Annotated in this window: 102 protein-coding genes and 4 pseudogenes (2 of these 106 running past the window's edge); 64 read left to right on the top strand and 42 right to left on the bottom strand. The window is 39.9% G+C overall.

The genetic code is table 11. The annotated features are described in order from the left end of the window. The 31 genes from ACSQ8P_RS36665 to ACSQ8P_RS36515 form a co-directional block, all read left to right on the top strand. Window positions 1–185: the 3' end of a hypothetical protein gene (locus ACSQ8P_RS36665; protein ID WP_436239903.1), read on the top strand. The gene continues 1,786 nt to the left of window position 1, outside the view; the window shows 185 of its 1,971 coding nt (coding positions 1,787–1,971); its start codon lies beyond the left edge, outside the window; the stop codon is at window positions 183–185. A 193-nt stretch (window positions 186–378) separates the two neighbouring features. Further along, window positions 379–2,511, top strand: coding sequence for an ATPase, T2SS/T4P/T4SS family (locus tag ACSQ8P_RS36660; RefSeq protein WP_436239902.1), 2,133 nt, complete (start codon window positions 379–381; stop codon window positions 2,509–2,511). Then, on the top strand, window positions 2,508–3,383 hold the full coding sequence (locus ACSQ8P_RS36655) for a type II secretion system F family protein (protein WP_436239901.1): 876 nt from the start codon (window positions 2,508–2,510) through the stop codon (window positions 3,381–3,383). Before ACSQ8P_RS36660 ends, ACSQ8P_RS36655 begins: the two co-directional genes overlap by 4 nt. A gap of 14 nt (window positions 3,384–3,397) precedes the next feature. Beyond that, window positions 3,398–4,297, top strand: a complete 900-nt coding sequence (locus ACSQ8P_RS36650) for a hypothetical protein (RefSeq protein WP_436239900.1) — start codon at window positions 3,398–3,400, stop codon at window positions 4,295–4,297. Between the two features lie 22 nt (window positions 4,298–4,319). Continuing rightward, window positions 4,320–4,547 (top strand): hypothetical protein, encoded by a 228-nt coding sequence (locus ACSQ8P_RS36645; protein ID WP_436239899.1) that lies wholly within the window; start codon window positions 4,320–4,322, stop codon window positions 4,545–4,547. 8 nt (window positions 4,548–4,555) lie between these two features. After that, the gene (locus ACSQ8P_RS36640; RefSeq protein WP_436239898.1) at window positions 4,556–4,975 is read left to right on the top strand and encodes a DUF4320 family protein; all 420 of its coding nucleotides are present in this window, start codon (window positions 4,556–4,558) and stop codon (window positions 4,973–4,975) included. A 14-nt stretch (window positions 4,976–4,989) separates the two neighbouring features. Continuing rightward, window positions 4,990–5,430, top strand: a complete 441-nt coding sequence (locus tag ACSQ8P_RS36635) for a hypothetical protein (RefSeq protein WP_436239897.1) — start codon at window positions 4,990–4,992, stop codon at window positions 5,428–5,430. Window positions 5,431–5,442: 12 nt separating this feature from the next. Then, on the top strand, window positions 5,443–6,288 hold the full coding sequence (locus ACSQ8P_RS36630; protein ID WP_436239896.1) for a hypothetical protein: 846 nt from the start codon (window positions 5,443–5,445) through the stop codon (window positions 6,286–6,288). Window positions 6,289–6,333: 45 nt separating this feature from the next. Beyond that, window positions 6,334–7,071: a hypothetical protein gene (locus ACSQ8P_RS36625; RefSeq protein WP_436239895.1), complete on the top strand. Its 738-nt coding sequence runs from the start codon at window positions 6,334–6,336 to the stop codon at window positions 7,069–7,071. 92 nt (window positions 7,072–7,163) lie between these two features. Continuing rightward, window positions 7,164–8,279, top strand: coding sequence for a hypothetical protein (locus tag ACSQ8P_RS36620; protein ID WP_436239894.1), 1,116 nt, complete (start codon window positions 7,164–7,166; stop codon window positions 8,277–8,279). Next, window positions 8,276–9,709, top strand: coding sequence for an ATPase, T2SS/T4P/T4SS family (locus tag ACSQ8P_RS36615; protein WP_436239893.1), 1,434 nt, complete (start codon window positions 8,276–8,278; stop codon window positions 9,707–9,709). Before ACSQ8P_RS36620 ends, ACSQ8P_RS36615 begins: the two co-directional genes overlap by 4 nt. Then, the gene (locus tag ACSQ8P_RS36610; protein ID WP_436239892.1) at window positions 9,709–10,785 is read left to right on the top strand and encodes a hypothetical protein; all 1,077 of its coding nucleotides are present in this window, start codon (window positions 9,709–9,711) and stop codon (window positions 10,783–10,785) included. Before ACSQ8P_RS36615 ends, ACSQ8P_RS36610 begins: the two co-directional genes overlap by 1 nt. A gap of 29 nt (window positions 10,786–10,814) precedes the next feature. Further along, window positions 10,815–11,711, top strand: a complete 897-nt coding sequence (locus tag ACSQ8P_RS36605) for a hypothetical protein (RefSeq protein ID WP_436239891.1) — start codon at window positions 10,815–10,817, stop codon at window positions 11,709–11,711. A 59-nt stretch (window positions 11,712–11,770) separates the two neighbouring features. After that, the gene (locus ACSQ8P_RS36600; protein ID WP_436239890.1) at window positions 11,771–11,929 is read left to right on the top strand and encodes a hypothetical protein; all 159 of its coding nucleotides are present in this window, start codon (window positions 11,771–11,773) and stop codon (window positions 11,927–11,929) included. A 55-nt stretch (window positions 11,930–11,984) separates the two neighbouring features. Beyond that, window positions 11,985–12,143 carry a hypothetical protein gene (locus tag ACSQ8P_RS36595; RefSeq protein ID WP_436239889.1) on the top strand — a complete coding sequence of 53 codons (159 nt, stop codon included), beginning with the start codon at window positions 11,985–11,987 and terminating at the stop codon, window positions 12,141–12,143. 572 nt (window positions 12,144–12,715) lie between these two features. Next, a complete protein-coding gene (locus tag ACSQ8P_RS36590; protein WP_436239888.1) occupies window positions 12,716–13,108 on the top strand; it encodes a hypothetical protein in 393 nt (130 codons plus the stop codon). 5 nt (window positions 13,109–13,113) lie between these two features. Next, entirely contained in the window at window positions 13,114–13,641 is a 528-nt protein-coding gene (locus ACSQ8P_RS36585) for a hypothetical protein (protein ID WP_436239887.1), read from the top strand. 164 nt (window positions 13,642–13,805) lie between these two features. Then, window positions 13,806–14,921 carry an S-layer homology domain-containing protein gene (locus ACSQ8P_RS36580; protein ID WP_436239886.1) on the top strand — a complete coding sequence of 372 codons (1,116 nt, stop codon included), beginning with the start codon at window positions 13,806–13,808 and terminating at the stop codon, window positions 14,919–14,921. Window positions 14,922–15,073: 152 nt separating this feature from the next. Beyond that, window positions 15,074–21,790 carry a PKD domain-containing protein gene (locus ACSQ8P_RS36575; RefSeq protein WP_436239885.1) on the top strand — a complete coding sequence of 2,239 codons (6,717 nt, stop codon included), beginning with the start codon at window positions 15,074–15,076 and terminating at the stop codon, window positions 21,788–21,790. A 193-nt stretch (window positions 21,791–21,983) separates the two neighbouring features. After that, on the top strand, window positions 21,984–23,192 hold the full coding sequence (locus tag ACSQ8P_RS36570; protein ID WP_436239884.1) for an S-layer homology domain-containing protein: 1,209 nt from the start codon (window positions 21,984–21,986) through the stop codon (window positions 23,190–23,192). Beyond that, the gene (locus tag ACSQ8P_RS36565) at window positions 23,193–25,583 is read left to right on the top strand and encodes a CARDB domain-containing protein (protein WP_436239883.1); all 2,391 of its coding nucleotides are present in this window, start codon (window positions 23,193–23,195) and stop codon (window positions 25,581–25,583) included. Window positions 25,584–26,365: 782 nt separating this feature from the next. After that, entirely contained in the window at window positions 26,366–27,061 is a 696-nt protein-coding gene (locus ACSQ8P_RS36560; RefSeq protein WP_436239882.1) for a hypothetical protein, read from the top strand. Beyond that, window positions 27,061–27,822 carry a hypothetical protein gene (locus tag ACSQ8P_RS36555; RefSeq protein WP_436239881.1) on the top strand — a complete coding sequence of 254 codons (762 nt, stop codon included), beginning with the start codon at window positions 27,061–27,063 and terminating at the stop codon, window positions 27,820–27,822. Before ACSQ8P_RS36560 ends, ACSQ8P_RS36555 begins: the two co-directional genes overlap by 1 nt. A gap of 26 nt (window positions 27,823–27,848) precedes the next feature. Further along, window positions 27,849–28,148, top strand: coding sequence for a hypothetical protein (locus tag ACSQ8P_RS36550; RefSeq protein WP_436239880.1), 300 nt, complete (start codon window positions 27,849–27,851; stop codon window positions 28,146–28,148). A 682-nt stretch (window positions 28,149–28,830) separates the two neighbouring features. Then, entirely contained in the window at window positions 28,831–30,672 is a 1,842-nt protein-coding gene (locus tag ACSQ8P_RS36545) for a dynamin family protein (RefSeq protein WP_436239879.1), read from the top strand. Next, the gene (locus ACSQ8P_RS36540; RefSeq protein WP_436239878.1) at window positions 30,669–32,420 is read left to right on the top strand and encodes a dynamin family protein; all 1,752 of its coding nucleotides are present in this window, start codon (window positions 30,669–30,671) and stop codon (window positions 32,418–32,420) included. Before ACSQ8P_RS36545 ends, ACSQ8P_RS36540 begins: the two co-directional genes overlap by 4 nt. 13 nt (window positions 32,421–32,433) lie before the next feature. After that, complete coding sequence (locus tag ACSQ8P_RS36535) at window positions 32,434–32,988, top strand: hypothetical protein (protein ID WP_436239877.1); 555 nt, start codon at window positions 32,434–32,436, stop codon at window positions 32,986–32,988. A gap of 24 nt (window positions 32,989–33,012) precedes the next feature. After that, on the top strand, window positions 33,013–36,717 hold the full coding sequence (locus tag ACSQ8P_RS36530; protein WP_436239876.1) for a dynamin family protein: 3,705 nt from the start codon (window positions 33,013–33,015) through the stop codon (window positions 36,715–36,717). 843 nt (window positions 36,718–37,560) lie between these two features. Further along, window positions 37,561–38,379: a hypothetical protein gene (locus ACSQ8P_RS36525; protein ID WP_436239875.1), complete on the top strand. Its 819-nt coding sequence runs from the start codon at window positions 37,561–37,563 to the stop codon at window positions 38,377–38,379. A gap of 132 nt (window positions 38,380–38,511) precedes the next feature. Then, a complete protein-coding gene (locus tag ACSQ8P_RS36520; protein ID WP_436239874.1) occupies window positions 38,512–38,802 on the top strand; it encodes a hypothetical protein in 291 nt (96 codons plus the stop codon). Window positions 38,803–39,195: 393 nt separating this feature from the next. Further along, window positions 39,196–39,339 carry a hypothetical protein gene (locus tag ACSQ8P_RS36515; RefSeq protein ID WP_436239873.1) on the top strand — a complete coding sequence of 48 codons (144 nt, stop codon included), beginning with the start codon at window positions 39,196–39,198 and terminating at the stop codon, window positions 39,337–39,339. A gap of 768 nt (window positions 39,340–40,107) precedes the next feature. Here ACSQ8P_RS36515 and ACSQ8P_RS36510 read toward each other — a convergent pair. Together ACSQ8P_RS36510 and ACSQ8P_RS36505 are read right to left on the bottom strand one after the other, a co-directional pair. Further along, window positions 40,108–40,440, bottom strand: coding sequence for a hypothetical protein (locus ACSQ8P_RS36510; protein ID WP_436239872.1), 333 nt, complete (start codon window positions 40,438–40,440; stop codon window positions 40,108–40,110). Window positions 40,441–40,515: 75 nt separating this feature from the next. Next, window positions 40,516–40,992, bottom strand: coding sequence for a hypothetical protein (locus ACSQ8P_RS36505; RefSeq protein WP_436239871.1), 477 nt, complete (start codon window positions 40,990–40,992; stop codon window positions 40,516–40,518). A gap of 234 nt (window positions 40,993–41,226) precedes the next feature. Between ACSQ8P_RS36505 and ACSQ8P_RS36500 the strand changes: the two genes are divergently transcribed. Then, complete coding sequence (locus tag ACSQ8P_RS36500) at window positions 41,227–41,799, top strand: recombinase family protein (RefSeq protein ID WP_436239870.1); 573 nt, start codon at window positions 41,227–41,229, stop codon at window positions 41,797–41,799. 256 nt (window positions 41,800–42,055) lie between these two features. Here ACSQ8P_RS36500 and ACSQ8P_RS36495 read toward each other — a convergent pair whose 3' ends face one another. The 3 genes and pseudogenes from ACSQ8P_RS36495 to ACSQ8P_RS36485 all read right to left on the bottom strand — a co-directional run bounded on the left by ACSQ8P_RS36495 (window position 42,056) and on the right by ACSQ8P_RS36485 (window position 44,386). Next, window positions 42,056–43,264, bottom strand: coding sequence for a stalk domain-containing protein (locus ACSQ8P_RS36495; protein WP_436239869.1), 1,209 nt, complete (start codon window positions 43,262–43,264; stop codon window positions 42,056–42,058). 414 nt (window positions 43,265–43,678) lie between these two features. Beyond that, window positions 43,679–44,035, bottom strand: a pseudogene (locus tag ACSQ8P_RS36490) (transposase); the annotation flags it as partial. A gap of 36 nt (window positions 44,036–44,071) precedes the next feature. Next, window positions 44,072–44,386, bottom strand: a complete 315-nt coding sequence (locus ACSQ8P_RS36485) for a hypothetical protein (protein WP_436239868.1) — start codon at window positions 44,384–44,386, stop codon at window positions 44,072–44,074. A gap of 100 nt (window positions 44,387–44,486) precedes the next feature. Here ACSQ8P_RS36485 and ACSQ8P_RS36480 point away from each other — a divergent pair, with 100 nt between their 5' ends. Continuing rightward, on the top strand, window positions 44,487–45,068 hold the full coding sequence (locus ACSQ8P_RS36480; RefSeq protein ID WP_436239867.1) for a hypothetical protein: 582 nt from the start codon (window positions 44,487–44,489) through the stop codon (window positions 45,066–45,068). 18 nt (window positions 45,069–45,086) lie between these two features. Then, window positions 45,087–45,242 (top strand): annotated as a pseudogene (locus tag ACSQ8P_RS36475) (site-specific integrase); the annotation flags it as partial. A 757-nt stretch (window positions 45,243–45,999) separates the two neighbouring features. Here the strand turns inward: ACSQ8P_RS36475 and ACSQ8P_RS36470 are convergent. Beyond that, on the bottom strand, window positions 46,000–46,176 hold the full coding sequence (locus ACSQ8P_RS36470; protein ID WP_436239866.1) for a hypothetical protein: 177 nt from the start codon (window positions 46,174–46,176) through the stop codon (window positions 46,000–46,002). A 450-nt stretch (window positions 46,177–46,626) separates the two neighbouring features. Between ACSQ8P_RS36470 and ACSQ8P_RS36465 the strand changes: the two genes are divergently transcribed. Continuing rightward, window positions 46,627–48,558 (top strand): ATP-binding protein, encoded by a 1,932-nt coding sequence (locus ACSQ8P_RS36465; RefSeq protein WP_436239865.1) that lies wholly within the window; start codon window positions 46,627–46,629, stop codon window positions 48,556–48,558. A 35-nt stretch (window positions 48,559–48,593) separates the two neighbouring features. Here ACSQ8P_RS36465 and ACSQ8P_RS36460 read toward each other — a convergent pair whose 3' ends face one another. Together ACSQ8P_RS36460 and ACSQ8P_RS36455 are read right to left on the bottom strand one after the other, a co-directional pair. Next, window positions 48,594–48,830 carry an NHLP leader peptide family RiPP precursor gene (locus ACSQ8P_RS36460; protein ID WP_436239864.1) on the bottom strand — a complete coding sequence of 79 codons (237 nt, stop codon included), beginning with the start codon at window positions 48,828–48,830 and terminating at the stop codon, window positions 48,594–48,596. 142 nt (window positions 48,831–48,972) lie between these two features. Then, a pseudogene (locus ACSQ8P_RS36455) lies at window positions 48,973–49,271 on the bottom strand (IS3 family transposase); the annotation flags it as partial. Between the two features lie 7 nt (window positions 49,272–49,278). Between ACSQ8P_RS36455 and ACSQ8P_RS36450 the strand changes: the two are divergent. After that, a complete protein-coding gene (locus ACSQ8P_RS36450) occupies window positions 49,279–49,428 on the top strand; it encodes a hypothetical protein (RefSeq protein WP_436239863.1) in 150 nt (49 codons plus the stop codon). Between the two features lie 36 nt (window positions 49,429–49,464). On the opposite strand, the gene ACSQ8P_RS36445 is transcribed toward ACSQ8P_RS36450, so the two are convergent. Then, window positions 49,465–49,581, bottom strand: coding sequence for an IS3 family transposase (locus tag ACSQ8P_RS36445; RefSeq protein ID WP_436240004.1), 117 nt, complete (start codon window positions 49,579–49,581; stop codon window positions 49,465–49,467). 711 nt (window positions 49,582–50,292) lie between these two features. On the opposite strand from ACSQ8P_RS36445, the gene ACSQ8P_RS36440 reads away from it, so the two are divergent. Continuing rightward, on the top strand, window positions 50,293–51,408 hold the full coding sequence (locus tag ACSQ8P_RS36440; RefSeq protein ID WP_436239862.1) for a GGDEF domain-containing protein: 1,116 nt from the start codon (window positions 50,293–50,295) through the stop codon (window positions 51,406–51,408). Between the two features lie 663 nt (window positions 51,409–52,071). Here ACSQ8P_RS36440 and ACSQ8P_RS36435 read toward each other — a convergent pair. Continuing rightward, window positions 52,072–52,359, bottom strand: a complete 288-nt coding sequence (locus ACSQ8P_RS36435; protein WP_436239861.1) for a hypothetical protein — start codon at window positions 52,357–52,359, stop codon at window positions 52,072–52,074. Between the two features lie 358 nt (window positions 52,360–52,717). On the opposite strand from ACSQ8P_RS36435, the gene ACSQ8P_RS36430 reads away from it, so the two are divergent. After that, a complete protein-coding gene (locus tag ACSQ8P_RS36430; RefSeq protein ID WP_436239860.1) occupies window positions 52,718–52,861 on the top strand; it encodes a hypothetical protein in 144 nt (47 codons plus the stop codon). Between the two features lie 414 nt (window positions 52,862–53,275). Here ACSQ8P_RS36430 and ACSQ8P_RS36425 read toward each other — a convergent pair whose 3' ends face one another. Next, complete coding sequence (locus tag ACSQ8P_RS36425; RefSeq protein ID WP_436239859.1) at window positions 53,276–53,719, bottom strand: hypothetical protein; 444 nt, start codon at window positions 53,717–53,719, stop codon at window positions 53,276–53,278. A 388-nt stretch (window positions 53,720–54,107) separates the two neighbouring features. Here ACSQ8P_RS36425 and ACSQ8P_RS36420 point away from each other — a divergent pair, with 388 nt between their 5' ends. The 7 genes and pseudogenes from ACSQ8P_RS36420 (at window position 54,108) to ACSQ8P_RS36390 (ending at window position 65,684) form a co-directional block, all read left to right on the top strand. Next, on the top strand, window positions 54,108–54,704 hold the full coding sequence (locus tag ACSQ8P_RS36420; RefSeq protein ID WP_436239858.1) for a hypothetical protein: 597 nt from the start codon (window positions 54,108–54,110) through the stop codon (window positions 54,702–54,704). Continuing rightward, window positions 54,701–56,353, top strand: coding sequence for a hypothetical protein (locus ACSQ8P_RS36415; protein ID WP_436239857.1), 1,653 nt, complete (start codon window positions 54,701–54,703; stop codon window positions 56,351–56,353). Before ACSQ8P_RS36420 ends, ACSQ8P_RS36415 begins: the two co-directional genes overlap by 4 nt. Before the next feature lie 428 nt (window positions 56,354–56,781). After that, window positions 56,782–56,989: pseudogene (locus ACSQ8P_RS36410) on the top strand (type I restriction-modification enzyme R subunit C-terminal domain-containing protein); the annotation flags it as partial. A 484-nt stretch (window positions 56,990–57,473) separates the two neighbouring features. After that, on the top strand, window positions 57,474–62,033 hold the full coding sequence (locus tag ACSQ8P_RS36405) for an Ig-like domain-containing protein (protein ID WP_436239856.1): 4,560 nt from the start codon (window positions 57,474–57,476) through the stop codon (window positions 62,031–62,033). A gap of 545 nt (window positions 62,034–62,578) precedes the next feature. Then, window positions 62,579–62,881, top strand: coding sequence for a hypothetical protein (locus ACSQ8P_RS36400; RefSeq protein ID WP_436239855.1), 303 nt, complete (start codon window positions 62,579–62,581; stop codon window positions 62,879–62,881). A 233-nt stretch (window positions 62,882–63,114) separates the two neighbouring features. Beyond that, a complete protein-coding gene (locus ACSQ8P_RS36395) occupies window positions 63,115–64,932 on the top strand; it encodes a copper amine oxidase N-terminal domain-containing protein (RefSeq protein ID WP_436239854.1) in 1,818 nt (605 codons plus the stop codon). Between the two features lie 533 nt (window positions 64,933–65,465). Then, window positions 65,466–65,684: a winged helix-turn-helix domain-containing protein gene (locus ACSQ8P_RS36390; RefSeq protein ID WP_436240003.1), complete on the top strand. Its 219-nt coding sequence runs from the start codon at window positions 65,466–65,468 to the stop codon at window positions 65,682–65,684. Window positions 65,685–65,776: 92 nt separating this feature from the next. Here ACSQ8P_RS36390 and ACSQ8P_RS36385 read toward each other — a convergent pair whose 3' ends face one another. After that, window positions 65,777–66,316, bottom strand: a complete 540-nt coding sequence (locus ACSQ8P_RS36385) for an NAD(P)H-dependent oxidoreductase (protein ID WP_436239853.1) — start codon at window positions 66,314–66,316, stop codon at window positions 65,777–65,779. A 1,182-nt stretch (window positions 66,317–67,498) separates the two neighbouring features. Between ACSQ8P_RS36385 and ACSQ8P_RS36380 the strand changes: the two genes are divergently transcribed. Then, window positions 67,499–67,747 carry a hypothetical protein gene (locus ACSQ8P_RS36380; RefSeq protein WP_436239852.1) on the top strand — a complete coding sequence of 83 codons (249 nt, stop codon included), beginning with the start codon at window positions 67,499–67,501 and terminating at the stop codon, window positions 67,745–67,747. A 4-nt stretch (window positions 67,748–67,751) separates the two neighbouring features. After that, complete coding sequence (locus ACSQ8P_RS36375; RefSeq protein WP_436239851.1) at window positions 67,752–68,750, top strand: hypothetical protein; 999 nt, start codon at window positions 67,752–67,754, stop codon at window positions 68,748–68,750. A gap of 335 nt (window positions 68,751–69,085) precedes the next feature. Here ACSQ8P_RS36375 and ACSQ8P_RS36370 read toward each other — a convergent pair whose 3' ends face one another. Next, window positions 69,086–70,624 carry a DnaJ domain-containing protein gene (locus tag ACSQ8P_RS36370; RefSeq protein ID WP_436239850.1) on the bottom strand — a complete coding sequence of 513 codons (1,539 nt, stop codon included), beginning with the start codon at window positions 70,622–70,624 and terminating at the stop codon, window positions 69,086–69,088. Window positions 70,625–71,338: 714 nt separating this feature from the next. Between ACSQ8P_RS36370 and ACSQ8P_RS36365 the strand changes: the two genes are divergently transcribed. The 11 genes from ACSQ8P_RS36365 (at window position 71,339) to ACSQ8P_RS36315 (ending at window position 78,614) form a co-directional block, all read left to right on the top strand. Beyond that, window positions 71,339–71,647: a hypothetical protein gene (locus ACSQ8P_RS36365; RefSeq protein ID WP_436239849.1), complete on the top strand. Its 309-nt coding sequence runs from the start codon at window positions 71,339–71,341 to the stop codon at window positions 71,645–71,647. 290 nt (window positions 71,648–71,937) lie between these two features. Further along, window positions 71,938–72,291 carry a GTP pyrophosphokinase gene (locus tag ACSQ8P_RS36360; protein ID WP_436239848.1) on the top strand — a complete coding sequence of 118 codons (354 nt, stop codon included), beginning with the start codon at window positions 71,938–71,940 and terminating at the stop codon, window positions 72,289–72,291. A 3-nt stretch (window positions 72,292–72,294) separates the two neighbouring features. Then, entirely contained in the window at window positions 72,295–72,594 is a 300-nt protein-coding gene (locus ACSQ8P_RS36355; protein ID WP_436239847.1) for a hypothetical protein, read from the top strand. A 774-nt stretch (window positions 72,595–73,368) separates the two neighbouring features. Further along, the gene (locus ACSQ8P_RS36350) at window positions 73,369–73,899 is read left to right on the top strand and encodes a hypothetical protein (RefSeq protein WP_436239846.1); all 531 of its coding nucleotides are present in this window, start codon (window positions 73,369–73,371) and stop codon (window positions 73,897–73,899) included. 55 nt (window positions 73,900–73,954) lie between these two features. Continuing rightward, a complete protein-coding gene (locus ACSQ8P_RS36345) occupies window positions 73,955–74,170 on the top strand; it encodes a small, acid-soluble spore protein, alpha/beta type (protein WP_436239845.1) in 216 nt (71 codons plus the stop codon). Between the two features lie 202 nt (window positions 74,171–74,372). Beyond that, window positions 74,373–74,558: a DNA-directed RNA polymerase subunit alpha C-terminal domain-containing protein gene (locus tag ACSQ8P_RS36340; protein ID WP_436239844.1), complete on the top strand. Its 186-nt coding sequence runs from the start codon at window positions 74,373–74,375 to the stop codon at window positions 74,556–74,558. Window positions 74,559–74,961: 403 nt separating this feature from the next. Continuing rightward, window positions 74,962–75,528 carry a YiiX/YebB-like N1pC/P60 family cysteine hydrolase gene (locus ACSQ8P_RS36335; protein ID WP_436239843.1) on the top strand — a complete coding sequence of 189 codons (567 nt, stop codon included), beginning with the start codon at window positions 74,962–74,964 and terminating at the stop codon, window positions 75,526–75,528. Window positions 75,529–75,652: 124 nt separating this feature from the next. Further along, window positions 75,653–76,411: a hypothetical protein gene (locus ACSQ8P_RS36330; RefSeq protein WP_436239842.1), complete on the top strand. Its 759-nt coding sequence runs from the start codon at window positions 75,653–75,655 to the stop codon at window positions 76,409–76,411. A 22-nt stretch (window positions 76,412–76,433) separates the two neighbouring features. After that, window positions 76,434–77,390 carry a hypothetical protein gene (locus ACSQ8P_RS36325; protein WP_436239841.1) on the top strand — a complete coding sequence of 319 codons (957 nt, stop codon included), beginning with the start codon at window positions 76,434–76,436 and terminating at the stop codon, window positions 77,388–77,390. Further along, the gene (locus ACSQ8P_RS36320) at window positions 77,390–78,319 is read left to right on the top strand and encodes a hypothetical protein (RefSeq protein ID WP_436239840.1); all 930 of its coding nucleotides are present in this window, start codon (window positions 77,390–77,392) and stop codon (window positions 78,317–78,319) included. Before ACSQ8P_RS36325 ends, ACSQ8P_RS36320 begins: the two co-directional genes overlap by 1 nt. 133 nt (window positions 78,320–78,452) lie before the next feature. After that, a complete protein-coding gene (locus ACSQ8P_RS36315; RefSeq protein ID WP_436240002.1) occupies window positions 78,453–78,614 on the top strand; it encodes a GNAT family N-acetyltransferase in 162 nt (53 codons plus the stop codon). A gap of 418 nt (window positions 78,615–79,032) precedes the next feature. On the opposite strand, the gene ACSQ8P_RS36310 is transcribed toward ACSQ8P_RS36315, so the two are convergent. The 13 genes from ACSQ8P_RS36310 to ACSQ8P_RS36250 form a co-directional block, all read right to left on the bottom strand. Next, on the bottom strand, window positions 79,033–79,473 hold the full coding sequence (locus tag ACSQ8P_RS36310) for a hypothetical protein (protein ID WP_436240001.1): 441 nt from the start codon (window positions 79,471–79,473) through the stop codon (window positions 79,033–79,035). Between the two features lie 18 nt (window positions 79,474–79,491). Continuing rightward, window positions 79,492–79,767 carry a substrate-binding domain-containing protein gene (locus ACSQ8P_RS36305; RefSeq protein WP_436240000.1) on the bottom strand — a complete coding sequence of 92 codons (276 nt, stop codon included), beginning with the start codon at window positions 79,765–79,767 and terminating at the stop codon, window positions 79,492–79,494. Window positions 79,768–80,343: 576 nt separating this feature from the next. Next, complete coding sequence (locus ACSQ8P_RS36300) at window positions 80,344–81,348, bottom strand: DUF3231 family protein (RefSeq protein WP_436239839.1); 1,005 nt, start codon at window positions 81,346–81,348, stop codon at window positions 80,344–80,346. A 326-nt stretch (window positions 81,349–81,674) separates the two neighbouring features. Beyond that, a complete protein-coding gene (locus ACSQ8P_RS36295) occupies window positions 81,675–81,848 on the bottom strand; it encodes a hypothetical protein (protein WP_436239838.1) in 174 nt (57 codons plus the stop codon). 234 nt (window positions 81,849–82,082) lie between these two features. Then, the gene (locus tag ACSQ8P_RS36290; RefSeq protein ID WP_436239837.1) at window positions 82,083–82,727 is read right to left on the bottom strand and encodes a stalk domain-containing protein; all 645 of its coding nucleotides are present in this window, start codon (window positions 82,725–82,727) and stop codon (window positions 82,083–82,085) included. A 509-nt stretch (window positions 82,728–83,236) separates the two neighbouring features. Further along, window positions 83,237–84,094: an IS4 family transposase gene (locus tag ACSQ8P_RS36285; RefSeq protein WP_436239999.1), complete on the bottom strand. Its 858-nt coding sequence runs from the start codon at window positions 84,092–84,094 to the stop codon at window positions 83,237–83,239. Between the two features lie 276 nt (window positions 84,095–84,370). After that, on the bottom strand, window positions 84,371–84,592 hold the full coding sequence (locus tag ACSQ8P_RS36280) for a cation transporter (protein WP_436239836.1): 222 nt from the start codon (window positions 84,590–84,592) through the stop codon (window positions 84,371–84,373). Window positions 84,593–84,640: 48 nt separating this feature from the next. Then, the gene (locus ACSQ8P_RS36275) at window positions 84,641–85,453 is read right to left on the bottom strand and encodes a hypothetical protein (RefSeq protein ID WP_436239835.1); all 813 of its coding nucleotides are present in this window, start codon (window positions 85,451–85,453) and stop codon (window positions 84,641–84,643) included. Then, the gene (locus tag ACSQ8P_RS36270; RefSeq protein WP_436239834.1) at window positions 85,446–87,926 is read right to left on the bottom strand and encodes an FtsX-like permease family protein; all 2,481 of its coding nucleotides are present in this window, start codon (window positions 87,924–87,926) and stop codon (window positions 85,446–85,448) included. The genes ACSQ8P_RS36275 and ACSQ8P_RS36270 overlap by 8 nt, the downstream gene beginning before the upstream one ends. Beyond that, window positions 87,923–88,606, bottom strand: coding sequence for an ABC transporter ATP-binding protein (locus tag ACSQ8P_RS36265; RefSeq protein WP_436239833.1), 684 nt, complete (start codon window positions 88,604–88,606; stop codon window positions 87,923–87,925). Before ACSQ8P_RS36265 ends, ACSQ8P_RS36270 begins: the two co-directional genes overlap by 4 nt. Window positions 88,607–88,857: 251 nt before the next feature. Next, window positions 88,858–89,466, bottom strand: a complete 609-nt coding sequence (locus ACSQ8P_RS36260) for a DL-endopeptidase inhibitor IseA family protein (RefSeq protein ID WP_436239832.1) — start codon at window positions 89,464–89,466, stop codon at window positions 88,858–88,860. Between the two features lie 604 nt (window positions 89,467–90,070). Then, complete coding sequence (locus ACSQ8P_RS36255; protein WP_436239831.1) at window positions 90,071–90,718, bottom strand: response regulator; 648 nt, start codon at window positions 90,716–90,718, stop codon at window positions 90,071–90,073. Further along, window positions 90,699–93,128: a PAS domain S-box protein gene (locus ACSQ8P_RS36250; RefSeq protein ID WP_436239830.1), complete on the bottom strand. Its 2,430-nt coding sequence runs from the start codon at window positions 93,126–93,128 to the stop codon at window positions 90,699–90,701. The genes ACSQ8P_RS36255 and ACSQ8P_RS36250 overlap by 20 nt, the downstream gene beginning before the upstream one ends. Before the next feature lie 686 nt (window positions 93,129–93,814). Between ACSQ8P_RS36250 and ACSQ8P_RS36245 the strand changes: the two genes are divergently transcribed. The 3 genes from ACSQ8P_RS36245 (at window position 93,815) to ACSQ8P_RS36235 (ending at window position 97,129) form a co-directional block, all read left to right on the top strand. Further along, entirely contained in the window at window positions 93,815–94,942 is a 1,128-nt protein-coding gene (locus ACSQ8P_RS36245) for a DNA sulfur modification protein DndB (protein WP_436239829.1), read from the top strand. A gap of 2 nt (window positions 94,943–94,944) precedes the next feature. Next, the gene (locus tag ACSQ8P_RS36240) at window positions 94,945–96,099 is read left to right on the top strand and encodes a DNA sulfur modification protein DndB (RefSeq protein WP_436239828.1); all 1,155 of its coding nucleotides are present in this window, start codon (window positions 94,945–94,947) and stop codon (window positions 96,097–96,099) included. Between the two features lie 592 nt (window positions 96,100–96,691). After that, entirely contained in the window at window positions 96,692–97,129 is a 438-nt protein-coding gene (locus ACSQ8P_RS36235; protein WP_436239827.1) for a hypothetical protein, read from the top strand. Window positions 97,130–97,272: 143 nt separating this feature from the next. On the opposite strand, the gene ACSQ8P_RS36230 is transcribed toward ACSQ8P_RS36235, so the two are convergent. From ACSQ8P_RS36230 to ACSQ8P_RS36200, 7 genes are all read right to left on the bottom strand, one after another. Then, a complete protein-coding gene (locus ACSQ8P_RS36230) occupies window positions 97,273–97,413 on the bottom strand; it encodes a hypothetical protein (protein WP_436239826.1) in 141 nt (46 codons plus the stop codon). Between the two features lie 494 nt (window positions 97,414–97,907). Beyond that, a complete protein-coding gene (locus tag ACSQ8P_RS36225; RefSeq protein WP_436239825.1) occupies window positions 97,908–98,216 on the bottom strand; it encodes a hypothetical protein in 309 nt (102 codons plus the stop codon). An 895-nt stretch (window positions 98,217–99,111) separates the two neighbouring features. Continuing rightward, complete coding sequence (locus ACSQ8P_RS36220; protein ID WP_436239824.1) at window positions 99,112–99,414, bottom strand: hypothetical protein; 303 nt, start codon at window positions 99,412–99,414, stop codon at window positions 99,112–99,114. Then, window positions 99,404–99,847 (bottom strand): hypothetical protein, encoded by a 444-nt coding sequence (locus tag ACSQ8P_RS36215; RefSeq protein ID WP_436239823.1) that lies wholly within the window; start codon window positions 99,845–99,847, stop codon window positions 99,404–99,406. Before ACSQ8P_RS36215 ends, ACSQ8P_RS36220 begins: the two co-directional genes overlap by 11 nt. A gap of 934 nt (window positions 99,848–100,781) precedes the next feature. Beyond that, a complete protein-coding gene (locus tag ACSQ8P_RS36210; protein ID WP_436239822.1) occupies window positions 100,782–101,921 on the bottom strand; it encodes a hypothetical protein in 1,140 nt (379 codons plus the stop codon). 122 nt (window positions 101,922–102,043) lie between these two features. Then, complete coding sequence (locus tag ACSQ8P_RS36205) at window positions 102,044–102,442, bottom strand: copper amine oxidase N-terminal domain-containing protein (RefSeq protein ID WP_436239821.1); 399 nt, start codon at window positions 102,440–102,442, stop codon at window positions 102,044–102,046. Between the two features lie 506 nt (window positions 102,443–102,948). Continuing rightward, window positions 102,949–104,706 carry an ABC transporter ATP-binding protein gene (locus ACSQ8P_RS36200; RefSeq protein WP_436239820.1) on the bottom strand — a complete coding sequence of 586 codons (1,758 nt, stop codon included), beginning with the start codon at window positions 104,704–104,706 and terminating at the stop codon, window positions 102,949–102,951. A gap of 309 nt (window positions 104,707–105,015) precedes the next feature. Here ACSQ8P_RS36200 and ACSQ8P_RS36195 point away from each other — a divergent pair, with 309 nt between their 5' ends. Together ACSQ8P_RS36195 and ACSQ8P_RS36190 are read left to right on the top strand one after the other, a co-directional pair. Then, entirely contained in the window at window positions 105,016–106,584 is a 1,569-nt protein-coding gene (locus ACSQ8P_RS36195; RefSeq protein WP_436239819.1) for an IS1182 family transposase, read from the top strand. A gap of 207 nt (window positions 106,585–106,791) precedes the next feature. Further along, complete coding sequence (locus tag ACSQ8P_RS36190) at window positions 106,792–107,016, top strand: hypothetical protein (protein WP_436239818.1); 225 nt, start codon at window positions 106,792–106,794, stop codon at window positions 107,014–107,016. 45 nt (window positions 107,017–107,061) lie between these two features. On the opposite strand, the gene ACSQ8P_RS36185 is transcribed toward ACSQ8P_RS36190, so the two are convergent. The 8 genes from ACSQ8P_RS36185 to ACSQ8P_RS36150 all read right to left on the bottom strand — a co-directional run bounded on the left by ACSQ8P_RS36185 (window position 107,062) and on the right by ACSQ8P_RS36150 (window position 113,186). Next, window positions 107,062–108,477: a DJ-1/PfpI family protein gene (locus ACSQ8P_RS36185; protein WP_436239817.1), complete on the bottom strand. Its 1,416-nt coding sequence runs from the start codon at window positions 108,475–108,477 to the stop codon at window positions 107,062–107,064. Window positions 108,478–108,823: 346 nt separating this feature from the next. Then, window positions 108,824–109,045, bottom strand: coding sequence for a cation transporter (locus ACSQ8P_RS36180; protein WP_436239816.1), 222 nt, complete (start codon window positions 109,043–109,045; stop codon window positions 108,824–108,826). A gap of 52 nt (window positions 109,046–109,097) precedes the next feature. Beyond that, window positions 109,098–109,895 (bottom strand): hypothetical protein, encoded by a 798-nt coding sequence (locus tag ACSQ8P_RS36175; protein WP_436239815.1) that lies wholly within the window; start codon window positions 109,893–109,895, stop codon window positions 109,098–109,100. Between the two features lie 109 nt (window positions 109,896–110,004). Further along, window positions 110,005–111,687 (bottom strand): FtsX-like permease family protein, encoded by a 1,683-nt coding sequence (locus ACSQ8P_RS36170; RefSeq protein ID WP_436239814.1) that lies wholly within the window; start codon window positions 111,685–111,687, stop codon window positions 110,005–110,007. Between the two features lie 2 nt (window positions 111,688–111,689). Continuing rightward, window positions 111,690–111,815, bottom strand: coding sequence for a hypothetical protein (locus tag ACSQ8P_RS36165; RefSeq protein ID WP_436239813.1), 126 nt, complete (start codon window positions 111,813–111,815; stop codon window positions 111,690–111,692). Further along, on the bottom strand, window positions 111,808–112,089 hold the full coding sequence (locus tag ACSQ8P_RS36160; RefSeq protein WP_436239812.1) for an ATP-binding cassette domain-containing protein: 282 nt from the start codon (window positions 112,087–112,089) through the stop codon (window positions 111,808–111,810). Before ACSQ8P_RS36160 ends, ACSQ8P_RS36165 begins: the two co-directional genes overlap by 8 nt. Then, a complete protein-coding gene (locus tag ACSQ8P_RS36155) occupies window positions 112,040–112,408 on the bottom strand; it encodes a hypothetical protein (RefSeq protein ID WP_436239811.1) in 369 nt (122 codons plus the stop codon). Before ACSQ8P_RS36155 ends, ACSQ8P_RS36160 begins: the two co-directional genes overlap by 50 nt. Before the next feature lie 181 nt (window positions 112,409–112,589). After that, a complete protein-coding gene (locus ACSQ8P_RS36150) occupies window positions 112,590–113,186 on the bottom strand; it encodes a PAS domain-containing protein (protein ID WP_436239810.1) in 597 nt (198 codons plus the stop codon). Between the two features lie 241 nt (window positions 113,187–113,427). Between ACSQ8P_RS36150 and ACSQ8P_RS36145 the strand changes: the two genes are divergently transcribed. After that, entirely contained in the window at window positions 113,428–114,678 is a 1,251-nt protein-coding gene (locus ACSQ8P_RS36145; RefSeq protein ID WP_436239809.1) for an MFS transporter, read from the top strand. A 647-nt stretch (window positions 114,679–115,325) separates the two neighbouring features. Here the strand turns inward: ACSQ8P_RS36145 and ACSQ8P_RS36140 are convergent. After that, window positions 115,326–115,343: the end of a DL-endopeptidase inhibitor IseA family protein gene (locus ACSQ8P_RS36140; protein WP_436239998.1), read on the bottom strand. It continues 702 nt past the right edge of the window; 18 of the gene's 720 nt are visible here — the last part of the coding sequence; the start codon falls outside the window, past its right edge; the stop codon is at window positions 115,326–115,328.

Here is a 115,343-nt window from a genome sequence, read left to right as displayed (position 1 = left end):
ATGATATGTATAAAGAAATGACTGGAGCGTTTAGTAAGAAAGATCAGGCACAATTAAAAATGTCCTTTATTAAAAACCCATATGTCCCAAACCCACTGCAACTAACTACGGATAAATCTGCAATCGAACGTATGGTAAGATCCGTTATACCTAATCAAAATACCAAGAGGAAATGGTTTAAATAATACAATCTGCAAATCTATTGAATAAACTTGACACATGATTACTAGAGATGGTATATTGACAAAGTAATGGGCGAAGCTATGTCTATGTGACGAAAAACACTAATTTAGACAAATATATGAAAAAAACCTTTCCTGAAAAGTGAAGGTTTTTTTGTTTTTGTCTTAATTTAAAAATAAGGGTGGTGAGTTATATTTGAATTTGTTTAAAAAATCAAAAGTTCAGAAAGTAGCTTTTGTTCAACCAAAAATGATAGCCATTTTCTCTCCTAGTGGAGCTGATGTCTCGAAAACAACGTTAGACCTATATAAAGCATCCTTTCAAGAGTATCCGTCGCGGAAACACATTATTGTTGAACCGCCATGCATCGGTGTACCAAGAACTGCTTATCGATTATTGTACCGTGAAAAAGACAGACAATTTGAACGGCAACAGTCTTTCGATAGTTTGTTATTGGATTATGAGCGCGGAGAATATCAAAATTTACATGAGTATATTGCATTGGGCAAGGATAATGAATCTGATTATCTTATCGCGGATATTAATCAACGTCCCGACATTCCAACGTTACTCAAGTTAAACGACAACAACACACTGGTCAATCTTCCGCAGCTCCTAAAAGCGCGGCTGCTACCAATATACCATTACATATGGTTTGCATTGCAAGGGCAACTAGTAAATCCAATGACACTTATTTCAATGCAAATTGCAGATGCAATAGTAATTCCTTTTTCCCATAACTCAGAGAAGTTATGGGCTTATTTAACGTATAAGCGCCTTATTGAAGCTAATCACATTGATGAGAAGCGAATCATTTGGATAAGTGAGCAGGATCATCTGCAGCTGGATGGAATAAATGTCCTGCATCGCTCAAAGGATGCCGTAGCAGCGTTAGAGTTCATGGAGCCTACTCGAGGAAAACAAGGTACTGAGGAAGAGAATTTCACTCCAATAACTCTTCCTAATACTAAACATATCGGGATCGTCAACCCGGTAGAACTTTTAAACTTCCGTTCAAACGAAAATTCATCACTGTTAGATGACAGCGATGTTCATATGATCATGTCGCTAATTGATAAAACAAAAGCTTACCTAAAAGAAAAACACCCTCATGACTACATTCAATCCTTTGTGGATGATAGAGCACGTGCGAGAATATGGTATGCCATTGGTGACTACATCAAAGAACAAAAAAGTATTCGATTTAGAACGGATTTAAGACGTGTTACCGCTTTTGTTCAAAGGGAGATAACTGAGCTTGGTGTTTTACAGCCAGCTCTCAATGACCCTAAGATCACATCAATTGAAATAAATTCACCAACTGAAACAGTTATTGAACTAAATGGTAAACCTGTTCATGATAAGCGGATCATTTTTAATGATAACGAGCATATTTACCGAACAATTGATAAATTACTTATGCCTCTTGGAAAAACATTAAGTGCGAATGAGCCAATCATTGATGCCAACTACCGGGGATTTCGTGTAAATGTCATATTAGATGTTTCTAGGGGTGGAGTCAGTGCAAACCATCCCATAATCTCAATACGTAAGTTTCCTCCTGATGTTTATTCAGACCAAGCGTGTATTGATTACGGAAATGTGGATCAAGAAATTATTGAATTTTATTCTGATGTAGTATCAGCCAGACCGAATATCACCGTCGCAGGAGGCACCAATAGTGGTAAGACAAGTACACTAATGAGACTTCCACTGTATATGGATGAATTGGATCGCATCATTACCGTAGAAGATAGTGAGGAAATGATGCTTAAGCAAAAGCCAGCATATGCAAGCTATCCAAACATGGCTGCACTTATTGTGAAATGGCACGATATAAAAGAGCGTCGAATTGATTTACCCAAATTAGTTAAAACCACGCTTCGCCAAAACCTGGATGTGCTAATTATCGGAGAGATTCGAGACGAGGATCAAGCTGAACAAGCATTAATAGCAGCCAATACTGGACATCAAGTTTTAGTATCCATTCATGCTAATACGGCTTCTGAAGCAGCTGTACGTATGGTTCAGCTAAACGGTGACACGCGGACTGCTGCAAGTCGTGTAGTTCAGGTTTTCGATATCATTAACTTCCAGGAATATAATGATGAAACCGGCGTGAGGATTGTAACGGAGATCTCGGAACTAATTGGATTTGAGGGAGCTGAAAAGCCGATCTTGAATCCTATTTTTAAATATGACTTCCTTCAACAGAAGCATGTTCGTGTTGGTAATTTACAAAAAATGATTCCAAAAATGATTAAACGTTACAGAGAAAACCCTGAGGTATTAGTTCGATGGTGTGGTGAAGGGTGGGATCAAGCATGACATGGCTATGGTTAGCTCTAGCGGTCATGTGGACTGTTATACTTGCCATCATATTACCAAAAGCGCGTACCAACATTTACACAAAGAATGCTAATTTAGAGCTCCTACAAGCTTTTGGCTATCAAAAAATAAGTAAGGAGGCCAAGGAAGCTGGCATAGATATTACACCGAAAGATTTCTTAATCCTGATTCTTATCTCAGCAACAATATGTATTATTCTAACAATAATAATTAAAAGCATAATCTTTATTGTTGCTGGAGCAATTGTAGGTTTTTTTATTCCACGACTCATTTTCCGGAAAATAAAGTATCATAAGCGCAAAAACCTGCTTTATGAACTTCCTTCTAACATGAAAATGCTCGTAGCGAAGCTAAAAGACTTTAATTCGGTTGAACGCGCATTAGGTGTGGCTCTTCCTGATATGTATGGTGAAACAAAGATACATTTCGAAAGAGCTTATCATGGTCTAGTAGTAAAGGAACCCATTGCAGATGTTATGCGAGAATGGAATCAAAGTATCCGGATAAATAAATTCACAGATTTTACAGACAAACTTCTTATTGCTACTGAACAAGGATTTCATGAAAAAACACTGTCATCTCTTAAAGAAAGCATTGAAAACATTGGATTTGATGTACAGCTCATTAAAAAAGAAGAAACCAAAACAAAAAAAAGGTATCAACGGTTATACACGGTTATTGGTGCAAGTTGGGCAATCCCAGCTGCTCTATCGACGATGAATGTAGATAATGCCAATATATATCTAGACACCTTTTTTGGCCAGATCTATACTTGTCTCTTTTTCTTAGCTACCATCTTTTGCATCGTAAAGGGCGATGAATATCTGACGATGAGATTAGATGAACTATGAGAGTGAGGAAATAAATGGAAATCATTGTTCTCTTATTTGCTTTAGGTACACTACTATTCACCATTGGAATCGTATCCTTACTCTTACCGAATTTCTCAATTAACGATCGTTATAAAAAATGGGCTGATAAACTATCTCTTGATGATTCTGAATTGAAACCCAAGCGTACGGGGCTTAGCAAAATATTAGCATATTCAATTTTACCAGCCCTTCTACAACAAATTCGAATTGAGTTAATATTTGGTAGAAACATAAGGAACATGCAGGCATTCTTATCTGGAGACAGACGTACATTTAATGAGATGCTAGCTGATAATTTGGTCTGGGCATTACTCATATCCTTATCCTCTCTTGTTGTTCCAATTGTTTTTGGTAATCTCATTACGATAGTACTTTACCCGATTATGACAATAGTTTTATTTTACACGAGAGTAAATGATATCCGGATACAGTTTCGCTCAATGCAGCGAGAAGTACAAAAGGATCTCTCACTTCTTATTGATAAGATGATGCTGGCTTTAGAAACAGGAACATCATTTATCACAGTTTTTAAAGAGATGGAACGACATACACGCGGTAGAATGAAAAAATTATTAAACCAATTGAACAAAAATATAGTTGATATCGGGATTGTTCCCGCGGTTGAAGAATTTGCAAGACAAACAACCATCCCCGTTATGATGGAGTTTTCTGCCGCCGTAAAAATTGGTACTACCACTGGATATAGAGAGGCTAAAGCATATTTAGATAATCTTAAGGATGATATTCAAGAATTACGACGATTATCTATTGAACAAATCGCAAGAAACAGACCCAGACGTGTTGGTTATTTATACGCCATCATGATTGGGTTTTCTTTGGTTGCTGTTGGGTTTGCCATGTTCACCATTTTTAAAGAGTTACTAACTATGTAATTAACACAAAGGAGGAAAAAAAATGTTCAAAAAAATTCAAGTAAACCTTATTACCAAAACACAAATTATGGGTGAAAGAGTAGTCAAAATATTGAGAAGTAATAGGGGAGAAGGCACCACAAAGGGAGTAAGTACGATGGTTAGTATGATCATTGTAGTCCTAGTCGCAGCTTTAATTTGGGGGTTAATTAAATTATTTATACCGGAATTCTGGGAGACTATTAAGACAAGAATATCGGGTATCTTTTAAGGATATCAATGAAGAAAATACTTTATGTGCTCAGAAGTATCAAAGGCGAGGGGATGACGATTACTATCCCCATTCTGATACTTCTTTTTGCGGTTTTCACTTACTTTGGGTTAGATGTTTACGGGTACATGTCAACTAAGCAAAAGATTCGTTCTGTTGCATCGGAGACATTGGAAATCATGAAAGCAGATAACGGATATAGTTACGAAACAGAACAATATTTTGAGGAATTGGCACGAGATTACGGACTGGATCCATCGCAGATGATTGTAACTGCTACTCCACAAAGAGTACAACGCGGCGCTACTGTTAGTATTACAATACAAACGACCTATAAAGTGCTTTCCCTGAAACCATTTGGGAAGCAGGTTACGGCTGAAATTGATGTGTTTCAATCAGGATTAGCACATACGTACTTCCGAAGTTAGGGGACAGATCTAATATGGCAGGAGCTTCAGGAGTCAAGATAATTCTATTCATTCTTATTTCAGTTGTATTCACAGTTGTATTTACAGATGTATTTCGCGTATATGCTGCGCATCAAAAAATAGCTGATGCATTAGCACAAGCTGTTGATGCGGGTCTTATTGCTGGAACAGACCAAGATACCAGGAGTGCTGGGAAATTAGAGATCGACATTAATAAAGCAAATGCTGGCGTAAAAGAAATACTGAGGAATAACCTAAACTTGAATAATCAACTAGAAAACAAACTTTTCACCAGTAGCTATTTAGTTATTCGAATTCAATATAGAAAAGGTAGCCCTAGATTAGAATCTACTTTTTCTACGAACATAGCCATATATAGCACTAAAATATTTGGGTTAAGGGAGTATACCATTACTGTACCTAAGAAAACGCCGTACTTAACTGGTTTTAAATGAAAGGGTGAGATTTTGGGACGCTATTGGACTAAAACAACAAGAAATCTAGTCATTCTCTTTATTGGAATAGCCGTAACCATTGCTTCATATTTAATTGCAATGAAATTTATTACTTCACATACGACTACCAAAATGGTTCTTGTCGCTAGTGAGGATCTAAAACCTTTTAGCACAATCAAAGAACAAGTAAAGCTTAGAGAAATAGTTACTAGCGAAATCCCAGACGATAGCCTTTATAACAAAACGGAGCTTGAAGGTGATGAATGGTTTGTTGGTGAAATCGGCATACAAAAAGATCAACCTCTTCGTAAAAGCAAGATTACCCATTCGAAAGGGACCCCATTTGGTATTGGGCTAGGTTTACCTGAAAATAAAAGATTAATTGGGGTTAAAACTGATCTCTCATTATCGGCCGGTGACAATGCTAAGCCTGGTGTAATGGTTGACGCTTTCGTTTACATCAAACCAACAAATACTGGTGCTATTGATAGAGAAACCGGTCAACCTCCAAAAGGAAAGGTAATTACACCTAAGGACGATGCACGGTTGAAAGGCCTCCTAGTCCGGGATCATTTAAATAGTGAAGGTTACACGGTAAATGAAACCGCGGGTAAGAGTGTGATTCCGCAAACCGTCGTATTGGAGGTAAATGACGATACTTTTACCGCCCTTGTACAATATCAAGAAGAGGGCAAGGTTTATTTTGGACCTATAAACGTTAACGAAAATTACATGAAAATGTATTTGAATGATGTAGCTAATTCAAAAGAGACATCTACACTTGTGCCCGATAGTGTAAAGCAAGCAGTACAAGATAATAATCCTGCTGCGGATCCAAGCAAGGAAGATAAAAAATAGCCCCAAATTAAGGGTTATTTTTTATATCAGAAAGGAAGTGGGTTTGTGAGAGTTAAAGTTTCATCCATGTTCATCGTAGCGATTACTTTGTTCTTTGTAGGCATAGGTATGTTTCTCATGCTTTATATAAAAGGGGAAGCACTACTGCCACATGATGCTGTTTTCGTCCCAAAAGGCGATGTCAAAATCGATGAATATACAAAAATAACACCTCAGAATTTTCAAGAACTATTTGAAATTAAAGAAATATTAGCTGCAGCTGTAAATCCGAACATGGTAACACCGGATAACTTGAAAGGAATACTCAATAAAACTATGGTGTTGCCACTATATCCAAAAGACTATTTAACATTAAATCATGTAAGAGATTCCAATTTAGTGCCCAACAAAGATGAAATAGAGTATCCAATACCTCCAACTTGGTTAGAGGTAACCGACTTCACGGTAAGAGCTGGAGATGAAACGGAAGTATGGCTTACGCCATCAGAAAAAGTAAAAAATTTTTACATAGCAAAAGCACAAGGTCTAGGTCAAACTATGGGCAGTGTTCCTGATCTACCTGAACGACCTTTAACAACTCCACTGTTTACTGGACTTAGATTACGTTATGTCGTTGATGGCGCGAACCGTATGGTAAAGAACACTAAAGAAGGTGATGATCGAGCTGAGTCAACCGGGAAACCGGCCGAAGTAAAGCTGAACATGACCACGAAGCAATTTGCACAGTTAAAAAATGCCGTTGAAGAAGGCTATAAGATACTAATCGTCTCTAAAGGACTTTAAAGCTATTGGAAATAGCTTTAGTGGCGTTGATAACTATTCAGCGCCCCTATACGTGTTTCCAATCAAACTAATATGAAAGAGGGTATAATATATTGCGCGTTTTAATTGTAGGAAAATCATCTCGTTTACTAACGCTTGTTCAAAACATAAGTGACCTACAAGAAGTTGTCTATTTGTCTGAACCGGAACAAAGAAATTACGATACATTCCTTTTAGATGATGTTGACTTTCCCATGCTAGAGTTAGCTAAACAGAATTTTCAAAATCACAAAATCCTATATATCTTTTCAGCGCGCGGTGGAATGAATGAAGAGGAAGAGCAGCGTTATGCCAAGACAAGAGAAGTGTGCCTTCTCAATCACATTAGCTTTATTACAGATGTCTCGGACAATGGGCTAGTAGCTGACATTGAGCTCATACTATTTCCTGATCGTTTTCATGATGATAGTTCTAACCCACCGTCAATGGCCCTTATTAGCTGTCACCGCAGGGCTGGACGAAAGACCATAGCGGATAGTATTGCATCAGCTCTTTCTCAGCGAACTAAGAGTGATATTGCGATTATTGACATGAATCCATATTCGTTATCAGAGAACACGGAATCAACCATGCTTCATTTGTATAAGGAATATGACGCGGCGGGATTAAAGCCAAGCAGAATAAAAGAAATCGCAGTACAGCGCGCTGACGGAACTTATTATATTGGCGGTAACCCAAAAATGGATATGTCCAGGGGATACTCTCCTGCAAAGCTAGAACAGATGATTAATATCATCCAACAAGCGTTTCACTTTACAATATTTTTAATCTCGCCTTATTGGGATAACAATCTTACATTAGTTCCAATTAAAAATATCCAACAGAAGTACCTAATTGCTACATCGAAAGTAGAAGAGATGAAAGAGTTTTATGCTGCTCACCAACAGATGCAGTTTCTATTTCAGTTGAATCTTCGACAGGTTCCATTCATTTATAACTTAGATGGAGTTTCGGGTGAATCTAAAAACGATGTAGCTATAAATCTTCAATCGAGTAGTATTTTCCAATTGGGCCTACTTCCTAGCGGAAACAAGAAAGGTCCAGTTATTAAAGCTGCTGATCGCTTAATCGAAAGTATTATTACAAATAATCACTTAGAAAGAATACAGAGACAGGATACTGGTAATAAAACATCATTTAGATTTTTAAGGAGGAGGGCAGCTTTATGACCCAACATCTGATAACGAATGAAATCCCTATCCATGAAACCATGGATTATATGCGTAGAGAAGAAGGGAAAGTTTCAGCACGTTTTAATAACGATAAGTTCGAAATGGCTCTACGATCAATTGACATGTTTTTTGAACAACGACTGTTAAGAGCTGCCTCTGATGAGAAAAAAGGAATGCTAGTATTACAACACAGAGCTGTCCGATACGAGCCCGATGCTGTTGAATCTATAAAAAGAATCATACGTCAACAAATCGAAGAACAACGAATGCAGGACGTTCCTATACCTGGTATTTATGAAGACTTAACTGATGCTCTTTATCATGAAACGTTTGGCCTTGGTGCTGTATCCGTGTGGTACGAGCGTAACCGGCACATTGGCAAATGCCGTGTTAGCGGTTGTGAGATTCGCTATAGAAAGCCGAAAGACGATCATAGACTACATGAACAATACAACAACATGAAAAGCGTACAGCGTATGATTGAAAATCTTTTAAGAAATGATGAAGGGCAAGTTGTTTCGCGAGATAAAAATCACGCACAATTTTCTTTGTTTGACGGAACGCGCGTTACTATAGCTCTGCCTCCTACAACAAAAGCACCTACAGTAGTATTCCGCCGGGCAACTGTTCAACATTACACATTAAAAAAACAAGCTGAGATGAGTACAATCTTTGACGAAGCTATTCCTGTTTACAGTATGCTAGCGCGTTGTGGGATTAAGCTGATTATCACAGGCGAACCGGCTACAGGAAAAACAACCTTCCTAATTTCGTTGTTTAGTGAAACAAAGCCAAACAAAATTACTGTAGTTGCGGAGCATGTCTTTGAAGGAGACTTTAAAAATAAATTTCCTGAACGTGATATTACAGAGTTCTCTGGTGATGAAAAAACATTAGTACCTGTTGTGTTCCCTCTAACTTTAAGAATGGACACTCAACAATATATTATGCAAGAAATAAGGGAAATCGAGGCTTCAATGTTTAAGGAGGCTTGTGCTAATACCAGAGGTCTGGTCATGGCAACAATGCATGAGCGTGATGCAACTAACGTCCCTTCAACACTAGCAAGAAAAGAATTACGTCATTCAAATGGTTTAAATTTTCGCATTTCGATGAGCGATTTTGCTAATCAAATTGACTTTGTAATGGTAATGGAATTTGGCGAGGATGACCTTTCAGTAATCAACTCGGAAATTTCAGCATTAGTGCTCAATCCAAATGATAGTTCAGTAACAAGCATGCGGATAATGTGGTATGACGGAGAGAATTGGACATTCAATGCAGATATAGAGCCTCGGTTAGCCAAGCGCATGCGGAAGTATGATGGAGAGGCATTTGATGAAGGCTTAAAAAAGTTAAAAGAGTTATCGTTAGCCTTCCCTATGCCTGAAGAAGAGAAAATAATAACTCTTGCGGGGGCGGTCTAATGCTCAGTCATTTGCAATACGCTTGGATCAAAATCCAAATAAACTGGATCATGATATCTGCATTTATAGAATTGTTAAGTTCCCTTTATCTTTCGTTAAGTTTAATGATCCAGGCTCTCACTTTAAGTAAAAAATTAAAAAAAGCAAATATCTATCATAGTATGTGGTCTGAACGCGAACAAGAAGATAAACGCCAATTTAAGAACAAGATACTATTTACATTATCATTGCATATCGGATCATTTGTTGATTTAAGCATTGCAGCATTAAGGCGAGCTGTATGGTCATTTATCATTATTAGCGTACTAATTGGGATTTTTACCGGCTATTTACTAGTTCACACCTATATGGGCTGGTCGTCTCAAGTTGGAGAAGAATTACCTTACAACACCTTCAATATTTGGCTTCCTGTAGCAGTTGGCTTGTTTGCTTGTATAACTCCATTTCTACTTATGTTTTCATTAATTCAGTCGCGTAGAGGTAAATTAAGTCACCAACTTCTCCCATATATTGAAGAGTTTGAAAAGCAATACCTCGTTAAAAAGAATATCAAGCCTGCTCTGGATGATCTTTTAGATTTACTACCTAATGGTACACTGCAAGATCTAACTTATCGTCTTATTCATAGTTTACAACGACAAAATCACGATAGAATCGAACTCATCATTCGCATATTTGAAAATCAAGTGGGCAGCAAATTTGCAATGGCTTTTTGTGTATTGCTACGAGAGGGAACAGGGTTAACTTCAGGGAGGGAAAACAAAACATTAATGCTGCAAACAAAGGATATACGAATGGGTTTGAGATCAATCATTCAAAAAATGCACGGTCAAAAACAGGTCCAGGAAATAGATAAACCTAAAAAACGAGATCTGAGAATGGTTGGTTACATAACACTTCCACTTATATATTTTGTTTGGAAAGGTGTAGGGGGATTCTTAGCTGATGATAAGCTAGCGAAACACTTTCTTTTTGAAATCCCTTCACAAATGAATATATTTGTCATTGCTCTCATTGCAGGTTTTGCATCCATCACTTTAAATGTCATTTTAGGTAAGAGAAAACTCGATTTATAGAGCAGACTATTTTGAAAGGATGTGAAAATATGCTTCGCTGGCTTGTTATTCATGCATTTTATCTCGTAATGTATGGAGGTTTATTTCTAATTATCCTTGCTATTCTTTTAATGTTCTTATCCATAGATAAAACGAGAAGAACTGGAGCCCTAGAAGATATGCAAATGCTAATTCTTAATAGCTTTCGTTCTAGTCTACAGAAAGGTAAGAGTGTCTACGCAGATGAACGAATTGATTGTCTGTTAGAAAGTATGGGCTGGCCGTTAAAGAGTAGTTCCATGTATATGTTACGTGACATATGTTGTGTCTCTTTATTAGCTTTTCTTGGGGCTAATTGGTACTTATATGGTGGAAACTTGCAATTTAGAGTGATGATCGTTTTCACGGTTTTCTTATTTTTAACACCTTCTGCACGTATCGGTACACCTTTTATGCGTTTTATTGCACCATTATTCCAACGGATCAAACGACATAAAGTGAATAAAGAAACAGGCTTGTTTATCCAGTTGCTTCGAAATGAAACAAAAGAAGGACAACAACGTACTCCTCTAGCATTAATCCAGCAATTCCAAGGTTACTTCGATATCCTAAGGAATGATTTGTACAAATTAGAACATGACTGGGGACTGGTAGGAAAAGACGAAGCATTGCGAAAATTCAAGATGCGACATCCTAAAAATGAGGATATTTTTTTCATCACGTCCATTCTAAACGAAATATCAAGTGTTGGTTATGCAGCAACATCTGAAATGCTTGCTCAGAACGAAGAAACGCTTAATCGAAGACATCAATCGGAGTATGCATCTAGAATGAGCGATATTAATCAAGTGCTCTTTTTCATTAACACTGGTGCAGTTATAATTTCTCTGTTATGGGGTGTCATGGCCGTTTTCAATTGGGCCTATGGCTTTGATGTAGTTTATTAATTTGATGACTTGGCAATTGCCTTCTCATATAAAAAAACTTAAAAGGAGTGTTTTATTTCATGGAATTTTCAACCAACAAAGTGCTTGACGTAGGGCTAATTGCTTTTCTAGCGATAACTTTGGTTTTCACCGCAAGTTCGGGGCTCGTAGACAAATCCAAAGGTGCCCAAACAAAAGCTACAGCCAAGGTTGATTCAGTTGTAACGGCATACCAATAAAATTAACGGTGGGTGGAGCAGATCCACCCACCACCTTAAAGGAGACTTATAATTTATGGAATTTTCAACTAACAAAGTGCTTGACGTAGGATTAATTGCTTTCCTAGCAATAACATTAGTTTTCACTGCCAGCACAGGACTCGTAGATAAATCTAAAAATGCCCAAACAAAAGCTACAGCCAAGGTTGATGCTGTTGTAACTTCATACCAATAAAAGCAACGCGCATTGGCACAGTATTTAAATCAATAGATGGTGGGAAGGAAAGGGATCCTTCTACCAACTAAAGGAGTTGTTTCATTACATGGAGTTTTCAACTAACAAAGTACTTGACGTAGGATTAATTGCATTTTTAGCAATACATTAGTATTTACTGCCAGCACAGGACTCGTAGATAAATCTAAAGGTGCTCAAACAAAAGCTACAGCCAAGGTTGATGCTGTTGAAATTGAATACCAGTAATATCAACGCTCATTGCTGCAATAGCGTAAGCATCTAAAGCCGAGTGGAGCGGGTTCAATCGCCTAATTTACTAACTATAATAGGAAAAGGTTGTGACTATGATATGAATTATTTATTAAATGTAGTATACGCTTATTTACTTGTCGGGGCTGTTATTGCCGTTGTTGTCTTAATAAAGGACCCATCTAATCAAAAATCTAATGATTTAAATTTTGGCAACTCCTCACAATCTAGCAAATTGTTCAAATTTATTACTATTACATTGTTCTGGACAATTGGATTTAAACGTCGTTCTAAAAAATAACCAATGAAAGGGAGCTGTGATCGTGAAGTGGTCATTTGAAACCGTACTATATTTAATGATCATGACGTTCATGAGCGTTGCGCTCATACTTGACCATGGTGATGCAAAAAACGCTACATACATAGAAATAGCTGCTACTGAAGCAGCTTTAAAAGTACCTCCACAAGGGTATATCACACCTCAGATAAAGCAAGAAATTAAAGACTTTCTAGCAGGCACAAGGGGAATGGATCCAGTCCTAGTTCAGATTGATGGAACGAACGATATTGCTTTGCGTAAAGTTCGTGGTCAAGGTAATGACACCATTACATTGACCATTAAGTACCCGCGCAAATATTACATATTTTTTGATGGGATGAAAAATAGCCTCTATACAGCTAAAAGAACTATAAAAACAGAATACACGGGGCGATAAAACATATGCGTTTAGTTATTAATTTAGCTGTATGGTCTATCGTCTTTATATTGTTTATGGTGTACGACCACGAAGATAGGAAAATTACAACTGGAGAACTAAGAGGGTATGCAGCTGCGATTATTGCTGCACACGATGCTGCCGTTTCTAAAGAAGATGCTAAAGCGCAAGGAATACTTATTTTTGATGAGCCATCCGGTTTTCAAAATTATAAACAAAGCTTAATGGAACAGTTTCAACTAAATTCTGACTTAACACCCAAAGCAAACTCTATTTTTAATACACCGGTATCTATTGTAGGTATCTGGTTTCTTGGTGACGATAAAGCTCCTAAGGATGCCCAAGGGAAAGCAGTGTATCCATATAATTTTAATTCAACAGCCACATATCGTGGACAAAGCGTTGCCGTTCAGGAGAAGATTGAAGGCCCATCTATAGTAGGGGTTATCCAATTTACTCACAATACAACCACTTCACAAGCAATTACATTTAAAAAGGGAATATATAGATATATGGATAGGGCGTTTCAATGATTAAAATTATATTTATCCAACGCCCATTTAATTTTTCTAGAAGGCACACAAGTATAAGCTTTCTAATATGACTAGAATTCAATAGTTTATGTATTATAAAATATAAAAATATAATATAATTTTATTATAAAACACTAAATAGAATAGCAGGAGGAAAAATTAATATGCGAAAATTAGTAATGGTAACTATTGTTTTATCTTTATTATTGGCAGGGTGTCAGTTATATCCATCACCCTCAGTGGCAGAAGAGCCTGCTACCGAATTAACTGATATCGGATCACACTGGGCGAAAAAGAGTATTGAATCCGCCATGAGTGCGGGATATGTTGATGGTTATCAAGACAGCGCCTTCCGCCCAGACTACAATATCACACGTGCGGAATTTATTAAGATGTTATTGGTCGCGACTAAGCAAGTGGTTGCGAAGCCGACCGAAGGATCTGTTTGGCATAAACCTTACTCCGATTCCGCCACCACCTTGGGAGTCTATCACGACACTGATTTCTCCAATGAGAAATTTGATGAGAAGTTGACTAGAGTTGAAATGTCAAAACTTGCTGTACGTTACTTGGACCAATCTGCGAGACCTTCCGTTGCTAATCTATATGATACTTCTGCCATGTATAAAGCAGTTAGCTTAGGAGTCATTCAAGGGTTAGTTGGGGGAGATTTGGGGCCTGAACAGTTCACAACTCGTGCGCAAAGTGTGACAGTCATCGAAAGAATCTTAGCTGCTTCCGCAGGCAAGAAGTTGCCTGTCGATCGCTTAGCTTTAGGAAATGCTGATTTGGCTTTAACGGGATCCAATACCCGAGTGTATATGTACACTCCTTCGGTTCCACTGCCTGTTAGGTATAGTTATGGGGACTCCATGGATGTTACGATTACATCTATTGCTGCTCATGACATGTTGGATATTAATGATTATGTTGTCAAGGGGATTTTTGCACTCGATCCGAATAACAAGATACGTACTGAGAATTTAAAGAAAAAACTTGTGGTCGGATTGTACGTTATCATTGACAACAAAGTTGCAGGTACTGAGACAGGATTGAATCTGTATAGTAGTGTCTTGAGTATGATAGGTCTTGGTGCTACTGGTGATAGCGCTAGTATATATGCGATGGATACCACTACGGTTGGAAAGACTGAGGGTTGGATTTACTATACGATCGACAAGGCGCTTAATGCAAAGGGTCTTGATGGCACATTGCCATTCCCATTATTTCTTACAGTCGGAAATAAAGAAATCTACCTTACAGATATTAATAAAAAATAACAGTAGGGCTGTGTTATCACAGCCCTACTGTTTCTTATGATCATATTTGAATTTACCTAAGTTCAAATGCGCTCATACTGCATGCGCTACAAAATAAAGGAGAGATGCCTTTGCGAAGGATAAGAAAATTAGTGCGCTACATTAGCTTACTAATGATTTTATTAGAAACTGCCGCGCTTGGCTTACCACCGCCAGACGCTAATGCAGCTGCACCGCCTGCGGGGACGGTTACTAAGTACATAGACTTCTCAAGTGACACTATTATTGATGCCGCCCCAAGTTCTGCATACTATCCGTTTGCGACTTATTCGAAACCGTTAGACTTAGGCTCGGGTAACATTCAAAGTGTGACTGTAAAAGTTAATGGTGTAGGTGTTCCTGTAACACCCAGCGGTGGGAAGATTATGGTAAATGCTATAGGACAGAGGCGTACTGTTTATGGGTGGTCAAAGTCAATACCTGGTCACCACATCTTCAAAGTAACTGACCCTGACCACCCAAGTCAAACCGGTCTTTGGGCGCATAAGGGAAGTGATCCTAACAGCTTTTCATCAGTTATACCTGATTTTACTGCTTATTTAGACGCCTGTGGCTTCCCCTCAAGTAACGTAAAATGTGGCGATAATATCATGATTGATACTGTGCAGGCTGCTCCGGGAACCTTACCTTTGAGTGGTATTGATACTAGTACTGGGATCAGTTTCGGAAGTGGGAAGTATCCTATCAACTTACGTTACACATACGGCAGAGATCCAAATGATAAGTTTCCAAACTGGGGAATGGAAGGCGCTGCAGTTACGGCTTCTTACGACGCCCCTGCCCCAGTATCTATGTGTAGTATCAAGCCTGCTTACGGACAAGCTTGCAACGTGGCCGGAGGGGTTGATATCAGTAACGCTAAAGTGGAACAAGCTAGTTTCGCTGTCACGTCTGACAGCCGAGCTGACGCACAAAATGATGGTTCTAATGGCGAAGCTGCCGCTCAAGTGTTCTATTGGGGACAAGGTCCAGAAGGACAAGGTCAAGTGTATGTTCGCCGTATGTTAACAGACACTGTTGCAGGTATGAATACCTTTGCACAAATTGGTGCAGACAGGAACTATTACATGGCCGCCAATTTAGCTTGGGAAGCTAAGACCTACGAGTACGTTGGTATTGTCACAATTACATACGCCGCAACTGTAAAGCCTGATTTAGGTGGCCTAGCTCTTGTAAACTCTTGTGTGGGCATTGGCAAACCAACAACTTACACTTTCAACTACAAGAACAACGGGCTAGATTTAACCACAGCATTCAAGATCAGTATTCGTGCTGATGGCGTAGAGATTTCCTCAATAAACGTGACTACAGCTAGATATTCAGGACTAGGCTATCAAGGAACTTTTAATTATACGATGAATTCCAGCAAAACCCTAAGTATATCTTTAGATGACGGTCACGCTGTGGATGAATCTGACGAGTCTAACAACGTGTTAAATGTCCCGATTACTCCACAAGCTTCTTGTAGCGGAGGTGGCAGTGAGCCAGAGGTTATTACTGGTACGATATCCGTGGATTACCCGTCAGTGAAGTATGGGGAAGCTGAATTCATTTGGTTAAGGGATGTGGCTGTTAGTGGCGGGGCCAGTTGTGTCTTAGCTAAAGGGGATTTAATATATTCCCAAAATGGCACACAGAAGATCTATCATTTAAACTCCATTGGAACATGGAATCAAACTTTTGTCGCATCTCCTTACAATGGTATTGGTGTTGGTACCATAACCGTGCAATACGATATCACGACTTCTTGTGGCACAAAGAAAACAATTGGGCCCACTAGTTTTGAAGTCACGGCTAATGCTGGCAATGGTGATCCAGAGTTCAAGCCTGGGTGGTTTGATGAAGATTATTATTCCGGAGGTTATTCTGACCCCATTACAGAGGTTCCTCTTGGTGAGCGGGTAAGCTTAGGGCATGTAACAAAACCTAGAATCCCAGAACTTGGTGAGGACGGAACACCTTATGACCCCGATGGTGACTCTATAATCTACTTTTGGAATTTTAGTGGGAGCAGTAGTGAGTGGATTCGCTGGATAGGTGATACTAAAGACGGACTTGGATATGATCCAAATGGTGAATCTTTTAGTAACTTGAAAGTGCCGGATACTGTTGGTACCCACACCGTACAGGTAACTGCTTTTGATGGTAAAGGTGGCTCTGCCGGTCCGTATAACGCGACTCTGAGAGTTGTCGAGCCGAACCCAGTGCCCATAATCACACTACCTCCAAAAGTTGTAGAAGGTCGTGCGTATACTCCAGCAATTAGCTGCACTAACAGTTACAGCCCGTACAAATATCGTACGATCAGTAGTTGTGATTGGTTAGGTACAAACCTTCCAGTGTACTCCACATATGGGCCGAAAGATATTCAATTAAGTGTTACGGATAGTACTGGACTGGCCTCTTCATACTTTGCCCATGAAACATTGAATGTGGAAGAAGACTTACCACCAGTTGCACGACTTGACTATAATGATATAGGCATAAGAAATGTACCGATATCTTTTCAAGACAAGTCCTTCAGCCCTGACGGTGATCCGATCTCAGAGCACACTGTTTCACTATCCTGTGACATGAATAATAATGGTTCTTTAACGGATGAAACAGTCACTAATATTACCCCTGATGGTGGTGGGAACCTTACCTACACACCAACTCAGGTGGCGAAAAAATGTAATGTTCACATTCATCTAAAAGAAGGTCTTGGTCTAAAGAAATCAACGGATAAAGATTTTCCATTTGAAGTGGTCAATCAAATGCCTGAAGTGGATTTCTCAGCTATTGGTGTTCAACCAGAACCCGCTAATATAACGACAGTTACACCAACAGCTAATACATTAGTAAACTCGTCGGTATGGACAGCTTCCTCGCTAACAAAAGTCTCGGCTCCTAAGTTATATAACTATAGCTCAGCATATAACTCTGTTAGCACGAGAAATATGACGAACTACGCCCCATACAAATCAATTACCGGGTCTAACGTAGTAACTAAATGGTTTTCAACAACAAAAAGTTATTGTGGTGAGTGTGGTAACACGGGTAAGTTAGACGGTTATTATGCTTCTTTCGCTAAGGAAAGCAGGTTTGGTAAGCATCTTTGGAAGTCCGAGCAGAATAATGATGCGGTGTACTTCTACAATGAAGACAATCCCGCTATACTTTACGGATCAGGGGTAGGTAGTGCGCCCACCTTTTCTAATAATGGTGGCTGGGGCGAGGAAGTGATACCCAAACTAATCTATTCCCCTTCTAACATGACAGAATTTGAATCAGATATGGTATTTCAAAGAGTAGGTGGTTATAACTCTTATTGGCAAAATAGTATCTATAATGAATATATAACCAGAATTAGTGATATTCTGAATTTCATAAAAAATCCCAATAATCAGACCGTAGCTCCCGTATATACAGGTACCAAAACAATAACATGTGGGTCTGCGTGGTCTGATTCTCCAACATGTCCACCACCAGAACCAACTACATATCCATCCATGTTTACTGGCCCAAACCCTAAAGTTACAGATGGGGTACTCATGGACTCGGTGAATTACGGTTATGATTGGGATGGCTATGTTGTACAGCGTGGTACCACTCAGTTTAGCTCGCCTTTCAATAGGGATTCGAGTGGTAATGTCTACAAGAATAAGTGTGACTATGGCTATTATGACAATTACCCACATTCGTGTAGCCTAGTAAAGTATACCAGCGGAGGCGTTGTCATGTGGGAATACACGCCTACCCCAACTTCTTGGATATATAGTAATCGGACGAGTATCCTTGTAGAATATTTATCCGATAACGAATCTAAGATTGTTATTAGCTATGGCGGACAAAGGCTAGTTTTAGATGCGAACACCGGCTCTGTTTTGTTGAATCTTGTAACAGATAGAACGGCTACTAATAATCTAAAGTATAGTTTAGGGGTATTTAATAATCGGATAGCTTATATCAATCAAACATCTTCCGCAGGGCTATCTTATTGGGATTTGTATTTTTATGATCTAGGTACCGGACAAACCATTACTGTTGATAGAACAAAAACATTTATACCTTCGGAAGAGACTACTCCGGGCAGTGGTGACTATAAAATTAGGGTTCCAGTTCCTAAAGCTGTGCTCTCTTCAGATGGTAAAATAATTTTGGGTAACGGAGAAACAAATGTGCTAGTCTATGATATGTTCTCTGGGGCTAAAGAAGTCGATATTCCTACAGGGCTAGCCCTTTATAACTACTACTCCGGCGGTACTCAGACTAGCGGTATAAAAAGCATTAACTTGACCGAAGATGGGACTGTGAAAGTGGTATATTATGGCTACTTAGATTATAGTAGTGATCAAAGTAGAAGAGAGTGGATATTATCCATTAAAACAGATGTAAACAACTCTGCTGGTAATAGTACTTATGGTTTCTTATCCAATAATGATAAAGGGTTTTTTAACGGAGATGTCAGTCTTAAGGTCAAGTTTAACTTAAATACTTACAGTGATAGCGTTACTTCTGGTATAGGTTTCCGAGCACAGGATAACAAAAATATGTATAGGGTTGAAGCTACACCTAATCTTATCAAGTTATCTAAAATAGTAAACGGGGTGTCCACCACTATAACAAGCAAAACTTACAATTTCAAGCTTGGGGTTTATGTGGAGATCAAAGCAAAAGTAAGAGGTAATCATCTTATTGTTTATGCTGCAAGAGTCCCAATTATCGATGTGTATGACAATGCTTTCTTAGTAGCTGGGGGATATGGACTTTACTCAGAGGCCCCGTATGTAGAGCTTCAAGGTTTTAATGCTATGAATTACGAGAGTAGTGATACGGCAGTTGCCAATCAAGCCATTGTTAATATGCCAATTACCTATAGTACAAATTATCTTGATCCTGAGAACGATCCTGCTATTCCTAATCTAGCAACATGGAAATTTACTAATATGGAACCTTATAAATTTCTAAATGCTGGGGATGGTGCTTCCGATCCTATAGGAACTAACAGCTATAATGGCGTTGTTATCCAAACGCCAAGTCCTAGTATTTCCAAAGTAGGCGTATTCAAGGTTGAATTCCAAGAACTCGATGACCCTGCGCCAGCTGGATTCAAATATCCATCACCTGTCTTTGCCATGTTTCAGAAAATGTCAGATCCTGCAACTCATTCAATCTTGGTTCACAGAAGGCCAATAGAACAATTCACAATTGCTGAGATTCCAGATCATACAATTCAATGGACGGAAACAGGTTTCGACCCGGATAGATGGCTAAGCGCGTCAAACTACTCAACAGAGGCGACGGGGAAAAACTATCAAAGTACCAGAGGTATTTTTAACAACAGGTACAGCTATACAACGCCAAGTGGCGTAACTCAGCTAGGAAAGCTCACGCGGCCTACTGAAATAGGGCTATATACCGTCAGAGCTGCCGTCGCTGACGAATTCGGAGCATGGAGCGACTGGGTTGAACAATCAATCAATATTACCATTCCGTTGCCAAATCAACCTCCTGCAGCCGTTCTTACATTCCCAAATGGAACGCAATCAAATCCTAGTTATGTGAATACACTACAGCCTACGAATACCTGGAATCAGACGGATCCGGATGTTGGTACAACGTTTGCCGCTTTCCAAATCGTAATCAAAGATGAATTAGGGAATGTCTTTGTTGACAGTGGTATCAAACCACAAGGAACAAGTGCAAATACACAGGAATGGATTACTTCACAAGCGTTAGCTCAGGGACAAAAGTACCAAGTACAAGTAAGGGTTTCCGATGGGATAGCTTGGTCGCCTTGGTCGAACGTAGGTTGGTTGATTACTAACCGTCCGCCGATAGCAACGATGTTGGATCCTAACGGCACACAAGCAACACCAACAATATTCAGCAGCATGCGGCCAACTCTAAAGTGGACACAAACCGATCCTGATCCGGGTACAACATTCAGTTACTTCCAGATCCAAGTCACCAATGAGGCCAATAATGTGATGATCCTTGATTCAGGACAATATTATCAGGGCTCAACCTTTTCGACTGGTAGTTGGACAGTAAATGCAGATTTACCCGCAGGACAAAAATTGCGAGTTCGCGCTAGAACTTATGATGGTTTTGTATGGTCAGATTGGTCACAACAAACATGGATGATAATTAATCGTTCTCCTGTGGCTAATTTTGACTGGACGCCAAAGCCTGCATATGAAGGAGATCAAATCAATCTAACTAATATGAGTACAGATCCAGATGGAGACACGTTGACATACTCATGGAGCATAGTTGACCCAAACGGTGTGACAACAACCAATACAACGGAGAACACCTCAATATATTCTTTGAATAAACAAGGAGTATGGAAGATTACTTTAACGGTTACTGACCCTTTTGGAGCTTCCTCAGCGGTTACAAAAAATGTGAGTGTGGGTGTTCTCTCAATATTAGGAAAAATATTCCATTCGAGCATCTGGGAGATCAACAGAAAGAATTACAATATGGTAGTGAGTGGAAGCCAAAATTCACCGTGGCCAACAAATATGTTTCTTGCTGGAGAGGTCTTCATGTTAGCAGCAACTACTACTACGATTGATCCGTTAAGTAATGTCAGAGCAACCAGCGTTGATGTAACATTAAACACAACTGGAGATACTGTAAATCTGACTTCAACCAATGGCACTACATGGACAGGGCAGCTGTGGAATCTTGGTTACAAAGATCTTGATAAGTATGCTACTCACAGTTTCACATTCCATGTACGTCATTCAAACGGAGTTGATAAATACAACACTCAAACTATATCAATTTATGATGCTAAAACGGTTGATGATTACTGGCTGCTGAAAAGAGATAAGTAAACGAACGGGCGTTTATCTATGGATGATTAATTTCCAGATAAACGCCCGTTTTCTATTTATAGAAGGACAATTTACTAAAGGAGGTAAGATATTTATTATAAACTATATAATTATATAATAAAAATATTATATAGTTTATAATAGAGATAGATATTAAGTATAACTCGGGATAATTTGGAAGGAGAGAATACATATGTTTAAAAGACTAACAGTACTAGGTCTAACACTTGCTCTAACAGCTTCATACACGCCTATATCGGGTGCAACAGCACAAACAGCTACTAACAACCTACAATTCTCCGATATTAGTGGTCATTGGGCTGAATCAACCGTTAAATGGGCTATTACCAATGATATTGCTCATGGTTATGAGGACAACACGTTCCGACCAAATAAACAAGTTACCAAAGCAGAGTTTTTAACTCTACTGCTAAATTCTTATCACCCTGCGGATCTAGATCCAACTAGAACAAAGGTAACTTACAAAAATTCAAGAAATATGGAACTCATATACGAGGATTGGAAAATACCCTATATCCTTTATGCTCGTAAGGTGAATTTTCTTACGGGATCATACTTCGACAACATTAGCCCTCAAGATGCAGGAAAAGAGGGCATCTACTTAGAAACAGCCAATAAATATCTTGATCAAACGTACAAATCACCTGACTTAGTAATAAACAGAAGAGATGTAGCAGTTCTAGTTACATCTACTCTTGGTCTTAACTTTACCAACTACCAAATCATTAATGATTCCTATCGTTACCTTATGGTTAATGGTTTGGCAGTAGGTAAAACCGATGTTGGAACTATTGATGAAAAGTATTCTCCAAATGAAAATCTCACTCGTGCAGAATCAGTACAGTTCATTAAAAACATTAAGGATAAGCTAGGCAACATCGCTATTAAGCCTAGACCAAATGAAGATAGCCCAATCATCGATCTATATAAAGATGAAACATGGATAAAAGGTGAAGTTACAACCCTTGGTTCAGCGCTATTTCCACTCATTATTGATAATGGCGATTCTTACACTTTTACAATTCCCAAATTGCCTTCTTTTGTTGATCTAGGTAAGTATTCGAAAGATTTAAGAGCAGGTATTGTTGACTCAACCCAAATGCCCCGTGGCAAGTGGACAATTCTAACAAATGAAAGCAAGCAAACTCCCGACAACACGGATACAGTGCCATTTGAAATGGGAGAAAGTGATACCATTAAGAAAGGCGATGATGTTAAATTGCTCGTAGGAATATCAAACAATAATCTACCTGTTGAACAATACAACATCAATTTTAAAACAGGTTTAGTAAATGTAATGAAAATGGTAAATAACAAACAAATTTTTGAGTCTATCCCCCTCGAAAGTATGATAAAAATGTTTGAAACGGGGGAAAGATAAATGATCTTTTTTAAACGTACATTCAATAAAATTACAGCGGCGGTTGTCGTCATGGGATTAGTAATATCATCCTTAGGCGGCACCGCCGCTTTTGCGCAGTCTATTTCTCCAATATCAGAAATTCCTTATGGTGATCCCGCATGGGTAAGTGGGGACTTATCAGATTCTAGTAATGATTTTCAATCCTTCACTACTCTAGGTAGGGCTTCAATTCTTACACACTGGAAACGACATGTAGTAAATAACTTCGCTAGTTTTTCAGATGAATTGAGCAATATTGGGATTTCAACGATCTCGGAAAATGATTTCACAATGGACATTGATGGATTTAATATTCAAGAAAATGATGAAGATAAAGCTGCGGGTAGAGTTTTTGGACAAAGAACCTACGATTTAATTCGTATTGAACAAGAAGATGAACCAAATATTGCAGAACTCGTAAAACGTATCAACGGGAGTCCAAAATTTGTTTTAGAGCGAATGGCTGAAGCTCGAAGCGAAAAATTTAATTTTTATGGCTACTATGAAGTGAACGGGTTTCCCTACATTCGTGTACCAGCACTGTTTGCATATTCTGGTGGGGTTTGGAAGAGTACCGCACCAAACTGGAACGTAATTTCTACAGGAAATGCAGCTGCAATTCAGGGAATCGATACATTCAATGTCTCACCAGCCCCTTATGTGCACCTTTATTATAATGAAGATAAGGTATACGCCATGGTGAGGGCTTTCGGTAACAACAACTTGTTTGATCCTAAGCTAATCATCAAAAGTTTAAATACACCTAGAACTATGGAACCAATATCTTTAAAAGAATACGTCAAAACAAGAGCAGACGGCAGTATGTACATTTCTGAAAATGCTATCAAAGTGGATTCTATCATTCAAATAGCTGATAATCTTGGAATGGCGTTTGATATTTCAGGAAGTATTGACGATGGGTATGGAAGACTAGATAATTCTCCATTGATCCTTCCATTTAATGACCTATATATCGTTCCAGACTCATTTTCAATCTCTCCTGGAATGCCTCAAGAACCAGGAACACAAACGGAAATATCATTTAGAGCAGGAAATCATGAAAATCATCCAATCAGTACAAAGCTGGCATATCGACTTGGAGATCAGGCTGCTGATTACATAGACGTGGAACTTCTACCTAATGAAGAGAAAAAAATAACAGTATTAGGCAGTTATCCGCAAACAAAATCAACGTTTGTGGCTAACATTAATCCGGATCAGAAGAGCTTAGATGGTAAAGCACTCGAAGAATATGATTACGAAAACAATAGAAATGAATGGGATGTCACTGTAAAAGAAACTGATCTAGTATTAAAACACCTACAAGTTGATGCCCGCGTCCCAATTAACAAAACAATTTCCGTTACAGCAACGGTTCAAAACAATTCCCTGGATGATCATACAGTCTTAGTACGCTTTTATGCAGACACGAACATTATTGGCGAGAAGAACGTATATTTGCCGGCTGGAGGTCAGAATAATGTGACTGTTAACTGGACAGCTCCAGCAAACCCAGCAAATAGTAATATTGTAGCTGTATGCAACCCAGATAGATCAATTAAGGAAAGCGATAGAAGTAATAACAGTAAAGACCAATTAGTTAGAGTTTATTCCAATGCTGGTGGAAGTTGCACGAACAAAACAACGGGAAGTTGGGATACTTCCTATAGATGGATCACTGGGTATGGAACGAAGGAAAATTGCGATATTTCTCGGGACTCAGCAGGGAAGATTGTTTATAATTGCTCAACAGAAACTGATTATAACGATCCAATATACACAACAAAAGACGTAACGTATGAAGAGTCTATGAATGCAAATATTTCTATAAATACTAAGCAAGGAATACCTACGTATCCTGATAATCCGAGAAGCTCAGATCGAGAAAGCCGTGGCAGCTGGGAGATCATCCCATACGCTGAAAGGCATGGGCTGGATCCTAATCAAATTACCAGGGCTGGCAATGGTTTTGAGATTACAGCAAATATTCAATACAGCACGAATTGGGAGACGCTAGTACCTGGAGGAGCCTCAGCTTATGGAGGTGGCTATTCAGGTCCTGATGCAGTAGCAGCAGACATCTATGATAGTCGCGGCGACTATTTAACTTCTATTAACATGGTAAAGACTGGGGGATCTGCGAATGATTCAACATGGGAACTACCGATGAGAAGTACTACTACCATATCTGGAGAAGTCTTTAATGAACGCAAGTTCTATACCGAAGTTAATGCTCCAGATGGTGAATATACAGTTCACATTCATTCTTTAAATGGAAATTCAAAAACTAATTTGAGCATATGTATAGACAAAACCGTACAAATTTATGGTTCCATGTATGACGATGCGCAGAATATCAGACAAGAATAAGTGGAATTATCTAACGAAAATATCGTGTTTTATACATTAACTAGTAGGGCAGGGGGAACCCTTGCTCTTTTTATATCGCACTAGACGAACCAGAATGGCTCACATCGGGGTTATATCTGTATAGCCCCCTTTCATCATTACCAATTAGTGGACGCAATGGATTTCTGGGTTTGTTCTAGATGCACCGCGAAGCAATAGTTACTTTTGGGGACATGATCTATAGAAATCTTATTGAGGGCAATTACGGTTTTTAAAAGCGTAATTTACAATGAGTTACCTAATCCATGTGCAAGAATAATTTACCTTAACTTGCTTGATCAATTATCTGAAGATTCATCATTCAGAAGATTCGACATGGATCAACTAATTGAGCAACTGGTAATATCTGCAGATGATGAAATAAAACGATGATTTTAAGAATTACGAGACAAATTGAAACAGCCTTTGATAGACTGAAGGAGCAGGAGGATATTATCGTTAATTTTAAGGTTTGTAAACAAAATAACAGAAAAAAGTGGATAGATATCACACCTAGTTCTTGGATCATTTCAAATAATTTTTAAAAGCTTAGTTAATAAACATAAAGCAATCTCTCCAATTACAATTGGAGGGATTGCTTTTTTTGTTCTATTCTTTTCATTTACTTGATTCCAATAAATACTAGCGAAAAAATCTACTTATCCATAAACGATGCAGGCAATATTACTATTGATGTTGGCTTACCAAATTTCGAGCGCATGGTACAATATGGTTATAAAGAATCATAGGGATGTGGAAAATAGATGTTGAAATATGATCAGAAACAATGTGAGCGATTAGTATCTGAAATGCTAACCGAACAAGGTTACCTAGTCTCACGAGATTCTAGTGGTTTGCCAAAGTATAGCATTCAAGCATTAAAAGGCGAGAAAAAAGTTCGTATACGAGTAAGGCACTTAGAGTTTGACGGAGCATATAACCATTCAACTCTACCTTATCAAGTTTACAAAATTGAGGCTTTCAATAACGAAGAAGAAAGACTAAGAGGGATGGAAGTTTTGCAGCTCGTGATAGGCTATAATTTTAAGGATGGAAGTTTTGCTTGCGTGCCAATATTAGAGTTTAACGATAAACGGAGCGTTGTTGTCCACCAGAAGGAGGGTTTGAGGACAACCTTCTATAACTCATGGCATGCCATTGAAGAGTTTAAAGATGATCGTAATAAAGTAACAGCCTATCCAGAAAAATATATTGTATGGTTTACTAAAAAGGTTGGAGATGAACGTGTGTTTAATCGCTATCCTGTTCCTAATCTCCTAACTGCAGTTATATTAATCGATACATATATTCATGAAACATTGTGTTCACCCAATGCCTTAGGATTAAGTGTGTGGAATGAAACCGAAGGTGATTGGATGGAGTGGGACGATGGTGAAGGAAACGACATTCGGGAATTTACCGTGAATGAGCATTTTGAAATAAGCCTACGGAGGAAATAATGATCACAATAGCACTTACTAGGTTGAACGATATTTTTTCGGATGAGAAGAAGCTGTATGATCATATGAAAAACCGAACTGTTATTAATGGGAAAAGAGAATATAAAGATAAGAATCGTTGGTATCAGACGACGTATCCAGTTATCATAAGAAGGTATGAGGAAAGTAGAACGTCTCCATTGTTGGAATGCTGGGCGGAATGGATCTCTTGGGTGTTTTCATGGGTTGCCGCAATACCCGCGGGAGGCCTAGATGAAGAAGCAATGAATGCCTTATCTTTATTAGAGAAGCACTTCGGAGATGTTCGGCTTGAAAGCATTGGGCTGGAATCCCTTATGGGTGATATATATTCTGCAAATTACGGAGAGACAATGTTTGTTTCGTCTAATAAATCAGATTCTGCTTTAATTAAGGATTTTGTTATACTTGCAGATAAAATAATACATGTGAATGAATCGTGGAATAGCACACTCTCAACCACTACAAAGTTATTGCATTTTACTTTCCCTGGTTTGTTTCCGATCTATGACGCGAAGATACATACTGTGCTTTTTGGCGGGAAAACGAAAAGCTACAGACATTATCATGCTTACATTTTAGCCCTACATCAGTTTCTTCGAACATCCGATCTGATTCCTCTATTAAAAGTGGAAGCTCAGAAAGAAAGAGTTACTTTAGTTAGATTTGTTGAAATGCTTATTTTCTCGTCTTCGAAAGAACTAGCTAAAGAAAACATTGGGTTAGACAGACCACAGGTATGAACAGGCGAATAATTCGGAGGATAAAGATGAGAGACGAAATATTTGAGATAAAGATTTCACTACATTACAAAGATTTAGATTGGATAGCAAAGCCATTCAAACGTTACTTTGATCCTTTGAATGCATACTCTGTTACCATCACGCTTGAGCAGTTTCCAGTAACAGGTGATCAACGTTTAAAGATTAATATGATTGATAAAACAATGAGGGGTAAAGAAGTATACAAATGGCTTTCTGACACAAAGAAAAGGCTAATGCAGACAGATGTAGAAGGGGTCATAAATATTCATTTTAGAGCCGTATTTGTTAATGGTCCTATATACTAACCTGAGTGGCAATATTTAAAAAACAAATTAACAAAAAAATGCGAAAACACGCATAAATTTGGGTCTAGATCCCTCATGTATGTGTGTTTTCTTTGTAAAAAATGAGATGTTTGATGTCTAAATAGAATCTTATTTGCTTGTGAAACACGAGGTGTACCATGAGCACAATCAGTATCCACCCATGTCTTGTTTGCTTTAGTCCTGTATTTGCCACGAGCGTCAGACGCTCCATTTTAATACGACAAAGAATATGATCCGCTTGCCAGGCACAAAGATTACATCCAAGAGGTTAATAACTATAACGAGGGCTGCTGGAGGCAATAGTCCGAATTTATGCAAATCCAAGATTTGATGCGGAGCAAATGAGAATCGTCATTTGGGCAATTAATAGGGATGGGACACTATTGAGCTCATGCAGCTTGTTAACTTGATAGATGCCTTGCGCGGAGGAGATATTTGAGTATTGCGAGGCATTGGCAAATTGCAGATTGGGTTAAGTAAAAGAGGGAAGATGGGATTGTAGAAGCCCAATAAGAGTGGCACAATCCCCCTCCCCATCCAAATTTTGATAATTATGTCCCGTTATTTGGAGGTTTTTGTTATTAGGTGTCGAATTAATTTTAGGCCATACTTCTGCACCTTATTTTTAGCAAAATTTGTTCCATTCTTGGGGGTAAACATCTTGCTTTTTCATGACCATAAATCGAACATTCGACACATATTCCAGAATTTGAATGAAATTTTGCAGCCGCTAGGATTTGAAGATCGTTTAAAAGCCTCGGTAGAGCGTCTGAATCGAGAAACGATGAATTTACTTGTAGTAGGCGAATTCAGCCGAGGCAAGTCTACTTTCATAAACGCATTACTGGGTGCGCCGATTTTACCGTCAAAAGTGAATCCGACGACGGCAACGATTAATATTATTGTGCCGGGAGAGGATCGAAAACTTACGATTGAATATCACGATGGTTCTCGTGTCGAGCATTCGTTGCCGGATGAACAAGTGAACAAATATCTAGACGGCATCGTAACCGTAGCAAACGCAGATGCTAATAAAATTAAGCAAATTTGCATTTCCGTCCCCGGGCCAATGCAAGCGTGGAACTGCGTCATCGTGGACACACCGGGGGTTAATGATCTGGATGACCTCCGGGAAGAGGTGACCTACAATTACCTTCGCAATGCGGACGCTTGCATCATTTTGCTGGATTCACATCAGCCGTTATCTGAGAGCGAACGTCGCTTCATAACAGAGAAAGTGTTACAAAACGACATTAATCGGCTGCTTTTTGTCATGAATCGCATGGATGAGGTGGATGATCAACCGGACGGACATAACGCCGAGCGGCTGCGATCTTACGTAAAGAAGCTGCTGGTTGAGAAGGTCCCCGCCATTCAGGAGCCGATTATTCACACCGTATCTTCTAAAGAAGCACTGCGTGCAAAATATAAGCAAGAATCCAGCGCGTGGCGAAGCGCGTTTGATCGTTTTGAAAGCGAACTGCATAAGTTTCTCTCTCATTCCGCGAGCAAGGATCGGCTGGAAGAGCATGTCGACCGCGCGATAGGTATCGCATACAACGGGATCCAAACCATCTCGGAGCGAATTCGATTGTTGTCCTCCTCAGAGGAGGAGTTGGAAGTGCAGTTGAGAAGTCTTGAGACCGAAGAGTTGCGGTTGCAAGTCCAGCTTCAATCGTTGTCCGTTACAATGGATCAAGAATCGCTGGAGTTGTCCCGGCGTATTCAAACTCTAGTGGAACAACGATTCTCTGATTTGAGGGATTCATTAATTCGCCAAACAGAGCTATCAACCAATGAGTCGGACGTCCAGTCGCTGAAGTCGGAGCTCTCTTCCGGCGTTCGCCACTCGTTGGATGCGGTATTGGCGGTAATTAGCGACCATAAGCAGTCGTTATCCGACAAGCTGCGTAAGGAATTTACTGCGTTCTTTTCTCCTGAGGACACGATGGCCTTGGCACTTCATAACGCATCGGCAGTTGAACGGTATGAAGCAAATGCAGCCTTGCCGCGTTTTGATGCCTCTCGCCGAACACAGCAAATTGCTGGTGAACATTCGACGTTCTGGAAAGCTGCCGCTGCAGGAGGCGTTCTTACTTATGTAGCTGCTGCGTTATTGGGGCCCATTGGCATCGTTGCCGGAATCATCGGTTCCTTTTTGTTAGGGGGAAAGATGGACGAGGCACAGCAGCAACAACAGCTTGAGCAAGCACTTGCCGAAATGAAACGCAATATTCGCATGCAGATAGATCAGATCATTCAAGAAAGCAAACAAAGCGCGTTACAAATGGCAAAAAATGAGATCGCCCCTCTGCATGCATACTATAAAGAGCATGTCCATGGACGGTTGGAGAGCATTTCGTCGACGCTGAAAAGCGAAAGATGCGGGATTCTTGATCATTCAGAAAACCTGCAGGCGCAGCTTCACTCCATGGAGCGAAATACGAACGATTTGCAAAAGATCATCGAACAGCTACATTTAATTAGAGGGGCATTATCATGATTCCTAACATACTCGAGGAACTTCAACAAATCAGTCAAAAAGTGAAACAACCAACCGCATCTCTGTTGATTGATGCTGTATCGGGCTCATTGCTGCGCAATACTTTTCATATCGCCGTTCTTGGGGAATTCAAACGGGGGAAAACAACGTTCGTCAACTCATTGATCGGCAACAATTTGCTTTTCACGGACGTATTGCCCGCCACCGCCTTTATACATGTATTGGAGTACAGCGAGAACGAGCGGATTGAGATTTGGTACACGGATGGCAGGCAGGAACAACTGACGCTCTGCAAAGAACATTTGGCGGCGCTGTCGGCCAACCATAACATAGAGCCGGAAAGCATCAAATTCGTGAAAATATATGTGGATCATCCTCTTCTCCGTGATGGCGTCGTGATCATAGATACGCCTGGGGTGAATGATCTCGTCTCCAGCCGTGCGGAGATTACGGCAAATATTTTGCCGCATTGCGATGCGGCGTTGTTTTTATTAGATGCCGTCGCCCCGCTGACGCGGTCGGAGGCGGAGTTTCTGGAAGCGAAAGTTTATTATAATAAACTGGATCAAATCTTGTTTATTTTGTCCAAGAGCGATCGGCTCGATGAAGATGAACTGCAGGAGGCCATCGAAGGCGCGGAGTTACGCGTGAAAAACGTTACTGGGAAAAATCTCTCCGTTCACCCGTACTCGGCAAAATCGGTACTTCAACAGGTTGCTGCGGGAGAGATGGGTCTCACTCCACAATTGCAACGAGTCTATGAGTATATAAGTAAACTTCGTGAAGATTCCCGAGTGCTGCGGGATGAACGCAATGGGCAAAAGCTCTTGCTAGCCTCCGACTTGCTCGTGGAACACGTGGAATGGCAGCAGTCCATTCATCAAGCCAATGAGGAACAGTGGAGGAAGCTTGCAGATCAACTCGATGTGCTCATACAGGAAATGTCAGTAAAATTCGCTCGTCTGCTTACAAGCATCGAAAAAATTGGGCGTAGTGCGCTTCAAGAAATGGTTTCGATATCTTACACCAAATTTAAAGATTCCTCAATCAACGACTTACGTTACGATATTCGTTCCCGTCAGTCCAATTTGGAAAAGATGCTGGAGCGGGAAATCCCGCTTTATATGGAGCAGCAGCTCCGGAGATTTTCTGAAGTGAAGGCTTCTGAAATTCAAATTTTTATAGAAAAACTTCAAATTCATATTAGTGAAGAGTATCAGAAGCACTTCCGGTTACCATTGACTCAGGTGGTCGCGCAATCGGGGATCCCAATCCCTTCATGGGTTGCTTCCATTTCACCTCATGAGCAAAACCAGGTGCAGCAGGTGATCAAGCAAGTAGCTCCTTTCACGGTGGGCGCAACGGTCGGAACGGTTATTTTCCCAGGAATTGGGACGATCATCGGAGGGGCGGTAGGGATGGCTTATAATGTATTTGCCAAAAACAAGAAACTGGAACAACTGCGGGACGAATTACTTCAAAATTTAGAAGTTGCAGTGGGTGATATTGTTGATACACATCATAAGGAAACAAGCATGGCGATCGATGTTTGGTTCGATCACATGCTGATTGCTTTCAAAGAGTACCACAATGAACAATATGATTCCCTCGTGCAGATGATTCAGAGTAAACAGCAGGCTCCTAATCTGCAATCAGTGGAATTGGAGCTCTCAGCATTGTTGCAACTGCGGGAACGTCTTACAGCTATCCGCGGTCAGTTAAGCCATACCATTCCGATTACGAATTGAGGAGGCAAGTGCCATGTCCGATTTTTTACATGATTTTTTGCACCATAGCCTATCAGGACAACATCAGCACGGAGACGATACAATCCGAAGCGAGTCGAATTCCATGGGCGGTCGTGACTATTTTAACGCATTGAACCAAAAGTTAGGACATAGCGAGCCGAATGCCACTGGGGGATACGATCATTTTAATGCGATTAACCAGAAGACAGGGCATAGTGAGTCCAACGCTCTCGGAGGCGCAGATTATTTCAATGACAACTTTCAAAAGGTCGGTCACTCGGAGCACAATGCGTTCGGCGGAACGGACCATTTTGACGCACAGTACCACAAAACCGGGCATTCCGAGGCTAATGCTTTGGGCGGCAAAGATTACTTCAACGAATCGTACCAAAAAACCGGCTACAGTCAAAGTAATGGAATGGGCGGGCAAACGTTCCTCAGCATGCCAATGACGGATGCGGCTCATCTCCACGCATCGCATCAGGCTTGGATGGATCAAGTGACGAATCCGGTTCATGGCGATCCGTTGAAGCAGGTCCATCAATTCCAATTTCCTACTTTCATTTAATCTGCAAAGAGAGGCTCACAGAACATGCCGATAGCGCCTGTATCAAAAGTGGATCCAATGATTTCAGAATTTATGAGTTTGCATCCGATCGAAGGGGAGACTGTTCTTTTTCGCGCGGAGTCGAAGTTTCACTGCGAAACGTTGTGGGGGGAAAGCGAAATAACAGGCCTTTGCTTTGCCACGAATTATCGATTCGGTGTCATCGGCAAGCAGCAGAAGCTCTTTTACTCGACTAATCCTTATTGCAATATTCGTGATACTCAAGTGGTGGACGACGCCACGTTTCAGTTTCGGATAGGCGGTGAAGACTGGTTTGATATTTCCAAAGATTCTGTTTTTACCGTCACCTTATCGGATGACAACCTGCTAGACGCAGTCATTGAACACGTGATTCATTTTCGTTACGATTTCCCTCCGAAGGAGGTAGAGAGTAAGTTTCCTGAAATTTTTGAACTCATGTATCGCGGTGAATATGAGAACGCGCTGCAGCAATTGCAACATCTTAAACAAATCGACACTCTTTCAGGGATGATCGATTTATTGATTGGCAAAGTGCTCCGTGTAACTGGAAAGCAAGTGGAAGCGACTTCCCTTATTTCCAAAGGGGCATGGAAGGCGATACTGTTCCATCCTCAGGTCATGTTTGCTGAATATTTGTGGTATCCGTGGCACAACGGAACGTTACGCTTTCTTCCGGCATTATCGGATTTGAAAGATGATCGGTGGATTGTGCAGCGATATCTGATTCATGCCATACATGCAAAGGCACAAGGTCAGTTCGAGCAATTTATAAAAAACAGCTGCCTGGCTTTTAAGTATTATATCACTGAGTCCGAGGGGCTTGATCCGGCCTGTTTTAGCTTTGCGGCTCATTGTCTTCATTACCTGTATCCATCAACCAAATCATATGTGCATGAAGCGTTTTTGATCTTTATTGAACGATATGAAAATCTCTTTGCTGATGAAGATGAATCATCCGTGGACTTAATGCGGACCATATTTTTAGAGGTTTTCAATGAGTCCTATGATCATATTGCCTGGTTGCAGGCGCTCGAAAGCCTCGACGACTCTTCAGAGTTGAAGAATAGCATATCGCTCGCCCAAGAGAACTTTTCCGAACTGTTATCATGTAAGAGCGTGAAGCAGGAGCCCGAACGTAGGGATAGCTGGGACTTAGCGGAATTCCTGGGATACAGCGGATTTAAAAATGAATATGACTCACATCTATTACATATCCGTGATGTCGCTTATAAAACAGTCGGTGCCGCACGCACCATGGGAATTACGAGCCCTGAAGCCATACAAGGCATGAATCAGTTAAAACAATTGGATTTCTTCAAAAAGTTGGAGCTTTTGGAAGAAGAGTCGCTTGGTTTCGTCATCCTTCTTCTACAAGCCGAGGAGCATTTGGCCAACGGTTACCAAGGTCACGTAATGATTGCTCTGCAGGAGTGGAAACGTAAAAACGGCCATTTACTCGGACTCATATCCGAACCTTATTTGCAGCACGCCGCTACGATTCTTCAAGCTTATGAGGCGTGGGCGCTCGGCGACGTTAATCAATTATCTGACGCGCTTGGCAGACTTCCGATGCATGCTCCGTTTAATTGGATACACGGTTTACTCCATAATCAGCGCTTAGTATTAGAAATGTCACAGGCCGCTTATGAAAATGAATCTGAAGTGATTGAGGGCATGCTTCAAGCGTCCAAACTTACGGGGACCTTTTCTGAATCAACCTGGTTGGATCTTCCAATGAGAGACAAAGCAAAACAATTTTACCAACTGCTGAATGAGCGAATGCAAGAAGTGGATAGTTTGCAGCATGGACATGCAGAAGCGGCGGCAGGCCTAGACGAAGCGGCAGTGCAGCCATCAAAAGCTTCGTGGCTCAGAAAGGTGAAATCTTTGTTTTTTGGAAAAAAAGAGACAATGCAAGAAGTTGTCCCCACAGCGGTCATGAAAAAGCCGGTCAAGCATATTAAAATTGCAATTGCGGGCGAATCGAGCGCAGGGAAAACGACTTTGCTTAACGCGATCTTCCGAACCAATCTATTCTTCGTTACGCAAGAGGAGGCAACCGGCGTGCCAACGGAAGTCAGATACGGCGAACGGATGCGACTGGAGGTCTGGGACAAGTCGGGGCAGCTTCGCAATACGATGGAAACCGAGTCTTCATGGTTTCAGGAAGACGGAACGACCTTGCTGGAGCAGCACCTAGACATAGTAAGCACCTTTTTGATGCAGCATACGAAGGTAGGTTCTCCCGCACTAGAGTGGGTAGAGCGCGTTGTCGTCTATGCGCCGCTGCTCAAGCTGCCGCCTCATGTTGTACTCGTCGATACGCCTGGCTTCAACTCGGACGCTCGCCGTACCGCTGTCACAGAAGCTGAGATGAAGTCGTGTCATATGTGTATGTACATCATGGATGCCCGCAACGCCCTGAAAAGGAAAGAGATGAGCACCTTGGAATTCATCCGGGAGGAAGCGGGGAAGACGTTCATTCTGCTGAACAAAATGGATCTTGTACTTGGAGACCCTGAGCTCGACTGCGATGGCGGGGATGCGGCGGATGAAACCGTGGCGCGAGTCCGGCGGGATCTTGCAGCTTATTTTCATTTGCCGGATGTAGTCGTATACCCAGTTAGTTCCATGCCGAGAGAGCAGCTTACGAGTGAAGCATACCGATACGCGGAACATATGCATGTGGTCACTGAAGCAATTTTCGTGGAAGCGGAACATCAGCAGTTGGATTTGTTCATCGACGCTTCAGCGAAAACTGTGATCGAGGTGCACCAGGGGATCAATAATGCCTTTGCCCGATCCGTAGAAATCCAAGAGCAAGAAATTCACAGGATGGAGAAAGTCGTCCCGCAGGATTTCACAATTTATGAGGATCAAGTACAAGCGCTTATCCGTAACAGCATAGCTAAATATCGCTCCGAGTTCGTCGATACCATGATCAAGGAACTGAACGATGCGTTTCAAAGCACTTCAGATTCTATGGTGGCGTGGTTACAAGAAGTTACTTCGGCCAGCAGATTGAAAAACGAAGTGCAGGAGCAGGCGACTCAACTGCTTCAAAATGCGTTAACGCGCATCGACATCGCCCGCAAACGCGAGTTGGAACGTATGGGGAAGAAAGTGTCCGAAGAAGCAGCGTCATTTTTACAAGAATTATATCGGAACTTACCGTTCGCAACGTCCTTCGATTCGAAATCGTTCCTCAGAGGGTTATCTACAAACCAATTGACGTCATCTGCGGGACTACAAACCGAGCTGAGCAATATCAATTACGGCAATGGACTTAACGGCGGCTCTGTAGCGGGTGCGATAGTGGGGACGTTCCTTCTTGGCCCCATCGGTACGCTAATAGGTGGGTTCCTCGGACAACTTCTCGGCGGTAAATCGCTCGGTGATGTAAAGAAAGAAGTATACGATACATACGTGAACACTATTAATCAGACGTGGGACCAAGTAGCGGAAGTTTGTGATCAAGATTTAAGCGAAGAGCGGACTGCCTCATTTATGAATCGTCTTAACCAAGCTGTGCAACAGCAGCTCGAAGCGTGCAGAAAGGTCGTACAGCTTGAAATTGAATCAAAGGAATCAGCTTTAAGGGAGCAAGTAGGCGATCTTATTCGTATGCGGCTTGCAGCACGTCAACTCCAGCAAGTTATGGATCGTTTGCGCCAATGGCGTACGGTGAGGCGCGCCAAGTTGGGGTAGAAGATGAGGCTGTCTCAAATGGTCTGAAAAGACCTAAGAGATAGCCTTGTTTTCTTTTATAAAAATAACAAAAAGAAATTCCTCTTTGGTAAAATGGGAGTTCTCAACCACGATGCAACCACGTTCCTTTTTCTTCAACGGATATAAAATACAGGTAAGACCGGCCACCTATAATTTTTTGATGCACTCTTACTGCATTCCATGTACGGACATCCTTTTTATTTTGAGTTTTATTGATGTACTATTAGCGAGAGAGTACCAGCTTCATTGCAGTAAAATTCTTGAAGGTGCCCGCCGGGAAAGACTATTATTGAATATGAAGTTGGACTTATCAGCGCTTTTTTGCGGTAAACAGTTCGTATTGTACTGGAGAATGCTTTCACAATTTCTATATTATCAGATAATTTTTAGGGGAATGTTTGAGATAAGATTTGATTCGCATACCATTCACCTCAACCCATCGAAATTTTGTGATTTCTTCGAATGTATCACCAATTCCAATGGAAATTAAAAAGCTGCCCAATGCCTGGGTTTGTAACGCATTCAACTTTAATAGAAATGATTGAATACATGTGTAAACTAGAATGGAGAATAGATGAATTGAGCGGTATCTGAAAAGGTGGTTTATTTAATAACATTATTCACAGCAATAATGTGCACAATTTATTTGTGAATTGTGGATAAATCTCCATCAGCGCATCTAAGTGGTTAAAGGAAAAAGGAAAGATAACACAGGGGAATACAGAGGTATTCACTTTATGTGACAAAAACCGTCAATATTTTGAAACTATTGCTGATCTAGGGCGTAACGTATAATAAATACTACTATTGGGGAGAGATGCTATGAATTACTTATTTGATCTAATAAAAACGATTTTTCCCGACCCGCAGTCAGCTCTATTAATTATTGTGTTAACTGTAGTCGGTATATCAATGTATAGACAATTAAGAACAACTGTTTTGGAAAGTCAAAAAAACTTAATAATAAAGACTGAGAAGGCTATTGAAGTATATTCTGAATTAGAAATTGAAATGAAAAGAATCATCAGAGAAAGGTTAGAAATATCACCACTTGAAATGAAGATATCAAAAGCAAAAGTATTTATTCCCTATGAGTTATTAAAAGAGTTTGACGAGTGGTTTGATAGTGATGATGTGGAAGAAAAGTATGAATCTCTTAAGGCATTGCGAAAAAAACTTAAAGAAGAGATACTAAGGTTAAAAAGAACTCAATATGATCCAATAACGTACCAAAACAATGGTGGGATAACAGAGTATATTGGAGTATATTTTAAAACTAAATTGTCCTCACTTGTTGAGCCATTAGTACATACTGGAATAATCCTTTTTGTCTCATTGACTGTATTTTTAATATTTTCTGTTTTGAACACTACTCATTACTGGAAAGAAAAAGTTCTTATCATTTCAGTACTAGTTGCATTTGTTTTATTTATTATGATACTCGATATTATTGTTTCTGAGATAATGATGAAAAAGAGATTTAAGAATTCAACTGTTAATTGGTCAATATTTGGTCTGTTTCTAATAACTACTTTTCTACTAATTTTCATTGGTCCTTGGTTTAGAGGTATTCTTCTAGTCTTGTTAATATTTGTGTATGCATTCTTTGCTAGTCGATATAGTATTGAAAATTCAAGTTAGACAAAAAGGGGGAAGCATCTGAAATGTTCGTATAGGAGACTCGTTCGATATCTAAAGGCGTGGAAGGATAATAAAGAAGGTGAAACTAAATTGCTGAGTGGAATGTTTTAACTATCTTGGCTGCGAATCACTTTGTATCCGATCACCCGGATTGATGATGATGATGCACTTGCAGCCTCAGCCAAAGCGATACGCAAGACACTCTCCGCTACTTTTTTACTTACAAAACTGGTGTTTCCAAGTGAAGAGTTGATGTCGGATTGGTCGGACACAAGACGAGATAACTTTTTGAATAAGCTGGAAAATCTAGTTGAAAAAGCGGAGGAAGCTCTCAAAGAAACAGATAAAATCAATGCTTCAAAAAAGTGGATTGATGTTTTTGGGGACCGTTTCCCGGAACATGAAACTACCGAAGCCGCGTAGTCGGAAACAAATTCTGTTCTAAAAGCTTCTGCGCCACCGGTGCTCGGTAATCTTGGACGATCAGCGTAATTTGAGTGTGTACTACGATGGAGTGCTGGAAACTGCGGCACTTGGTTGAAGTGCAATACCCAGGTCCTAATAAGGGGGATATTTCTAGGTCGTTTCAAATCAGATACCAAGACCCAAATACGCAGGATAGTTTAATTCACTTCACGAATACCCGATGACGATAAGCTGGTTTATGTAAACCATGTACTCAAGAGCAAATTACTGGAATCGGACACCCTAGTACAGCAAGCAGTAAACAACACCAAGGAGCAATTTGCTAATTCCCCCGATCTGTCCAACGAACTGATGAATGCCATAATGGACGCCTTCACCGCCCATAGCGTCATGAGTAAGCAGGCACTAGATTCGGAGAAGGTACGTCACTCATTAAGAGATATACTTCTCGGTCCGGCAGGGCTGTACGAAGCTTTGAGAAAGCGTGCGAGCTCAAATACTAGCGATGTTCATGAAGAACAAGAGATGGCGTAATCCGGCAAACTGGGAGATCGCAGGGCGAAGTACTTGTTGGATGGGTAAATAAACCTATTTAGGGGAGAGTGCTAAATGAACTCCGATGACGCTCCAATCTTTACAGAAAAATGAGTGTGGCTATCGAGGAAATGGCCGAAAAAGGAGGGGGACTTTCTTTCTATCGCTAAAGATCTCTTAAAGCAATTCCCAATACTGAAAGAAAGTGAATTTGAGAAAGTTTTCGATCACGTTAGAAATATCATAGCCCCGGAAGCTCCGAAGGTTAGCAGCGCTCATTACGCCAGGATGAAGGAACTAGCAGAACGTGCTCGACAACGAATAAATAAGAAGTACGGTAATGGAGATTTTAAATTTTGAAATTTATATTTACTTCAACGGTCCATGAAGCAAAAAGGCGAGTGGTCTCTAATGGACCGCCCGCTTTTTTATTTCCCTGGTTCCGGCAGATTTTCCTTGTAGCCCTTCTATCCTAAGCTCTTCAGAAATCTGACGTTTCTTCATTCCTTCAAGTTTCACCCCCAAATTATCCCCCCCTTAAAATAAGCAGAGAACACACCAGTCCTGTGATACTGTTGTTTCATTTATCTAGCATTTACTAGATTAGGATATCCTTTTACTAGAGTAATAGATTCTAGTAATGAGGAGCGGGTTGTTTAGGGGGTGAGAATCATAATGGAAAGACCATCATGATTTTTTCATCAACCCGAACAGAGTGCTAAATTATAGCGTGCATAAAATTGTTTGTCTGAGATTCGCTACATTCATTTAAAAAGGCTGTGAGGAAAAGCTAATTTCAGTCTTATTGATAGAATCAAATGAGGTAATTGTAACGAATCCCTGAAGTTCTCTAATGACTGCATTTTTGTTTTTAAATAAATTTAAATTCTCATTCTCTTGCCAACCTCTTATATGTAAAGACCGACCTTCGCTGCTCACGTATCGAACCTTTGAAATGATAAAGTAATTGTGAAAAACAAAAACGAGATTTGAGTCCCAATCATTAGGGATTTCAGTAATAGAATGTACAACATAAAGTGGTTTGTTAATAAATCTTTGTAGCCAACTATCTAATTGTTCCCATGAAAGTTGATTCTCCATGCAATGGGTCCCATCCCTAAAGGTTATTTTATTCGATTATTGCAGAGTTTGAATATTATTAAATTCCACACGCTTTTAGAGTCCGCGTCTGGCTATTAGTCGCGAAATGACTCCGTAATCTTCCTCAGCCGCTCCTGCACTCGTACCATAAGCAAAGATCCCATACATTGTATCTGAATTATTAATTTCAAAGAAGAGCATTGGAATAATAGTAGAGATCGACGACTTATATGTATGTTGAATTACTCTAGATATATTAGGTGGAATAACCAACTCATCACTTAAACCTTTATTTATAACTAAACCTTCATTATGAAGGGAAATTGAATGGAATGTCTTCTCATATATGTCACGTTTATTCATCTTATATCCGTTTTTATCATAAGTTATAAAAAAAATAGGGTATTTCGACCCGTTTTCTTCATTATTTCTTTGTGGATTAAAAAGGTTTTGTGAAGACTTACAAAATGAAGAGTCAAGGGATATTGTATTTTTTTTAAGATCAATTCCCTCATTATGAGTAGTTACTGACAAATATAAATCAATGTACATAAGGCTTCACCCGTTCCAAAAGTGTTTTATATTAATCTAGTTTAATGGATAATTTTTGAATATACAAGGCAACCTCCCCGATTTCTATTAATATAAGTCCAGTCTGTCGCTGTCTATAGTATTCACCTCTTGGTGTCACAACTTAAAAGTATTGACACGAACCCTTGATAAACGTAGGATTAAGGCAGAAATCGGGGTCATATCTTATGGTCAAAATCAAAGGAGGAAATGTCAATGATTTATGGTTACGGACGCGTGTCCATATTCAGTCAGGATTTAGAAGCGCAACTCGAACAGCTGAAAGCCAATGGTGCTGAAAAGGTGTTCTCCGAGAAGTTCACAGGGACGAAAAAAGATCGTCCTGAATTCCAAGCGTTGCTCAAGGTCCTGAAGCAAGGCGATACCTTGATTGTAACGAAACTCGATCGGTTTGCACGATCCACGGTCGATGCCATTACAATCGTTAAGGAATTGTTCACCAGGGGCGTTAAGATCAACGTATTGAACATGGGAATGATTGAAGATACCGTTACAGGTCGTTTGATCCTTACCATCTTCTCCGGCTTCGCAGAATTCGAGCGGGATATGATCGTAGAGCGTACGCAGGAAGGCAAAGCCATTGCAAGACAGAAGGTAGGCTTTACTGAAGGGCGTCCGAAATCGTTCAGTGAGAAGCAGCTGAACCACGCAGTAAGCCTACTTGCTAGTAACTCCTACACCGAAGTATCCGCCATTACAGGTATTAGTAAGTCAACTCTGATCCGGGAGGTAAGAAAAAACAAACAAACGGGCACCGTTTTGTTTTAACAAGTCCCGTTTGAAGAAAGAACTAAAGAAGATTTATGGCAAAAATCGAGGGTGCATAACTCACATAGCCCTCATACCGATCTGCTCAAGAAACACCTATGAGTACGAGATCTCGTAGTAATTTGAAGGAAATCCGTCCTATATCCTAATTTTCTTTCATAGAAGGAGGATTGTCTAATCAAATTTCGATAAAGAAAAAGCACCACATAGGGTGCGTATTGTAAGGTTTAATGGATTTGATTTTTTCTATTAGGGGTTACTTAGTGATATTAACTACTCTGTTCTCACTGTCCCATTCGACTTTTGCACCTAGCGCTTCGCTTACAAACCGGATTGGAACATAAGCTAACGAACCGTATAATAAAACAGGTTGATCAAGAGTAACCTCAATACCATTAATTAATGCAACATTAGAATTTACCGTCATTTCTATATCCTTACCATTAAGTCTGGCCAAAATAGACTTTTTGTCATTATTCCAATCCACAGTAGCTCCTAATGCCTCAAAAATATTTCTCATAGGTGTTATAGTTATGCCATTAGGATTCAAAGTGTTTGAAAATATACTCTTGCCATTAACACGAGTTGTTATATGGCTAGGTGGACGCCAGGTTGAGAAACTCCATACTCTCTTTTGCTTTTCACCGTCAATTGTGAACTCTGCCTCAACGGTATAAGTCTCTGCTACAAGTAAACTTTTTTTTGGGATTATTGATGTTCCTGACACATATATAGGTATTTCATTACCGCTACTATCATTTACTGATGCCTTAAAATCGTAGATCGGATGATTGAAGTTTCGGGTAACAGATATTATATAGCCTGAAGTTGAAATACCGAATTCCTCTAATGGGTTTGGATGTTCATTTGGACCGTAAAAACTTAAAGGTACATCCTTCATCCCATCGTAAGGATATACTCCAACTATTGGACTATCTTGCTTTAAAGGTGAAATGGAATCTAGTACTGCATAACCATTCCCTATATAGAAACCTATTTTGGTTATATCAGGACCAAGTACTGAACCTCTATGATTACCCCCACTTATAAAAGAATTGATTGCTCCCACGGCACTATCCGGATTAATAGCAATTGATTCATCAGACGCGTAAACTCTAAGTAAATCAAAAGAACCACCAGCAGCCTTTATTCGCCATTTATCTGAAAAGCCTGTATAGCCCTTTGCTCCTTCTACTTCCGGATGTGGATTATTACTTCCATCCCATCTAAAATTAATTCCCAAGTAATTTACATGATTCTCTGCAGCTTTACTAAGCGATGGATCTAATTCAACCAATGGTATTCCACTTCTCGAACGTATTTCATTAACATATTTTAGTACGTCTTGTTGATCTTTGTTATAAGAATAAACACTATCTGCAGCAGAGACATGGGGGACAATAAAAGTTAATGATAGAATTGTAATGCCAAATAATACATTACGTATGACTTTGTTGATACTCATCTAATTGTTTACCTCCCTCAATCATTTATTAATCAACTCAGTATATCAGTATATCAAAGGTTTCGTGGATAATTTTCCCACAAAAAATAAGCAATAACAACAATTTTATCTTATATATACGTTACGGGCATTTTAAAGATACTTCGCGCAGATAGACAGCGAAAAACGAGCGCGGGTCTAAGGTAATTTAGATAACATCGTCTTAACCAGTTGAAGGACGGAGCAGTAAACCTACTTGCTGGTAACTCCTACACCGAGGTATCGGCCATTACGGTATTAGTAAGTCAACGCTGTCTGAGAGGTAAGAAGACGTAAAGCCTGAAGGAGCGTCCACTGTGCAGGCGGATCGGCGTAAACACATATATCGCTGTTAGATATTTTGAATCAATTTTAACCACTTCCATTTTTTCCGGTCGTGTCCTTAAAGCGAGTCCGGCGATACCAGCTAATAGTGGTGTGATCAGGGAATTTTTGAGAAAGTCCAAGTCCTAGAAACCAACGATAAGCAATATTTAAATTAATTTCTTGCTCGAGTTGGCGCTCAGAACGAATCCCATAAAAATAGCCAATAAACATCATTTTAAAGAGTAAAATAGGATCAATCGACGGTCGCCCGCGATTGTCGCTGTAAAAAGGACGAACGATATCTAAAATAAATGAGAAATCAATATGAGCAGCTACTTGGCGAAGTAAATGATTTTGCGGGACCATTAAATCAATGCATACGAGTACATAGTCTAATTGAGGGTCTTTCGGATTAGAACGAAACATAGGTGTCACCACTTTCAATAATATAATATTATTACATTATATTAACGCGGTAATGTGGTGAAATACACTCAAAGAAATAAAGTCTGCCGAGACTTTCTCGACAGCCTGAAGATTTACTCTTAGTGTAAGAAATTTGTTTCCATTATTCTTTTTATTATATTTATTTGCAAGGGAACTACTCAGTCTTATTGCTTTGTCGTCATCTGTAAAACTGATTTGTAGCTTACCAACCTCAATCACATCTTGAAAGTCGTGTACTTTATTACGTTCAATCTCATTATTTGCATTTTCTTTTATTTTCTGTGCCTCTTTTATACTGGCAGCACAGGTTGATGATAACATTAACGCCATAAATAGTAATTGTATAGCCCTAATAAACATGGTAGTATTTGGGTGCTAACGAAATAGTAAAGTGTATATTACAAAACAATAGATAGTGAGGAACTAAAATATGGCAAGAATAAGCTTTCATAATAACCAACTAGATAAATTAATTAATATGGGTGCTCCTAGCGAAATAATTGAAAATGAGAAGAGGATATTAAGAAGACTTCTTGACCATTTTGACAAACGGAATGAATTTGTTAAAGAAATTATTAGCAAATTTAAAGAGGATGGAACCAAGTACGCTGCACATAAAATTGATGAAGAAACTGCCAAAGAGGTAGGTTTAGAAGCAGGAATTGTAGTTATTGTTAGTTATGCTAGTTCGCAACCGAAAGTGCCAGAAATGAATATACTCATTAATTTTCCAAAAGACATTAATGATATTTACATTACTTCGGAATCAATTCCTGTTTTTAGTGATAAGATGAGTGAGAATTTGCAGTATAAAAAACTGAACGAATACAATGATAAATTTCCTTTAATTAAAGTATATAAAATTGGAGAGAAGACTCGTATTGCTTCAAACATAAATCAAGACGAAAATGTTAATTTAGAGATAATTTTCAAGAGAATTGCAGATATTTGTATGTTTATAGAGATAGCTGCGCCACAAATTATAATTACTAACGCCATATGGGAAAATTAAACATTAGTGTACGAAAGTCTAGAAAGCGAGTGGCTATTCCCTTCACGTAAAGGTGAGGGGGCCATTACTCCCACCCAATCATACAGGTAGCTAAACAAAGCGGCTGACTACGCAGGCGTGGAATCTGTGGGGAATCACACGTTACGGAAGACATTCGGCTACTGGTTCTACAGATCACGGATCAGCAGATCGACCAGGATCTAGAAAGCTTTGTTCTTATGCATCAATACAGGCCTGATGGGATCCGCTCTTGGGCTTCTTTAAAATGTGAAATCAATTTCAGATTCCTAGGGGAAGAACCGTTTCAACACGCTGTAAAAAAATACCCAAACACAATTAGCGGAGGGATGTAGGGATTGTTTTTATACGTTTATTCTCATCATTTGATCCTGATTCAAAGTTAAACCTGGAAGTGAGAATACCTCCATCGATTGCAAATGTGTTGACATTAAATTTGGATTGCCTGGATGGAATATACGTACCTCATAATGGAATGTCGTTACAACCTGCGAAAATATCTGATGGGTATTGAGGGCGACAGTTGCTAACGTATTTAAAAGAATGATTGGGGTTCCAGTATTCCAATCTATTACTTGGACTCTGGCTGAAAGAGTCTGAGTTGGATTCACATTGGCCAATATGAGCAGAGATCTCACCAACAAGCGTATTCAGCACCCCTGTAGATAATACTTTGGGACCTGGGGTAACCGCCGCATCGCCACCTTAACCAGCGGACACATTCACATTAACGACAGGGTTGCCCACATTGGATACCGTGTCAGTGTCGGTCACACCCTGCGCTTGTCCTTGCTTTTGTTTTTGTTTCTGGTTGTTTACAAGGATTTCATATTTCTCCTTGTATTCCTTGTACTTTTTTTGTAATCGTCATCTCCCATTACTAAATCTCCACCAAGGGTTCAGCCATTATAAGTTAAGCAATTCCCTCTGTTTCAGATCGCTGAGATTCTTGACCTAAGAAATTTCTATAATTCATATGCTCGACAATTGATTTAAGAATTCCGTTTGCCAATATAAATGGAGTGGAGGCAACTTGGACAAACAAGGATATTAAGTGCTCCATCATTTTATTTCTAATCGTTGCAATCATATTCCCTCTCTCCCTCAAACGTTATACTATTCATACGGTAAAGATAACATTTTGTTCCAAGTTGCACACCACCAGAACCCAGTAAGTCAATGTCCAATTCATGACTAACTGGGGTGTTTTTTTACCAAATATATGAACGTATGTTTTAGATCACATTACGGGTAGCCGCCAATATTTTAACGGTAATATACGTTAAGCATTAGCAGATATGCATTTATACCGTTTCTATGGCTATGATACCATTACTCAGTCAAGTCGACGTTCTCCTTAATCCGCGGCAGAAATAAATTGTAGAAATAAGGCCTACAGCCTATCCTCCCTGCAGCTTGGTTACTCCAAGCTGTTTCGACATTTTAAATGAAGATACACAGTAACGAGCTTTATGATCTAAGAAAAAAAGGATAATGTCGAATAATATAGAAAATAGAAGATTAATATTATATTGGGAAGGTGAGTCAAATAAAAATTATACAAAGATCCCTTTGGATTGCATTATTAATGATTATCATTGGATGCGGTTTCAACTCATCCCAGCTGCTTGCTCAAAGTCAAAATGATAAGAACATTATTACAGAATGGAGAATTCTTTGGGGGCACGAGAATCTGTCAGTTCAAGAAATAGGGGATATTCCTAACTCTAACTGGCAAGTGATTCCTGACTATAGGAAATTTCCTGAAAAACCCAAAGGAACTTCGGAAGCTTGGGCAAAAGTGGAATTGCCATCAAAGTTACCAAATCAATATAGTATTCTAATAAGCGAAATTTATGCTCAGAATATCTCAGTGTATTTAGAAGATCAACTAGTATATGAAATTAAATATGGATTCCCGTTTGATGTACAGCGTATTTTAATCCCAATAAGTAGTGAAGATGCCGGGAAGAACATCTACCTAAAACTAAAAACTAGCCTTGATAGATTAGGAATAAACTCAGAAATTGAACTAGGAAAACATACCAATTTAATGAGACAATTTTTATTGCGTGATTTAGGAAGTATTATTATAGGTTGTGCGTCTATTTTTATTGCAATGATTATGTTTATTTGCTCCATATTTTTGAAAAGATCACAGATCGCAAGTTGGATTTCATTGAGTATTATCTTTGTAACTATGGGAGCTATTTTTATTACAAATACTCCTTTTACATTTGTTTATTTTGGTGACTATGGGGCTATTTATTCAGACTTGTTCGATATATCACTGGCAATCTTCTTACCGACTCTGAGCTTCTATTTTGAAAAAGTATTTGAAAATGGACAGCTTATTATAATTCGGAGTTTTAGAAGATTTCAAATTATTTATTCGATTTTTTATGTATTTTTTATGGTGATAAATCAATTTAGTGATTATAAATATAATAACGCATATTTTCTAATGACTTCTACAGTTTTAGGTTATATCATGATTATACAATTTTTATTGCTTACTAGCTTCTCTATTGTTTTTGCAAAGAGAGGAAATAAAGATGCTTTGATATTTGCAACTGGCTTTGGCATATTTACTCTATTAGGAACTATTGACCTCATTTGGTACTATTTTAGTCTTCAAACGCATCAGCTCTTTTTGTGGAAATGGGGAATTATAGGTTTTAATTGTGCTCTAATCGTCATATTAGGAAAACGTTTTTCTACTTCTCAAGATTTACTGATTAATTACTCTAAAGAACTTGAATTCTATAATCAGCATCTACAACTGTCTGAAAAAATGGAGATTATTAGTTCACTTACCGCATCTGTCGCTCATGAAATAAGAAATCCTCTACAAGTTACACGTGGTTTTTTACAGCTTATTACAGAAAGCTCAAATGAAAAAAATAAGGGATATATAGGAATAGCTATTGGTGAATTGGACAGAGCTTCTGAAATTATTAGTGATTTCTTAACATTTGCAAAACCTCAATTAGAGGAATTCAACGAATTAAACATTTCAAAAGAATTGAAACAAATTGAAGGGATAATCGTTCCTTTAGCAACTTCATATGGGGGAATGGTGTATATTAACATTCCTAGTGATCTATATATGCGAGGGAACTCCTCAAAATTAAAGCAGGCCTTAATTAACATAATGAAAAATAGTATTGAGGCTTTTCAAAAGGATGGGCAAATTCACATAAGGGCTTACGAAGATAGTAATGAAGTAGTAATACATATTAAAGATAACGGAGTTGGAATTGAACCAGCCCAATTAGTAAAGCTTGGAGAACCCTATTTTTCAACTAAAACAAAGGGGACAGGACTTGGTCTAATGGTTACATTCCGAATAATAGAAGCAATGAAAGGGACAATAAAGTTTAGTAGTCAAAAAAATGCTGGAACGGAGGTTGTTATTAGATTTCCCTCAATTAATCATAATGAGAATAATAGAGAAGGGGCACTTCAATAGCTGAAGTACCCCTTTTTATTATAATGACAAGTAAATTACCATTGCGCGTCTGTACCGTTCGAAGTTACCAAAATTTTAGCAGGATTTGTAGGAATAACAAGTATAAATTCACTATCTGTCTCTTCTAAAGCTTTAAGTCCTACATGATCAGGAATTTCTAAACCAAATACTTCTTTAAGAGCAGCTTTTGGATTAGAAAGAAGATTTTCTCTAAAAGAATTGTCTTCCCATGCTTTTTGAATGATTCTTTCTTTTAAAATTTCTGATGACATCATGACCACTCCTAAAGTAAATTTTACTACAAGAAAATAATACCATGAATATACAGCGTTTATCTACCTATTCCGACATTTATTGACAAGGTTATATTGCAACCACTTTGTATCTGAGTCAATAGAGTGGACACAAAGAGAGCTAAGAAATCAGTTTCTGATGCTTGTAAAACTGCGATTCAAACTTGTCTGGAGACAAATAGCCGAGTTTGCTGTGCGTACGCTTCCGGTTGTAGAAAAACTCAATGTACCAGTAGATTCGTTGGTGTGCTTCTTGGCGGCTTTGAAATTTATATCTGTACACTAATTCTCGCTGAGAATGCTATGAAAAGCCTCTATACATGCGTTATCGTAGCAGTTGCCTTTACGGCTCATACTACGGATCATATGGTATTCTTTCAGCAGTTTACGGTATTCATTAGACGCATACTGCGAACCCCGGCCTGGTATGCTTGGTTTATGGCGTCTAGCGTTCCACGGTCATGCGATTGCCAAGCTGCCAGCCTACAATTTTGCGGCAAACAAGTCAAGAGCGCTTGCTAAATATAGGTTTATGCTGATTCAGCCAATTAGGCGCAATCGGGTGGCTATGATTTGAATCTGTTGTTTGAACGTTGAATTTCACTACAGCTTGTTAACGTAAACCCTTCTCTTTCATGATGCGTCCAACCGTTTTGACAGCGACTTTGAAACCATTTTTTCTCAGTTCCTCTGTGATTTTCAGACTTCCGTAATTCCGATCCGAGTCGATGTAATCCTCCCCAGTGTTCCATAGTCAAATATGGCATTTTTATTGAGAGTATCTAGTCTCTTTTGTACCTCCACCAAAATCCTCTTATTGATGATCCCGTCTATATAAGTTGAGATAGATTGTGGTGCCCGTATCAGTTCCAATCGTGTATTTTTGGAATTACAGACCTTAATTTTTTACGCGTAGTCGAATTAAACTTAGGCTTGTTTCCGCAGACTTAATTAAGCTATCTTTCGGACTGCAGATACTGGTTTGAGTACTAGTTTCCACTATTGTGTGTGCTTGTGACCCGATAGTATCCAGGGGCACCTGCAAGAGAAATCAGGTTTCAGGAAGCTAAATTATGATGACCTGATTGTTGCGCAATTAGGAATGTTATAAGTAAAGGTAAATAGGTAGTCTTTTTTGTAAGATCGTATCAAGGAGGTATATGTCCTAGAACAACCGAAACTATAATGGATACGCATATAAAAAATGAAGGGGTTTAAGTTAGGTTTTCTGACATCCTATCATTTCACACAATTTGATACGATGATGATAAGTCGTCCATACCAGCAGTTTAGATTCAGTGAAGGAGCACTTGACGAATTACAACACTCCGGTGTCGCCGTTGTTGTATCATTTAAACTCGGAAAATTCAACGGCTAGCATTTGTCGATTACTATTCTGGGAATCAACTATTCATCATTCTGTTTACAAGGGTGAAGCACATTGACTGCAAAGTTCCAACATATACCCGATATCCACCAATTACACAGGAAGGTACTGAAAAAATATTGGGCTGTCATCCTGATCTCCATCGTCGCCGAAATTGTTGCACTTGTTATTAAGATGAACAATGAGCCTCATAGGCTTCATGAATACATCGTGAATACCATGATCGTTCCCACGTTGATTCAGTTGATTGTCATGGGAATAAACGAAATAGCGTATTCCTATAAGGTGGAAACACCATTGATCATCATTGTAAGCGGTACCTGTATTGCTGCTTCGTTAATCATTGCAAATAAGACGATCCATATTCAATACGTATTCTTGCTCTCTATGTTGGTTGCCCTGTTTTATAATAATATTAAGCAACTTACGATCGCATATGTCGTGAATATGGTGACATTCTCAGTTATTTATGCACTCTACTCCCAAGTCAGACAGAGTATATCGATTTATGAATTATTCGCTTTTATTTTTATTTTTCTTGGCATGGTCTATATCTTACGAGGTGTAATCCGTAGAGGGAAGGATATCCTGGATAATTTTACTCGAATGGCGAAGACCGAACAGGAGCTTCTCGTAAAGAATGCACTGATGGATCGAATGGTAAAGATTGATGCTCTAACAGACCTATATAATCATAAATCATTCCATGAGTATTTAGAGCAATTGATTGTTCAGAGTAATAACAACGGTATGCCTCTTCAATTGGCAGTAATAGACATCGACAATTTCAAAAGTGTAAATGATACCTTCGGTCATGCGATAGGTGACGTGATTCTCGTTCGTGTGGCAAACGCGTTAAAAGAATCCTTTTCACCCAATGAGATTTTAGCGAGATACGGCGGCGAAGAGTTTGCGGTGATTTTCCCAGGTTTAACGTTAATTGAAGCATTTCTCATGTTAGAGGAATTAAGGAAACGAATCTTGCAATTGCAGCATACGGAGATGGATGATCGTAAGGTATCAATAAGTACCGGAGTGGCGGAATACCAAAAGGGCAGCACGAGATCCCAATTATTCGCAGAGGTCGATTCTCTTTTATATGCAGCGAAGAGAAGTGGGAAAAACAGAACGCTAATGCCCGGTATGGGCGGATCGAGACTTGACTGTTAACATAATACTAAGGGAACTATTACTAGAAGGTTGTAGGTAAAGAAGTGATAGCATCAAAGAAAGATGCAAGTTTTTGTCAAACGACATGAGTAATTGGTACAACACACTTCCTGTCGGAAGTCCGTTCTGTATGAAAGATAAAGGTTGGGCGTTTGTGTCGCTATGTTGGTGATTTCAATAGGCGGTGGCTGGAAACGGGATTAAGTTCTTGTCATTTATGACATCAAGTTCACTACACCTGATTACGATTGTTATGGCGATCATAGTGTCGAGGGGCAAGAACTTATTATCATCTGTCCTTTCAGATTCCTGTTATTCGGTATCACTGTGGCGCTAAACAGAGCCGGCCACACAGCATCAGCTGATACCAAGAGTGTCGGTTCCTATTCCCTAGCGCAGGTTGGGGCCTCGATCGGTTCACTTGCAGGGCCTGTAGGTATCGTTGTTGGTGGATTAACGGGTGGGACGAACGGATACTTTGCTTCGAGTGGTGTAGTATATAGATTTAATTGTTGGTTCTCATTTTGAGCCATTAATATTAACTGATATAATAGGCTCAATATCCAATAATATTGCATGTATCCATGGATAAGAGATTTCTAACCTAATTAATTTTTTTGAGTTACCCTGTTTGTATCTGATTACTAGGTTAGATTTAGTTACCTAGAATAAATACATTTCTTCGTAACTTAAAATCAATCCATTGATTTTGATTCCGTTCGCAGTATCAAAACTAAAAGGTGTTTGGTCACCACACTTAAGTGTTAACTGGTCATGTTCGCATATCCCACATGTTAACATCATAGGGATTCCATGCAGATAATAGTTATCGTTGGACTTGGGAATCAGTGTGCTATCATTATAAAGATTAACGTTAGTAAATTGGTAAATTGCACCACAAATTGGATCGTTCATATCTAATTTACCATTAGGCCCAATCATTTCAACCATATAGTGTTCCTCCTTTTGTTGAGTAATATTGCTATCACCTTCGGCAAAAAAATGATAATAAAATCCGACGCACTCCGTGCTAACAATAAAAATTAAATATCAAATTTTATACCTTATTATATTAACTACTTTTTGAGAATACAATATACTCCATAATCGGTCACCTCGCAGGACAAACATTTAGTCCACTATCGGGTGATAGGCTGGTTGATCGCAATCCCGGTAGAAACGGGCAAAACTATACGATAAGATTGTCCAAACATCGAAGGGTATTGATAACCTTATCAAAAACAATACAATAATATACAAATTAAAATAAAGACGATATAATACTCAGAAAAAAAGGAGGTTAAATCATATGCCAGATAATCACCCAGATGACCCACAAGGAAATTGGGATTATGATTCACGTCCAGACCCCGAGGAATATTTCGAAAGAGACGGCGATCTCGACCAATTTGACAAAGATTATGATCAATGGGAAGAAGATCAGAGGAATTAAAATCAGCAATAAATCAAGAGGGTTCCTCCATGCCTCATGCAATCGAAAAGAGACCTAATGCAGGTCTCTTCTTGTTTTTTTGTGGAAAAACTTGAACTTAATTGATCTATAGCAAATTCAAAGCATAACGAATCCATTGTTAGTGAACATTTGGACTTGATTAATCTCCTCAAAATGGAACCTAATGTCTTAGTCGGTACGTACAAACTTACAACAACTGATAAAGTTAAACTATTAGACATCTTCAATTAAATACGACATATCAAATAAAAATAGGTTACTCTATGGGAGAATGAAGAATCACTTGTTCCAAAGCCACGAACACGGAGAACGAGTGATCTTTCAAACACCACGAGGCTAGCGCGATCGGCAACTTAAGCGGGAATACATAGTGGGAGTTTATTAGTACTGTCATTACTTATTGATGTGCATTCTGTTAATTACTTTCTCTGTTATTAACCTTTCCATTTCCTTCCGTTGTGAAGGGGATAAAGCTAAAAAAATAGGATGGTTTCTGTATGAACCATGTTCAATGAAATAAGCTTTAAGTGTTCGATAATCTAAACCTGCTACTTGCCCATTCTCTCTTTGGTATTGGAGAAGTCCAGCTTTCCGTTTTATATCCGCATCAGCTATTAGTTTATTTCTAATATTTTTTTGTTTCAAGTAGCTTGGAATCATGAAGATGAAATACGCTATTCCTAGCGGAACAATTACGATGATAATATAAAAAAGTACCTTCATTATAGATACCAACAATCCCCCTACTGCAAATAAAGCGATAAAAAATGCGCTAATCAAAGGGAAGAAGAAAACTGTCAATAAAATGATACCAATAATAGCAAGAAGAATAGGCATATTTTCTTATACCTCCATACGCTAATTTAGCGTCTTGTAGTAACAAAAGTTAACTAAAAATGTAAGAATGTCATGGAGTAAAATAACACTAATAAGTACTTAATTCAACAAAATTATTATGCGTGTGATTATCTGTTACACCGAATACACCAAAAGAGACTTGATGACGTCTATGAAAAGCGTCGTGATGCAGAAGAGGCGTATAATGAAAGAGCAATGAGCATTTACAAGGCTGTGGGATAGTATTACTAGCGAGAAAGGGGCGGAGTCCCATACTAGGTCAAAGTTCCTGTACTAGTCGACAGGTATGGGGCTTTTGTCGTATGATTCATACAACGAACTAGTATGCTTTTAATTAATTCTTAACTTAAGGAAAGGTGCTGCCACCATGACCCAAACGTACGATGATAGAATCGCAAATCTAGCGCTGACCGGTAAAATCGTTGAAGAGATTGACCTTGGACTTGCTGACTGTAATCGAACTTTACAAGACATTCGAGATGCGGATTTCAAGAAAATTATTACCGCAGCGAAGTTTTCTCCTTCACTAGCTGCAGCCATTTTGGCTGGAGGCTTCACCTCTAGGGCTGCAGCGACAGCCATGGGTGCATCACTTGCGAGCTTCGGGTTGGCAACAGGGGCAACGGGTTTGCTCGGTCTGATCGGATTGCCTTTATTGCCGATTGCTATAATAGGTATCCTGTACAAGAAAAAGAAAGAGAAAGAAAAAAGAGAGAAGATGGAGCGGGACCTACTACATGCCGAGAAGCTTGCTCTACAAAAGATAATCAAAAAGCAAGTGGAAGTGATTCAGGAGCTAAAAAAAGCGATGGAAGATCTGAATCGCATGCATACGGAGACAGCCTCAAATGCAGCTAAGACGAAAGAATACGCCAACAAGCTTGAAGATCGAGTGGAATATTTAGAACGCCTCATAAAGATGGTCAATATGGCTGGAGAAGCTTTCGGAGTAGGTGCAGCATGAGTGATTCAAATAAATTCCAGGAAGAACTGGACGTTCTTGCCTACAACGCTAGAGAGCTCGAAACCTTAAAAAAGCAGATCGCCGCCTCGGCTGCAAAGGCCGCCGATCTGCAGGCGGACCTGAAAGATTTTAACAGGAAAAGAAATATCGAGTGGGAACCCATTACGGATTCCAAACCAATGCATATCGCAATAAGCGAAGACCAGGTATGGGACAATCTCGTGAGCAGGGCGCGGTCTACTCAAGCTAAGCAAGCATGCTATTCGGATTTTTTGACGGATCTTGAAATTGCCAACTGCGTTCAAGCGGTTACGGACCTTCGAAAACAGTTCACTGATCAATATTCGACTAAAATGGTCGATGAGCTCCGCGATAACTTTCTGCAATCACTAATTGGCCCATTTGGACTGTCCCTGAACATGCTTCGAGCGTTTGACGGCGGTGCAATTCCAACGGTTCATAATGCGAATGAAGGGATCATTCCTAACGATGAAAGCGGCGACAAGCTGAGGGATTATCAAAGCAGCTACAACCGCCAAAATTATGCGCCACAAAAGGAAATGAACAAGCAAAGGAAAGAGAGGTTTCAAGATCCAGAGCCAATCAATGACGGGTACACAAACAAAGAATTGAACCGTGATGGACGTTCGCACATCGAGCATATTGTTTCAGCCCATGAATTGCACAGGGATGATTGGGCAAGGTTGTTTTTGAGCTCAGAAAAACGGAAAGAGCTAGTGAATAGCGCTGAGAATATCCTTTGGACCGACGGCAGCCTGAACCAGTCCAAAAGCGATGAGGATTTATTGAAATGGATGAATGTTCGATCGAAGAAGGACCCAACGAAGACAAACGCAGAGTATTTCGAGATCGATCAAGAGCGGGCAAAGGAAGCCTATAAAAAAGCTCATCGGATGAAAAATGTCGAGGTAGCCAGCGCTGTAGGGAAAGAAGTGTTGGTCCAATGCGGGAAAACCTCCTTGAAAATGGGATTTCGTAAGGCCCTCGGATATATTCTGTACGAGCTGGCCAAGGAGGTCTTCAATGAAACGAGAGCCGTGCTGCAAAAGAAGAAACAACAATCAATCAAGCTAAAAGACGAGCTAACGATTCGTTTTAAAGCCATCGTAACCCGTGTAGTTGGCAAATGGAAGGAAATCATTAAACAATTTATGGACGGCGCCATCGCCGGTTTCCTCTCAGAATTGCTCGTTTTCATCATCAATCAGTTCATAACGACAATGAAGCGACTTGTAAGAATTATAAAGGAAGGCTTTATGTCGCTTGTTCAGATGATCCGTTTCGTGCTTAATCCTCCAGAAGGCATGCTGCGAGAGGAAGTTTACCAGCAATGTCTGAAGATGGGAGTGACGATCCTTATTACTTCTGGCGGTATACTACTGGACGAACTGATTGAAAAGTTCCTACTCTCTAACACAGTAACTGCTCCGTTCGCGGCTTGGCTTTCCCCAGTAATTACAGGATTGCTAACGGGATTGGTATTGTCGCTGGTCATGTACGGACTCGATAAGCTTGATCTATTCGGTGCAAAGGAAAAGCGGATCGATCGCCAAATCTCTCAGAGGGTGATGGACGAGCTATGGCAGTTAGAGGCAGAGTTTCGACGGTTAATGGTCTATGATCAGTAAAAAAGAGCAGAAGGAATTAATAAAAATTAAAAAATCAATTGATGATTTTGCTTGCCGTTCTTTTTAAGTGATCCCTCAAAACAATTGAAAACGAAAATTGAGGGGAACTTTGCAGAAAATGTCGGGTGACAAGAACATTATCGCATTAATTGCCGCGTAAATCGCGGCTTTATTATTTTTTATGGGATCAAGTTCTTGTCAAAACCCAATGAAAAGAACCTGATCCCATTCCCGACGGATTCGGTTCAAGACATGCTAACGTGCAGCATTTAATGAATAAGATCGTTTCAGATGGCGTTGGAGCGATAACATCGATTTTCGTCGTTTGAATTGGAATTGGAGGATTGATTCCCTCCAGCAAGATTTTCACCGACACTGCTGCGGGATCTCAATTGAGAGATAGCTGAATCCAAGAATATCCAGTATCGGCTGTAAATGAGGCCTTCTCAGAGTTTCCGTCCACGGAACGTTTAAACGCTAATCAAAGCCGCTTCGTGAAACTGATTGTTGATTACGTTGTTAAGAACGGGATGCTGGAGAAAAAGGTTCTACAGGAAGAGCAGTTTAAATGCTCGGAGAATTATTGGGATTATTGATGTGATTAATGCCAATAGCGAGATTATAACAGGAGCTTAGGAACAAAAAATTTCCCTGACACATGAGTGTCGGGGAAATTTTTTGTTCACCTGAAACCAAAGACCTGTAGATGTAAGGTAGTCTGCAGGAATTATATGATTAAACAAAAGATGGAATAGAGATTAAGTCCTACAAATATAGGAGTTACAACCTAGATGTATAGCGTTATAATTGAGTGTATGGATAATTCTGGATAATTTTGGTTTATAAGTTTTTCACAAAAAAATAGCTTGATAAGAAAGTCATCTAATCAATCGAGTAGTGAGCAGCCTCATACCAAATGTTTAAATGCAAAAGGGGAATTGGAAATTTTTACAAAGAGTTTGGTTGAAGGATGTGCATGTGGATCACTAGAATTCATACAATTTGTATACCTCGACCATTCACGGTCAGTTTGATGACGCTCAGTGTTGCGGCGTACAGCATGAAAATCTGATTAAGGAATGACCAATTACTTTATTGTGAAAGCTGGGGTAAAGGACCTATGAAAAAAAAGGCACTAAACAGAGTAATATCAATCTTTCAATCTATTTTATTAGTAGTAAGCATGATGTCTGTTGCTCTTGTGTGGTCTACTCCTGCTAATGCAGCGACTAGAACCGAGTTAACTCAAGCATCGAGCGCGACGGAAGTGGATGGGGATAACAAGGTTGTGAGGTTTGGGCAGACGACGGCGATGGTGGCAGCGGTACCTGCTCCAACTGTTGAGATTGTTAATGATCCTGGTAATTTGCTTGCTTTTGTTCAATTCTCAAATTTTGTAGGTAGTTTTATCGGTCAGTCCTTTATTGCACCTAAGTCAGGTGTAATCGAAAGTATTTCGGTTTCAACAGCGATATTGAGTGATGTTGCCATATTGGAGATTCGTGCTGGAGAAGGCGAAGATGGGGAGTTATTACACAGTCAACCAGTTCCAGTATTTAACACTGGTTATAATGGCGATTCGCCTCCTAACGATTATAGATTTCCATTTGTTGAACTTCCAATTACTGAGGAAGTAAATGTAATTAACGGAAATCAATATACGTTCGTATTTAGAAACCATAATGATAGTATGGCTATTGTTGTGTCAACTCAAAGTACTTACGCGGATGGAAAAGTGTTTTGGGAATATGTGCATTCGTATCCTGATTTTGTTGGTAATGAAGAATATTGTAATGAATCCAATGTATGTGAAGAAGTTGATATGTATTTTAAGGTCGAAATTAGGGATGTAGCAACGCCATCACCAGCAGTCAACAGCGTAAGCGTAACGCCCGAAACGGCGAGCATCGTGCAAGGCGAAACGCAGCAGTTGACGGCGACAGTAGATGCAATCGGGGTTTCGGCGACCACTGTAACATGGACGAGCAGCGATTCGGACAATAAAGTCACGGTGGATAACGATGGATTGGTCAGTGTAGCGGCAGATGCAGCAACAGGAACCTACACGATCACAGCCACATCTACGTATGATGGCACAAAGACGGATACAGCGACGATCACGGTAACCGCAGCACCAGCAGTCAACAGCGTAAGCGTAACGCCCGAAACAGCGAGCATCGTGCAAGGCGAAACGCAGCAGTTGACGGCGACAGTAGATGCAGTCGGGGGTTCGGCGACCACTGTGACATGGACGAGCAGCGATTCGGACAATAAAGTCACGGTGGATAACGATGGATTGGTCAGTGTAGCGGCAGATGCAGCAACAGGAACCTACACGATCACAGCCACATCTACGTATGATGGCACAAAGACGGATACAGCGACGATCACGGTAACCGCTCCAGCACCGGCAGTCAACAGCGTAAGCGTAACGCCCGAAACAGCGAGCATCGTGCAAGGCGAAACGCAGCAGTTGACGGCGACAGTAGATGCGGTCGGGGGTTCGGCGACCACTGTGACATGGACGAGCAGCGATTCGGACAATAAAGTCACGGTGGATAACGATGGATTAGTCAGTGTAGCGGCAGACGCAGCAACAGGAACCTACACGATCACAGCCACATCTACGTATGATGGCACGAAGACGGATACAGCGACGATCACGGTAACCGCAGCACCAGCAGTCAACAGCGTAAGCGTAACGCCCGAAACAGCGAGCATCGTGCAAGGCGAAACGCAGCAGTTGACGGCGACAGTAGATGCGGTCGGGGGTTCGGCGACCACTGTGACATGGACGAGCAGCGATTCGGACAATAAAGTCACGGTGGATAACGATGGATTAGTCAGTGTAGCGGCAGACGCAGCAACAGGAACCTACACGATCACAGCCACATCTACGTATGATGGCACGAAGACGGATACAGCGACGATCACGGTAACCGCAGCACCAGCAATCAACAGCGTAAGCGTAACGCCCGAAACAGCGAGCATCGTGCAAGGCGAAACGCAGCAGTTGACGGCGACAGTAGATGCGGTCGGGGGTTCGGCGACCACTGTGACATGGACGAGCAGCGATTCGGACAATAAAGTCACGGTGGATAACGATGGATTAGTCAGTGTAGCGGCAGACGCAGCAACAGGAACCTACACGATCACAGCCACATCTACGTATGATGGCACGAAGACGGATACAGCGACGATCACGGTAACCGCAGCACCAGCAGTCAACAGCGTAAGCGTAACGCCCGAAACAGCGAGCATCGTGCAAGGCGAAACGCAGCAGTTGACGGCGACAGTAGATGCGGTCGGGGGTTCGGCGACCACTGTGACATGGACGAGCAGCGATTCGGACAATAAAGTCACGGTGGATAACGATGGATTAGTCAGTGTAGCGGCAGACGCAGCAACAGGAACCTACACGATCACAGCCACATCTACGTATGATGGCACGAAGACGGATACAGCGACGATCACGGTAACCGCAGCACCGACTTATTCGATTGCAGCAATAGTCAATCAAACAGCAACTGATTTGATTAAAGGTTACACATCAAGTGAACCCAAAATCATCACCATCACGAACATCGGTACAGGTAATTTGTTTAATCTAACGGCAGCGCTAAGTGGCACAAATGCTAACGATTTTGTGATCACGCTACCGGATTCGACGCTTAATAGCGGCGAAACGACAACCTTTTCGGTCAAAGCAAAAGATGGTTTATCAGAAGGCACGTATACTACAACGGTCACGGTATCGGCAACGAACATGACTAATGTGACGTTTTCGATGACGCAAGTGGTGAACTTGCTGAATGCTCCTGTGAATCCACAGAATCTAGTAGCCACTGGAGGAGATCGTCAAGTTACAATGAATTGGAGTTCGGTACCAGGAGCAACTTACTATAATGTTTATGTGTCAACGACTTCAGGTCAATTTAGTAATGAACCAGTTGCTGATACAGTAACCGACATTACTTATAATATTAAGAATCTAACTAATGGAACGACTTATTACTTTATCGTAAAAGCAGGGAATTTGAGTGGCTTGAGCGGACAATCGAATCAAGTTGACGCAACTCCTGTAATTGTTCCAGCGGTACCGACAAATGTTACAGCTGTTGCTGGCAATGGACAAGCAACTATTTCCTTTACACCTCCAGTGGATAATGGCGGTAGTGCTATCATACGCTATGAGGTGGCTGCTTCATTGGGAGATATCACAGTAACCGGTACTGCAAGCCCGATAACCATTACAGGCTTATCGAATGGAACGAGCTATACATTTACTGTGAAGGCTATTAATAGAGTGGGAAGCAGTGAACTATCTGCTGCTTCAAACGCTGTCATCCCAAGGTCGCCATCGAGCGGTAACGACGAAAACAGCAGTTCACCTACACAGCCTACAACTCCTAGTACGTCTGAAACAATGAGTACCAGAGTTGATGTGCTTGTTAACGGCAAGGTAGAGAATGCAGGAACGGCAACAACAACCAAGGTAAACGAACAAACTGTGACTACCATTGCTATTGACCAGAAAAAACTGGAGGATAAGCTCACAGCGGAAGGTCAGGGAGCAGTTGTTACGATTCCGATAAATGCCAAGTCAGATGTTGTCGTTGGTGAGCTGAACGGCCAGATGGTTAAAAGTATGGAAAGCAAGGATGCTGTTATCGAAATAAAAACCGATAGCGCTATGTACACTCTCCCCGCCAAACAAATCAATATCGATGCGGTGTCGGATCAGATCGGAAAAACAGTGGCGATTCAAGACATTACAATACACATCGAAATCGCCAAACCGACAACAGATACGGTGAAAGTCGTAGACAGTGCTGCAAGCAAGGGCGAATTTACAATCGTGGCTCCGCCATTGAATTTCACGGTAACTGGTACTTATGGCGATAAAACGATTGATGTGTCCAAGTTTAACACTTATGTCGAGCGTACTATCGCCATTCCCGATGGTGTAGATCCTAGCAAAATAACAACTGGTGTCGTTATAGATCCAGATGGGTCGGTTCGCCATGTACCGACGAAGGTTGTGCTTATTGATGGAAAGTATTATGCTAAAATCAACAACCTAACGAACAGTACGTACACCGTGGTATGGCACCCGATAGAGTTCAGTGATGTGGCAAATCACTGGGCGAAAGATGCGGTTAATGATATGGGCTCGAGGATGGTGATTAGTGGATTTGAAAATGGTCTTTTCAAACCGGAGCAAAACATCACTCGGGCTGAATTCGCCGCGATCATAGTACGTGGATTGGGGTTGAAGTTAGACAAGGAAACGACTCCGTTTAGAGATGTGAATCAAAACGCTTGGTATCATGATGCCATTCAAACAGCTTACTCGAATGGTTTAGTCAACGGATTTGAGGATGGCAGCTTCCGACCGGATGATAAAATTACAAGGGAACAGGCAATGGTGATGTTATTCAATGCGATGAGAATCACTCGACTTCAAGGAGCTAGTTCAAAGCAAACTAATAACCTCTTTCAAACTTTTGCTGACGCAGGAGCTGTGTCGGATTGGGCAAAAAGTGGAGTTGCAGATAGTGTGTTTACGGGTATCGTTTCGGGCAGAGGTAAAGGTCTTCTGTCACCGAAAGCATTAATAACCCGAGCAGAGGTTGCTAAGATGATGCAATTACTGTTACAAAAGTCTAATTTAATTTAAATAGTGTAAGGTTGTTCATTAACTTGATTAGAAAAGAGATGGTATCTTCGGATATCATCTCTTTTCTGTAATGTGATGATCAATATGGATTGAAGCAGTAATTCACAACATAGTTTAGAAAAATTCATTGCAGATAAATATAATGGATAGGAAAATTTACTAAGACTAATTACATATACAAGACAACGAAGAAACATAGAAGGAAGTTTTTATCAATAGAACGGGCTCTTCTTTTTTTATTAAAAGTTTTAATGACTTTTCAGGAGTGGAGAAGGGGGGGAATTGAAAGTGACCTTTTTCAAATTAATGAAAGGTGTCCTTCAAATTTTAAAAAAACGCTTCGTATGCTGTGCATAAAAGGATGTACAGTTAGAAAAATAGAAATATATACTTGTAGGATTAATTAAATTAGGAGGTGGTGAAAGGATGCATTCTCAAACTTCATTTAAAACCATTAAACGAATTCAGCAAAATGTTAGATATATTTCCAAACAATTAGATTCTGATAGACAAAAAGGAAAAAAACGTTTAATAAATTTAGCTCGATGGTGGGGAATTTACGAAAGGTATTAAACAAATTTGAAGAGAGTCCATTAATAGTTGAGCTACTTGATGAATTGGAGATTCTTAAAAAAAGAATTACATATCAGAAGAATCAAGCTGAATTGGTAAAAAAACATAGGAGAGTAAAACAACATGCTGCAAGGGAAAGGAATGTTCTCGAAAATATTAAGAAAGATCCCAAGAAACTAGCACATGCAAACGGGGAGAGTAATTTAGCAATTAAAACTGAAACTAAACGTATTTGGATCACGACTGTAAGCGGTGGTAGCTTCAGCTCTAAATGAGCGCTTCGGATTATTACAAAATGTGACCTGCATGATCGATAAAATGATTTTATGAGTTGAAGTTATCTGGAGAAAATAAGTGGCAAGTAAAATCGAGAAATATCCGTTGAGAGTATAAAAAATATTTGGAAGTGAATACAAATACAACTTTAAGACTGGAAGGGTAGGCGTCAAATTTGTTAAAACGGGTTTTTATAATTGTTAGTATCATTTTTCTTCTGTTCAATAGCAATGTGTTTGCTTCAGATAGTCAAGCCAGCATAAGAGTATTGGGAAAGGTCATTGAAGTAAATGGAACGATATTATCTTTAGAAGTACCTCCAGCTAATTTAAATGGTACAATACTTGTTCCAGTCAGACCTATTTTTAATGCACTTGGGCTAAATCTAGAGTGGGATTCAATTAATAAAACTATTACTGGTATGAAAAAAAATAAAGAAATTAAATTACAAGTGGATAACACACAGGCGATGGTTGATGGTAAACCAGTAATTCTTGATATTCCGCCAAAAATAATTAACGGAAATACAATGGTCCCATTACGGTTTCTTGGAGAAAGTTCTGGTGCTAATGTTGAGTATACATATTATCCTCATCCTAACAGCACAAGAACAATAACAGATGACGAGAAGACGTTAAGATCCACTTATAACGATGCACTATATACATATAACGTTGAAAAAGAGAACTTTGAGCAGGTTATGAAAGAGTATAATACTACCGTTAATAATTCTTCTACGAACAACCCACAAGAAGATATACCTAATTATTATATAATTGGGGATGTAATATCTAGAGATCCATTCATCGTATTTGGTGTCACAGGCAGCCAAAACGCTCCTTTAAACGATCCGGGCTTTATAACAACAGCATCTAATATTTTAATTACAAATCCAGATAGTAGTAAAATTATGTATAACAAGTATGTACAGGGTATTCACTATTACAAATATACAACTACCACCGTAAGCCGAGCTGGATTTACCGTTCCCTTGTACGTATTCGGAGATGTTCCAGATTCCATAAAACAAGAGAGGGGAATTGCAGAAGTAGAAAAACAAGAAAAATTAGATAACGCATTATCAATTGCAGATGAAGCTGAGAAACGTTATAGTTCTGCAAATGAAAGTTTATACAGTGCTAGAACGAATTTAGAGAGATATATGACAGAAAATTATGAATCGAAAATAAAGGAAAATCCAAAAAGTATCGAGTTATATGTTGATTACCAGTCGGCAGTTTGGGAGATTGGTAGAATTTTGAGTTTACCAATACGTTCACAGATAGATGATTTGTTCAAAAGAACAATTGAAGTAGCTAAGTCTACAAACAGCAGGCAAGATCTGATCACTGCTGGCACCAATTTATTGAATCTGGTTGATACATATAACACTCAAAGCATGGATTGGCGAGTTGAATACTACAAAAATGTCGCAGAAATTGATCCATACATATTATTAAATCATATTGAATCTGATAATCAAAAATATTACGCTGCAGTTGCCTTATTAAAACTACAATTAAAGGACAAGGCTGCACATCTTGCAAAAGAGATAATGAATGGAAATGATAAAGATTTAGCTAATAAAGCTAGTTCATTATTAACTGAAATTGATGGCCCCGTAGAACTTGTTTCCTCAATATGGGAATTGACGGAGATAGAGTCTGGGTATCGCGCTTTTCGTGGCGAACTTGATTTAACCTTGACATTTAACAAACCAATAACTTTTCCCGAGGAAATAGATATTTGGCGATTAAACAAAGATCGATCCAAGGAGATTGACGTAGTAAGTAAGATAATGAACCAAACTGATCAAATTGCTAGATTAAATAATATATGGACTGAGGCTCAAGTTTCAACTGCAGATGACACTAAATTTTCAAGTTTTAATGAAGTCTATTCTAGTGGTGTAAAGTCCGATTCTTGGAAAATAAAATTCAATTTAGACCTTGATTACTTACTTCGTGAAACCGATCGGATAGGTGTTAATATCATGGATGAAACAAATGGAATTAAAATTTTCGTTGCAGAACCAACCTATAAGAAATAAGGAAATATACCATCACTTACGGGAACGATAAAGTTTAATTAAAGTGAAGATCCAAATTTAGAAATGGCTGCTGCAAATTATGAGCGGCTTTTTCTTTTTCTTGTAAAGATGGAAGTAACTGTACTCCCTTAGCTCTTTGACACATGTCGAAAGGAGAGATTTGGATAATAGTCTAAAAAGCCAAACCGCGATAATATCCTGCGGATTATTGAAGCGCAGGAAAGTGAGAGGGGGGCGAGTATGCTTCAATCGATCGATTCCAGATCCGCCCCTTTATCCTCGTGCAGAAGCGAGTGCAAGAAGTTGCCAATCTCAGCTGCTCTAAATGCAATCGTGGGGCTGGTCATCCGCGAAGGTAGCATATAATGATTCGACTTGCTGCTAAGAGACCTGAAGTCGCAACTTATTGGTAATACGAAAGAAACAAGGGAATACAAGAAGATTATCGAACTAGATCCCACGAGAATGTTTGTTGGATTATTCATACAAGAACCGTTTCAACTTAAAAAACACTCAATAGGGCGGAGGGTTCCATTAAACTAACATTTTTATCGGCAGCCGAGAAAATTATGACCGAAGAGGGGAAACCTCTGACCGCCAAGGAACTTTGGAAGGCAGTGTATGACCGGTCTCTTCAAAGCCAGGGGGAAACACCGTGGAAAACGATTGAGTCACAGATCTATGTAAACATTCTCAATCAGCAAAACTCCCTGTTCACCAAAGTTGCTCGGGGCCAGTTCGCTTTGTGCTGAAGTCGTTTGGCGCCAGTCTCGCTAATTCGCCGATAGAAGCCCCTATATCTCGAATGCTTCAGGATAAAGGGGCTTGTTGGTCGCAATTCATATTAAGCTTGCAGCGCAAGATAAGAGTTTAATGCATATGCCACGTAGTCTTTCGCGGTTTGCTCAAGCTGTTCGTCGCTGATTTTCCTCACACCGTGGACGGTGTAAGGAGTCAGGTAACGAGTGCCGATGAGGTTGCTGGTTGCCTGGATAGGGCGCAGCAGCTCAACCATTGTGTACTTATTCATACCACTAGGGGAGTAACCTTCCTGAACGCCGGCTGTAGTGACAGCTACCAGTAGATCCTTGCCATGCAGCTTGTCGCTGGAGCTTCCGTAAGCCCAGCCATAGGCTAGGACAGCATCCTCCCATTTTTTGAGCAGAGACGGTGTGCTGTACCAATAGAACGGGAATTGTAGAACGATACGGTCATGCTGCTCCAGGAGTTGTTGCTCAGCTGCCACATCGATTTGTTCATTAGGGTAAGCCTCATAGACACGGTGAACGGTGACATTTTCTTGCTTCTCTATCTCTTCAGCCATATGGCGATTGATACGGGAAGAAGCGAGGTCAGGGTGAAAAACAAGAACTAATGTTTTCATGATAGAATCTCTCCTTTAAACGATATTTATTTGTTTGTACATACAAATATTGTAAAAAATACGGGCTTATACAACAACAAAATGCTTGAGAACTCGGCGTAACATTGACCTCCGAACAATTGTAACATATAAACTCGAACTAATCTTCGTTAGTTCGAGTTTATGGTTATATAGAAGTTCGTATTAAATGATATAACTGTTGTTGATGGTGGAAGTATAACGACAGGATAATCCCGCTTTAGAATCTTGATAGTATTCAAGGTTCTTTTCATTTGTATGGATTTTCTTGTCGTTTTTTTATGGACGTGAAAATCCCATTTTACTGTTAACAAATCAATAACTTTTCCCGAGGAAATAGATATTTGGCGATTAAACAAAGATCGATCCAAGGAGATTGACGTGGTAAGTAAGATAATGAACCAAACTGATCAAATTGCTAGATTAAATAAAATATGGACTGAGGCTCAAGTGATGACAAGGTGGGGCTGTTTGACGCTTACGTATCAACGCCTGCACAGTTAATGGTGAAAGTATTGAATTAACATCTAAGAACATTGAAGGGATGAATCTTGATTGTATTGAGTCGATTCAAGTCTACACTTCTGCTAATGAAGAATCTAGACACAAGATTACTTTGACAATAGACAATCTTTTTGAATACTATGCTGAGTCTGGGATCGTTGATACTCCTGAAGCGAGAGTTGAATTCATTAAGGTTTATAAAGAGTTAATTAAGCAAGGTGTAATTATACATAATGACGGCTTAATTGTTACACATTTATAAATGTATTTTCCAGATCATCAGGTTATGGAGCATTGTAATAATTCCCTCGGGATTTATAGAAATTAACTTACCATACGTAGTCATCCGCTTCTTTTTCTTTTGGCTTCTTGTGTTCACTTGTATAGTGGTTCTGCTGCTTGATGTACCACTGCTTGATCCGCCATTATGATAGTGATTCTCCCCATATTTTAGTCCCCACTTGGCGTAATTTCGTCCAACATGTGTGTCCTCCTTTCTTCCTGGATGTGCGACGGCAATTGAGCTTGTTAAAAAAACGCCCTAACAATTATTAATAACTGCACGTGAAAGAAATGCAAATTAAATCTACTGTTATTTCTCTGTTTTAAGTATTGTTTTTATGATATTTTGGTAATATGCACAAGAAAACAGGAGGAGTTATGGAAGAAAAGAGCCAAAAAGTATCACTAATTGATGAAGCAATCACAAGATATTTCGAAAAAAAGAAAAAGAACGAACTAATAATTTTAGATACTATAGATCGCATAAACTCCAAGAAAGCGGCAGCCTTTGAAATGGCTGATGCGACCTATAGTACAATAATTGAAAAACGACAGAATGCAATCACACATATAAATGAGCAAGTTGATTTAATTTTCGAGAAACGGGAAAAGGAAAAAAATTGTTAGAAATATGCAAATAGAGGAAGCTTATGAGCGAATGCGTGTTTCAGAAATTAGGCTACGTGAAGAAATTAAAAAGCGTGTCGAACTTACTATAGAAATTGTTCAAGCGGCAAGTAAGAATACGCTGCAAAAAATTGAAACAGCAGCTCAATTAGCAATTGAACGTAACCAACTTTCTAATAACATTAATTTATTTGAGGAGATAGATCGAGCGATTGCTAGTATTGAATTGAAGAAACAAAAAGCTAAAGAAGAAGCTGAACGACTTACAGAGATAGCAATCAATCGTATTCGAGCAAAAGAGATTCAAGTTCAAAAAGATGCTCGCGAAGAAGCATTACTTCTTACCAAGCGTATACGTGAACATCCTTTTGAGACGGATACTTATTATTATGAACCTAGTATTATCGAAGCGTTCGGATCCTTTATCGGAAACTTACTGGCTAGTATCATTAAAGTCCCATTCGAATATATAGAAAGAATAACTGGAGTTAAACCGATAGGTGACGTTGGTAGGTTGTTGGCAAATGTAACGAAAGGATCCATAGATACTGCAGCAATTGCTATTGACGGTTCAATAGGTATTATTTCTGGCGTTATTACGGGTGATGATGAGCAAATTAATCGTGGAGAGACGCAAGTTGTAAAAGCCGGAAGGAGAGTATTAAGAGGAACGGTAATGAGCATATCAAATACCGGTAAGAGTGTTAGAGATGTAGTAAGTGGAGATGTAGTAAGGGTAAAGAGAGGAGTGAAAAGTCTCGTGACAAAGACAGCTGCTGTATCCATTTCATTACTATTACCTGGAGCATTCGATCTAGATTTTGATATAGACAGCGACTTTGTAATCGATGAACAAGATCCAGGGATTCATCACGTTGAACCTCAAGATGTTCAAGGTTACACTAAGGCGGATGGCACTGAAGTGGAAGGATATCATCGTGGTGGTGAGACAGGCTACTTAAGAACCGATCCAGATGATGACCCTGATAATAACTTTTCATGATATACAATTAGCATAAGTAGCTTACAACCCCTTATATTAATATTAAACGACTATGGTCGTCCGTGGGATTTATTGTATAATTCTGTGTCATTACGGCATCCAGTACATGGAAAAGACAACGGCCTTTGGCCAGACTGGGTATTCTTCGGTAACAAACAAAATGGAAGCTAGGCTCATAAGATATGGGGCAGATGGAATATCAATCAATAAAATTTACTTCAAGAAAGAATCGTCTGTAAAGATATGTAATTTATCTTTGGGAAATGGAGCTAGCCTATTAGGCACTAGCTCCATTTTTCATTAAAACACTATATACGATGGTAATAAAGATCCTACTAATTTATTGTTAAATTCTTGTCTCTATTGTTCCAACCAGTAACTTTTCCATTATTAAATTCCACAGTTGAATTGACATAATACCATGTACTTAGTGGCCCAATTGTCATTATCCGGGATGGCGTTCCCATATACAATTTCACATCATCTTTGCTGGATCCTAACGAAATTGTACCGTTTTTAATGGTTACTTGCTCCAATTTCAAATTCTTATCTCTATTGTTCCAACCAGTAACTTTGCCATTGTTAAAATCCACAGTCGAATTTCCATAATACCAGGTGCTTAAAGGACCAATAGTCATTATCTCGGATGGAGTGCCCATGAAAATTCTAACATCTTCTTTGGTAGATCCTAACGAATATGTACCGTTTTTTATGGAGACTTGCTCCAATTTTAAATTCTTATCTCTATTGTTCCATCCCGTAACTTTGTCATTATTAAAATCCACAGTCGAATTTCCATAGTACCAGGTGCTTAAGGGACCGATATCGGTTATCTTCACAGGTGTTCCCATAATTTCCTTTACTTCATCTTTATTCGCTTCAAGTGAAAATCTTTTAATCGACTCATTTTCTTTATTTTCGATATTCTGAGGTTGTTTATCTTTTTCAATATCTTTAATCGGGGATAACACAGCCTTTGGGGTCGTATTTTCTAGCGATTTGTTTATCTGCTGTTTTTTTGAAATCGATTCTACCGGGGTTGCTGTATATGACTGGGAGCCCAAAGAATTTGTCGTAGGAGCTGATGAAGTTGATATGTTCAAAATAGTAATAAACTTTATTACCAATAAAAGAGCAATAAGGATTCCAAGGTTTCGAAGGTAGGATTTCCATTTAAAACCGATTCTGAATTGATGATTCGGTTGATCTACGAATTGATTATAATCGTTATTACTAGAGGTAATAACATAATCATTCCGCTTTTGAAAAATCTCATATATATGATTAAATTCTCTACGTTTTTCATCGTCCATTAAAATATCAAAAGCATCTTTTATCGCTTTAAAGGACTCCTCATTTCCGCCTACATCTGGATGATGTATTTTCGCTTTTGCCCGAAATGCCTTTTTTATATCCTCTGAACTAGCAGAAGGATAAACCTCCAAAATAGCATAATGATCCACAAATCCTTCGAAGAAGCCGAGAACTACATTAGGATTTCCATATGGCTCAAAACCAACTCCATATTGTTCTCGGTATATCCAACCCGAGATTCGTAGTTGGGAGTTTAGAAATTTTAATCGTAGTTGAAGATACTTATATTGATCTATTTGTTCATCATTAAGTTTCAGCTTACTTTTCAGATCTTCAAGCTGTGGAATTATTATGTATGTAAATTCATGAAATAGCACATTTAAAGCTTCTTTGATTTGGAACTGATTATCACCCTGAAAAAGCATTACATTCCAATTGATTAGTTTTTCCTTTATTCCCTCCACATTCAATAAATCTCTGTGAATTTTGTCATCATTCTCCAAAAACCATAGAACAATAATTGGAATCGATTCAATCCCCTTATATCGCGGCAGCTCCATGGACTATCACTCCTAATTCCTATTCTAATTAAATTTTAATTTTATTTTCTACGTTGCCGTTAAAAAATTTGTACTCTAAACATTGCCGAAGTCGACTAGCGTTCCTTTACACAATAGTATCACATATAGGTAAAGGTCAATCAAACGGGGGAAATGTTGAACAACTTGATCTCTTTCTTCTTTAAGTCTGACTGATAACGGAAAGTAGAATAATATTCAATACCAGGAAGGTCGGAACATAGTCAGAAGGTATATCTGTAGCATATCGTATCTATTTGTAATCTCTTCCAGCGAACTTGTTAGTGTGAACCGTCAACACATGCCGACGTTATATACAATGCTCTCCATCACAGAGACTGATAAATAATCTTTTTTTATGGATCCCGAAGACGAGCTGGGATTACTTTCATGGGGGTTATACCGCGGTGTGGAAGGATGCAAAGATAGTAATTCAACCTTCTATCTTACCATCGTTTAAGGGCCAATGTTAGATCAGTTATTGCACCATATACATTTTTTTTTGTAGACCATAATAAATAAAACTGATGCAGAGGAGAGATAAATTTGCCAGACTGTGATTTTAGGACTGTAACGAATTCTTAAAGAGCACTCCGATTTACAATGAAATTATTACAAACCAATCATCAAGCTTTGAAGATAACTTACATGAATGGTTCGAAAGTATGACTTTGAACAGTATAAGAAATAAAACAATTGTATGCTGATTTAGGTGTAGATATTTTGGGGATGTTTGGAGGAAGCGCAAGTGGTGATACAACTGAGGAAGAATACAGACAATTTTTGGAAAAAGTCAATCAAGGAAGGATCACCAAATTAACCCAAGAGCAAGCTTTCAGTTTAATTCAAAGAACCATTTCTCAAGATGTTATGGCTAGTTACAGACGCTGCGTTACTGCTAAAGTCGATGCTTGTAAAGTAGTTGGTCCTGTAGAAGATCCTCATGGCCTTATGATAATGTTACCAACTAAACAGCACTTTATTTGCAGGTCTTCTGTCACCTAAAGCATTAATAACCCGAGTAGAGGTTGCTAAGATGATGCAATTACTGTTAAAAAAGTCTAATTTATTTAAATAATGTATAGTTATTCATTAACTTGATTAGAAAAGAGATGGTATCTTCGGACATCATCTCTATTCTGTAATGTCTAGAAAGGAATTATATGGTGCTTTATAGGAAATTCATGACCTAAATCATTATGATGATGTCACAGGCTATTATTACATGATGGTTTTGGATGAATATTGTCAGGTATATATAGGGAGAAGTAACAATATAAAAAAACAGGGGGGAGTTGCCAACGCTAAACAAAGCAATTGAGATAGCATCTAAAGCTCATGAAGGCCAGTATGATAAAGTAGGTGAGTCTTACATACTTCATCCATTAAGAGTTATGATGTTTCTTAAGACGAACGATGAGAAAATCGTTGGAGTATTGCATGATGCTATTGAGGATACGGAGATTACCTCACAGGATATTATTGATGCAGTGAAAAGTGTAACGCGACAGAACGTATCGAAACAAGTACAAGAAAATTACTGGGATTTTATTCGCAGAGTGAAGTTAAATGCAATTGGTCAAAAAGTTAAACGTGCGGATTTAAAAGATAATATGGACTGGAATAGAATTAAAGAGCCGACAGAGTAAGACATGAAGCGGATGCAGAAGTATCAGCAAGCGTATACACTAAAAAAGGAAAAGTTGAAAAATAAGTTGATCATATTATATTTAATAATTTTCTTAATAATCCCAGTGGCATATCATTTGTTATCTGGTGGCTTTGAAGTTAATAAAATGCAATATAATGACAGAGATAGACAGCCAGAGGGCTGTCAAATATTCCGAATTGCGAATGAAGTGAATCTTTTATTTGAGATGTCTGTTCAACAAAAATTTGTGCTTTTATTAAAAGGAGATAATACATATGGCTATTACAGTCAGAGTAAGTGATCTACTCGCAAAGGTTAACGAGTTAATTAAAGATAACGTTGAATATGTTGAAGTGGTATTTTAGATGAAGATGAATTCGATGGAGAAAAAATCCAACGTCATTACATTTTGAAAACCGGCATTAAAATGGGATCATTGTTTACCTGTGTAGATTTGGTTCATATCATATATATCACGTATAACTCAAGTTAGACGAATTTCAGCTACACTTAGCCAATCTCATATTCATAAAAAAACCGTACAACTCACGATATATGACAAGTACCAGTCACGAACTATTTCAGGTATAGTGACGTGCAGCAAGCATGGCGAATTTCGTTTGGATACCATTGACTCGTTTAGCGGAACAGTGGACTGCGATTGGATCAGGTATCAAGATGTATTGAGGGGTTGAGTTAAGCAAAGAATGGACATTGGATAACATAATTAATTCTTAGAAAGTACGGGGATTTCTGATACAACAAAGACAGTCCTATACTTTAGGAAAAGGACTGTCTTTTTGCAAGGAGGCGACGGGGATTAAGCTAACGAGAAAGATAGTTAATAAAACAGCGGGAGTCTGGAACTATTTCTCTGTCAATGGCTACCACTGGTTATAGTATAAAAAAATTAAAGGCTGCCGATTTTGAAATTCTTAAAACCACGTGGGCTCAAATTTCCCTAAATAACTTATTAGAAAGACCTATATATACTATATGTGGGTCTTTTATTCATTAACTTTGAATAAATTTAATATTACAGGTAAGAATTCTAATAGAAAGAGGTGACTAGAGTTTGAGTGAGAAAAAACGTGAGGACTCATGGAATGACGAACATGATCAATTATTGGCCGAGGTAGTATTATCTCATATTAGGTCTAGCAGCACACAATTGGCTGCTTTCGAGGAAGCCGCCTCTAAAATTAATCGTACGGCAGCTGCGTGTGGATTCAGGTGGAATAAAGACATCAGGAAAAAGTATGACAATGAAATACAATTAGCAAAACAAAATCGATTGTCGTATAAGCAGAAGTCAGCACAAAAAGAAATAAAACAAGTAGCTACTATATCTAGTGTTAGTTTATCCGCGGATATTCCAGTTGAACAGTCTATTTCTTATAATGAAGCTTTGCATAAGATCATTAAAATAGCCAATGAACAAATGCAAAAGTATGATGAGTTGCTTCAAGAAAACATAAAACTTAGGGAAGAAAACAATGAATTAAAATCACAAAAACAACAAGCGTCCCCTGAAACTTTAGCACAAGAGGATCTTGATGCTTTCCTTCAAATAATGAAAAGAGCAAAAGGGTTAACGCATGTATAATATTCCTTAAACTCCACATTATAATAATACACCAAGAAAAGGAGTGATTTACATCATGGCTAACAATAACACATTGGTAGTGCCACAAGCGAAAGCAGCAATGGAACAACTAAAGTATGAGGTCGCTCAAGAGTTAGGAATTCAGCTTCAAGCATACAACGGAAACCTTGCTACACGCGATGCTGGTTCAATTGGTGGCAACATTACTAAGCGGTTAGTACAAATCGCAGAACAACAACTTTCAGGCTCTACAGGGAACTTTAGATACTAATTTGATGATATTTGCAGGCAACCAAAAGACTACAAGCACCTATTCCTTCCTGGGTGAATGTAGTCTTTTTATTTTAACTAAGCATGTATAATTAAACCCCATTCCTCATACTTATCTATCGCTTTAACTATCAGTCTAAAGCTCGGGAATGAAATGTCCTTTATTAGCGCTCGCCACACCTCGCCCTATGGGCGTATCCAACTTGTCAAAAACCTTATCTTACAATTCCTTGAAAAGAGAAGGGATTAATAGGTTAAATGAACTTGTTCAGAAAACTGAAGAAGATCTTTCAAATATAAGAAACATGGGAAGAAAATCATTAAATGAAATCATAGAAAAACTTGAAGGATTGGGAATGAGCCTAACCCCAATTAATCAATTGCACTAAAGCTGGTAGTAATTCGAGAAAGCGTCTCATTATTAAATGAATTATTTAGGTTTCTTGAAGTATCAACTTATGAGGTGCCAAGTTTCGTTTAAAGTAATAAATTTACATAGGAAGTTTGATCACTATTTTCTTTTTCCGACATTATGGAATAGTTTATTTTCACGATTGAATGACATTAATCTACTCCCTTTTCCATTTTTGACAATAAAATAGCACCTTTAACCCGCGGCGGAGTTTTTTTTCTAAGAAGAGAAAAATGACATTAAAATGGCCCCTAGTGACAGCTGTAGCGTATCCAATTCTAGAATAGACAATTTTATTACGTTTTTTACCTAGTATTTTCTTAAGTATCCTGGAGGATATTATTAGTAACACACCAAGGAGGCTGTTAATATCAATGCTTATGTCAAAATATAAAGAAGTTCGTGGGAGCATACATAATGGGGACATTCTGTTATGTAGCGGAAACTACCCGATGAGCAATCTGATACGTAAGATATCAAATTCACTTTACAGTCACGTAGGTTTTGTTATGTGGATACACGATAGACTCATGGTGCTTGAAAGCGTAGAGAACATTGGGGTTCGAACAGTCCCTTTATCATCATATCTTAATGATTACTCTCATTCGGAAAAGGCTTATGATGGTGATATTTATATTGGCCGACATCAAAATTTGTACGAGCTACTGACCAACGACGCTACAATCAAGGACGTCACGGCTAAGCTTATGGGCATAGCATTAGATTTGATGGGGAAACGTTACGATATAGAGGACTTATCCAAGATAGCGCTTCGACTAACTTTGGGAATTGGACATCGTGACCCCGATGATGCCTATATATGCTCGGAATACATAGAGGCATGCTTTGCTTCAATCGGAATACGTTTTGGGGATATTGGCGGATTCGTATTGCCAAAAAATATTGGTGAAGACCCAAACGTAGATATTTGCTTCAGATTGAATTAGAAGATAACCCAGTAGACACTTTTTCAGTTTGAACTGTATGAACTTTGTATAAACCAGGTCTTAAAGAAAGAAATGAAATTACTCAACTTATTTGACAGATCAAAAAGAAAAGGGAGGCATGTGTATGTCAATTCATAATGCAGCTTCTGTGTCCCTTCAACAAGAAGGAATCAACATATTAATTAAAAATATGATGAAGCAGCGTCCATCGATGTTTAACTTTGGTACTGAACGACTAAATAGTAATGGGGACTTGCTATGTGTTAAACCAGGTGCGGATTGGGGAACCCCGTTGTTGACATGTATCAAACCTTTGATACTTTTTAACAATTTTGGAATTGATTACTGTTATCAAGTTAGTGAAATGACGTTTGAGCTGTATCCTGGAACAACTGAACCATTAAATTCAAACCAATTTTTGATAAAATTATCCGTTCAAATTGGAGTCGGTTTGCCCGATAAGGCACAATTAGAACCTTATATCTTTAAGGCCCTTAATGAGGAAAACCCCTCAAATATAGAAATGATTCAAGTGAATCATCTTCAGTGTTTTCAATTAGACCTAAAAGTGATTGGTCATTTTGAATTAACTCGATTAAAACACGATGGTGTAGAAAAGCATTTTATGATTCCGAACATTGAATCAATGAAGTTAATTAAAGTAGAACCAGATGTTTTGAGCAAAACCTTTGAAGTTTTTATTTACGCAGCTCTCAAAAGTAGTGCAAAGGTTATGGTTGAAGATATCCTAGAATGCGTTGCCAATGGGACATGCAACATTTATATTTATCCAGCAATAGCATCAAATCCTCAAATAAATGGCAATGAACTAGTATTAACAATGGACGCGGAATTGCAGCCTGCAAGTAAACCATGTCCTTAAAGAGAGTAGGGGTTAATTGCATATGAGTCACATTTCGGTTGGATTTTCTCTAAACATGTTTCGTGCTGTTTTTGAAAAAGTGCGAGATACTTTACAAATACCCATTCTTCCCAAACCGTACAGTTATCAAGGTGGAAGCGGTATGTCCACAGTAACCATTACTTTAAAAGGTAAAGCAAGATTAGAGAACGGAACAGTAGACTTCATTGCTCCAGATCGGCTGCGTATTTCAGAACTAGATATTGTTTTTGATGAACTCAAATTGACAATCAAATTAGATATTGACGAAATTGCTTTTGGAGATGAGTGTATCATTCAAAATCCAATTAATGAAAAATGCATAGTTAATGTTCCCAAAAAAAGCATATTCGAGGCGAATCCTGATGTCGTTATCAAATTCAACCTCGTGCCATTAGTGCCGCGTGTCGAACTTTCATTCGATTTGATTCTTGATGAGAAGAAAACTGATGGAGTCCCGAGCCATTGGGCGATAACGGGACAACCTGATCTTCCCGACATTGAAATTGACTTTGCCGATTCGCTCGGTGACCTGATTCAAGAAAAATTGACTCAAGCGATTAAAGACATAATACCCGGTAATTCGAGCTTTGAACGTGTATTAGTTCAAAAAATTAGATCGTTCGGTGAGTTTGTTCGAAATCTACTCGATGTAGGGGATGACATACAAGAGTGGGCACAACGCACTTTATTGAATGAGATTGGCCTAGGTAACATTATTATTGGTGCAGTTTTAGACTATTATCAAGATAAATTAAATGCGACTTTATTCAAAATACCAAATCCATATCCCGTAATAAACGTTGGGAAATTAAAACAATGTAATGGGTTAGAGATTAGTCTCCCCCCTGTTTACGTTGAGATTGATACGATACAAGCTAAAGTGACAGATGATTACCTATTCGTTAACATTGAATTCAGTGATATTATTACCAAAACGTTAAAAGGGGTAGGGACGTAATGAATAGTGTAATCGCAACCTTCAGTGAAGATATGTTTTCGGAACTCTTATCAGCAATTCAAAAGAATCAAACAATTTTTATTATTCCGGAAACTGAAGATGACATGAAACATGGATTCTCATTAACTTATTCTGGTTCCTTCAAGCTAAAAGGAGGTACAATATCGTTTGTAGATAAAGATATTATCGAGATCAAAGACCTTAATGTTGACTTTGAGGAGTTATGGATTAAACTTAATATTAAGTTTAAACAAATATGTCGAGATGTTCCATGTGCTTACTTGCCAACATCATGGAAATGTTTTGTAGACCCTTCCCATACAAAGGAACATTGTATTTTTGATGGAGATCCAACTAGATCTACAGGTGATGTAGGAATAGCTTCTCTTGTTAAATCAATGGTAAGTTTGAGAATTGGGGTTTATGCTCAAAATCAAGGGGATAAATGGGTTATCGCAGGAGATTTGATTCCAACAACTCTCGATATTGATAAATCTGGGCCAATGGACATAATTTCTCAACGTTTATATGATGGGATCAAGGAAATAGTTAAAGATAATCTTCCAGGTGGGGAAGTTAAGGACTTTTTTTTGAAAGAACTTGGTAATATTGAAGGAATTATTGAAGAAGTCACGGATTTCGTCGAAGATATTGAAAATCGTATATCAAAATGGTTAACTGGTAGTTGGTCTGTAACTGGTAAGATTGTAGAAGTATTCCATGAACTTTTGAGTCCTAATGGTCCATTATTTAAAGAGATATTCAAAATAAATAATCCCTATGAGATTATGAAAAAGAAGACAATAAAAGATGTGAATTGTACTGGCAAAGATATAGATCTGGATTCGGTGACAGTTCCTTTAGACAATGTAGGGGTTTCTATAGAACATGATCTAATGAGTATTACGGCTAGGTTTGGTTCTGTATGAATAAGAAGAAGGAAACACGAAACAGAAACCAGCTAACCGGTGGTTGCGTGTGAAAAACCACTTTACAATATATAGATACATTACTTACGGATTTGTAAATTAATACTTCTAAAGATTTAAGACTGAGAGGAGAATTAATTCACTATATTTCTATCGGCTTTCCGTTTCTCCTGAAGCAAGAGGAAAAGGGATTGCTAAATCAATTTTAAATTGGCTCGAAGAATACGCTAAAAAGCATGGGAAATCGGAGATTGTATGCAGGGTTCGGATGTCCATACCAAAAAACATACAGTAGTTAGAAACTAGCATATCTACATACTACGTTGAAGTTTATAGTTTATGTAGGTAAATTGAAGCGCAGCTTTTTTTTCATCCTTGCTAAAAATCCGTTTGTTTTGTTTTAGGTATACATATTCACAAAACTAGTATTTTATACATATGTTTGAATATCAGAATAACCCTCCATAAATGCATAACAAAATATAATATTATATCTGTCGGCTGATGACAAGAACTTGATCCCATCCCATTATATCGTATCGCAACGCTCCCTGGAAACATACTAACCCATGCTCCCACGCTAAAGCCAGTAAAGGAATTCAAAATACGGAACTTTTATGTTTCGTTGTTATGTATGTATAATTATGTACAATAGTTTTATAGGGCGCATATAAAAAAATCCTCCTCTGGATTGAGAGGAGAACTCGTTCTCTTTAACCAATAAACTTAGATATCCCATGGATTAAGCCTGAAGCAACCAGGCTGCTTGCTGCCTTCTCAAGTATGCTGCCAATTGTTTTAAGCGACTTCTTTACTTTCGTAGCGTCAGGTTTCTGATTCTTGACTTCATCTGTTACCTTCTCTAATTCATTTATAACTTCTTTATGGTCGTCCGGAGTCAATTCAATACTATCAATATTCTCTTGTAATTGCTTAATCAGTATTACTTTCCTTTTAGATAATGAACCAGCAACCTTCGCACTTTCAAAAATAACTGGTATCCATCCGTGATAAGGGTTCCATGCTTCTATTTCACCATGTATCTCTCTATAATCTGGGATTTCGCTTTCTGAATACCCGTTTAATTCATTATGTAACCATGTCTCTAATTCTGTTATTCTTACCATAAGAAGCGCCAAAAAACCGCTAAGCACCAATTAGCGGTTTTCCTTTTAACCATTTAGATATGTCTTTGACACGATCTCATTAATCTTTAACGGAGATCCATTTTCTAGAGAAACAGAGCCTTTATTTTCCCATTTATAGGACATGGGGAGCAGGGTCACGAAGAAGTCCCGGCCAGACGCTTCCGTGTCAGAATCCCAAGTGATCACCTTAATACCTTGCTCCCTCGCTTGTTTTAACACTGGAACAAGCCTTTTTGGATCATTGGCCGAAATTGCAATCAAATCAACCTTTTCTGCGATAAGCTCTTTTACAGCTTCTATTACCGTAAACTCCCGTTTAGTTCAAAAAGTGCATTCGGTCATTCATGGATTACTGCCTTCAGAATGCGATTCCCTGTTTATTGTCGGGAATGAGATCAAGTTCTTGTCAATTTCGGTAATGGGATCAAGTTCTTGTCATTTGGTTTTGACAAGAACTTGATCCCATAAATAAAAAAAGCCGCGCTTTGCGCGGCCTTTAATGAGATAATGGTCTTGTCACCCGACATAACTACTAGTAAATAATCAAAGCCCTTTCGGTGTCGTCTTCTCGGGGAGAGCCTACAGCGAGCCCACACAAATTCGTATTGCCTATAGTTTCGAGCAGGCGACCCTCTATCATCGCTGGCCCAAGCTGGATAGCTGACACAAAATGAGTCATCCAATATCATGAAATGTGGAAGAAACCTACTAAAAGGCGGGTCTCTTCCGCATTTCATGATCAAGCAAAACTGCTCTTTAGCTGAGAAAAGGCAACCGATCATCTGCCGGATGCCTCCATGCTTTATTGATTGGACTATCGTTCTCATTAGTGAAACAACTAGGATTTGCCCAATCCTTCCACATAGTAATATATCGTTATGTTTTCTTATTAAGTGATTTGCGATCACTAGCTTTTGGCGGTTCTTCTAACCAACCATTCTTTATCATGAGATTTGCACCGTCTTCAGCAAATTTTGCAAGTTCACCGGTAAATAGAACATATTGTGCGCTAAGATCTCTTCTTGCATTAACACTAAAAGCAGTACCATAAAAAGCAATTGATAATTGTGTAGATAGTTGAACCTGGTACATAAGATATTTATCGGAAAAAGGTGTTAACGTTGAATTAGTGACTAATGATTGCCAAGATATAGGTGAATTTAGGTTCTCTTCACGAAATATTGAGTCGAATGTTTCAATGTGTTTATTGGCAATTTTATGTCCTCTCATAATGAATTGGCGAACTTCTTCCGATTTGGCAACTTTAATAAATCCAACCTTTAACGCAGCATGTAGATTCATTTTAATCATATTAAAGGTTATATCCCCAATTTCCAAAACTGTTAAAGGTCGGCGTTCCCCTAGCCATCCTGTTAAAAAGCTTTGATGTTTAATAAAATCTACACTATCAGGCGGATCAATTACTGGCGGACGCGTATAGAGTCCTTTCTTAAGCATGGCATCAATAGTTTTATCGAAAAGCATCATAGTTTCCTTATTGCATGCTATGTAATATTTCCGTATATCTGATCGAATAGATGTACTTACAGACAGTGAATAACCAGTCATTCCTTGTAAAGTCATAACATATAGATAATAAATGTAAAAAGGATCTTGAAACAGACGCGGAGCTTTTTTATTAACGTCTTGTTCTGTAAAACCCTGTGGAATTGGGTAATTTTCTTGTGTCAAAAAATCTTTAATTTGCTGCACATGATTTATCGATAATTCCAAGGCTGTTTCATAGAGCGCGTGGATGTCTTTATCATCAATGTGTTCAAGTGCATATTGGGAAAATAAAATTGACATGGTATCAAACATATATTGTGTCCAAAGACTAGCAATCTCTGGCGCTGTTAATCTAATGTTGTTTATTTCCAAGATTTCTTCTCCTTTATCATTTTTCAAATTTATACTTATCATTCCTCCATAAATGAATTATTATGTAGTTATTCGTTTGTTGCATACAACTGACAGGTCACTTCAAGAACACCTCCTAACTCTATCTTTCTTAAAAGCAGAATTTCATTGATTCCCAGCCCCCTCACAGCGGTTCTACGCGTGATTTTGAGTAGAACCGCTGTGAGGGGGCTGGCGAATAATAAAAACAACCCGCAGAAGTCAACTTACGCGACTGAACGGGTTGTTAATTCAATTTTAAAGTACTACAAAACTTCATAATGACAACCTCTATCCTAACGCACACCTCAAACATCCAGTTGGACAAATGCGGCAAACTTATCGGGCTTATCGCACTTACTTCTACTGCCTATCATTCCACTCCCATGATTGCCATTAACATTTGCTGCAAAAAACTTTTTCATATTTGGAATCGGTTTGGTACCTTGCTCTAAAATATGATTTAACCAATTTGAAAACAATTAATAATTTTCCACAATCTCAATCTTTCCCCCACTTTTAATAAGAGTTTGTTAATTATAATGTTATCTTGTGTAGTTATACAATTCAACTAATCTAACCATTTGGTGAATAAAAAAAGAGACCCACAGCAACGGGCCGCGAGTCTAAGTTATATATTTTAAAGGGGGTCTTGATTTGTGGAGTTAGTTCTCTAGGCAGTATACGGCAAAGGGTTATTTTTTTGTAGTATTTGATTACTTCATCGGTTGAATCGGATTGCTCTTCAAGATATCTTCCACTTCTTGGTAGCCATCAGGGTAGGCAAAGTTATAGCGCGCCGGAAGTGCGAACACGTATTTGTCATTGCGCGTCAGTTCGCTTGGGCCGATAGGGGCTGCGCCGATGTGGAATTTATCCTGCTGAAGCTCGTTCCATTGGTCGACAGCAAAGACGAGAATAGGGATATCCTGTCTAGGTTTTACAGCGGTCCATTCGGGATGGCGGATGCTGAGTTTCGCGCCGCTGACATTATCGCCTTGCGCATCCCCTGCAGAAAGACCCTCCCATTTGTCCGTTACGATCGTATACCCTTTCCAACTGTCCGGCAGCGTGAAACGGAAGCCATATTGGGTATTCTCATAGACGGTTTGGCCTACTTGACTCGTTTGTCCCGTAATAATAATCTCCCGTTTGTCCCCATCCCACTTTACATTAGCTCCAAGTGACTCAGAAACAACCCTCAAAGGAACATAGCTGGATCCATCTACGATCTGCAAATCCGTATTGATTATTTTCCCGTTAATAAATAATTTAATATCCGTTGCCGCATAAGCGCCAACAGCAATAGATGCTGCGATAACACCAGTAAGTCCAAGCGCAATTAATAATTTCTTCTTCAAGTAAATTCCTCCTCATTTTGTTTCCCCATCATTTCTCTAATGCTTACGCCAGTTTCTATCCCCTCGTTGAGTTTAGTTTTCGCTTACAGTACCTTGGTTGAAATTGTTGCAATAAAATTTTATCCATCGCATTAATTTATTATTGTTCGTTGTCACCATGAATCAAATTAAATCAAATTAGATATTCCGTTTCTCAACCTGATAGGTTGGAATTAGTCTTATTGTACCATTACACTATTATTCTCCTAGTCACTCACAGATTAATTTTAAGGGTCTAGATTACCTATGACTATCTCATCATGACCACGCTCTACTGCCCGTTGAATGAAGGGCTGCCTAGCAGTCAATGTCATTAAGTTACGCTCAAAAACTAGGAAGAGAATAAAATTGTAATCTGAAACGGCATGGGATAAGCCCTATGCCGTTTGTTTTTTTGCAAGCAAGAAAAAACGCGCACAGCAAACAAAGCGGATGGAATATCCGCTTAAAAAATGTTCAAGTGAGCCGAATTATGCTACTCTGTAGACGAAGCTAACAGCTGATTTATAACGGATTTTGCGCGTATTCTGCTGTCCTGGGCGGATATGTCGAATTGGCAAAATATTTTTGCGAATCAGTGCTTCAACATCGGGCGGGAGTTCATCGTCCCTTGAGCGCAGGAGATGTCTACAAACATGAACGGCAACCGTGAAATTAACTTGATAGTGGTGCCGTTTATCCATTTGGGAAATGATGACGTGAGAAGTCATCATTTCAACAAAATTGTACATGATTAATCTTGCGAAAATCTCTTGGATGATGGACTCTTGTTTCTTTGCGTGAAAACTCGTCAACCCGACGGTGTATTTCAACGCTCTGAAAGAGGTTTCAATGCCCCAGCGCATGTGATAAATGGACTTGAGCTCCTCGGGTGGGAAATCATCAGCAGAAAGATTTGTAATAACGGTTTCATAAGCACCACTCGGCAGGACGAAACGAACAACCCGAAAGGAAATCGGGTGAAAAAAATTCTCATGCAAATCTAAAAAATCAAAGGTAGACGAGGAAGGGACGTACTTGTAAATCTCGGGATGAGCCTTGATTTCTTTAGTTTGTTTTTTTGTGAGTGTCAGATGAATGTTTCGATCAAATTCTCCGCCAGAGGGCAAACACAAGCCCGAAAGAATACCACTCGAATCCAAATCCTTTACCCGTATGACATAGTTCCATCCTTTGCGTTCAATGTGTGCGAAATTATTGTAACTTTCATAACCCCGATCGGCAATAACAATGGTTTTGCCTTTGATGGGGGAACGGTCGACCATAGCAGCCAGAGCCCTTCCCTCGTTACGCAACCTTCGCGGCTGAACATTGGCATCTAAGTACAGTCTGTTGCTATTTTTTATAAGCTCTTCGGTTTAGAGCAATTTCCCTCACCACTGATTGTTGTATCCTACAATTTCTCAACAGTACCTTTTTCGCCTGAAATCATCTTATCCCGATCAGAGAATCTTTGGCGAGCAAACAATGAACGGTGAGACGCAAAAGATTGCGGTCTGCACGCAAAACATGATGATACCTATGAAAAAATCCCCCTGTCAACAACGCTATTCGGACTTTGTCAATGTCCTTTCGATAGCTGGCCAGAGGGATTTCCATCTTTTTTAAATTTTGAATGCTCTTATTCCAGTTACGTCGTAACCTTGCTCTTCAATCGCAGCTTGGATCGCTTCCAGAGAGAGCTTACTCGGATCGTATTGTACGGTCACCGATCCTGAAGATAAATCGATGGTTGCGGTCGCACCAAATTTATATAAAGCACCCGAGACTGTGATTACACAATGATTGCAACTCATGCCTTGAACACTCAATGTAACGCTTTGCATTAGTGGATTTCTCCTCATCTATAGGGTATATGGAACCATGCGAACTCTTTATGGGACATTCACAACAAAGGCTGCCGTAAACACTTGATTGTCCCTTTGAAATTGTCCCCAAATCTTGTAGATTCCGCTCTTAGGAAACGATGTCTCGAATACTGCATCTGGTCCCGTTCCCTGCCCCTCTTCGGCATGAACATGCAAATATCGCTCCCCGTCTTCCGTCAAGATCACAACGTGACCGATAGCGCCCAAATAAGGCTGCAGGTCGGTAATCAGCCCGCCGGTTTTCTCATCCGTCAAGGAAAACTTAAGCGTCAGTTCTTTGGCTGCCGCCAGTTGATCGATGGCCAGCTCTACTCGCTTCCCTTCGATGGTCTTGACCAGTCTCATATCCGGGATGATCGGGAGGGGCTTCGCGCTATCGCCCTCGATCCGAACCCATTCCATCTTCGTCATGGCATCGCCTTCTGCCGGTTTAAAATCGGCGATCAGCCTGTATTCGCCCCCCGCGGGAAAATCGTTCACAATCTCGAACACGCCGCCGCCTTTATAATCCGGATGGATGTGATTAAAATAGGATAAGTCTTTGCTCACGACCATCAAATGCAGCAGCTTCTCGTGATTGACCTTAAAATCTTCGATCCGCCCGCCGTCCTTTTTCTTGATCTCGACCTGGATCAGCTTTTTCATGCCGGATCCGGACGCCTGATCGTCATTAAACGTCCAGACTGCTTTCACATCGTCCGATAACAGTCTCGTGCTGACAGCTGTCACGGTTTCGTTTTCCCACGACGATTTGGTTCCGCAAGCGGATAAGAACAGGATCATAATCGTCATGAGAAAAATCAAAAGCCTTTTATTCATATCGCAACGCCTCGCTTAATCGGGTATTCGCGGCTCTGGATGCCGGCGTGAAGCTGGAAACCAAACTTACCAATATGCCGAACATGCCAATACACAGGAAACTGATCCAAGAAACTCCAAATTGGTAAGTCAAGGAACGGATCTCAAGGAATGTTGAGGTGATATAGATCAATAGGATTCCGAAGCTGCACCCCACCAAGGCGGCTGCCAGTCCGATGCCGAAGCCTTCCAGCATGATCATCCGAATCACTTGCCGGCGCGTAACCCCGACAGCTCTCATCATACCAAGCTCGCGAATCCGCTCCATAATATTGATAAGCAGCGTGTTCGTAATCCCCATGCCTGAAATGACAATCGATACAATGACAAGGCCGTTGATGACATTGAAGGTTCCGGCATACATGGAACCTACCATGGAGACGATATCTTCAGGGCCGAACATCTCCTCGATCCTTTCGCCGAAGCGGGCGAAAATATTTTCTCTCATTTGCAGCGGGGAGGTTATGTTGTCATTAAGTACCAATGCGTTCTTCGCGTATTTGATCCCGAAGCTTTCTTGAAAGGAATCTTCTTTCATGAAAGCGCCGTAACCGCCGTTTTTCATTGAGCTCACAACGGCGGCAACCTTGAAGGAACGCTTCCCCTGCAGCGTCTCGAGCTCGATGTTTTCCCCGATCTTGCCACCCCAAGCGGCATAGGAGATTTTATCCAAAATGATTTCATCGCGGTTCAGCCGGCTCAGCAGCTCGCTGCGCGATGTGCCCGAACCCGCGAATAACGGGAACCGGTCGATCCACTCTCCAACGCCGAATACGGGGAGCTTGCGTTGCTGGCCGTTTAAGGTCCAGATGGCGGAATACAGCGAGTACATCCTTGCGTCGGCCACGCCAGGAGTTTTCTTCAGCTGCTCTAAATCCGTCTTTTCGGTGTGATGAAAACTGATATCTAGGTTGCCGCCGTAAGAGGCATAGACGGTTTTTTCATAAGATAGGATAAACGCCGAGTTCATCGAGCTCATCAGAACGACCATGGCGATGCCCCAACACAGTATTACGGAGGTCATCGAGGTGCGTCCCAGATTCCGCTTCAAGTTGCTCTCGGCCATATGGCCGCTGAATCCGAATAGCTTTCGATAGAATGGCCTCAAAAGAACTATGAGCATGCTGAGCAGGTACGGATAGACGAGCGCCACTCCAAGCATTAAAGGCACGATAAGGAGCAAATGCTTGATCAAGAAGCTGGAAACGATAAGCAGCACCCCAGTGGCAACCTGCCACTTGCGAGTAATCGTCTTTTCGAAGTGTTTGGGTCTCAGCACCTCAATCACGCTGGTCCTGCCGACTTGGCGAATCGGAATAAGGGCGGCGGCAAACGGAACCAGCAGTCCGGCCAATACGGAAACCGTAATGCCTTTGATTAGCAGCATGCTACCTTCTTCATAGATACTGAATACCATGTAAATCGCTTTTGTTAAGAGAATGCCGAATCCATATCCGAGCAATAAGCCGGCGGCCGTTCCCACGATCGACAGCAACCATACTTCGGTAAGGACAAACCCCCGTAATTGCTCAGGTAAATACCCGATCGTCTTGAGAACGGCAAATTCCTGTTTCCTCTCTTTGACGCTTACGTACAAGCTGTTGAAAATAATAAACCCGCTGAGAGCGATGCCCAGAAATCCAGCTAGATACAGCGCCAAAAAGAAGGTGCCCGATTCGCTGACGGAACCGAAATCGACCAAAACAGGTTGCATGTACATGTTACCGTAACGCTTTACAAGCTCATTCACTTGCTGCTCTAACGCATTACGGTCAGATTCATGAACGGACTTGATGTGAACATTTTGAATTTTTCCATTCAACCCGAACCATTCCTGCAATATGGAGAGCGGCACGGCTGCCGCCCAATGATGGTACTTCGCCATTCCCCAGTTGGAAGGTCCCATAAGCTCAACCGTGTACTTGACGATGGCCGATACTTGGATACTTTTGATCCCCTGATCCGTATCGAAGGAAAGGGTATCTCCCACGTCGGCGTGCCACGCCTTTGCCGATCTATCCGTAATGACGGCACCGCCAGACGTCAAGCTTCCTTTGATCACGCTGAAGTTCGTAAGCGGCGTATCCAGTCTCGAGTAACCGCTCAGCTCTACCCTTTTTTGGATGGCGGAAATCCCTTCTTGTTCAACATGAAGATTTGTACTTTGCTTTAACACGGCGACAGATGCCGTATTGTTCATCGTTTCGACATCTTTGTATACATCTTCCGGCATAAAAGCTTCGGTACCAGAGATGAGATAATCCGCTTTGCCGAAAGCCGCTTTCAAATACAGCGGAAATGTTCTCTTGGCGGTATCGACGGATGCTGTCACTGCGAACGTGGAGGCAACTCCAATGACAATCGAAAGAAACGTGAGCACGGTTCGCATCTTACGGCGCATTAAATTGCGCCATGCGATTTGCCAAATGTTCAATGTCGATCCCCTCCGTCCTGAACGACTTCTCCATCACGGATCATGATGATTCGATCCGCCGTTTCCGCAGCTTTACGGTCATGGGTAACCATGACGACGGTGATTCCATCTTCCTTATTCAAACGTGAAAGAAGTTTCAAAATGCTCTCTCCGTTGGACTGGTCCAAATTTCCCGTCGGCTCATCCGCCAAAATAAGTCCCGGCTTCATCGCAAGGGCTCTTGCAATGGCAACGCGCTGCTGCTGCCCTCCGCTTAACTGCGACGGGAAGTGCGATTCTTTTCCCTCCAGATGAACATCCTGCAGTAGATTGTTGACTCTTGTCGCGATCTCCGCCATTGGAGTTTTATTGGCCGACAGAGAGAGACCGACGTTCTCCGCCACGGTCATCATGGGCAGCAGTTGATAATTTTGAAACACAAAGCCTACTCTCGTTCGACGGAAATATGTAAGTTGTTTCTCGTTCAGATCGTTCAATCGTACGCCATCGACGGTGACATCTCCCGAGGTAGGAAGGTCGAGACCTCCGATCAGTTGCAGCAGCGTGCTCTTTCCCGAACCGCTGGGGCCCATGATGGCAATGAATTCACCTTTTTTGATATGAATGTCGTTCTCCTTCAGGGCGGTGTACTTCCCCGCATCCAAGGAAAACACTTTAGACACTTTGTTCAGCTTGATCATTTGATTTCCATCCTTCCCGTTGGCTAGTATCAATGCCATGTTTGGTATGGAACTATCATAAAGTAGGATGACACATCAGAACGCGCAAACAAAGAGCCCTCTCCCCGCAAATTTTTGCGGAGACCACGCAATTTGTTTAACTTATATTTGACAAAGAAAAACGATACAATGGAATGTTGATGAAAAAATCAAAAACCACCAAAACTTTTTTGGTGGTGGAATATGAATCATAGGTTGCACATATCCTCAGACTAGCGTATAGAACCGACTGCCTTGGCGTTATCCCACTCCATTAGTGAGCCGCCGTCGGCGTTTACCTGTGCTAGCTTTCCATTAATCTCGACGAGACCGTCGGTCTTGATTAGCATATCCAAGAACGAAGCCACGCGCTCAGGAGCAAACACTCCTTCAAGATAAGAGGTAAGCTTTGCCTTCCTATCCAAATCGGTTCCTAGCCAGCGGTAATCCTGTTGTTTTCCCTGAACAGTGAACGATTCCGCTACGCCTTCAGGATGCTGCTTACCGCCGATGCTCATTGTCCAGTAATGCTTCTTCGCGAAGCCTGCCAATTGAACGACCCTCCTGGCATCCATTTCATTTTGATTACTAAACGGATTACTTTCCACAATGACGGCTTGGTCTTCGGAATCCCAGGTTACGAGCGCCCCCAACGCCTCGGCCAACGCTCTTGCTGGAATCATTGTATTCCCATCAATAATTTGTGCAGGAACCCCCATGTGCAATTCCGACCCATTCACAATGAGCTTTAAGGCCTTCGGAGCTGCGTTAGAAGCAGTTGAGAACACCACCGAGCCTACGATAATCCCGCTTTCGAACGATTTCCAGCTCATCCTCGTCATCCGCATCACTCCACATTTATATTTTTGCTGTCTCTTGTTATAACGTATAGAAGTTGAAGATGATTACAAATGGACCAATATTATCTGAAAATATCATTCGTTATTATTGCGCACCTCGTCAGCAAACGATAAATTTTTGTCGGCGAGGACACGACGGATTGTTCCATTGTTTTGGGACCCATCCTATGTAACTGCAAGACTTCGGATTTATTGAGCTTGGCGAACTGCTCCAGCTGCAAATATCCTGCTCCAATAAGTGCCCTTCCTGCTGGTTTGGCCAGCTCCTTTGGCAGATCCGTTTACATAGATAAAACCAAATGCGAGCCATATCGGAGAATATAAAAGACCTAATGCAGTAGTCTGCATATTTCACCTCATCATTGTTCTTTGCCGACCGCCGGTTCGACTAATTACAATTCACTCCCTTCCACGATCTCATTTGCCTTAGGTTTGCTACATTTGATCGGAATGAGGCAATAGTAAACTAGAACATGAAATGGCAACGCTAAAAGATGAACTCGCCAGCGCAATTATTTTATGACTGCACGCAAATTGTTTTTTTAACAAAAGAAAAAAGCCGGTTTCTCCCGTCCTTTCACACTGGTTAATACAAATCTTCCGCTGGCAGTATACCTAAGCTCTTGGCTTTTTTGATGACTTCAACCCGCGAACTTACACGAAGCTTTTGGAAAACTTCGGTTAGACTATACTCCAATGAGCGTTGGCTGATCATCAGTGTTTTGGAAATCTCCTTATTGCTTCTCCCTTTCGCCAATTCCCTTAACAGTTTTTCTTCATCGGGAGTAATTGTCGTTTTTTCACTTTCCGAATCTCCAAGCACCACAATTTCCTGACGCCTTAGTTGTTTGAGTAATTGCATCGGAATCATAGCCTCCTTCCTCGCTGCACAACGTATGGCTTGAATCAACTGTTCTCGCGTGGAAGTTTTGGCAATGAAGCCGGAAACGCCGGAATCCATGAGCAAATTAAAATGCGGTGCTATATCAAATCCTGAATAAATAAGTATGACCGCATTTGGAACGTATTCAAGCAATTTACGTGTCAAATCAGCACCGTTGGTATTCGGCATGTATAAATCTAAAAGCATCACGTCGAACTTCTTCAGGCGTACCAAATCTGTCACACAATAAACATCTGTCTCAATCGTAACTTTCATATCCGGTTCGGATTCGATCAGCATCTTTGTTCCTTCGACGACCGATCTATGATCGTCAACCAATAAGATTTCCATAGCGCTCACCTTTAAGTTGTGTAGTTGTCGGAAGAGAAATCGTGACGTGAAACCCTTGCTGCGGGGCGGATTTCAATTCCACATCCCCTTCCAAGCTCAGAACCCTCTTTTCAATTCCTGCAATGCCCATATTTTGAAATGAACCCTCAAAAACAGATAAATCCATTCCGATGCCATCGTCCGAATAGGAAAAACGAATTTTCCCTTTCTCGCTCGTCAGTACCATGGCCACCTTATTTGCTTGGGAGTGCTTGGTTGCATTGTTCAGCAATTCTTGAACAATCCGATAAACCCCAAGAATTTGTTCCTCCGTTAATTTATATCCCAATTGTTCTGCCGAAAATTCAATCTCATAGTTGGAAAACATTCGCGTATACGAGAAAAGACTTTTTAATGAATCCACGAGCCCCATTTTAAGAAGGAATGGAGGACGTAGCTCATTGCAAGTTATGCGAATCTGATGAATGGCATCCAGAAGTCCCTCTTCAATTTGCTTAAGCACAAGATGGGTTTCCTTAGCGAATGCTACGGAGGAACGCAACGATTCAAGCTTGCGGTACCAAATAATCAAATCTTGCAGCACCGAATCATGCAAATCGCTGGAAAGAGAGGACCTCTCCTTCTCTGATAAATTAAACAGCAATCGTAACATCCATTTGGGCGTTTCATTTTTCGCTACCATATCCTCAAGGCGTCTCATCAAATCTTCAATCAAGTGAAGGTTATCGTACAGAATGGTGACATAATGAACAGCTGTTTCAATCCATTCTTCCTCGATCTTAAGCATTGGAATGTCCATGTTTATCCACAAATAGACCGGTTGCTGCTTCTCGCCGATTTTGATCCAGATGCCCCCCCTGCTGATGATATCGTGTTCCTGTCCCCAGGGCACTTCTTCAATGGATACATTAGTGATATGCAGTACTGCCTTTACCTCGTCTATGAGCCTGTTCTCGAGTTCCGATACCTTCATGACGTTGGCGAGGTCATTAGAGAAGCGATTCAAACTCTGCTGGAGGGCTTTATACCGTTCTTCGCTTTGAATCAGCTCTCTCTCTTCTCTTTTCCGTTCCGTAATGTCCTTTACGATACCATGGATACCATTTAATTGATCGGAAAGAAATATGGGTACGAACGTGATACTTACAATTTTCTCTCCCTGCATGGACTTCATGATCCGGCACTCCATATCTCTCGATTCTTGCTGTTGAATGACATGGAATAGCGCTTCATACACCAACTCGTGATCCTCATCCATAATTAATCCCATAAAGCAACGATCGTACAAATTGTCGAATTGAATGCCGGTTATGGTTTCAAAAGATCGATTGGCATTCACAAAATAAAATTCGTTCAAATCAATGGAAAATACCCCGTCCAGGTTGTTTTCAAACAAAGACTTGTACCTTTGCTCGCTTTCTTCGAGCGCCAGCTCGGAACGCTTCTTGTCGGTAACATCCATCAAAATGGCGTCAAGCCGCTCGACTGCTCCCGTATAATCCAAATATGGATGTATCGTCATTTTAATCCATTTGGTTTCTTCACCGTGCAGCAATCGAAATGTTTTGACGACAGGGATTCCCATATCTAGTTGATGCTTCACCTCATGCATAAGGGCAGCGTCATCGTCCGGGTGCATATGTCTATGCATAAGGATGGGGCTTGCTATTATATCCGTTTTGGACATAGCAAACATCTTCCCGATGCTGTCCGAACAGAACGTCAAACGGGAAAAATCTTTGTCGGTCGACATCACTCCGGCGTTCACATTATCCAATATATTCTCCAGCAACTTCTCCGTCTGTTTCCGCTCGGTCACGTCTCTGGCAACAGCCACAACATATTTAACATAACCCTCGCTGTCCAAAACTGTCTTTACCCGGGCCTCAATATGAACCGTATGACCTTGCGCGTGTACGACCCGATACCCCAATTGCACCGACAACTTCGTTCGGACAGCCTCAGCATGCAATCGGCGCACACGATCCCTGTCTTCGGGATGAATGCCATTGAATGCGTCCATCCCGACGTAATCTTCAACATCGTACCCAACCAGCGACTTTATTGAAGGAGAGACATAGTGAACAATAGCTTCATTATCTACCAGAACAATCGTATCTATTGTATTTTCCGCTATGATTCGGTATATCTCATCTGATTGTGCGAGGGGTTTATATTTCAACATCACACTAAATGCAATTGTTTCATTAACATCGTTATAGATAGGGGTCTTTTCTTCTTCAAAATCGCCATATAGAGATGTCAGCTTATATTCCGATGCGTTTCCAAATAATTTCTTAAACTTGTTGTTCGCCCATATGATTTGATCATTTAGATCAAGGAAAAATATTGGAACTGACATGTTCTTAAGCAACTGCTCAGCGCCTTTAATAGCTTGAAATTGATTCATACATTTGATTTCTCCTAGTAGTAAGGATGTCTAAACCAAGGGATTTCCTTTAAGATTATTATACATAATCCTGCATGACTAATCGCGCAAAAAAATAGCATGCCCCCGCAAATTCCCATTAATCATTTCTTGATTTTCGAAAATAAAAAAGTGACAGGACATTATTCCCACCACAACTAGATTAAAGTTCCATTATTTGCGAGCTAGTTTTGCCGCTTCAAGTCATTTTGAGAGAATTGTTGCAGAATTGCACCTGACCGTTTCACGAATGAAATGCATAAATTAAATTCCACGAAAAAGAAAACAACATAAGAAAATATTTAAATTTGTTAGGATTCCTCTACTGAATATCTTAATTCATTAATCTGTTATTATAAATTTTAATATTTTTATTAAAACTAATGATATTATTAATTTTATTATTTTTATTAACTTTACTAATTTCATACTATTCTTTTATGTTTTAGAGTTCACAATTAAAATACATTGTAAGAGCTTCATTATTTAGAAATAGCTCTTCATAATTTGTAACAATTTATAAAAAAGGCTTTCCACGTCCTAAAATTAATTTTGCTCCGGTAATATTTGAACACTTTTAATGTGAAATTTTTCCCTCCAATATATGCTAATATATTCAGCCCAATCGTGTTAATATGAATTTAAATAATAAATTAAGGGGGAAAAGTGTGAATCCAGTATATTCATTATCACAGCTTTTTTCAGAGCAAAAAGAAACAACATTCGTAGAGATTCCAGGAATGGTATCTAGGGCATTTGGTCATGACACTCTCGTAACTACACTCACAATGAGTAAGCTATTTTCTATATACGAGATAGATTTAGAAGTACAGCGTGCAATCGTTCCACAGAATTTATCAAAATTAATGGATTATATTTCACTTTTTTTAGACAACCAACAAGGCATCTATTTTCCTGGTATCGTACTTTCAGCTCGAGGTGCAGGTTTGTATGATAAAAAAAGTAAAACATACAATCTTCAGGCCATTGAAAAATTATACGTAGTCGATGGACAGCATCGAATTGCTGCATTTAAGCGTCTAGCCGAACTTCTTCAAAGTTCAATGGCAAGTGCCAAAGATCAACGTGAATATGAGAAAATGGAAGAAATCTCGCTCAAATTAGGCGATTTATTTAATTTCCCAATATCAGTCTTAATCTACCTCGATATAGATGCGAAGCAAGAAAGACAACTTTTCTCTGATATTAATAAACTCCCCCGAAAAATTGGTGGGAATTTAGCAGTACTGCGAGAACAACGCCGCTTCTATCATGTTCTAGCCACTAAATTGTCCCAAGCACCTTCTATAAGTCAAATCTCAGTGGATTTATTTTCTGAGCGAGGTAGAGCACCCGAGTACATTATGACGTATCACCTATTAATCGAGATATTAGTAGGATTGTTTGAAGGGCGAATGAAATCTCTTGCCAGAGGAAATTTATATCATTTTACGGAAAAAGATTTGGACCACCATTATTCTCTAGCTTTAGCTTATTTAGAAGCGCTAATGCGTGTGTTACCTGAACCGGATCGGAAGCATCAATGTTGGACAGAAAATATACAAATATCACTTGCAATCTTTTTGCATGGGCAAGCTACGAAGACAGGCCAATTCAACCGTTATGCACTAGAGCATGCGGTTAAGATACTACCACATATCGAGTGGGATGGAATTTATTCTGGAGATGAAAGTAGCAGACTGCCACGGCGTACACGTATTATGAAAGCATTACAATTCTTCCGCGACTATTATGAAGAAAATCATATCAATATCCATGATTTGGAGGCTGAGTAAACATGAACGGTTTGCGTCTAAACATGGCTATCCACCCGGTTCGCGAGAAATTTGGTTTAGCAACGATTGCCATACAGGTTCAGGATTTGCTGAATTATATCGTGATTGATCCCTTAGTACAACGAAAGTTAAATGCTTTGCAGCGTAAGAAAATTGCTGCATATCTACAAGAACGTGAACTTGATCGTATCTTCTTTGGGCCAGTAGCTCTCTCTTTACGTGAAGTCAATCAATTGACTAAGGATGAGAAAGGTCTTATATTGATGCCTGGTTCAAAATTAAGTGTTCTCGATGGTCAACATCGTATATTAGCACTAAGTTTTGTTAACGAACAAATCCAGAAAGAAGTACGTTCTTTAGAAAAAAAATTAGCATTATTGAAAGTTAAGAAACGACGTTTTCCAAACGATATAGAGCTAAATGAGGAAACTATACAGACTGAAGGTAGCATTAATCAGCTGGAACAAAGGCGTTTGGAGTTAATGGAGAGTAGCTTGGCTACGCAAATTTATATTGGTTTATCTGAGGAACAAGAATGCCAGTTATTTGGAGACATAAATTCCAAAGTGCAGTTGGTTAGTAAAGAGCTGGGTCATGCTTTTGACTCCATTGATCCTATTAACTTAATCATTCAACAAGTTGTAAGTAATAATATTTATTTAAAGGCAGCAGGAGTTGAGCGGCGAGGAAATTTAACCTCCTTTAACAAAAATTTCACCTCTTTTAGTTGGCTGTATTCGATTACTACGATGTTATTTAGAGGTAAAATGCAAAGTTCCTTTGAACTTACTAGATCTATTCGCAATGATCCATCTACATATATTGAGATCTTACATCAGTTCTTCACAGCGCTGCTTCCATTCATGCCAGAACAACCAGGTCTCCCGCAATATATCTCATCTGGCAGAGTGGTACAAGAAAGTATCGCCTTATATGCGCATGGACATTTATTTAAGGATGGTATTTATCAACAGGATTGGCTTCAATGCATGGTAGTTTTTGAAGATTACAATTGGTCACATGAAAATTTTGAGTTGATCGAATTATTTGGCAAACAGGATAATGGTAAAATCAATTTGATTCATGAGAAGTCCTTACGGAAGCATTCTATTCTTGTAGATCATTTTACTAATCGGCAAGTAACGGTGATGAATTAATAAAACAAGCCAGTCTCGACATAATCGGAACTGGCTTGTTTTATTATTGTTGTTCCATAGTAAGAATATTACAAAAGTATTTCTCAAAGACTCTGCTTTCCTCACTAAATTTTGGTTATTGAAAACAGAAATAAATGCATTTTCGTGGCTATTTACTTTAGAGATTATTTCTCACCTTAGCTCCTCTTACTTGCTAAAATCTAAGTACCAGGTTAACAATATTTGTTTGTATCATGTAATCTTTAATTTTCTTAACATATCATGACTGATTGGAGTAGTATAAATATGTTAATCTGTATATCGTTTAATAATTTATCAACTTATGTATCAAAAGCGATTTTTTAATTATTATTTTTGTTAAAATTATTATTTTTATTAAAGTTATAATTTTTTTACTTGATAATTAATCCGTAATATTCAGCAAGAATTCCCATAATTTTGTCTGGAACAATACTGGATATTAGCGTTATATGAAAACCAAATTGAAGAATTACTTTATGATCTAAAGATAATGGTATAATAGATATTCTTTATACCATACAAAAAACCTCTAACCAAAATAGAATATAAGTAATTATAGGAGGATGAGTGAATGAGCGAAAAGGAGGATAATGAAATTCAACATTTAGTAAGTGCCTTATTAAATGACAATCAGATTTCATTTAAAGCTAAAGGGCTCTTTTTCAATATAATTTTCTCATATGCAGAAATGGAACTAACAATGGAAATCCTAAAGAAAATGAGCCAAATAGATAGTGAACGTTCAATTAAGTTAGGACTTACTGAGCTTGAAAAGGCTGGATATTTAAATAGAAAAACGCTTCAAAACGGTGTGCTTAGTTGGGAGTATAATATCCAGCAGAATGTAAAAGACAATAAGAAACAAAAAGTTAAAACAACAACCTCAAATGAAACTATTAAACCGATAAGAAAAAAGTTACAAACAAAAAAGAAAACGAGAAATAGGAAAACGACTCAAAAATCTGGTTTCAATCGTGCCTTGAGCAATTTCTTCAAAGAATTTTTTTAGCAATTCTTCTTATTCATAAAATACTCGCTAATTTCTCCGACAGCACTCACAGCATTAACTAAAGTGTACCTTCCAGATCAATATACGGCTGTACCTCGAGGAATTGTTCCGATTCGTCATTAACGTGAGCCTAAAATTAGTTATCATATTCCCATTCCTTGGATTACATTCAAATACCGTTTATTACCTGTTTTTGCCCACTTCAGGAAACAATAGCGATTTTTAATAATAACGGGGTTATTGGATGTAAGAATTGGTTTCTTTTGATTGGCTTTCTTTGACATGTTAAGATCACCTCCTTACTTACTTTCCTATGTATTTGTTATTTAGTTGTATTTGTTACTCATTATAACCAATCTATTAATCTATTAAACATGAGATAGCTTATTAATATTGAGCTCACCGAATCTCAAAGAAAATAGAATAAAGGAGCGAGCAGCTTTAGCTGCTCGCTCCTTTATTCTTTATTTATCAATATTCTATTGTATGATTGGAGTACCTACGGATAGTCGCAACATGCCAGTCGTAGGCGCTTGATGTAACGCGACTGCTGAATCACCATTTGGTTACCACTCTTAATAGAAGATTGGAACTCTCCAGAAGCTAGTGAAACACTTACCGTGTACTGGTCCTTGTAGCTTTATGGTTTTGCCTTTAAAAGCTAAAACTATGGTATTTACCAGCGCTATGGAGCTCTCTTGACCAGACTGTTTCTGCCTATTTACATAACCTTGCACCATAACATTCAATTGGCCATTTATACCGAGCCTTTTCAATCTTACACTTGCTTGTTCCTGCCACTTGATAAGTTCCGACTGTCTTCATGAGAAGCGTCTATTCGCATGACGACATAGCAGGTCGATTGTCCTTTTAGACTTGTAACTATTACGGTGACGACCGCTCCGGGCATAACCTCAGTTTTCGCTTTATAGGTAGTATGTGAATTGGATTCACTCAACACTTCTCCCTGAGCAATTTCAAAAGCTAGGGACAGTTTCTTTCCTGTTTGAAACATATTCAGAGCTACACCACCGCATGTTCCGTAATTTCCTGTATATTTGAAGGTGATTTGACTCTCACTTGTCATAAACGGTCTAACTGTGTTCAATAACATCACTCTCAAAGTCTTCAAATTAAGCTAATTAATATTGTTAAAATTATTAATAATAATAATATTCATAGTTTTGATATCTTTAATAATTATCACAAAAATGATAATTTTTTTTGTACATTAATAATGGTTTTTAGACTGAATTAATAGTCCCCCCTGCGCCTTTATCATAGTGCATCATTGAGGCAGTGCTTCAATACGCTTACCATGTAAGGAGCTTCCTCCATCAATCGTGAAATTCACTGAGATCCTCATTTCTGCTACATCATAGGATTAGTCTGATAGATTTCAAGGCTGGAATGTACTAAATCAACTTTTATCAATTGGTATCATAACTGTAAACTGTATGAGAAGAGGCTTTTGTGACAATACATAATCATTTTTTTGTTCCAAAGTATTCGCCTTAAATAAACGCTTTTATAAAATGGCGTCTCAAAAGCAACTACTATCATTAATCGAGACGGGGGGGTGCACTTCCACTTTTCTAAGGGACGGTTTCATTTGTTTTATAAAATCGAAAAAAGAGGTTGCCCCGCCAAATTCATGGCTTTAGAGACAACCTATTTTTATAAATAAAAATTTAAATTAATCATATCTTCTCTGTAATTTCCTTATAAGTATAACATTTTTCCAAGACCATACAGATTCTAGAAGGATTTTTACACATGAATTATTAGAATTAATATTAATAAAAAATTACTAAATATATAATTCATTTAATTATTGGTAGCCACAGATTAGTTTATGAATCTGCTTCTAATTTATTAATGTTATGATTTTTATTAAGTTTATTAATTTTAACAAACATATTATTAGTATTAAAATTAATATTCATATAAATCATTGTTGTTGTTTTTAAGATCTTCAATCCTTATATACCACTTTCTTCAGACAACTTCTTCTTTAGAAATTCTTCGAGTGCCAGGACGGCGAAAGTGGACTTCTTCATATATTTAATTTCACAATATTCATCTATTTTTCTATCTAATTCAGAAGGAATTGAGAAACAGACCGGTTTAGCTTTTTTTGTTTTTTTGGTTTTCTTAATTTCTTCTTCACTGACATATTTATTGAGTACATTTCGTCTAGATTTTTTATCTAGATCCGTTACCTCTATTTGTATTTTATTATCTAAGTCATCAAGTTGGGAAAAGTTAATTCCTTTAGCTTTCAAGCATTACTTCCCCCTTTATTTTACTAAATATTCGATTGCTTACGACCCTAATATCATTCATAACGTTCTTAGTATACTTATTATCTATTCGATTCAACATAATGCCTTCATTTTTTGAAGTTGAAACTGTGGTTGAATAGCGGATTTCTCCAATTAATTTGTGTTGGTCTATACCATACTGGATCAATTCCTTCTTCATACGTTCCAATTGTAATTTTGCTTTACCTTTTGTAATCTCAACTTTATTCCATACTAAACCATAATCCACTCTGTAACCAGCATCTTGGTAGTCAGTTATTATTTCTACACACCTCTTAGCAGCAAGTTGAGCATCTAAATCTATCTCCAAAGGAATTACACAATAATCTGAAGCTGCTATTGAGTAATTAACGATATCAGAATTTTCATTAGGGTGTGTGTCTATAATGATCATGTCAAAAAAATTTAATAGTTTTATTCATTTTATTATTTTTATTAAATTTATTAACTTTATAATTCTCATTGCTTTCAACATAATTTTGATTTACTAATTTTTTATCTTATAACATCGTTTGTCCTAGATACGAAAAATCAATAATATAATTAGAACCTTAAAATCTTTGGAGATTCCTTCAACTTTACAATGAGAGTTATAACCAAACCTAGTATCAAAATTTCAGTATTTAAAGACATCGAGCAAAAGTGTGAGTCCCTCAATGCCATGAAGCATGTCTTCGTAATAGCGAAGTTTATAGTTGGATTAAAACTCCCGCTTCTTCTCCTCCTTCATTTGTGTGACTTCATTTAAAGAGGAATATTCTTAGTCTGGTATGCTGGCGATGCCCACTTCATCCTCAAAATAAAATTACTCTATAAATAAACGCCAAATTAGTCGACCTTTCCGACCACTTTTGATAATGTTCCAACTATTTTTTTGGTAATTTCCTAAATCCCTCTTTAAGCTCTCCAGGACATCTAAGAATGCCCTTTTGAATATCGACGAAAGAGATCCAGTTTTCATGAAGCCAGTTTATGTATTCCGAAACTTGCTGTGCTGTTGGAGCTGAATAGTATGATGTTACCTCTATATCCTTTTGATGGAGCAATGTCTTTACAATATCGACCGGCATCCATTCAAATCTCTCCATTCGACATGTGTCAATGCTAAGGAAGTACTGTTACTTCCATCTTTACAAGAAAAAAGAAAAAGCCGCTCATAATTTGCAGCAGCCGTTTCTAAATTTGGATTTTCTCTTCTATTGACCTTATTGTTTCCGTTAGTGTAATGTTTTATATATCCTTATTTCAATTAATGTAATGCAATAATTCGATAATTGTAGTGAGCAATGAGTAAATGGGGGGAGTTGTTTTTTTTTTGTGATATCTCCTTATTTCTGATAGGTTGGTTCTGCAACGAAAATGTTAATTTCATTTTTTTTATCCATGATATTAACACCTATCCGATCGGTTTCACGAAGCAAGTAATCCAGGTCTAAATTGAATTTTATTTTCCAAGAATCGGACTTTACACCACTAGAATAGACTTCATTAAAACTTGAAAATTTAGTGTCATCTGCAGTTGAAATTTGAGCCTCAGTCCATATATTATCTAATCTAGCAATTTGATCAGTTTGGTTCATTATCTTACTTACCACGTCAATCTCCTTGGATCGATCTTTGTTTAATCGCCAAATATCTATTTCCTCGGGAAAAGTTATTGGTTTGTTAAATGTCAAGGTTAAATCAAGTTCGCCATGAAAAGTGCGATAACCAGACTCTATCTCTATCAATTCCCATGTAGAGGAAACAAGTTCAAAGGGACCTACAATTTCAGTTAATAATGACCTAGCTTTATTAGCTAAATCTTTATCATTTCCATTCATTATCTCATTTGCAAGATGTGCAGCCTTGTCCTTTAATTGTAGTTTTAATAAGGCAACTGCAGTGTAATATTTCTGATTATCAGATTCAATATGATTTAATAATATGTATGGATCAATTTCTGCGATATTTTTGTAGTATTCAACTCGCCAATCCATGCTTTGAGTGTTATATGTATCAACCAAATTCAATAGATTGATGCCAGCAGTAATTAGATCTTGCCTGCTGTTTGTAGACTTAGCTACTTCAATTGTTCTTTTGAACAAATCATCTATCTGCGAACGTATTGATAAACTCAAAAGTCTACCAATCTCCCAAACTACCGACTGATAATCAACATATAACTCAATACTTTTTGAATTTTCGCTTATTTTCGATTCATAATTCTCTGTCATATATCTTTCTAAACTGGTTCTAGCACTGTATAAACTTTCATTTGCAGAACTAAAACGTTTCTCAGCTGCATTTGCAATTGATAATGCGTTATCTAATTTTTTTTGTTTTTCTACTTCTGCAATTCCCCTCTCTTTTTTTATGGAATCTGGAACATCTCCGAATACGTACAAGGGAACGGTAAATCCAGCTCGGCTTACGGTGGTAGTTGTATATTTGTAATAGTGAACACCCTGTACATACTTGTTATACATAATTTTACTACTATCTGGATTTGTAATTAAAATATTAGATGCTATTGTTATAAAGCCCGGATCATTTAAAGGAGCGTTTTCGCTGCCTGTGACACCAAATACGATGAATGGATCTCTAGAGATTAATCCCCTACAATATAATAATTAGGTATATCGTCTTGTGGGTTGTTCGTAGAAGAATTATTAACGGTAGCATTATACTCTTTCCTAACCTGCTCAAAGTTCTCTTTTTCAACGTTATATGTATATAGTGCATCGTTATAAGCGGATCTTAAAGTCTTCTCGTCATCTGTTATTGTTCTTGTGCTGTAAGGATGAGGATAATATGTATACTCAACTTTAGCACCAGAACTTTCTCCAAGAAACCGTAATGGAACCATTGTATTTCCGTTAATTATTTTTGGCGGAATATCAAGAATTACTTGTTTACCATCAACCATCGCCTGTGTGTTATCCACTTGTAATTTAATTTCTTTATTTTTTTTCGTACCAATAATAGTTTTAGAGGAAAATACGTTCAATGGAACATAACTAGGATTAGTCCCGCTATGTTCGCTTGATCGGCCCGAGCGAATGAGCTAGGGATAGTGAGTCAGCAAAGAATCATTATGGATATGCAAAAAATCGATAAAGAAGATTCCATTCTTTATCGATTTTTTTGCTTTATTTAAATGAGAACTAATCTTTACTGTGGATGGTTTTTTCCGTGTTACACACCATATATCAGTTGACAAGAACTTGATGTCATAAATGACAAGAACTTGATCCCATTTCCCACACACAACAACAACTTGGTGTTTTCACATAAAATGCGCTAGTTAAAATTTCCAACAACCCCCTTCTAACTATTCACTTTTCCTGCAGTTCTTTTTGTGGAGCTCAAACAAGCGAATTTAATGATTTGTACATACTTCTCTGTCTTCCATTTCCATCCGTCCCTTGCTTCCTTTTCAATTTCATTTTTACATTGAAGCATTAAAATCTCTAAAGCGTATATATTCATTTCCAAACACCTCGTTGTTTTCAGTTAAAAGGAGTACACATCATCTGAATTTTGTTTATCATATAACTCTTTGTAATAACCATTTATTCCCAACAAATCCCTGTGAGTTCCGCTTTCGATGATCCGGCCATTTTTAACAACAAGAATCTTATCTGCATGCAGTACGGTAGAAAGACGGTGCGCCACCATAATAATCGTTTTCTCGCGATCAATTTGATGAATCGATGCTTGAACGAGCTTTTCGCTTTCGTTATCAAGGGCACTGGTCGCTTCATCAAGTAAGATCATTGCCGGATTTTTTAAAAAGACGCGGGCAAGAGCAATCCGTTGCTTCTGACCACCCGATAGTTTTATTCCTCTTTCGCCAATTTCCGTCTGATAGCCATTAGCTAACATGCATATGAAATCGTGGGCAAAAGCTTTTTTCGCTGCAACAATTATTTCATCATCGGTAGCATCAAGCTTCGCCATTTTAATGTTGTCTTTCACCGAAGAGCTATAGAGAAAGCTATCCTGCGAAACGACTCCCGTATGCTCCCTAAGACTGGATATGGAATAGTTTTTGATATTCACGCCATCGATCAGAACTTCACCGCGATCCACATCATACAGTCGGGTCAACAGTTGAAGCACCGTACTCTTGCCCCCACCGCTGCCTCCGACAAATGCATAGGTCTTGCCTTTTTCGAGCGTGAAGGAGATATCCTTAAGCACTTCGCTATTGCCATCGTATGAAAAAGAGACATGATCAAAACGAATAGAATCCGTGAACGCTTTTAGATGAACAGGCCGATCGATTTCTTTAATTACCGATGGCGTAGCGAAGAAATCAAAAACTCTTTGCAGAGCCACACTTCCTTCAGCGATCGTCGGAAATGCTTGAACCAAAGCCGCAACGGGACTTTTCATACGATCCACATAAGCAAAGAAAGCGATCAAGCTTCCGAGGGTTAATCTGCCGTCGATGACGTACATACTGCCGATAGCTACCACAATAAAAGGCGTTACATCGCTTAATACGTTAACGGAAGCTAACGATATCGCATTGAGCACGTCTTGCTTATCGGTTATTCGCTCGTAGTGCTGCAAATGCTGGTCGAGTTCCTCTTCATCCTTTTTTACCGAAGAGAACAGATTGGATAAGAAGTATCCTTGAATTTTTTCCATAATAAAGCCGCTAAGAATCGAACGGTAATTCATCATGGAACGCGTCGTTTGTTTTAGTCTCTTCGAAAGAAGATGGGCCAGCGCAAATTGAATGCCTGTCAGCAGTACAGAAAGCAGCGTCAATTTCACGTTTAAAGTAAACATCACGCCGATCACAAAAATCAGTACAATCGTTTCAATCCAAACGTTAGAGAAAACGGCCGTCATGAACCCTCTTATTCTTTCGATATCGTCGAAAAACCGGGTTCCGATTTCTCCGCTTTTATTATTAGCGAAATATTTTGCATCCAAGGTATGCACTTTATGGAAAGCCTCTTTGCGAAGCGCTTTGATCACATTGTTATTCCCCTTATGCATGAAAAACTGTCTCACATACTCCATCGGCGCACGGACAACAAAAAAGATCGCAACCATCATAACCGCAATGAACAGCAATTGCGCTATTTTGTCTGTACGGGATAAGGCTTCATTCTGAAGAAGATTATCGAACAGATATCTAAATACAAGCGGAATAGAGAGCGGGATAAGAAAACGAAATAAGCTGCCGACAAACCCCAAAATGTAAAACTTCTTTTCTTTATTTACATAAGGTAAAAAACTCTTGAACGTACTCAACTGACAGGCCTCCTTCACACGTATATAACTTAAATGTTCAGGTATAGGGCTCTTTTCGCCGCCTTCCCGTCTGAAACCATCTTATCTTGAAACGCGAGCCTGCAACGCGCAAACAATGAACACTACACCGCAAAAGATTGCGGCCTGCGCGCAAACAATGAAGCTCAAAGAAAAAAATGAGGCTGTCTCAAAAGGTCTAAAAAGACCTAAGAGATAGCCTTGTTTTTTTGCATTAAAATAACAAAAAGAAATCTCTCTTTGGTAAAATGGAGGTACCACCCAACCATTTAAACGTAAGGAGAGATTTCTTTGTTTCTTAAATATACCATGGATCAACTTATGCTGCCAATGGATCTGGAAGAAGATATCCCCCAAAACCACCTCGTTCGAGTTGTTAATGCGGCAGTAAATCGTCTAGACGACGCCATCTTCGATGCCGCTTATCCAGGTGGCGGGCGAGACAGTTACCATCCTAAGATGCTCACGAAAGTTATCATTTACGCATACACTCAGCGCTTGTACTCATCCCGTCAAATTGCAAAAGCTATTCGCGAAAATATCGTGTTCATGTGGATCGCCGGCAGACAGCGTCCGGACTTCCGTACCATCAATCGGTTTCGGTCCGAACGAATGAAAGCTGTGCTAGAGACCGTATTCACCGCGGTTCTGCAGTTTTTAGCGGACGAGAAATACGTGGGGCTTGAGCATTACTTTGTTGACGGAACCAAAATCGAAGCGAATGCCAATCGGTATACGTTTGTTTGGGGTAAAGCTGTCGTGAAGCATAAAGCGAAACTTCAGGAGAAAGTACAGACACTGTTTGCCACCATTGAAGAAGCCGAGAGCCAAGAAGAGCGGGTGCACGCCGGCCAAGACCTGAGTGAACTGGGTGAAGTGTCTGAAATCACAAGTCAAAAATTAGAGACTGCGGTCAAACTATTGGAAGAAAGACTGCAAGCTAAACCAAAGGACAAGCCTCTGAAAAAGGCTGTGCGCGTGCTCCGTAAAGACTTGCTCCCTCGCCTCCAAACGTATGAATCTCATCAAGAAATTTTAGGAAACCGAAATAGCTATAGTAAGACCGACAAAGACGCTACGTTTATGCGGATGAAAGAAGACCACATGCGCAACGGTCAGTTGAAGCCTGGCTACAATGTGCATATTGGCACCGAAAATCAATTCATTCTTGGATACAGCGTGCATCAGCGGCCTACCGACACGCGCTGTCTCATCCCTCATCTAGAGAAAGTAAAGTCTGCTCTTGGTAAACTACCAGCTACCGTCATCGCAGATGCAGGATACGGCGGCGAAGAAAACTACGACTATTTAGAGGGAAATGAAGTCGAAGCCATCGTCAAATATAGCACCTACCACCGCGAGAAAAGTAAGGCATGGCAAAAGGATATTAGTAAAATCGACAATTGGACGTATAACACCGAACAAGACACATGGACATGCGCGTTGGGGCAAACACTTATTTTCCGGAGAGCGAGCAAGGAGAAAACCGAAAGTGGATACGAAATCGAGTATCGCCATTACCGAAGCATAGGCTGTGAAGGATGTCCCCTGAAACCACAGTGTACGAAAGCTGAAGGTAATAGAGAAGTTAAAGTCAGTCTGAAGTACTTACGTTTGAAAAACCAAGCACGCGAAAAGCTCCGAAGCGAAGAAGGTTACGCCCTTGCGGTTCGGCGGATGATCGAGCCAGAGCCTGTGTTTGGAGACATGAAGAACAACCGAGGTTTCAAAAGGTTTATGCTTCGAGGCTTACCCAAAGTAAGTCTGGAGGTCGGTTGGCTTTCCCTTGCCCATAATCTGCTCAAGAAAGCAGCCGTAGACGCCAAAAACAAAGGATCTAAGCGCAAACAAGTCGCTTAGATCCTTTTTCATTCAATTTTTCACCTATTCCAAAGCTTGAGTCTGTCTCTATAATTATTTAGTAGTTACTTTTGAGACAGCCTCGATCCTATAGGATATCTTGTACCTGCCCCGGTACGACCCTATGTAGCCTCCACCTTCTTCCCTTCCACGTGGACCCACTCCATCTTGGTCATGGAGACGCCGTTCTCCGGCTTGAAATCGGCAATGACCCGGATAGTCACCGTCCGCAGGAAAAGCGTTCTCGATCTCGAATACGCTCTCTCCCTTATACTCCTGGTGGATATGATTGAAGTAGGACAAGTCCCTAACTATAACGATCAGATGCAGCAGCTTCTCATGATTGATCTGGAAGGGCTCGACGGGGGTACGCAACAAATATTTGTTTCAACCTTTTCCATTCTAAATCTAATGTTTCAAAATCCAGTTTAATTGCTAGCTATTTTCTTGCAGTTGTCAGAAGGTCGTTTAACTAACCTAGCCCTTTAATCCATTTGAAATTTCCAGTGAGGTATTAATTACTTTGGAAGTTCTCTTCTTCATAATGAATCGTCTGTCTATATAGAAAGCTACCAACAATGCCAGTAAACCGGTTAACAGCATATTGCTGTATGTTCTAAATGGCAGCGGTTTGCCTTCAAGATGGATACCATTTGCACGATATTCAAATCGTTTTATAGCGTGCTTGGCAGTTAATAGGTCTTCTTGTTTAGCTAAGTCTTCCAATGGTGCTTCGAATACATATCTGTTTGGTGAATCACTATGAATAATGAGGGTCTCTTTAGCATTACCCTTTTCACTCCAAAGCCTTATTTCTGCTGCGGCTAGTGATTTTGCGTCGCCACCTGGTATGATCATTTTGTCCAACTTAGGAGCATTCGATATTTGATGCCTGGCCAGTATATTAAGATGATGTTTTGTAGAAATTGGTGCATCCGAACTAGAAACGGTCGAGACTTGTGTCGTTCCGGTGTCTCCATAAGAATCAAATAAAGAAGATAAAGCTAATTCTTCCATACCTTTATACAGAAGTACACCCATCTGTTTCTTATTCCAATGGAATCCAAGATTTAGCCAATATGTTGCAAATTTTATATCCACGTAAAAAGGGTGGTCCACCTTTGGATTTTGAACGAATTGGTAAGAAGGATAACTAATTTCCTTAGATATTTTTGCAGCCACGGGTTCTCCTAGTTTTTGAGATATCAGGTGAAGTACTGCATCAATACCTGCGCTTTGACCGGCTGAAGTTAAGGTATTTCCTTCTTGAACGTACCTCATATCCTCTTTCCAAAGTGTATCAGGATATTGCTTCATTAATATGGGAACGAATTGCCAGTGTGAGGTGGCTGATTTCCCTTTTAATAAACCTGCATCGGCAAGATTCTGTGACCCACCACAAATGCTGAAAAAAGTGGTGGTTTTACTGCTGGAATGTTGTTGAATCCATTCGCGAGTAGGTTGATATTTCTGTTCATCTGCTATGGGCATATAAGGGACCACAATAATATCAGGGCTTTTATTTAATAGGGTATCCAGTTCTTTATAAGAGTAATGTGGTATTACATCCAGTCCGCCTGATAAGGACTTCACGTTTTTGTCCGGTGCAACGGCGTATACATTATAAGCATCTGTCATCGACAACAGTGTGTAAGGAATAAGAAAATCAAAGTCTTCCGTTGGAATTATTGAATCCGCTAATACGATTGCTACTGTAGGTTTATTGGGATTGTGCTCAGGTATATTTACTCCTTGTAGCGAAGGAACCGGCTCATGGCGGACGTTTAAGTAAAAATCTTTTTGATGCCGATTAAAGCCATACAACCCGATCCCCCCCACAAACACAACGAAAATCAATACATAAACAGCTAAACGTAGAAATAACTTCTTCATTTTCTTTTTTCCTCCTCGTAATCATATCTAAAATACCCTGATTCCTTATTGAAATTTTTTAAATGTATAGACCCAAAACTTCAGAGTAAGCCGATAGGACAGATTATCCCCATCGGATTTAATCAACGGTCCCGATTCATTTTCTCGCCCCTTTGCATCCTATAATTTCTCAACAGTACCATTTTCGTCATAACTCAACTTATCGCAATTAGAGAACCTGTAGCGCGCAAACAATGCACGCCGAGACGCAAAAGATTGCGGTCAGCACGCAAAACATGATCATACCTATAAAAAAATCCCCTCGTCCAGCAATCAGTAGCTGGTCAGAGGGAACTTCAATCCCTTATTAAATTATGGATGCTTTGAATCCGGTTACGTCGTAACCATGCTCTTCAATCGCAGCTTGGATCGCTTCCTGAGAAAGCTTATTCGGATCGAATAGTACCGCCACGGACCCTGAGGCTAAATCGACGGTTGCGGTCGCACCGAGCTTATATACAGCACCCGAGACTGTAAGTACACAATGATTGCAGCTCATTCCCTGGACACTTAACGTAACATTTTGCATGATGATTTCACCACCCTTACAAGATATATAACAGCCATGCGAATACCGTTCATTATGGAACGTTTACAACATAGGATGCCGTAAACACTTGATTGTCTCTTTGAAACTGTCCCCATATATTATAGACTCCACTCTTCGGAAACGATGCTTCAAATACAGCATCCGGTCCCGTCCCTTGACCTTCTTCCGCATGTACGTGCAAATATTGTTCTCCGTCTTCCGTCAATACTACCACATGTCCGATTGCTCCTAAATAGGGCTGCAGGTCGGTAATCGGCTGTCCTGTTTCAGCATCGGCGAAAGTAAACTTAAGTGTCAGCTCCTTGCCCGCCGCCGGTTGAACCATAACAAGCTTCACCCGCTTGCCATCGAAGGTTTTGTCCAGACTCGTATCCGGGACGATCGGGATGAGCTTCACGCTTTCTCCTTTGATCCGAACCCATTCCATCTTCGTCATGGAATCGCTGCCGGCTGGCTTGAAATCGGCTATCAGCCGGTATTCGCCACCTGCGGGGAAGTCATTTGCAATTTCGAACACGCCGTTTCCCTTATAATCGGGATGGATATGATTGAAGTAGGATAAATCCTTGCTGATCACCATCAGATGGAGCAACTTTTCGTGATTCACTTCGAACTCATCGATCCGTCCGCCATCCTTCTTTTTGATTTCAAGCCGGATTAGTTTCTTCATCCCGGACCCGGACGCTGGATCGTCATCAATCGTCCAGACCGCTTTCACATCGTCAGAAAGAATTCTCGTGCCTACGGCCGTCACTTCTTCGTTCTCCCATGATGGTTTCGTTCCACAAGCAGCTAGCTGCAAAGTTAGGATAATCATCAATAGAAGCACATACAAAACTCCTGTCCCCTACCTTGACGCCCCAAGCTTTGTAGGCGATTTTATCCAGAATGATTTCGTCCGGCTGCAGCTTTCCTACCAGATCGCTGCGCCTTCTGTCCTATACTGCGAATAACGGGAAACTGTCGATCCATTCCCCTACGCCGAATACGGGGAGCTTGCGCTGCTGGCCGTTTAAGGTCCAGTTGGCGGAATAAAGCGGATACGTCCTCGCATCGGCAACACCCGGGATGCGTTTCAGCTGCTCTACATCCGATTTTTCCGTGTGGTGGAAATGGATATCCAGGTTGCCGCAGTAAGAGGAAAAGACGACTTTTTCGTAAGACTGAATAACTGCCGAATTCATCGAGCTCATCAGAACCACCATCGCAATGCCCCAGCAGAGAATGACGGAGGTCATCGAAGTTCGGCCCGAATTCCGTTTAATATTGCTGGCGGCCAGTTGGCCGCTGAATCCAAATATCCGCCGATAGACCGGCCGCAAAAGGAACATCAAAAGTTTAAACAAGTACGGGTAAACAAGTGTGATCCCAAGCATTAACGGCACAATAAGAAGCAAATGCTTGATGAAGAAGCTGGAGACGATCAGAAGCCACTTGCGGGAGAACGCCTCGGTGCGTTTTGGCTTGAGCGCCTCGATAACGCTGATCTTGCCCACTTGGAGAATCGGGATCCAAGCGGCCGCGAACGGAACCAGCAAACCTGACATCACGAAAACCGCAACGCCTTTGAGAATCAACATGCTTCCACCTTCATGAATTTCGAACACCATGTAGATGAGCCTGGTTAAGAAGCCACCGAAGCCGTATCCGAGCAACAAACCGACGGCCGTTCCCGCGATCGACAGCAGCAATACCTCGAAGAGGACAAAAGACCGTAATTGCTGGGGTAAATATCCGATCGTCTTCAGAACGGCAAATTCCTGCTTCCGCTCTTTGACGCTGACGTACAGGCTGTTGAAAATGATAAACCCGCTGAGCGCGATGCCGAGAAATCCGGCCAAGTAGAGCGCCAGGAAAAAGGTGCCCGATTCGCTGACGGAACCGAAATCGACCAGGACGGGCTGCATATACATATTTCCGTAATGTTTCACAAATTCGCTCGCCTGTTGCTCTAATGCATTCCGGTCAGACTCGTGAAGGGACTTGATTTGCACGTTCTGAATTTTCCCGGCCAGCCCGAACCAGTCCTGCAGTACAGAAAGCGGGACGGCTGCCGACCAGGGATGATACTTTGCCATCATCCAACTGGAGGGCCCCATCAGCTCGGCCGTATACTTTACGATGGCGGATACTCGTATGCTTTTGGTACCTTGAACGGTATCGAAGGAAATCGTGTCTCCCACGTCGGTCTTCCACGCTTTTGACGTTCTTTCCGTAATGACGGCTCCGTCGGATGTCAAGCTTCCTTTGACCACTTGGAAATTCGTAAGCTGTGTATTCATTCGTGAGTAACCGCTAAGCTCCACCCTCTTCTGAAGGGCGGAAATCCCTTCTTGCTCCAGGTACAGCTTCGTACTTTGCTTCAGGACAGCGATAGAAGCCGTTTTGTCCAGCTTCTCGAAGTCGTGAAATACCTCTTCCGGCATATAAGTGTCCGTACCGGAAACGAGGTAATCCGCTTTGCCGAAGGCCGCTTTCAAATACAGCGGAAAGGTCCTCTTGGCGGTATCGACGGAAGCGGTCACGGCGAAGGTCGAAGCCATGCCAATGACGATCGACAGAAAGGTGAGCAGCGTACGAAGCTTGCGGCGCATGAAGTTGCGCCATGCGACTTGCCACATGTTCACAGCCGGTCCCCTCCGTCCTGAACCACTTCTCCATCACGTATCATGATGATTCGATCCGCCATCCTTGCTACATGATGATCGTGGGTCACCATGACGACGGTAATGCCTTCGTGCTTATTCAACCGCGACAGAAGTTTCAGAATAGCTTCTCCGTTCGTTTGATCCAGATTCCCCCGTCGGCTCATCCGCCAGAATCAGTCCCGGCTTCATCGCTAGCGCTCTTGCAACTGCAACTCGCTGTTGCTGCCCGCCGCTTAACTGCGATGGGAAATGGGCCGCTTTGTCCTCCAGATTGACATCCTTCAGCAGTTCTTCGACTCTTGACGCAATTTCTGCAGAAGGCGTCTTATTGGCGGACAGCGAAAGGCCGACGTTCTCTGCTACGGTCATTGTCATAGAGAATGGTGACGTAATGAACGGCCGTCTCCATCCATTCTTCCTCAATCCTCAGCAGGACATGATCCATAGCAATCCTTAGGTAAACAGGCTGCTGCTTCTCTCCTATTTGAACCCAGATATCCTGTTTGTTCAATATCTCATGTTCCTGCCCTTTTGGTACTTCTTTAATTGATACGTTTGTGACCTGCAGGACCGCCCTTACCTCATCGATGAGCCGATTTTCAAGTTCCGATACTTTCATGACATCGGTAAGGTCGTTCGAGAAACGGTTTAAGCTTTGCTGGAGGGCTTTATATCTTTCTTCGCTTTGGATCAACTCCCTCTCTTCTCGTTTCCGTTCCGTAATATCTTTAACAATTCCATGTATGCCGTTCAGTTGGCCTGAAAGGAAGATAGGGACAAACGTTATGCTGACGAACTTTTCCCCTTGCTCCGACTTCGTAATGCGGCATTCGATTTCTCTCGATTCCTTCCGCTGTATGACATAGAAAAGAACTTCATATACGGACGTGTTTCACTTCTCCCATGAGCACGGTGTTATCGTCGGGATGAATATGATCATGCACTCGAATCGGATTGGACATGACTTCGTAACGCGGCAATCCGGATATTTTCTCGAAGCTCTCCGAGCAGTACGAGTGTCTAGCAAAGTCTTTGTCTGTCGACCAAACCGCAGCGTTTACATAATCCAAAATGTTTTCTAATAATTGCTCCGCTTTTTTTCTTTCGGTCACGTCTCTGACAACCGCTACGACATATTCGACATTTCCTTCACTATCCAGAACGGGCTTAACTCGAGCTTCCGCATGTACCGTATGGCCTTGGGCATGTAGTAGCCGATATTCCAATTCCACCAGCTGTTTCAATTGTATTACCTCTGTATGTGAGAGGCGCACCTGTTCTCTGTCATCCGGATGAAGAGAATCGAATGCGTCCATGCCCACGTATTCTTCAACGTTGTAACCTACTAAGGACTTAATGGATGGGGATACGAAGCGAACAATGGCCTCGTTATCAACCAAAACAATGATATCCGATGTATTCTCGGCAACTATTCGATATATTTCAGATGGCTGGACGGGAACTTGATTCATTGGAGTTGCCTCCTTTTCCTACAGTGAGATTTCTTAGGTCAAAGCTTATTATAAATGAATACTTCAGGCTCTATTGGGCAAAAAAAGCGGACGTCCGCTTTTTTTGCCCAATAGAGCCTGATAATTCGCTTTATTGCGTGGAAGCCGCAAAACTTTGCGTGAAGCTTTTCAAATTTTGCGCGTCTCGACATCTAGTCCTGTCTTATGATGGGTTCATTCCATTGAAAGGTGTTGAATCGTTATGTCTTCCCAAACACAAGGAAATCCCCCAAGTATGCTATCGTTTTTCACCAATCGCTTCGTACAATCGATTTTATTGTCAGGGCTATTTTTGCAGATGGGCATCTGGGTACGCAACTTTGCCATATTGCTCTTTGTAACGGAACAGACGAATAAGGATCCCTTGGCAATTTCTCTGATATCCGTAGCTGAATTTGCCCCCATCTTCCTATTTTCCTTCATTGGCGGGGCTTTTGCCGACCGTTGGAGACCCAAACGTACAATGGTGATATGTGATTTGCTTAGTGCGTTATCCGTATTTATCGTACTGCTGGCGCTGGTGTATAGCGGGTGGAAAGCGATCTTCTTCGTTACTTTAATCTCGTCCATTTTGTCTCAATTCTCACAGCCGTCAGGAATGAAATTGTTCAAGCTCCACGTTCCCGAGACGCAGTTGCAGCTTGGTATGTCCATATACCAGACTATGATGGCAATTTTCATGATCTTAGGTCCAATGCTTGGAACTCTGATTTATTTCCGATTCGGGATAGACACGGCAGTCGCTATTATGGGAACCTGTTTCTTGCTATCCGCCGCGGTGCTGGCTTTCATACCTTCTAATAGAAAGGTAGAACGTGCACCGACTGCGAATTTGTCGCAGGAAATGATAATGGGGTTGCGTTATGTCATTTCCAATAAGATTATTATCTACATGGGTTGTTTTTTCTTAACAGCAGGGATGGGGCTCGGACTAGTTAACCCGCTAGGGATTTTTCTGGTTACCGAACATCTCGGATTGACCGCCAAAGACCTACAATGGTTTACAGCGGTAAATGGCGTAGGTATGGTGATTGGGGGAATGTTCGCGATGAGTCTCTCCAAGAAAGCGAAACCGCACGCCATGCTCTTATTAGGCTTTGTAGCTTGCGCCGCCTCAACAGCAATCATGGGGTCAGTAACCCTGGTGTGGCTGGCCCTGGCGACCCAATTCATCTTCGGCCTGATGGTGCCGCTGATTCATATTGCATGTAATACGCTTATTCTTAATCATACTGAGGAATCGTTCGTGGGTAGAGTTAACGGCATCTTAAATCCGCTTTTTATGGGAGGTATGCTTATAAATATGAGCTTGGTTGGAGTACTTAAAGCTCAACTTCCTCTCGGTATCATCTACATCATCGCATCAAGCTTATTCGTGTTAGGTTCATTAGCCATATTCCCGATGCTCAGAGTTAGAAGTACTAAACCGGTTAATCAGGTAAAGGTAGCTTAACTGCTGCATCATTGAGTCTGGGTTAAATTGAGCGTGTGTTTGCACGCTCTTTTCTTGTTCAATCTTAATCCAGGTAAATCTCATTTTTAGGGAAGTCTGACAGCCACATAAAAATAAATATAAGATCTGAAAAACGCAATTCACGGATTTAACTTGAGTTCTTTCGTAACAGCTACAGCCAGAACGCTGTTCTTCACTAAGTTTGCCGAAGAGTTTTAGTTGTCGGGAATAAGATAATGTTCTTGTCAACTGACAATTTATCTATTGAAACAAATGTACCTACATTAATGACACAAATTTCCCTACAATGTGTTGTCACCGCGATTATGCGCATAGTTTGTGGTGTCTCTTTCCGTACCTCAAGTATAGAAAAGTACGCCCCCAAATGCATAGGGTGGATCGTACATAACTTTCGGGTATCCTTCTAGTATTAGAGAAGTTCTAAAAATAGCTAATGTTTGGTGAGACTGCGACTTTGAGTACATATCCATCCGAATGCTGAAAAGTGTTAAATAAATACATTTTTGTTAGACCTCCCTCATATATAATTAGATTCTTTCCGATTTGGCAGAGAAAAACAAAGACACTCTTTCAGATTACCTTAATGCTGATAGAAGGACTATAAAACATCAAGAATCTTAAAAATATTATGATTTAATGAAATC

This window comes from Paenibacillus sp. LjRoot153, from assembly GCF_964253085.1.
Taxonomy (GTDB): Bacteria; Bacillota; Bacilli; order Paenibacillales; family NBRC-103111; genus Paenibacillus_E.
Note: the sequence above shows the minus strand (reverse complement) of the source record. Positions and strands in the feature narration are given on the sequence as shown.

Excerpts from the sequence above, each read along its gene's own strand:
- ACSQ8P_RS36655 (WP_436239901.1), top strand. The coding sequence starts at position 2,508 with ATGACATGGCTATGGTTAGCTCTAGCGGTCATGTGGACTGTTATACTT.
- ACSQ8P_RS36650 (WP_436239900.1), top strand. The coding sequence starts at position 3,398 with ATGGAAATCATTGTTCTCTTATTTGCTTTAGGTACACTACTATTCACC.
- ACSQ8P_RS36645 (WP_436239899.1), top strand. The coding sequence starts at position 4,320 with ATGTTCAAAAAAATTCAAGTAAACCTTATTACCAAAACACAAATTATG.
- ACSQ8P_RS36640 (WP_436239898.1), top strand. The coding sequence starts at position 4,556 with ATGAAGAAAATACTTTATGTGCTCAGAAGTATCAAAGGCGAGGGGATG.
- ACSQ8P_RS36635 (WP_436239897.1), top strand. The coding sequence starts at position 4,990 with ATGGCAGGAGCTTCAGGAGTCAAGATAATTCTATTCATTCTTATTTCA.
- ACSQ8P_RS36615 (WP_436239893.1), top strand. The coding sequence starts at position 8,276 with ATGACCCAACATCTGATAACGAATGAAATCCCTATCCATGAAACCATG.
- ACSQ8P_RS36610 (WP_436239892.1), top strand. The coding sequence starts at position 9,709 with ATGCTCAGTCATTTGCAATACGCTTGGATCAAAATCCAAATAAACTGG.
- ACSQ8P_RS36605 (WP_436239891.1), top strand. The coding sequence starts at position 10,815 with ATGCTTCGCTGGCTTGTTATTCATGCATTTTATCTCGTAATGTATGGA.
- ACSQ8P_RS36600 (WP_436239890.1), top strand. The coding sequence starts at position 11,771 with ATGGAATTTTCAACCAACAAAGTGCTTGACGTAGGGCTAATTGCTTTT.
- ACSQ8P_RS36595 (WP_436239889.1), top strand. The coding sequence starts at position 11,985 with ATGGAATTTTCAACTAACAAAGTGCTTGACGTAGGATTAATTGCTTTC.
- ACSQ8P_RS36585 (WP_436239887.1), top strand. The coding sequence starts at position 13,114 with ATGCGTTTAGTTATTAATTTAGCTGTATGGTCTATCGTCTTTATATTG.
- ACSQ8P_RS36580 (WP_436239886.1), top strand. The coding sequence starts at position 13,806 with ATGCGAAAATTAGTAATGGTAACTATTGTTTTATCTTTATTATTGGCA.
- ACSQ8P_RS36575 (WP_436239885.1), top strand. The coding sequence starts at position 15,074 with ATGATTTTATTAGAAACTGCCGCGCTTGGCTTACCACCGCCAGACGCT.
- ACSQ8P_RS36570 (WP_436239884.1), top strand. The coding sequence starts at position 21,984 with ATGTTTAAAAGACTAACAGTACTAGGTCTAACACTTGCTCTAACAGCT.
- ACSQ8P_RS36565 (WP_436239883.1), top strand. The coding sequence starts at position 23,193 with ATGATCTTTTTTAAACGTACATTCAATAAAATTACAGCGGCGGTTGTC.
- ACSQ8P_RS36560 (WP_436239882.1), top strand. The coding sequence starts at position 26,366 with ATGTTGAAATATGATCAGAAACAATGTGAGCGATTAGTATCTGAAATG.
- ACSQ8P_RS36555 (WP_436239881.1), top strand. The coding sequence starts at position 27,061 with ATGATCACAATAGCACTTACTAGGTTGAACGATATTTTTTCGGATGAG.
- ACSQ8P_RS36550 (WP_436239880.1), top strand. The coding sequence starts at position 27,849 with ATGAGAGACGAAATATTTGAGATAAAGATTTCACTACATTACAAAGAT.
- ACSQ8P_RS36540 (WP_436239878.1), top strand. The coding sequence starts at position 30,669 with ATGATTCCTAACATACTCGAGGAACTTCAACAAATCAGTCAAAAAGTG.
- ACSQ8P_RS36535 (WP_436239877.1), top strand. The coding sequence starts at position 32,434 with ATGTCCGATTTTTTACATGATTTTTTGCACCATAGCCTATCAGGACAA.
- ACSQ8P_RS36530 (WP_436239876.1), top strand. The coding sequence starts at position 33,013 with ATGCCGATAGCGCCTGTATCAAAAGTGGATCCAATGATTTCAGAATTT.
- ACSQ8P_RS36525 (WP_436239875.1), top strand. The coding sequence starts at position 37,561 with ATGAATTACTTATTTGATCTAATAAAAACGATTTTTCCCGACCCGCAG.
- ACSQ8P_RS36515 (WP_436239873.1), top strand. The coding sequence starts at position 39,196 with ATGAGTAAGCAGGCACTAGATTCGGAGAAGGTACGTCACTCATTAAGA.
- ACSQ8P_RS36510 (WP_436239872.1), bottom strand. The coding sequence starts at position 40,440 with ATGGAGAATCAACTTTCATGGGAACAATTAGATAGTTGGCTACAAAGA.
- ACSQ8P_RS36505 (WP_436239871.1), bottom strand. The coding sequence starts at position 40,992 with ATGTACATTGATTTATATTTGTCAGTAACTACTCATAATGAGGGAATT.
- ACSQ8P_RS36500 (WP_436239870.1), top strand. The coding sequence starts at position 41,227 with ATGATTTATGGTTACGGACGCGTGTCCATATTCAGTCAGGATTTAGAA.
- ACSQ8P_RS36495 (WP_436239869.1), bottom strand. The coding sequence starts at position 43,264 with ATGAGTATCAACAAAGTCATACGTAATGTATTATTTGGCATTACAATT.
- ACSQ8P_RS36485 (WP_436239868.1), bottom strand. The coding sequence starts at position 44,386 with ATGGCGTTAATGTTATCATCAACCTGTGCTGCCAGTATAAAAGAGGCA.
- ACSQ8P_RS36480 (WP_436239867.1), top strand. The coding sequence starts at position 44,487 with ATGGCAAGAATAAGCTTTCATAATAACCAACTAGATAAATTAATTAAT.
- ACSQ8P_RS36470 (WP_436239866.1), bottom strand. The coding sequence starts at position 46,176 with ATGATTGCAACGATTAGAAATAAAATGATGGAGCACTTAATATCCTTG.
- ACSQ8P_RS36460 (WP_436239864.1), bottom strand. The coding sequence starts at position 48,830 with ATGTCATCAGAAATTTTAAAAGAAAGAATCATTCAAAAAGCATGGGAA.
- ACSQ8P_RS36450 (WP_436239863.1), top strand. The coding sequence starts at position 49,279 with ATGCTTGGTTTATGGCGTCTAGCGTTCCACGGTCATGCGATTGCCAAG.
- ACSQ8P_RS36435 (WP_436239861.1), bottom strand. The coding sequence starts at position 52,359 with ATGGTTGAAATGATTGGGCCTAATGGTAAATTAGATATGAACGATCCA.
- ACSQ8P_RS36430 (WP_436239860.1), top strand. The coding sequence starts at position 52,718 with ATGCCAGATAATCACCCAGATGACCCACAAGGAAATTGGGATTATGAT.
- ACSQ8P_RS36425 (WP_436239859.1), bottom strand. The coding sequence starts at position 53,719 with ATGCCTATTCTTCTTGCTATTATTGGTATCATTTTATTGACAGTTTTC.
- ACSQ8P_RS36420 (WP_436239858.1), top strand. The coding sequence starts at position 54,108 with ATGACCCAAACGTACGATGATAGAATCGCAAATCTAGCGCTGACCGGT.
- ACSQ8P_RS36415 (WP_436239857.1), top strand. The coding sequence starts at position 54,701 with ATGAGTGATTCAAATAAATTCCAGGAAGAACTGGACGTTCTTGCCTAC.
- ACSQ8P_RS36405 (WP_436239856.1), top strand. The coding sequence starts at position 57,474 with ATGAAAAAAAAGGCACTAAACAGAGTAATATCAATCTTTCAATCTATT.
- ACSQ8P_RS36400 (WP_436239855.1), top strand. The coding sequence starts at position 62,579 with ATGGTGGGGAATTTACGAAAGGTATTAAACAAATTTGAAGAGAGTCCA.
- ACSQ8P_RS36385 (WP_436239853.1), bottom strand. The coding sequence starts at position 66,316 with ATGAAAACATTAGTTCTTGTTTTTCACCCTGACCTCGCTTCTTCCCGT.
- ACSQ8P_RS36380 (WP_436239852.1), top strand. The coding sequence starts at position 67,499 with ATGGAAGAAAAGAGCCAAAAAGTATCACTAATTGATGAAGCAATCACA.
- ACSQ8P_RS36375 (WP_436239851.1), top strand. The coding sequence starts at position 67,752 with ATGCAAATAGAGGAAGCTTATGAGCGAATGCGTGTTTCAGAAATTAGG.
- ACSQ8P_RS36370 (WP_436239850.1), bottom strand. The coding sequence starts at position 70,624 with ATGGAGCTGCCGCGATATAAGGGGATTGAATCGATTCCAATTATTGTT.
- ACSQ8P_RS36355 (WP_436239847.1), top strand. The coding sequence starts at position 72,295 with ATGAAGCGGATGCAGAAGTATCAGCAAGCGTATACACTAAAAAAGGAA.
- ACSQ8P_RS36345 (WP_436239845.1), top strand. The coding sequence starts at position 73,955 with ATGGCTAACAATAACACATTGGTAGTGCCACAAGCGAAAGCAGCAATG.
- ACSQ8P_RS36335 (WP_436239843.1), top strand. The coding sequence starts at position 74,962 with ATGTCAAAATATAAAGAAGTTCGTGGGAGCATACATAATGGGGACATT.
- ACSQ8P_RS36330 (WP_436239842.1), top strand. The coding sequence starts at position 75,653 with ATGTCAATTCATAATGCAGCTTCTGTGTCCCTTCAACAAGAAGGAATC.
- ACSQ8P_RS36325 (WP_436239841.1), top strand. The coding sequence starts at position 76,434 with ATGAGTCACATTTCGGTTGGATTTTCTCTAAACATGTTTCGTGCTGTT.
- ACSQ8P_RS36320 (WP_436239840.1), top strand. The coding sequence starts at position 77,390 with ATGAATAGTGTAATCGCAACCTTCAGTGAAGATATGTTTTCGGAACTC.
- ACSQ8P_RS36280 (WP_436239836.1), bottom strand. The coding sequence starts at position 84,592 with ATGCAAAGCGTTACATTGAGTGTTCAAGGCATGAGTTGCAATCATTGT.
- ACSQ8P_RS36275 (WP_436239835.1), bottom strand. The coding sequence starts at position 85,453 with ATGAATAAAAGGCTTTTGATTTTTCTCATGACGATTATGATCCTGTTC.
- ACSQ8P_RS36265 (WP_436239833.1), bottom strand. The coding sequence starts at position 88,606 with ATGATCAAGCTGAACAAAGTGTCTAAAGTGTTTTCCTTGGATGCGGGG.
- ACSQ8P_RS36260 (WP_436239832.1), bottom strand. The coding sequence starts at position 89,466 with ATGACGAGGATGAGCTGGAAATCGTTCGAAAGCGGGATTATCGTAGGC.
- ACSQ8P_RS36255 (WP_436239831.1), bottom strand. The coding sequence starts at position 90,718 with ATGGAAATCTTATTGGTTGACGATCATAGATCGGTCGTCGAAGGAACA.
- ACSQ8P_RS36250 (WP_436239830.1), bottom strand. The coding sequence starts at position 93,128 with ATGAATCAATTTCAAGCTATTAAAGGCGCTGAGCAGTTGCTTAAGAAC.
- ACSQ8P_RS36240 (WP_436239828.1), top strand. The coding sequence starts at position 94,945 with ATGAACGGTTTGCGTCTAAACATGGCTATCCACCCGGTTCGCGAGAAA.
- ACSQ8P_RS36235 (WP_436239827.1), top strand. The coding sequence starts at position 96,692 with ATGAGCGAAAAGGAGGATAATGAAATTCAACATTTAGTAAGTGCCTTA.
- ACSQ8P_RS36230 (WP_436239826.1), bottom strand. The coding sequence starts at position 97,413 with ATGTCAAAGAAAGCCAATCAAAAGAAACCAATTCTTACATCCAATAAC.
- ACSQ8P_RS36225 (WP_436239825.1), bottom strand. The coding sequence starts at position 98,216 with ATGACAAGTGAGAGTCAAATCACCTTCAAATATACAGGAAATTACGGA.
- ACSQ8P_RS36215 (WP_436239823.1), bottom strand. The coding sequence starts at position 99,847 with ATGATCATTATAGACACACACCCTAATGAAAATTCTGATATCGTTAAT.
- ACSQ8P_RS36210 (WP_436239822.1), bottom strand. The coding sequence starts at position 101,921 with ATGTATAACAAGTATGTACAGGGTGTTCACTATTACAAATATACAACT.
- ACSQ8P_RS36190 (WP_436239818.1), top strand. The coding sequence starts at position 106,792 with ATGACCCGGATAGTCACCGTCCGCAGGAAAAGCGTTCTCGATCTCGAA.
- ACSQ8P_RS36185 (WP_436239817.1), bottom strand. The coding sequence starts at position 108,477 with ATGAAGAAGTTATTTCTACGTTTAGCTGTTTATGTATTGATTTTCGTT.
- ACSQ8P_RS36180 (WP_436239816.1), bottom strand. The coding sequence starts at position 109,045 with ATGCAAAATGTTACGTTAAGTGTCCAGGGAATGAGCTGCAATCATTGT.
- ACSQ8P_RS36170 (WP_436239814.1), bottom strand. The coding sequence starts at position 111,687 with ATGTGGCAAGTCGCATGGCGCAACTTCATGCGCCGCAAGCTTCGTACG.
- ACSQ8P_RS36160 (WP_436239812.1), bottom strand. The coding sequence starts at position 112,089 with ATGACAATGACCGTAGCAGAGAACGTCGGCCTTTCGCTGTCCGCCAAT.
- ACSQ8P_RS36150 (WP_436239810.1), bottom strand. The coding sequence starts at position 113,186 with ATGAATCAAGTTCCCGTCCAGCCATCTGAAATATATCGAATAGTTGCC.
- ACSQ8P_RS36145 (WP_436239809.1), top strand. The coding sequence starts at position 113,428 with ATGTCTTCCCAAACACAAGGAAATCCCCCAAGTATGCTATCGTTTTTC.